Raw genomic sequence first — 109,955 nt, forward strand, 5'->3', positions numbered from 1 at the left:
GGGCCCTCGGGTCCCTGGCTACCACACCAGGGCGGGAGGTCACCGCCACTCCCCCTTGATCCCGGTTCCAGACCCGGTCCCGCAGGAGCGATGGGAGGATTATGTGCGAGGTGTTTGGGGGTGGGGAAAGATTGGGGGTGAAAAAATGTGTGGGGTGAATGGAAACAATGGGTTGGCGGGAAATTTGCGGTGAATCTTTCCCCCACAGTTTCCGCTGGTTTCAGCTTCGGCAGTTCTGCACCGCTGCGGCCTTCATCGATGGTCCGGCATGGATCCGTCGCAAGAGCGACCCCCGCATGCGCTTCGCTCATGCTGCGCCCGGGATGACGAGGTGGTGGGTGTCGCAGCCAATCGCAAACGTTGTTACTGGCCAAAGACGCAACAGCCGCGCACCAGCGTTGACGATTAGCGAAGACCTAACACGCAATTCGTCATCCTCGGGTCGCAGCACGAGCGAAGCGAAGGGCGGAGATCCGGGGATCCATGCCGGAACGGAGAAGAGCCTCAGCGGTGCAGATTGCAAGAGCGTCAGGACCGGGCCGCGCCCGACGATGCTGCGGCCAATAGGTCCCGGATAACCTCCGCTTCGCTCCGGTTTCCGGGATGACGATGTCATGGTTGGCACCGCCAGTCACCAAGCCCGCCGAGCTACCTTTGCCTCTCCTCCAGATTCTTTGCAGCCCCCTGTCGGCTCGCTCGCAGCTCATTCGTCTTAAGGATATCGACGGTCCGGCAGAGCGCCGGCAGACACACGGGAGACGACGATGAAGACCATGCTGATTGCAATGATCGCCACCGCAGCCGCTGCTTTTGCCGGCCCGCGCACCGCAGAGGCCGAGGAGGCGAAGCCCAGGACCGGCTATGTCGAGAACAATGGCGTGAATTACTATTATGAGATCCATGGCGAGGGCGAGCCACTGCTGCTGTTGCACGGCGGGCTCGGTTCGATCGACATGTTCGCGCCGATCATGCCGGCGTTGACCGAGCACCGGCAGGTGATCGCCGTCGACCTGCAGGGTCATGGCCGCACGGCACTTGGCGAACGCGAGATCAGCCTGACGGCGCTGGGCGACGATATGGCCGCGGTGCTGAAGGAACTTGGCTACCAAAAGGTCGACGTGCTCGGCTATTCCTTCGGTGGTGGTGTCGCCTTCCGGCTTGCCGTGCAGCATCCCGAGGCCGTGCGCCGGGTGGCGCTGGTATCGGCGGGTTACGCGGCCAACGGCTTCTATGACGACATGCGCGTCCAGCAGGCGCAGGTCACGGCAGCCGCCGCCGACTTCATGAAGGATACGCCGATGTACAAGTCCTATGTCGCGGTAGCACCCAAGCCGGAGGACTTTCCAAAACTGCTCGGCCAGATGGGCAGCTTCATGCGTCATGACTACGATTATTCGGAAGACGTCAAGACGCTGAAAATGCCGGTTATGATCGTGTTCGCCGACAGCGACATGTACAAGCCCGAGCATATCGTGAAGTTCTATCAGCTGCTTGGCGGCGGGCTGAAGGATGCCGGCTGGATGCGCGAGACCATGTCGCAGAACCGCCTGGCGATCATCCCCAACCGCACCCACTATGATGTCTTCTTCGCACCCGAACTGGTTTCGACCACGCTGCCGTTCCTCGACGGCCAGACCAAGGTCAAGACGTGGGACGAGGTGGTGGAAGAGGCGAAGAAGTAAGCAAGTTTTACGACGAAAAATGCCCGCGCGTCCGGAAGGAGGCGCGGGCATTTGCTTTAGTCGGGCTGGAATATGTGTGCGTAGAGATAGCTCAGGTTTCGCGCGGCTGTGGCGGTGAGGTGATCTGCATCGCGATACAGCGGGACGCCGTCGCGGGCGGCCGCGCAATGGCCGTTGCTGCAGAAGGCCGCAAGCGGATCGACGATCATCGCATCGTACTTCCTCGCATATGTCTCGATCGTGGAGCGGGCGAGTGCTTGTCTCTTCTCGACGTAACTCCATGGCGGCGCCACGTCCGCAGAGCTACCCTTGATGGCAGCTTTCGCCAGGGCTTCGGGGATATTGCGGCCCATTTCCGGCACATCCATCACCAGGACGACTTTCGTGCCTTGCCGGGTCAGTTCCGCCAAGGTGCGGTCCAGCGCTGCGGCGATAGGTGCCGAATGATCTTCAAGTGAGGGCGATACCGAAGGATCGAAGTAGATGCCCTGGTTGGGAAGCTCGGCGTCGTGAACATATTTCGGCCAGTAGGCGACCAGAAAGACGAGCGGAATATGTTGCTCGGCAATCATATCGCGTATGGCCGCGTTGAATTCCCGGCATTTCTCGAAGAGGAGGGGATCAGACAGCTGCACGTCGAAGAGCGGAGGGCAGGATGGACGCGGGGCCGTCAGCCCACGCACGCCAGCCTGACTGGCCGCAGCGTCGATCGCCGGGCCCATCGCCTCGGCATGGGAGTCGCCCCAGACGAGGAATTTTGGCTCGCCGGAGTCGGTTTTTCCAATGTTGCAAAGCTTGCCCGATCGGACATCCTCGGCGGATGCCTCCTGTCCTTTGCCGTGCTGGGAACATCCAGGCCCCGAAAAGCGGGCGACGTCGTATTTGGCGCTGTAGATCCGCTGCGCGATCTCAGGCAGGCGCTCAGGCACGCCCTGTTTTTCCACGACGATATCGCCGAGTATCACGGACGCCACCACAGCCGCGATCGCGCCTGCAAACAGCGGTCTTCGGTTGATGAAACCGGACTGATTGCGAAAGGGGCGCTCGATGAAGCGCCACGACAATATGGCAGCCGCGATCGCTCCGAGAACGACCAGCACGCCCTGCACCGGGGAGAGTTCCGGCCACACCAGATAACGCGTGAAGACGATGGCGGGCCAGTGCCAGAGATACAGCGAATAGGAGATCAGTCCGATGAACACCATGGGCCGGGCAGTCAGCAGCCGGCCGGCGGGGCCATTGGTTGCATGGCCATGAATGACGAGCGCTGCGCCTATGCATGGAACCAGCGCGGCAAGGCCCGGAAATGGCGTGCTGTCGTCAAAGGCGATGACCGCATAGACGATCAGGAGAATTCCCAACGCGGCCACTGCCTCGCGGGCCGGCCGGCTGCGGACGGCAGGGAGGACGTTGAAGGCTAGAAGCGAGCCGAGCAGCAGCTCCCAGATACGGAATTGCGTCAGGTAGAATGCCGAGACGGGGTTCGTGTGCACGGCCCATACGCTTGCCGCCAGCGATGCAATGAGCAGCGTGAGCAGTATCGGCGCGATGTAGCGGCGGGCAAACCTGCCGAGCAGGATCAGGACCAGGGGAAAGAAGATGTAGAACTGTTCTTCGACAGCCAGCGACCAGGTGTGAACCAGCGGCTTCATCTGGGTGCCGATGTCGAAATAGCCGCTTTCCCTTTCGAACTGGAAGTTCGAGGTGAAGAAGGCGGCGGCACGGAGACTGCGGGCAAAGTATTCGAATTCCGCCGGCATGAAGAAGAGCCATGCCATGATGCCGCAAGCCGCAAACATCGCGAAAAGTGCAGGGAAGATGCGGCGGATCCGGCGCTCGTAGAAGCGCAGGAGATTGAATTCACCTCGGATGATTTCCCGCATGATCAGGGATGCCATCAGGTATCCGGAAATCACGAAGAACACGTCGACGCCGACGAACCCGCCTTTGAAGCCAGGGATTCCGGCGTGATAGAGAACGACCGGCAGAATTGCGATGGCACGCAGGCCGTCAATGTCCGCACGATATCGCAGATGCCCGGCTTGCCGGTCGAGGATTGGCGTCCGGACCGTGCCGGGCGCGACAGCAACATTCACCCAAATCTCTCCTGGAAACATGCGGGGGCGGAGAGGCTTCTGTTCCTGAAATGTGACTTCAGGTGGGCAGAAGCCTTGCGTTGCCACTGCTTAGCGGCAAATACACGGCAAAAGCGGCGGTTCGGTGTCGTCCGATCTGAGCGGACTTGTGCAATGCAACAACACCGTGCCAGAATTTTTGTCGAGTCTATTTTGGATGTTTCTGCGCGGCTTGCCTGGCGCTAAAGAGATCGTTGAGCCTCAACTCGCTGGCTTCTCCACCGCTTGCGCTCGGGTATTGGGCGTCCATCAAGGCGTCCGAAGCGTCGCCAATTCTATGAAATTTGGAAAGAAAAATGAGCCGTTTCTGGAGCAGCCTGACCCACGAGCTGAAGCCATACGTACCGGGCGAACAGCCCCGCATGGCGGATCTGGTCAAGCTCAACACCAATGAAAGTCCGTTTGGTCCTTCGCCGCGCGTGCTGGAAGCTGTACGCGGCGAGGCGGCCGATACGCTGCGGCTGTATCCGGACCCGCAGGCCGTCGCGCTGCGGGCTGCCTTGGCCGCCTATCACAAGGTGCAGCCTGAACAGGTGTTCGTCGGCAACGGTTCGGACGAGGTGCTGGCGCACGTCTTTGCTGCCCTGCTGAAGCATGATGCGCCGTTGCTGTTCCCTGACATCACCTACAGTTTCTACCCGGTCTATTGCCGCCTGTTCGACATCGCCAGCGAGGCCGTGCCGCTTGATCCGGCCATGCAAATTCGTGTTGCCGACTATCGCCGGCCGGCCGGCGCGATCATCATGCCCAATCCGAATGCGCCGACGGGGGTTGCGCTGTCACGCGCTGAGATCGTCACCCTTCTGGAGGATCATCCCGACGCGCCGGTGGTGATCGACGAGGCCTATGTGGATTTCGGTGCCGAGTCTGCGGTTCCGCTGGTCGCCTCACATCCGAACCTTCTGGTGGTTCAGACGATGTCCAAGTCTCGGGCTCTGGCGGGTTTGAGGGTCGGCTATGCGATCGGCGATGCCGAGCTGATCGAGGCGCTCAACCGGGTGAAGGACAGTTTCAACTCCTATCCTCTCGGCCGGCCCGCCCAGGCCGGCGCCATCGCCTCGCTGGAGGACGAAGCCTATTTTCAACAGAGCCGGCTTCGCGTGATCGAAGGCCGCGAGCGGCTGAACCGCGGACTGGTGGGGCTTGGCTTCGACGTACTGCCGTCCGCGGCCAATTTCGTTTTCGCGCGTCATCCGGCGCATGAGGGGGCGGCACTGGCCGCGGCGCTGCGCCAACGGGCGGTAATCGTGCGCCATTTTCCAGCGCCGCGCATCTCTGACTACCTGCGGATAACCGTGGGCACGGAAGAGCAGATCGACCGGCTGTTGTCGGCTCTGTCGGAGATACTGGGCAGTTAGTGCCGCTTCCCGCGGCTGCCCTTCAAGGAACCGCGCAGATCGTCGAGCGCGTCAGGAACCGCTTCTCGCGACCATTGTCGAGCGAGAACATGCCGCCGCGTCCGGGCACGACATCGATGATGAGATCGGTGTGTTTCCACACCTCGAATTGCGAGGCGCTGATATAGACCGGCGTCTCGCCGATCATGCCCAGAAGCACGTCCTGATCGCCGACGATGAAGTCGTTGCGCGGGTAGCACATTGGCGAGGAGCCGTCGCAGCAGCCGCCGGATTGGTGAAACAGCACCGGACCGTGATCGGCGATGATTTCGGCCAGGAACGCTTGCGCTTCCGGGGTGGATGATACCTTTCCCAGAGAGATTTTTTCCAGCATGAGATTCCTCCCTGACGAAAAGATAGAGCGGCGTGGCCGTTTCGACCACGCCGCCGTATGCCTTAGATCGCCGTGCGTCCATTCGGACGCACAAAGGACGATCTAACACTTTGAATGAGCATCGGAATATTCCGAAAACCGGTTCCACTTTTCGGTCCGATGCTCAGGAGGCGATCAGAAGAAGCCGAGCTTCTTCGGGCTGTAGCTGACCAGCATGTTCTTGGTCTGCTGGTAGTGGTCGAGCATCATCTTGTGCGTTTCGCGGCCGATGCCGGACTGCTTGTAGCCGCCGAAGGCAGCATGTGCCGGATAGGCGTGGTAGCAGTTGGTCCAGACGCGTCCGGCCTGGATGGCGCGGCCGAAGCGATAGGCACGCGTGCCGTCGCGGGTCCAGATGCCGGCGCCGAGGCCATAGAGCGTGTCGTTGGCGATCGACAGAGCCTCATCGTCGTCCTTGAAGGTCGTGACCGAAACCACCGGTCCAAAGATCTCCTCCTGGAAGACGCGCATCTTGTTGTGGCCCTTGAAGATCGTCGGCTTGACGTAGTAGCCGCCAGCCAGATCGCCGGGCAGGTGGTTCTGTTCGCCGCCGGTCAGCACTTCCGCGCCTTCCTGGCGGCCGATGTCGAAATAGCTCAGGATCTTTTCAAGCTGTTCGCTGGACGCCTGTGCGCCGATCATCGTGACCGGGTCGAGCGGGTCACCCTGGACGATCGCCTCGACGCGCTTCAACGCCTTTTCCATGAACTTGTCATAGATCTTCTCATGCACCAGCGCGCGGCTGGGGCAGGTGCAGACCTCGCCCTGGTTGAGCGCGAACATGACGAAGCCTTCGATGGCCTTGTCGAGGAAATCGTCATCCTCGGAGGCAACGTCCTGGAAAAAGATGTTGGGCGACTTGCCGCCGAGTTCCAGCGTCACAGGGATGAGGTTATGGCTGGCATATTGCATGATCAGCCGGCCGGTCGTCGTCTCGCCGGTGAAGGCGATCTTGGCGATGCGCGGTGAGGAGGCCAGCGGCTTGCCGGCTTCGAGGCCGAAGCCGTTGACGATGTTGAGTACGCCTTCCGGCAGGATATCGCCGATGAGGTCAGCCCAGAGCATGATCGTGGCAGGCGTCTGTTCCGCCGGTTTCAGAACAACGCAGTTGCCGGCGGCCAGCGCCGGCGCGAGCTTCCAGCAGGCCATGAGAAGCGGGAAGTTCCACGGAATAATCTGGCCGACGACGCCGAGCGGTTCATGGAAGTGGTAGGCGACGGTATCGTCGTCGATCTGCGAGAGGCTGCCTTCCTGTGCGCGCAATGCGCCGGCGAAATAGCGGAAATGATCGATGGCGAGCGGAACGTCGGCGGCGGTCGATTCACGGATCGGCTTGCCGTTGTCCCAGGTCTCGGCCAGAGCGAGGAGGTCGAGATTCTCCTCCATGCGGTCGGCGATCTTGAGCAGCATGTCGGCGCGGGTCGCTGCGGCAGTCTTGCCCCAGGCGTCCTTGGCCTTGTGGGCGGCCTCAAGTGCCGCTTCGATGTCGGACGCATCAGAGCGCGCGACTTCGCCGAGCGGACGGCCGGTCACAGGCGAGATGTTCTCGAAATATTTTCCGGATTTGGGCGCGACCCATTTGCCGCCGATGAAGTTGTCGTAGCGCTTGGCGAAGGGAACCTTGGCCGTGCGGGAAAATTCAACCTTGTTCATGTCTTCCTCCCGAGAAGCGACGCCGCAGGATGCGGCGTTTCGAGAGGCAGGATCGGCGCTGCTTCATGCGTTGTCAGCCCGGGCAGGCGCGATCGCAGCCGCTTAGTGTCGCAAGACTGCGACACCTCGCAGGCACAAAATCAATGCGTGCGCGATACGTCGAGGCGCTTCAGCTTGCGATGCAGCGTGGCGCGGCTGATGCCCAGCACTTGTGCTGCGGCAGTGACGTTGCCATCGGCACGGGCAAGCGCCCGTTGCAGGACGCTGCGTTCGGCATGGGCGAGGTTCTCCGGCTCGCCGCGTGTTGCGCCGAACAGATCGACTGCCGGGAGAGGGCGCGTCAGGCAATCCGGCGTGATGCCGAGCGCCTGCCGTGCGGAGCGCGTCGCGCCGACCACGAGATCGTCGGCATCGACCGCAACAAGTGCACCGACACTCTTGTCGATCGTCGGCGCAAGCAGAATGCGTGCCGTGGGGAACGACAAGCGGAAATTCTCAGCCTCGATGCGGCGCGCGGCGTCGATGACTGCCATCGAGATCAGATTGGCAAAGCCTTCCGTCAGGTCTGCGCGGCAGGAGGATACGTCGAGTGCGGCGACCAGATTGCCCTCATGATCGTAGATCGGGGCGGTGGTACAACTGAGCGCGGTGTTGCGCGTGAAAAAATGCTGGTCGCGGTGGATGGTTAGCGCGCGCTGCTCGACAAGGCAGGTGCCGATGCCGTTGGTGCCTTCGCTGTCCTCGCTCCAGACCGAGCCGGTCCACAGGCCCCAGGAGTGGAATGTCTCGTCGTCGGATGGCGCACCGCGGCGCTCGACGGGTACGCCGTCCCGGTCGGCCAGAAGCACGCAGCAACCGACGCCGCCGACGGCCAGATAGAGCCTGTCCAGACTAGGGCCTGCAGCGGCAAGCAGCGGTTCTATCTTCTGTCGCGCTTCCCTCAGCTCCGTCTCGGTCAGGCGCCTGGGGGATTTTCGTTCTGCCGGATCGAGCTGATGCAAGGCCGAAGAACGCCGCCACGAAGCGACCAGAGCGGATTTCGCTGCGGCGTCCGAAGTGATCGCGGCCTGGATGCGGTCTGCATGATGGGCGGGTAAGTGTCCGACCATTATTTCCTCCCGAAACTTTAGCCTCTTCTCCTCTGCCTGGATCCGGCGCCCTCCCGGGCCGTATCTTGGTCGCAGGCGATGTTTTGCTTTGCCGACCCCCTGCACGTCAATTCATAGAAAGGATGATGTCCCCGGGCCCCTTCGCCGGTCACGAGGTCAGTTGACAGCCGGAGCTGCACGCATGGTTCTCAGTTCGGTGCCTTCGCGCAGTGCCATACCAAGCGACTGGCACATGTTGGGCTTTGTCGAGAATGAAACTTCGAAGCCGTGCCCGGTGGTGAATGTCACGATGATCTGCGAGCCGTCCGACGCCGTCTCGATCTGCCAGCCATCCAGCGGAAAGGTGTAGCGCAGGCTGTTGTCGCTGTATTTTTTCCGGATCGCATCCTTCAGCAGACGCGGCAGCGTCATGGCTATTGCGCAGGCGTCTGCCGCCGACACCTTCAGGTCGACAGCTTGGCCGTTGCCGTCGATCAAGCCCAGCGAAATCGCGTCGCCGCCTTCGGTGACAGAACAGGTCGTCAGCGCCCGGGCATCGATCTTCATGAAGGCCTCTCTTTCTATCCACAAAAATATAACGGGACTCCAGCGTGATGTACAAGAAGCAATTTAACTGTGTTTGAAAGCCAATTTTCAATCGACGTTTCCGCCATGGTGCGCTTGATCGATATATCTATTAAAACATAACAATATGAGTGCTAAATGCCACAATCGGGCGGCTGGTCTTCGTCAGAGCGGCAGGCCACAATGTCCATGTGCCAGCGCTCTCGAAACAAGGGAAGGAAAAACCCGATGAAAATCAGTGCCCGCAATATCCTGAAAGGGAAGGTCGTCAAGATCACCAAGGGTGCGACGACCTCGCATGTCGAAATCGATATCGGCGGCGCGATCGTCACCTCCTCGATCACCAATGCGGCGGTGGACGATCTCAAGCTTGAAACCGGCAAGCAGGCCTATGCCGTCATCAAGGCTTCCGACGTGATGGTCGGCGTCGACTGAGGCATGGTTCGGGAAAACGAGATCAGGCCGAGCGAGGTGGCGGTGAGCCCGCCGCCCGCGACCGATGCCGGACTGGTCTTCATCGGGCGGATCAGCACGCCGTGGACGTCTCGCCTGATGACGCCGCGTCAGGGCAGGGCGGACGGCCCGGTCTGCCGGATCGAGATTTTCGAGCCGTGGGTCGAAGCGCTGGACGGCGTTGAGGAATTCGAGCGGCTGGAGGTGCTTTACTGGCTGCATCAGTCGCGGCGCGATCTGGTGAAGCAAAGCCCTGCCAATGATGGCACCGCGCGCGGGACTTTCGCGCTGCGATCGCCCGTGCGGCCGAACCCGATCGGCACCTCGATCGTGACGCTGGTCGGCGTGGAGGGCTCGACGCTGCTGGTCCGCGGCATGGACCGCCTCGACGGCACGCCGCTCATTGACCTCAAGCCCGACCGGACGCTTTTCACCCCAATCGCCCCGCCGCAGCCGGGCGATTTCGAGACAGGCTAGCAGGATCAGTCGGCAGCAGAGCAGGGCCAGCTTGCCGGAACAGACAGGCCGGCTGGCAGCTTCGTGGTGCTGTCACCGCAAGCCAGGTCGACCTGTCCCTGCTGCAGATTTTTTGCCGCCGACAGGTCCACACCTTCGATTCGTGTCAGAAACATAAAGGCGCGGTCGAAGTCTATCGGCCCCTCGAAGACCGAGCCGACGAAGCTGGCGCGCGAAAGATTGGCCATGGGAAAACGGGTGCCGGTGAGCACAGCCTTGTCGAAACTGGCGCGGCCGAGCTCGGCCTTCTCGAAATCGGCGCCGGTAAGACGCGCATTGCTGAAATTGGTCCGCTGCAATTCGGAGCTGGCAAATGAAGCGTTTTCGGCCGAAACGTCCGAGAAATCACAGCGATAGCCTTCGACCTTGGCGAAGTTTGCCTTGTCGGCACTGGCCGAGGCAAGCGAAGCGCGCACCAAAGTCGCCTTTTCCAGATTCGCCGACTTGAGATTGGAACCGCTGAGGTCGGTCTGCGAGAAATCGGTATCAGACAGATTGGCGTTTTCGAGATTGCTGCTGCCGAGTATCAGCTGCTTCTTGTTGCAGCCGCTCCAGTTCATTCCGGCCACCGGCGAGCTTCTGCAATCCTGCGCGCGAGCCGGGAATGCCGACGCGGCAATCGTTGCGGAAAAGACCAAGGCACAAAAAGCAAGAGAGCGAAAAGCGCTTGCAGGCCCAGGCCGGATAAAACGAAAGGGCCTTGGGAGCAGGGCACCCATATCGGCATGACAAGTATGCTCGGCGCTCAGCGTATTCATCTCATTGCTCCGAGATTCGATGTCGTTTCAGGTGCCAGCGCATAATGTGGGTGTCCCGGAGAGTCCACTCAAGATGCAACTTCGACGCTATTCCATCCGACCGTGCCCTGCAATCGATTGGCGTCCTTGCCGGGCTTATCGAAGCGTTCCAGATGCGACGAAAGTTCTATCTGAGACGGGCTGAAGATGCCGTCTCAACTGCTTTAAAGCTAAAAGATAGTCTATTGACATATAGATATGCCCTGCATAGCTTTCGCCCGAGCTGATACCGGTCTGCGAAGTTGAGGACAAGCTGACGGTGGATGCTGGCTGAGATAGCGGCTCAGTCGGCCAGCTTGTTTGACCAAGTGGAGGAAACCAATGAAATTCTTGCGCCTTGCGATCTCCGCGGCGGTATCGGCCATTGCTCTCGGCACGGCGGCTGCAGAACCCGTGAAAATCGCTTTCCTGACGCCGAAGACCGGGCCGCTGGCCTTTATCGGCGCCATGTACGATCCCACGATCAACTTCGTCCAGAAACCATTCAACGAAGCCGCCGGCGAAACCGGCAACACGCTGGACATTGCCGTTTACGATGATTCCGGAACCACGCAGGGTGCTGCGGATCGCTTCAAGCAGGCGATCGCCGACGGTGCGCGCGTCTTCATCGGTGCGGGAACTTCGCCTTTGGCTGCACAGAATCTGGCGGATATCCGGCGCTGGAACCAGCGCAATCCGGATGATCCGGCCATGCTGCTCATCGTCGGCTCGGAAGGATCGAACTTCATCGGTTCCGATTGCGACTTCTATTCCTTCCACTTCACGACAACACCCTTCATCCGGCAGAACGCCTTGGCAAAGGTCATGAAGGACGAAGGGTCGCTGGGTGAAAAGGTCTACTCGCTCCAGCCCGACTACACGATGGGCCGCGAGATGGAGGCGGCGGTCGGGCAAAATGCCGAGGCCTACGGCTACAAGGTTGTCGGCCAGACGCGCCATGACGTCTTTAAGATCAAGGACTTTTCGCCGTTCATCGAGAAAGTTCGCGCCACCGCGCCCGACACGATCTTTACGGCAAGCAGCGGAAGCGATCTGCGTCTCATCCTCCAGGCGGCATCGGCCTCTGGATTGAAGGCGCGTTTCGCGAGCACCTTCCTTGACGAACCCGGAAACCTGGCCGCCGCAGGCGCGTCTGCTCTTGATAGCCACAGCGCACAATTGTTCAACGCTGAAGCAAGCGGCGAAGCTGGCGAGAAATATCGTGCTGCATTCAACGCAGCTGCTGGCCGTGACCCTGTCGCGTATATGAACAACAGCGTTCAGACGCTGAGCATGCTGAGCGCTGCGATCACCGCGCGGCCAAAGGCGGACAAGGTCGCGGTCAACGACCTCGCCAAGTCCCTGGAAACCGTGCAGGTCGACTGGCCCCACGGCAAGCTTTCGATGCGTGCCGAGGATCATCAGATCCAGCTGCCATTGGTCATCACCAAAGTTTCGAAGAACGCTCGCGACAAGGTGGATGGCACCGATATGGGGTTCGAGCCGGTCAAGGTCCTGAGTGCTGAAGAAACGTCGCTTCCGGTCAGCGCCGACTGCAAAATGAAGCGGCCCTGATCCATCGTAAGAAATTGCGGACGGGAGCCCTCACTCCCGTCCGTTTTGCGCTATGCCGGCAGGCATCTCATAAAATCAGCTGATGCGGCATGAACCGCGCTCAGAATCGGTCGTGCAAAGATGCTCCAGATTGGCGATTGCCGAATTGTCTCGGTCCTCGAGCAGGAGTTCGAGCCGCGTGTCGACTTTCTGTTTCCAGAACTGGATCTCGTTTCTCTTGCTGGAGAGCAGAGCTGGCTGGAACCATCGCATCTGGATTTTTCGAGCGGTGTCGTCCGGCTTGCGATTCAAAGCTTCATTGTCAAAGTGGATGGCCTGACCATTGTCGTCGATACCGGCATCGGCGAAGAAAAGCCGCGGCATCGCCCGGAATGGCACCGGCGAAAGAATACAGGTTTTCTCGATAGCCTTGGCGAACATGGTGCTGCGCCGGAGACAGTCGATCTGGTTGTCTGCACCCATATCCATGTCGATCATGTCGGCTGGAATACGCGATGGATGGACGGCAGCTGGCAGCCTGCCTTCCCGAATGCGCGCTATCTCATCCCCTTGATCGAGCGCGACCATATGCGCGCTCAAGCCGAGCCGCCCTCATATTATGCGGATAGTGTGGCGCCGCTTCCCGACACTCTGGTCGAATGGGTCCAACCGCATCATGAGATCTGTCCGGGACTGACGCTGGTGCCTCTGCCGGGGCATTCCCCGGGCATGGTAGGGCTCTGGATCGAGCGAGAGGGCAAGAGGGCCATGCTCTGTTCGGACGCATTGCATAGCCCCTTCCAGCTTCGCCTTCCCGAGGTTTCGAGCTCGTTGTGCTCGGACGCCAGTCTGGCGCGGACGACACGCCGCGCACTGCTGTCCGAGTGCGCCGCAGAGGATATGTTGCTGGTTCCTGCCCATTTGCGCGAGCACGCCGCAATCCGGGTGCATAGGGACGGCAACGTGTTCCAGCCGGAATTTGTCGATTTCGTCGGTTGAGGCCAGCGGGATGCGGGCGGCGATTTTTCTGCGTTATCCAGAAATGAACAGGCCCCGCGGTTAGGCGGGGCCTGTTCATTTGTCTTGGTCAACTACAAGCTGCTAGCAGCCATCGCCGCGGCGCGCGGCGGGCTATTCCTTCTCACGAACACCCGCTCGTAGCCCCACAAGTATCGCACTTTTCACACGTGCCATTCCTCACCATCGTGAAGTTCTGGCATTCCGAGCAGGAGTTGCCGGTGTAGCCTTGCATCATCGACTTCATGCGGCGGTCGGCGGCTTTGGCCTTGGCGTCTGCCACTTCGTTTGCGGCAGCTTCGGTGAAGAGGGCGGAGGCGGGGGAGGAGTCCTCGACTGCGGCTTCCTCGGCCAGTTCCTTGGCGCGCTCTTCATAGTCGCGCTTGAAGGCGGTTGCTTCCTCGCGCAGTTCGGCCATGACGGGCTTCAGCGCGGTCACTGTTGCGCTGCTGGTGGCGAGCGCCCGCACGTTCGAGCCGGAATAGGCGGTCGGGGCGACCTTGGCGGGCTGGCTGCCGGGCGCGCCGGCAAAGCCCTTGGGGTCGGCCGAGCCGATGCCGGAGACGACCTTCAGCGGGGCGCCGCGGGTCAGGCCCTTGGAGACGGCCTGCGCACGGCCTTCCGAAATGCCGCGCCCGAGCGAGGTGTTGGAAAAGTCCGACGTGTCGACATGGGCGAGGTCGCTGCGGTCGAGATAGGAGACGGCCAGTTCGCGGAACACATAGTCGAGGATCGACGTGGCATTCTTGATCGCGTCGTTGCCGACGACCATGCCGGCCGGCTCGAACTTGGTGAAGGTGAAGGCCTCGACATATTCGTCCAGCGGCACGCCATATTGCAGGCCGAGCGAGATGGCTATGGCGAAGTTGTTCATCATGGCGCGGAAGGCAGCGCCTTCCTTGTGCATGTCGATGAAGATCTCGCCGAGGCGGCCATCGTCGAACTCGCCGGTGCGCAGATAGACCTTGTGGCCGCCGACGACTGCCTTCTGGGTGTAGCCCTTGCGGCGGTTCGGCAGCTTTTCGCGGTCGCGGTACAGGCGCTCCACCACGCGCTCGACGATCTTTTCGGTGACCGTCACGGCCTGTGCTGCTGCCGGGGCAGCGAGCAGGGCCTCGATCACGTCATCCTCGTCCTCTTCATCGTCTGCGAGCAGCGAGGCGTTGAGCGGCTGGGAGAGCTTGGAGCCGTCGCGATAGAGCGCGTTGGCCTTCAGCGCCAGCTTCCAGGACAGCATGTAGGCTTCCTTGCAGTCCTCGACGGTTGCCTCGTTGGGCATGTTGATGGTCTTCGAGATTGCGCCCGAGATGAAGGGCTGGGCAGCAGCCATCATGCGGATGTGGCTCTCGACCGAGAGATAGCGCTTGCCGATCTTGCCGCAGGGGTTGGCGCAGTCGAACACCGGCAGGTGCTCGTCCTTCAGGAAGGGCGCGCCTTCCAGCGTCATCGCACCGCAGATGTGGATGTTGGCGGCCTCGATCTCCTTCTTGGAGAAGCCGAGCGCAGGCAGGATCTCGAACGAGAAATCGTTGAGCTGCTCGTCGGTAAAGCCGAAGGTCTCCTTCACCCAGTCAGCGCCGAGCGTCCACTGGTTGAACACGAACTTGATGTCGAAGGCCTGCTTGAGAGCGGCGTTCAGTGCGGCGATCTTGTCGTCGGTGAAGCCCTTGGCGCGCAGCGAGCCGGGGTTGATTCCGGGCGCCTGATTGAGATTGCCATGGCCGACCGCGTAAGCCTCGATCTCGGCGATCTGGCTTTCGGAGTAGCCGAGCGTGCGCAGCGCCTCGGGAACGGCGCGGTTGATAATCTTGAAATAGCCGCCGCCGGCGAGCTTCTTGAATTTCACCAGGGCGAAGTCGGGCTCGATGCCGGTGGTGTCACAATCCATGACGAGGCCGATCGTGCCGGTCGGCGCAATCACGGTCGCCTGGGCGTTGCGGTAGCCATGCTCCTCGCCGAGCTCGATGGCGCGGTCCCAGGCAGCGCGGGCATGCGTCACCAGTTCCTGCTGCTTGAGGTCGGAAGCGACCAGCGGCACGGGATTGACGGCAAGCTTCTCATAGCCGTCCTTGTCGCCATAGGCGGCGCGGCGATGGTTGCGCATGACGCGCAGCATGTTGGCGGCATTGCGGTCGTAGTCGGCGAAGGCGCCGAGTTCGGAAGCCATCTCGGCCGAGGTGGCGTAGGCGATGCCGGTCATGATGGCGGTGAGTGCTGCACCAATGGCGCGGCCTTCGTCGGAGTCATAAGGAATGCCGGAGGTCATCAGCAGGCCGCCGATATTGGCGTAGCCGAGGCCGAGGGTGCGGTATTCGTAGGAGAGCCTGGCGATTTCCTTGGACGGGAACTGCGCCATCATCACCGAGATCTCGAGCACCATGGTCCACAGGCGCACGGTGTGCTCATAGGCAGCGATGTCGATCGTGCCGTCCGCGTTGCGGTAGGGCAGGAGGTTGATGGAAGCGAGATTGCAGGCCGTGTCGTCGAGGAACATGTATTCCGAGCACGGGTTGGAGCCGCGGATCGGGCCGGCCGCCGGCGAGGTGTGCCAGTCGTTCATCGTCGTGTTGAAGTGCAGGCCCGGATCGGCGGAGGCCCATGCGGCGTGGCCGATCTTTTCCCACAGGTCGCGCGCCTTGAGCGTCTTCATGACGCGGCCGTCCTTGCGGGCGGTCAGGTTCCAGTCGCCATCGGTCTCGACGGCGCGCAGGAAGTCGTCCTTCAGCGAGACGGAGTTGTTGGAGTTCTGGCCCGAAACGGTGAGGTAGGCTTCCGAATCCCAGTCGGTGTCGTAGGTCTTGAAGTCGATGGACTTGTAGCCCTGCTTGGCGAACTGGATGACGCGCTTGACGTAGTTTTCCGGAACGGAATTCTTCTTGGCCGCCTTGATCTCGCGCTTCAGCGCCGGGTTCTTCAGCGGGTCGAAGCAGTCGCCATTGTCGGCTTCGCAGTTGATGCAGGCCTTCATGATGGCAGCGAGGTGGTTACGGACGATCTTGGAGCCGGTGACGAGCGAGGCGACCTTCTGCTCCTCGTTCACCTTCCAGTCGATATAGGCCTCGATATCGGGGTGATCAGCATCGACCACCACCATCTTGGCGGCGCGGCGCGTGGTGCCGCCCGACTTGATCGCGCCGGCAGCGCGGTCGCCGATCTTGAGGAAGCTCATCAGGCCGGACGACTTGCCGCCGCCGGAAAGCTTTTCGCCTTCGCCGCGCAGCATGGAGAAGTTGGAGCCGGTGCCGGAGCCATATTTGAACAGGCGCGCCTCGCGCACCCACAGGTCCATGATGCCGCCTTCGTTGACGAGGTCGTCGGCAACCGACTGGATGAAGCAGGCATGCGGCTGCGGGTGTTCATAGGCCGACTTGGACTTGGTCAGCTTGCCGGTGAAAGGGTCGACATAGAAATGGCCCTGGCCGGGGCCGTCGATGCCATAGGCCCAGTGCAGGCCGGTGTTGAACCACTGCGGCGAGTTCGGGGCGACGCGCTGGGTGGCGAGCATGTAGGAGAGCTCGTCCTTGAAGGCGCGGGCGTCGTCTTCGGACTTGAAGTAGCCGCCCTTCCAGCCCCAATAGGTCCAGGTGCCGGCGAGACGGTCGAAGACCTGGCGGGCATCGATCTCGGAACCGTAGCGTTCATCTGCGGGCAGGGCGGCAAGGGCTGCCTCATCGGGCACCGAGCGCCACAGGAAGGAAGGAACGTCGTTTTCCTCGACCTTCTTCAGCCGGGCGGGCACGCCGGCCTTGCGGAAATACTTCTGGGCAAGGATGTCGGCGGCGACCTGCGAGAACTGCGCCGGTACGTCGATGTTGTCCAGGCGGAAGACCACCGAACCATCAGGGTTCTTGATCTCGCTCAGCGCCTTGCGGAATTCGATCTCCGCGTAAGCCGATTGTCCGTCCTTGGTGAAACGCCGCTCGATGCGCATTTGTCCGTTCCTCAGTCCCTATATATAGCACCTATCCACAGGAAACCCTCGCAGTTTCCGCATGAAGGCGCATGCCCGTTCAATTCCGGCTTTCACTGGGAAAGCCGGGGTCCCCGGCCTTCGTTCCCGCCTGGGTCGCCGTTATGCCAAATCCCCTGGCCGGCAACCCACTTTCGGCGAGACCGGAAGGCCTCAATCCAACACTTGGCTGTGATTCCTCTCATCGAGAGAGTTGCACACTAGCTAGTGTTGGAGCCTGATCGCAAACACTAAATATAGTGTTAAACAGTTATTTATTCCAGTGTCACACAGGCATGCTACGCGACAAAATTCCCGGCAGAACGCGTGCGAAAGCCCACCGTCGAAACGGGGCAAAATCCGCCAGAACGCATGCTAATCCGGGAAAAAAGACCGGTTCAAAGAACCCGCCGGCCGCACCCTAAACAAGGACACGTGGCCCATAAAAGACGACTCGGATTTCATCGTCAAGGATTCGTTTCTGTAAGTTTTATGACCCCAACATCTTGTGTGTCACTTATGTGGATAGTGGGGAGAATAAACGCCGGAAAAGCGCGGCTCCGCGGTTTTGCCCAAACCGCGCGAAAAAACATCTTGCTATTGGTTGCGGCCTGGCGGCTGCACCCAATTACGCGCCCAGGTGGCCGAATCGCTGACGGCGCGTGTGTGTCGCGTCTTCAGGAAACGGCGCCGAGCAGGGCGAATATCGTCGCTGCCAGCAGGGCCGAAGCCGGCACGGTGGTTGCCCAAGCCATGACGATGGTTCTGACATGGGCGCGGCGCACCAGGCGGCGGCGGGTGATCTCTTCGTTCGACGGTCCCTTGCGCGGGTTGTCGTCGTCGTCCTCGTCATCCTCGGCCGATTCGTTTTTCGATCCCGCCTTGCCGGTCTTCTTCAATTGCCTGCGGCGCTCGAGATAGGCACGGCGATGCTTTGAATTCTCGATGTACCATTCGCGGAAGAAGCCGACGCCGAAGACGGCGCCCACGGCAATATGCGTCGAGGATACCGGCAGGCCGAACCACGAGGCGACGATGACGATGATCGCCACGGCAAGCGCCACCGAGAAGGCGCGCATCGGGTTGAGCTTGGTGATCTCGCCGCCGACGACCCGCACCAGCTTGGGCCCGTAGAGCAGCAGGCCGCAGGAAATGCCGAGCGCGCCGATGAGCATAACCCAGAAGGGAATGTTGACGACGTCTGCCACCGCGCTCTTTCTGGCTGCATCGACGATCGCCGCCAGCGGCCCGACCGCGTTGGCGACGTCGTTGGCGCCATGAGCGAAGGACAGAAGTGCTGCGGAGCCGATCAGGGGCAGCCGGAAAAGTTTTCTTAGCGAGCGGTTGCGGTTCTCCAGGCCTTGCGATTGCGCCAGCACGGACCGATGAGAAAGCGCCCAGGCAAGCAGAAAGCAGGCGATGCCGACCAAAGCCGTTACCCCTGCACCTGCACCGGGAAAGAGCTTCGTCACGAGATAGGTGGCGAAAGAGCCGGCCATCAAGGCGATCAGCAGCGGAACCCAGCGCCTCGCGGCGGCGATCTTGTCGTCCTGATAGATGATCGCGGTCTTGATGAAGGCCTGGAAGACGATCGCGACGGCCGCGCCAAGGATAGGGGTCACGACCCAGCTCGTCGCTATGGTGGTCATCGACAGCCAATCGACGGCACCGAGGCCGGCGGCTGCCGCACCTGCTCCGACCACGCCGCCGACGATGGAGTGGGTGGTCGACACTGGTGCGCCGATCCAGGTGGCGAAGTTGATCCACAGCGCCGACGAGATCAGGCCGGCAAGCATCAGCCGGATCAGCACCGCGGGATCGGAAACGACCTCGGGCTGGATGATGTTGGACGAGATCGTGGCGACGACGGCGTCGCCGGCAATCAGGGCGCCTGCCGTTTCGAAGATGGCTGCGATGATCAGCGCGCTGACCATGGTCATGGCCTTGGCGCCGACGGCAGGGCCGACATTGTTGGCGACGTCGTTGGCGCCGATGTTCATGGCCAGATAGGCCGCCATTGCCGCCGCGATCACCACGACGATGGCCTGCGGTTGACCGAAGACGTAGATCGCTGCCGCGGAAGCCGCCAGCAGGAGGAATAGCAGCGCCAGGCCGGGTGCTAGAAATCCGCGTGCGACGAAGCCGGTCGCTTCCTCAATGTCGGCAAGCCGGCCCAGATCCTTATCGAGTGTATGTTTGGAGCGCGCGCCGTCGCTCATGACTGGCAAGGCCACGGCCACGGCAAGCCGGAAGACCGTGCCGTCGGCGTATATCTGGCGGAGTGGGGGCCTGCTGCGGGGTTCATCGCCTGGAAGTTAGCGAAATCAGGCAGCGGTTTTGTGTCGGCTCTCGCCGAAGTGCCTGATGAGCTCGCCAAGATCCTGCTCCCGCACCAGCCTTGCTGCCTTGGAAACGGGAAACCACTCGCGCTTGCGCTCGTCTTTCTCGGGCCATTTGGAGGCGACACCGTCGACATGCATCGGAAATACGAGCACTTCGCAGCGCCGTTCCATGCCCGACGACAGGCGCTTGGCGTAGTAGTAACGGCCGAGTTCGAGATGGGACATGGAGCCTGACAGGCCGGCTTCCTCGGCTGCTTCGCGCGCAGCGGACTCGTAGAGTTGTTCAGTGCCTTCCGGCCAGCCCTTGGGCAGAACCCAGCGGCCGGTGTCACGGCTGGTGATCAGCATGATCTCGGTACGACCGGCGCGCTCGCGCCACGGCAATGCGGCAACCTGCACACGGCACGGCATCGCTCCGAAGAGGCGCCTGATCCGCTCAACCATATGGTTGCGTGTGACGTGGTTCATAAGCATCGACGTTGGTCTTTCCCGGTTCTCCGATTCGTTTGCCGTCTCACGAATATTAGAGTTAATTATGCGTAATAATAGTAAAAATTCGACTAATCCCCGACCGAAATCAGGTGAAGCAGTGATGCAGGACCTACTTGGAGATCAGTCGAAAGTTGCAACTTAATATAGGTAGACACCCGCTCGATTGCCACCTTGCGGGCGCCATGCGTTAGCGCAGGAGCGCAATCAGCCGGCGTGATCGTCGGAAATCGGCTTCTGATAGGTGAAGCCCATGTCCCAGGGGAAGTAGATCCAGGTGTCCTGCGACACCTCGGTGACGAAGGTGTCGACCAGCGGCCGGCCCTTGGGCTTGGCGTACACAGTGGCGAAATGGGCTTTCGGCATCATCGCCCGCACGATCGCCGCCGTCTTGCCGGTGTCGGTGAGGTCGTCGACGATGAGCACGCCCTCGCCGTCATTTTCGAGCAGGGAAGGGGTGATTTCCTTCAGGACCTGCAACTGACCTTGCGAGGTGTAGTCGTGGTAGGAGGCGACGCAGACCGTCTCGATCATGCGGATGCCGAGTTCGCGCGAGATGATGGCGGCCGGAACCAGCCCGCCGCGCGTGATGCAGACGATTGCCTTCCATTGTCCGTTGACGCCGGCAAGCCGCCAGGCCAGCGCACGGGCATCACGATGGAACTGGTCCCAGGCAACGGGAAAGGCTTTTTCGGGAAGAGACATTGCGCGGCACTCCGGTGGCGCGTCGCAACGCGCGAAAGCTCAGGGAATGCGGGCGCAATTAGCCGGAAAGACCGGTATTTGGCAAGCCTCTCGCCATTGCTGGCCCATATTGATTTTTCGCATCCGGCGGGGCGCGCGATTGAATGCGGGGCAAAGTTATGATCATTGCGAGCGGGCGCGAAAGCCTGTGCAGGAACGGAGCATTCACATGCTGAAAATCTGGGGTCGCAGAAACTCGACCAATGTCAAAAAAGTTCTGTGGTGCGCCGGGGAACTCGGTTTGTCGTACGAGCACGCCAATGCCGGTGGCGCTTTTGGCGTCGTCAACGATCCCGAATATCGCGCGATGAACCCCAACGGGCTCGTTCCCTGCATAAAGGATGGAGACTTCGTGCTCTGGGAATCGAATGCGATCGTTCGCTATCTGGCTGCAAAGTACGGTAATGGCACGCTTTTTCCGGCGGACCCAACCGTTCGCGCCGATGCCGACAAGTGGATGGATTGGGCGACGTCGTCCATCGCTGCTCCTTTCCGCGATGTGTTCTGGAATGTCGTGCGCCTGCCCGTTGACCAGCGCGACGACGCGGCGTTCAGGAAAGGTTTGGAGAATTGCACGCGGCTGCTGTCGATTGCCGACAAGGCCCTTGCCGGGCAGCCATTTCTTTCAGGCGCTCAATTCGGCATGGGCGACATACCGCTGGGATGCTTTGCTTATTCCTGGTTTGGCATGCCGATCGAAAGGCCAGCTTTGCCCCACCTGAAGGCCTGGTATGACCGGCTCGCCACACGGCCAGCGTATCAGACGGCGGTGATGATACCGCTGACCTGACTCCTGCGCTGCGACAGCGATGCCTTATCGCGACATGAACGTCGCCACCGGCATCGACTGCAGAACGGTTCGGGTGACGCCGCCGAACAGCAACTGCCGCAGCCAGGAGTGGCTGTAGGCACCGAGGACGAGAAGGTCGGCGCCTGTCGCGGCGACGCGTTCCTGAAGGATCTGATCGACGGAGCGGTGTTTTGACTCTTCAGAGGCGACGGTGACGTTTGCTCCATGACGGGCAAGTGCTGCGGCGATCTCGGCGCCGGACGCGTCGGCGTCTTCATCAGTGTCATCGGGCGGGTCGATAACGAAGACTTCCGTGTGCTTGGCTTCCAGGATCAGCGGCAGGGCGTCGAAGGCGGCGCGTGCTGCCTCGCGGCTGCCGTTCCAGGCGATGATGATGCGGCCATAATTGCTCTGGGCCGGGCCGTCATGCGGAACGACCAGCACCGGGCGCCCGGACTCGTAGAGCAGCGCGTCTACGTCGGCGGTGGCCGTCGAATCCGCGTGCGGGTCGCGTTGGGCGGCAATGACGATATCGGCGCAGCGCGCGCTGGAAATGCCGCAATGGGCGCTGTCGCCGGAAAAGCTTTCAAGGCTGCGCCACTCCGAGGACTGGCCGGATTCGGTAATACGGCTTCGAAACAGCCCCTCGAGCTGGTCGGCTCGTTCCTTGTTGACCTCGGCGGTCGCCTGCAGGAACTCGGTGTCGGGAAAGCCGACCGCCGACGTGTAGGCGACCGGCAACGCTTCGGCATGTACGCCGATCATATGGCTCTCGAAGCGGGCGGCGAAGGGGATCGCGCAGTCAAGGACGCGCTCGGCGTCGTCCTTGCTCTGGATAATGGCAACGATCGTCTTGAACGGCATGGAAGCCTCCTTGATGCGACGTATGAACATCCCAGGAGGAAACTCTATCACGGCCTTGGCGGTTCCGCACGGCAAGCGATATTGGCGCGCAGGTGCGTTGACATTCAGGTGATCGGGGGCCTGCGACCTGCGCTTCGGCAGTCAGGCAGGCTTGGCGGCTTTTGCAGCTTCGGCGAGGCCGGCAACCATCGCAGCGACTTCCGCCCGTGCAGCCTCCAGCGCTTCCTGCGAGCGGGCGCGGACGACGAGATCGGTGCGGAAGGTGCCGTCGAGATATTTCGGGTAGGAGCCGATGATCGTGTCGGGATGGCGCTTCTGGATTTCTCCCAGCGGGCCGCCGATCGTGCCTTCGCCGAAGGGACACTCGATGGTGACCGAAATGAGCTTCGTGCCGGTCTTCAGCGTCGGCACGACATTGTCGAGCATGGCCTGGAAAATGGATGGCACGCCGGCCATGACATGGACATTGCCGATGCGGAAGCCCGGCGCCAGCGAAACCGGATTGGCTATATGGTCAGCGCCGCGCGGCATGCGCGCCATGCGCTTTCGCGCTTCGGTGAATTCCATGCTGCGGCTGGCGTAATTGGCCTCCATCATCGCATAGGCCTTGGGATCATATTCGCAAGGGACACCGAAGGCTTTCGAGATGGAATCGGCGGTGATGTCGTCATGCGTCGGGCCGATGCCGCCGGTGGTGAAGACGTAGGTGTATTTTGCCCTGAGCGCGTTCACGGCTGCAACGATCTCGTCTTCCTCGTCGGGGACGATGCGCACTTCCTTCAGGTCGATGCCAATCGCCGTCATGATGTCGGCGAGGTGGCCGATATTCTTGTCCTTGGTCCGGCCCGAAAGGATTTCGTCGCCGATGACGATCATGGCGGCAGTGACGATATCGGTCATGGGAGACTCCGGAAGAAATGACTTTGGTGAGATAGCCCGGCAAGGCACTTCGGGCAATGGTGCTCAGATTGTGAACGATCTGTCGGCAACTTAGGCGTTTCCACTGAACGATGCTGGCCCTAAATGTTTTCTGCACAGCGACCCAAGCGTCGCTTCATAGCGATTTCACCTGCAAGGAGACATGCAAATGGCGAAGGTATTGGTGCTTTATTATTCGAGCTGGGGTCACACCGAGCAAATGGCGAAGTCCGCCGCGGAAGGCGCCCGCGAGGCCGGCGCCGAAGTGACGATCAAGCGCGTTCCCGAACTGGTGCCGGAAGCAGTGGCAAAGGCGGCCTATTACAAGCTCGACCAGGAAGCGCCGATCGCCGAGCCCCTCGAACTGGAAAATTACGACGCCATCATCATCGCGACCTCGACCCGCTACGGCATGATGGCCTCGCAGATGAAGAATTTCCTCGACCAGACCGGTCCGCTCTGGGCCAAGGGCGCGCTGATCAACAAGATCGGCTCGGTCATGGTTTCGACCGCGACCCAGCATGGTGGCCAGGAATTGGCGCTGATCTCGACCCAGTGGCAGATGCAGCACCACGGCATGATCATCGTGCCGCTGTCCTATGCCTATCAGGGCCAGATGGGCAACGACGTGGTGCGCGGCGGCGCGCCCTATGGCATGACGACGACGTCTGACGGCGACGGCTCGCGCCAGCCTTCGGCACAGGAGCTCGAAGGCGCGAAGTTTCAGGGCAAGCGGGTGGCGGAGATCACCATCAAGCTCCACGGCTGATTTTTCTCAACAGTTGAAATGATTTGCGGGCAGCTCTTCACGGAGCTGCCCGTTTTTCGTTGGCGGGCTTCATTGGAACGGCGATGCCTTGTTGTGGCTTGAAAGACGGATAGACTTGAGCCCGACACTCTCGGCACGGGGTTTTGATGACGCTTTCCACCATCCTGTTGTGGCTTCTCGCTGCATTGTTCCTGGTCGCGGCTTTCGTGGCCGGCTATTTCATCCTGGTCACGCGCCGGATCGCGGCGGAAGCCGAGAGGAAGGTGCCGCCCGTCGGCAAGTTCATCGATGTCGATGGCAACCGCATCCATTATGTCGATGAGGGTGAGGGGCAGCCGATCGTCTTTGTCCACGGCCTCGGCGCGCAACTTCTCCAGTTCCGCCATCCGCTTTTCGACAGGCTCGGCGGTTTTCGGCTGATCGCGCTCGACAGGCCGGGTTCCGGCTACTCGTCACGGGCGGCAGGCGCGAGCGGTCGCCTGCCCGAACAGGCGCTGGTAGTCAGGCATTTCATCGAGAAGCTCGGGCTGGAAAAGCCGCTGATCGTCGGTCATTCGCTGGGTGGCGCGATCACGCTGGCGCTGGCGCTCGATCATCCGGAGGCGATCTCCGGCATCGCCCTGATGTCGCCGCTGACGCATCTGTCGGAGGCTCCGCCCGAATTCCAGGGCCTGCTCATCAGATCGCCGCTCAAGCGCTGGCTGATCGCCAACACGGTCGGCGTCCCGATGGCGATGAAATATGCGCAGCAGACGCTTGCCTTCATCTTCGGGCCGCAAGCTGTTCCTGGCGATTATATCGTCAAGGGCGGCGGCATGCTTGGCCTGCGGCCAAGCCATATCTACGCGACCTCGACCGACTTCGTTGCGATCGAACAGGATCTCGGACGGCTGCAAGCCCGCTATGGCGAGATAGAGCTGCCCGCCGGCCTGCTTTTCGGGACAGGCGACCGGGTTCTGGATCACAAAATCCAGGGGCTGCCGATGCAAGACAAAATCCCCGGTCTCGAAATTGACCTTCTCGACGGTATCGGCCACATGCCGCAATTCACCGCCACGGCCGAAGCCGTGGCGTTCATTCGCAAGATGGCGGGCAGGGTGTTCGCGAGCTGAGCGTTATTCGGCCGCCTGCGTCCAGTGGCGCATGAAGGGCTCGCCGCGCGCAAGCTGCGGGGCGGGGTGGAATTCATGCCCAAGCGTGGCAGCGGCGCGCCACGGCCAGCGCGGATCGGCGATCAGCGCACGCGCCACCGCCACCATATCGGCCTTGCCTTCGGTGATGATCGCATCGGCCTGCCTGGGCATGTCGATCAGGCCGACGGCGCGGGTCGGGATGCCGGCACCCTCGCGGATGGCGGTCGCCAGATGGACCTGATAGCCGGGACCGGTCTGGATTTTCTGCAACGGCGAATTGCCGCCGCTGGAGCAGCAGATATAGGCAGCACCCGCAGCCTTGTAGGCCTTGGCGACCTCGATAGCATCGGGTACGTCGAAGCCGCCTTCGACCCAATCGGTTACCGACATGCGCGCGCCGACCATCAGGCCGGGCGCGGCCGCGACCACCGCTTTTACGACCTCGACGGGGAAACGCATGCGGTTTTCTAGCGAGCCGCCCCATTTGTCGGTGCGCTTGTTGGACAGCGGCGACAGGAACTGGTGCAGCAGATAGCCATGCGCGGAATGGAGTTCGATGAAGTCGAAGCCGGCGCGCGCGGCGCGCTTTGCCGCGTCGGCGAAAGCTGAGACGATCCGTTCGATGCCTGCCTCGTCAAGCGCCTCGGGCACCTGCCAGCCTTCGTCGAAGGCGATCGCAGAGGCCGAGACGATCTGCCAGGGGTCTTCGTCGGGGCCGAGCGCGTTGCCGCCTTCCCATGGCCGGCGGTTCGACGCCTTGCGTCCGGCATGGGCTAGCTGGACGCCGAACTTTGTGCCGGGCGCGGCGACGCGCCGGGCTGCATCCAGGGTGCGCCGGGCAGCCGCTTCATTGTGATCGGAATAGAGACCGAGACAGCCATGGGTGATGCGGCCGCGCCGCTCGACATCGGTCATCTCGACGGTGACCATGCCGGCGCCGGACATCGCCAGGTTCATCCAATGCTGGAGATGCCAGTCGGTGGCCGAGCCGTCGTCGGCGGAATACTGGCACATCGGCGCCACCGCGATGCGGTTGGGAAATTCGAGATTGCCGAGCGTGATGGGGGAGAAAAGATGCTTGGTCATGAAAACTCCGGCGTGGGTATCGTCGTCATGTAGGAGAAGGGCCTGGCCCGCGCCATACACGAGAGGGTGAGCGGTTCGCTGGACAAGCTGAATGTTCGGGCCGGCGATGGCAAGGGCTGCTGTACCAACAAAGGCGCGTTGCGAAGGTGCGAATTTGCCGCTAGTGCCGATGCCGGGAATTCAGGAGCCGATCATCATGGAAGAACGCATACGCATCCGGTCCGAGGAGATTCTGTCGGATGATTGGGCGCTGCTGAAGAAGACGGTGTTCGACTACCAGCGGCGTGATGGCGGCTGGGAGACGCAGATTCGTCAGACCTATGATCGTGGCGACGGTGCTGTAATCCTGCCTTTCGACCCGGAGCGCGGAACCGTGCTTCTGGTGCGGCAGTTCCGGTTTCCGGCCTATGTCACGGGCCACAAGGAGCCGCTGATCGAAGCCTGTGCAGGCCTTCTCGACGCCGACGATCCGGAAACCTGCATCCGCAAGGAGGCGGAGGAGGAACTCGGCTACCGCCTGCGCGGCGTAAAACACCTGTTCACGCCCTATATGAGCCCCGGCAGCTTGACCGAGCGGCTATCGTTCTTCGTGGCCGATTATACGCCGGCCGATCGTATCTCCGAAGGTGGCGGTGCTGCCGACGAGGGCGAGGACATCGAGGTTCTGGAAATGACGCTTGATGATGCGGTTGCCGGTATAACGGACGGGCGCATTATCGATGCCAAGACGATCATCCTGCTTCAGCATATGAAGCTGACGGTTGGCTAAGCGATCGGCTGGAGCATGGAGCGACGGAATGCGGTCTCGCTCTACGAGTCCTTCGGTTTCACGCGCTGCGCATCGTTTCGTCTGGTTTCGGACAGTGTGAGCCATAGCGAAGTGTTCATGTCGAGAGCGATCTGATCGCGCCTGCATGGTTGCAGACCCTGGGTCAGTTCCGGACGTAGCCCTTCGCCACGCTTGGCGGCGATTTCATGCAATTGGGCCAGGATGAACATGGGAAAACTCCGATTTCGTTGATGAAACCAGAGTAGGCAGCGCCAGATTCGTCAGCCACCCGTTTCCTGTGGAGATGGTGGTGCGGACGGCGGGACTTGAACCCGCAAGACCAGAGGTCGACAGATTTTAAGTCTGTTGCGTATACCAGTTTCGCCACGTCCGCGTTGCGGTCACTGGTAACGGAGCCGGACGAGATTGCAAGCCCTGACCTGACTCTCAACACACCCTACTTCGCATCGATGAAATCGAGCACCGATTTCGTATAGCCTGCTGGGTCCTGCAGCATGGCGAAATGGCTGACATTGGGCAGGATGATCAGCTTCGCGCCGGGAATGACCGACGCCATGTATTCGGTGTGTTCGCGCTTGATTGCCTCGTCATGGTCGCCGGCGACGATTGCCGTCGGCACGGTGATCTTTTCGAGCTGCTCCTTGGTCCAGGACGGCTGGCTTTCCCACATGTGGCTGATCTGGCCGACAAAGGCGTCATACTGGTCGGGCGTCCGTGACAGGCGTTTGTAGTCCTCGCCTGAGCGCTCGATATAGGCGGCGAAGGTCTTGTTGGTCAGCACGCCGGGGTCGACGCCGTCGGTGGTGACGTTGGCGGCCTGGGCATAGAGTTTCGTCAAGCGCTCGGGATGGTTCATGGCAATGTCGAGGCCGATGATGCCGCCGTCACTCCAGCCGACGAGCGCGGTCTTCTGGATTTTCAGCTGGTCGAGGAGGGCCAGATAGTCGGATGCCATCAGGTCGTAGCCGAAGGGCTTGTCGTTGCGGGTCGAGCGGCCATGGCCTCGGCTGTCGGCGACGATCACCTTGTGGGTCTTGGACAGTTCCGCGACCTGGCTCGACCATATGTCGGCATGGCCAAGCCCACCATGGATGAGCAGCACCGGCTCGCCCTGGCCATAGATGGCATAATACATCTCGATGCCGTTGACCTTGGCGTAGCCGCTTTCGTTGGCGGGCGGCATGGGCGCGGGCTGGGGCAGTGTCTGCCAGCGCTCCTCGGCTAGGGATGCGCCGGTGCCTGCGAACGATAAAACCGCAAAAACCAGTGCAATCCACAGGGCGCGCATATTCATCTCCACTTGCTGCGAGTGGCTCTAAATCACTGCCTTTGCGCGAAAAAAGTCAATGGCGCACTTTGCTCGAAAGGATCGAGAATTGGGATGATTCACCTATGGAATCAGGCGTCCTCCTCGACGAACACTTCATCGCGCTTCTTCCTGACGCTGGGCAGGAACACGACGGCCAACACGGCGAGCGCGATCAGCAGCAGTATCGCGCTGATCGGTCTTGTCACGAAGGTCGTCGGATCGCCGCGCGACAGGATCATGGCGCGGCGCAGGTTTTCCTCCAGCAGCGGACCAAGCACGAAGCCGAGCAGCAAGGGTGCCGGCTCGCAGCGCAGCTTGGTCAGGACATAGCCGATGAAGCCGAAAAAGGCGACGGAGTAGAGGTCGAAGACGTTGGAATTGACGCTATAGACGCCGATCGAGCAGAACGCCATGATGATCGGGAACAACACGTAATAGGGGATCGTCAGCAGCTTCACCCACAGGCCGATCAGCGGCAGGTTGAGCACGATCAGCATCAGGTTGCCGATCCACATCGAGGCGATGATGCCCCAGAACAGCGCTGGCTGTTCGGTCGCGACATTGGGGCCGGGGACAATGCCCTGGATAATCATCGCGCCGATCATCAGCGCCATGACCGGGTTTGCTGGAATGCCCAGGGTCAGCATCGGGATGAAGGAGGTCTGCGCGCCGGCATTGTTGGCCGATTCCGGGCCGGCGACGCCGGCAATGGCGCCCTTGCCGAATTGTTCCGGGTGTTTCGAAACCCGCTTTTCGACGGTGTAGGAGGCAAAGGCCGCCAGAACCGCGCCGCCGCCCGGGAGGATGCCGAGAAGCGAGCCGATGATGGTGCCGCGCACGATGGGTGCAGCCATTTCCTTGAAATCCTCGCGGGTCGGAAACAGGCCGGTGACCTTTTTGATGAGCACCGAGCGCTCATGCTCGTTTTCGAGGTTGCGCAGGATTTCAGCGACGCCGAAGACGCCGACCGCCACCGCGACAAAATTCAGCCCGTCGGCATATTCGCGAATGCCAAGGGTGAAGCGCGGCGTGCCGGAATAGATATCGGTGCCGACGAGGCCGAGCAACAGGCCAAGCACGACCATGGCCAGTGCTTTGATGATCGAGCCGTGGGCGAGCGCGATCGACGAGACGAGGCCGACGACCATGAGCGAAAAATATTCGGCGGCGCCGAATTTGAGCGCGATTGCCGTCAGCGGCGGAGCAAAGATGGCGACGAGGAAAGTCGAGACTGTGCCGGCGAAGAAGGAGCCGATCGCGGCGATGGCGAGAGCAGCGCCCGCGCGGCCATTCTTGGCCATCTGGTAGCCGTCGATCGCGGTGACGGCCGAGGAGGACTCGCCTGGCATGTTAATGAGGATTGCCGTGGTCGAGCCGCCATATTGCGCGCCGTAGTAGATGCCGGCCAGCATGATCAGCGACGAGACCGGATCGCCGATCTGGAAGGTTATAGGCAGCAGCATGGCGATTGTCGCCGTGGCGCCAATGCCGGGCAGCACGCCGATCAGCGTACCGAGGAGAACGCCGATAAGGCAGAAGCCGAGGTTCCAGAGCGTCGATGCCGTGGCAAAGCCGAGGGCGAGATTGTTGAGAAGGTCCATCACGCGCTCCTAAAACGGCAGCCAGGGGCCGAAGCGCTGGAACGGCAGCCCGAGCGCGTAGCTGAAGACGGCGACGGAAAACAGGGTCACGCCCGCGGCCAGCAGGAGGGCGGGCAGGGGCTTCATGCGCGTGCTGGCGAAGGCCGCGATCAGCGAGGTGAGAAAGATCGATGGCACGAAGCCAAGACCGCGCACGGTCAGCCCGAAGAAGATCGGCGCGGGCAGGATCAGCAGCATGCCGCGCCATGCGATCGGCCCGATGGGTTCGCCAGCGACACGCGTGGCCTGCACCAGGATGATCGCTCCGAGCAGGATCAGCACGCAGGCCAGAACCAGCGGAAAATAGCCCGGTCCCATGCGGAAGGTGGTGCCGAGTTCGAGACCGAACGACTGCACCGCGAAGAACAGGCCAAGCCCGACAAATATCGCGCCGCAGAGGCCATTGGTCGAATCGATTGAAAAAGATTTCATCAGGCTTTGTCCCCGCGCCCGTGCGACGGGCGAAATGCCGATGGATGAGGGATGGACGGAGCGCCTGGCGCCCCATCCATGAAATCAGAAATCAGTCGGCGTATTGGCCGGCCGCTTCGATGACCGGCTTCCAGCGCGCGATTTCGCTTTCGAGCTTGGCCTTGAGTGCGGCTGGCGTGGCGTCGGCCTCGGACGAGGGCACGGTGCCGAGTTCGGCGAAACGGGCGATCACGTTGGGGTCTTTCAGCGCCACCTGAAGCGACTTGGACAGGCGCTCGGTGATTTCGGCCGGCGTGCCCTTGGGCGCGTAGATGCCGTGCCAGATGCCGACCTGGAAGCCGGGCAGGCCGCCTTCTTCTGCTGTCGGCACGTCAGGCAGGACGTCGAGGCGCTTGGCGGACGTCACCGCATAGGCCTTGATGGTGCCGCCCTGGATCTGCTTGGTGGTGTTGGTGGTCTGGTCGCACATGATGTCGACCTGACCGCCGAGCAGGTCGGTCATGGCCGGGCCGGTGCCCTTGTAGGGCACGGTTACGAGCGACGTGTCGATCGCGCTCATGAACAGCATGCCGCAAAGGTGCGAGGCAGCGCCAATGCCGGCATTGGCGACGGTCACCGTATCCTTGTTGGCCTTGGCATATTCGACCAGGCCCTTGAGGTCCGTAGGCTCGAGATCCTTGCGGGCGACGATCGTCATCGGCACGTCGGTTACGAGGCCGACATATTCGAAGTCGTTCAGCGTGTCATAGGCGAGCTTGCGGTAGAGCGTGGCGCTGGTGGCCATGCCGATGTGGTGCAGGAGCAAGGTGTAGCCATCCGGCTCGGACGAAGCGACGCGCCCGGCGCCAAGCGTGCCGCCGGCGCCGCCGACATTTTCGACGATGACCTGCTGACCGAGGTCCTTCGACATCGCTTCTGCGACCAAGCGCGTGACCGTATCGGTCGGGCCGCCCGCGGCAAATGGCACGACGACCGTAATGGTGCGTTCAGGATAGTCCGCCCATGCCGCTGAAGACAGCGTCAACACGGCAGTCGTGGCGAGTGCTGCGAGCAGCTTTTTCATCAATGAATTCCTCCCATTGCGGGCGGGGTTTCAACCCGCTCCTCCGCGGCGTGAACATTCAGGCCGCTTCTCCTCCCTGTGCGTCCGCCAACCGGGGGCAATGCCGGCGAGACGAACGGTCATCGAAATGGACATGACTTTGACTGTCAAGCGCAATACGACGATGGGATTATACGCTACAGTGAAGCAACGCCCGAAAATCGCAACTGGTCAAAGTTCCGAAGGCTTGGCAGAAACGGGTGAAACAGGAGTCGCATATGGTCAAGAAGCAGGCGTTCAGTGCACCCAGGCCGTGGACGGAAATGGCTACCGCGCTGGTAGACGTCGCCATGGGGCGCAAGCCGGCCGATCTCGTGGTGCGCAACGGGCGCTGGGTCAATGTCCATTCCGGCGAAGTGATACCGGGGACCGATCTGGCGATCGTGGGCGGGCGCTTCGCCTATTGCGGCCCGAATGCCTCGCACGCCATCGGAACGGGAACCAAGGTGGTGGATGCCGGCGGGCGCTATCTCGTGCCGGGCCTGTGCGATGCGCATATGCATGTCGAGAGCGGCATGGTGACGGTGACCGAATTCGCGCGCGCCGTCATTCCGCATGGCACGACCTCGATGTTCATCGATCCGCATGAGATTGCCAATGTGCTTGGGCTGAACGGCGTCAGGCTCATGCATGACGAGGCGGTTGCGATGCCGATCAACGTCCATGTGCAGATGCCGTCCTGCGTGCCGTCAGCACCCGGGCTCGAAAATGCCGGTGCTTCGCTCGGGCCGCAGGACGTGGCCGAGGCGATGACATGGCCCAACATCATCGGGCTCGGGGAGGTGATGAATTTTCCCGGCGTCGCGGCCAACGACCCGGTGATGGTCGGCGGCATCGCCGAAACCGTGAAGGCCGGCAAGACCGTCGGCGGGCACTATGCGTCGCCCGATCTCGGCCTGCCGTTCCATGGCTATGTCGCCGGCGGTCCCGAAGACGACCATGAAGGCACCCGCGCCGAGGACGCCATTGCGCGCGTCCGGCAGGGGATGAAGGCGATGCTGCGGCTTGGTTCGGCCTGGTACGATGTCGCAACGCAGATAAAAGCGGTGACGGAACAAGGGCTTGATCCGCGAAACTTCATCCTTTGCACCGACGACAGCCATTCCGGAACGCTGGTGCATGACGGGCATATGGACCGCGTCGTGCGCCATGCCATTGCGCAGGGGCTGAAGCCAATTACCGCCATCCAGATGGCGACGATCAACACCGCCCAGCATTTCCGGCTCGAGCGCGAACTCGGTTCGATCACGCCCGGCCGGCTGGCCGATTTCCTGATCGTGTCGGACCTGGTCGAGATGACGATCGACGAGGTTTACGGACGTGGCGTGCGGCTGGCGAAAGCCGGCAAGCTGGAAATTGACATTCCGGCCTACGACTATCCGAAGAGCGCCAAGAATACGGTAAAGCTCGGCAAGAAGCTGAAGGCCAAGGATTTCGACATCGCGGCACCCGAGGGCGCAAACGAGGTGCGCGTTCGCGTCATCGGCGTGATCGAGAACCAGGCGCCGACGCGGGCTCTGGAGGCCGATCTTGCGGTCGAAGACGGGCTTGTCGCCATGGACCGCCGCAACGACGTCTGCCAGATCGCACTGGTCGAGCGCCATCGCGGAACCGGCGGGGTCGTCAACGGTTTTGTGTCGGGCTTCGGCTACATGCAGGATTGCGCGATGGCCTCGACGGTCGCGCATGACAGCCACCACATGATCGTGGTCGGCACCAACAAGGAAGACATGGCCAAGGCCGCAAATCGGCTGGGCGAGGTCGGCGGCGGCGTGGTGCTGTTTTCAAAGGGCAAGGAACTGGCGCTGGTCGAGATGCCGATCGCCGGCCTGATGTCGGACGAGCGCGCCGAAGTCGTTGCGGAAAAGGCCGAGAAGCTGACCGAGGCGATGCGCAAGATGGGCTGCAGCCTCAACAACGCCTATATGCAGCATTCGTTGCTGGCGCTGGTGGTGATACCGGAACTGCGGATTTCCGATGCCGGCATCATCGACGTGACGAAGTTCGAGAAGGTCGATCTGTTTATCTGAATTGTTGCCGGACGTGCTTCGGCGGCCGGCAGGTCAGCCGAGCTTGCCGTGGCTCGTCCGCAGTTCCACGATCTGCACGGATTTCGGAAGTTCGATGAGGAATTCCGCGTCGCGGTCGAGATGATGGATGGCGGTGGGATCGCTGCCCGCAAACACCGTCATCGCCTCGATGCTTTCCCAATAGGAAATGGTGATGAACTCGGTCTCGCCTTCGCGGTCCTCGCGGAAGGTCTGCACGGCCATGGCATGTTCGATCAGCGGCTTGATGCCGACTTCATAGTTGTAGGCTTCGTATTCGTTGGCGCGTTCAGAGGTGGTTCGGCCGCGCCAGATGCGGGCGATCGCCGGTTGCTTCGGCGATGCGGTCACTGCCCGCCGCCGACCACGACGTTCAGCACTTCGAACGGCGTGGTGATGACGATCTCGGCTGCCGAAGCGATGGTCTGCGTTATGCCGCCGGCCAGGTTGCCGACGCGGCTGCTGGTGTCGGCTTCGCCGGTGCCGAGTTTGCTGTCCGTGGCCAGACGCTCGCCGAGCAGCTTCACCAGCACGGGATTGTCGGCGAATTTGGTATGGTTGAGGCGGTCGCCGGAACTGACCTTGCTGAGATCGATGACGACGACGCCGAGGCTGGCGATGTCGGCCGCATCCTTGTAGCCGCCGAGGCGCGGCTTGTTGCCGGCGATCAGGCTCGAAATCTCGAGCGCGCGATCGTCGCCGGAGAGGAACAGGTAGAACGGCTTCTTCGGCTTGCCGTAACGGTGCATCTGGCTCTTGAAGACATCGACGTCGATATCGGGCGAGGCCAGCACGACATCGCCGAGTTTTCCGTTGAGATCGCCGTCTCCGGTGATGGCGAGCTGGCGCAGGGCTTCCATCGTCACCCAGTTGCCCATCGAGTGGGCGATGATGTCGATGCGCGTGGCGCCGGACTTGGCAACGAGCCGCAGTGTTTCTTCCAGCGCGTCGCGGGCGGCGGTGGCGCTGTTGTTGTCGTAGACGTAGTCGGACACCTTGGCGCCCGACGCCCAGGAAAACAGCACCGGCGTTCCGGAGTAGCTGGCGTCGTGGGCGATCTGGGTCAGGCGATAGACTGCACTGTCGAAGGCTGTGTTGTAGCCGTGAACGAAAACGAGGGCGCGGCCACCGCGTTGCGCGATGTCTGCCCGCAGCGACTTTGAGAAGGCGGCGGTGCTGTCGAAGGTGCTGATGCTGTCGGCGGTGAAGTATTTTGCCGGGTCGGCGCGCTGCCCGCGTTTGCGGCGCTCGATCTCGCCGGTCTTGTGGACGGCCGGAACGGTCATGTCGACGCGGGCGAAGCTGACGGTGGCGGAACGATCGCCGGAGTAGGCTTCCTTGGGATCGGTAGCCTTGGCACGCGTGGTGGCGACGAAGATTTCGTGCCTGCCGGCAATCGAACTGGCGGGCGCCTGGACGATGTTGCTGGCGATCAGTTCGCGCGTGTTCTGGCCTGCGCAGCCGGCGACAAGCAATGCAAGTGCGATAACAGCAAACCTGGCCGACATGGTACGAAACATCATGCGCTCCGGCCAGTTTTCCTCTCCGGCCAGGTTCCTGATAGCCGCTCGCGCTGGCGCGGTCCAGCCTGCCGCGACGGCAGCCGGCGCCGAAATCGGACACGGTGTTGTTATCGGGAAACGGTCAGCGGCCCCAGAAGGTCGGCGTGAAGATCACCAGCACAGCCAGGATTTCCAGACGCCCAAGCAGCATGGCGGCCGAGCATATCCATTTCGCGGCATCCGGCAGCGAGGAAAAATTGCCGACCGGGCCGATGATCGGGCCAAGCCCCGGACCGACATTGGTGAGCGATGTCAGCGAGCCGGTGAGGGCGGTGATGAAGTCGAGGCCGGTGGCGCCGAGCAAAACCGTGGTGATGGCCCAGAGCACCAGGAATGAGGAGATGAACAGGACGACCGCACGCTGCATGTCGTCCGGCACCGAGCGATCGCCGTAGCGCACGGGAATGACCGTGTTGGGATAGATCAGCCGCCGCAGGCCGTTGGCCATCAGCTCGAACAGGATGAGGAAACGATAGGCCTTGATGCCGCCGGTGGTCGAGCCCGAGCAGCCGCCGAGGAAGGTGGCGACGAAGACGCAGGTGACGGCGAACGGTCCCCACAGCGTATAGTCCTGACTGGCAAAGCCTGCCGTCGTGATCAGCGACATGAAGTTGAAGGTGGACTGGGTCAGGGCCTGGAAGAACGACTCACCCGTGGTGACGCGCAGATAGATCGCGACCGCCACGGCAAAGACGACGCAGTAGCCGGCATAGACCCTGATCTGCGGATCGCGCAGTGCTTCGAAACGGCCGCGGATCGCAAACAGGATCATGATCGAAAACGGCAGCCCACCGATGAACATGAAGATGGTGCCGATCCAAAGGATGGCCGGATTGTCGGCATAACGCAGGAAGGACGTGTCGTGGGTGGAAAAGCCGCCTGTCGCCACAGTCGACATGGCATGGTTGACGGCGTGAAACCCGTCCATGCCGGCTGCCGCGTAGGATATGGCGCAGGCAATCACCAGCGCGGTGTAGATGCCGATGAGGCTCAGCGTGAACGTCTGGAACCGCTCAAAGGGCCGGTCCTCGATATCCGAGGATTCGATCTTGAAGTAGGAAATGCCGCCAATATTCAGAAAAGGCAGGAGAAAAAGGCCGAGCGCGATAACGCCCAGGCCGCCCATGAAGCTCAGCAGCGAGCGCCACATCAACAGGCCGGGCGGGGCATGGTCGAGCCCATTGATGACGGTGGAGCCGGTGGTGGTGATGCCCGAAACCGATTCGAAAACCGCGTCGGTGATGCTCATGTCGAGCGATGAGGCGAGAAACGGGACGGTGCCCGCAAGAGCCATGGTCAGCCACAGGAGATTGACCAGGAGGAAGCCGAACCGGCTCGTTACGGGCGGGGCATTGCCATGCGTTGCCAGCGCGACGGCCATGGCCAGTCCGCCCATGAAAAGGGCCGAGAAGGCAAAAACCCGCCAGTCCTTGTTGCCGTAATAGAGATCGACCGCGGCAGGGATAAGCATGGCGGCTGACAGATAGATGGCAAAGACCGCTGCAACGTGGATCGCGGCGCGAATGGCAACTCTATTCACGGATTGACGGGACCCCAGCTATCGCGACCGCGCCGTCTCAAGACGCGAAAGGCGGCGGCAGGGCCGGACAGTGGCTTCATCCGCCCGAATATGCAATAGGCTCGCAAACCGTGCCAACAGGAAACGCCGCCCGGCGCGCGGCGGGGAATTTTGATATGACGAGCTTTGCCGACAAGGTTGCGGCCGCCGCCGCGGCGGTGCGCGAACTGTTTCCCGAGACACCGCTGCAGGAGAACGACTACCTGTCGCGCAAGACCGGCGCGCATATTTTTCTGAAGCGCGAAGACCTGTCGCCGGTGCGCTCCTACAAAATCCGCGGGGCATTCAATTTCTTCCGCAAGGCGCTTGCGGCAGGCAACGATGCCGAATTGTTCGTCTGTGCTTCGGCCGGCAACCATGCGCAGGGCTTTGCCTTCGTCTGCCGCCATTTCGGCAAAAAGGGTGTGGTCTTCATGCCGGTGACGACGCCGCAGCAGAAGATCGACAAGACGCGGCTGTTTGGCGGCGAATTCGTCGAGATCAAGCTGGTCGGCGACTTTTTCGATGCCTGCTACCGCGCGGCGATCGAGTTCACCGAGGCTGCCGGTGCGCATATGGTGCCGCCCTTCGACCATAAGGACATCATCGAGGGGCAGGCGACGGTCGCCTACGAAATCGCTGGGCAGATGCCGGCGGGACGCAAGGCCGACATGGTGGTGCTGCCGGTCGGCGGTGGCGGGTTGGCTGCCGGCGTCACTCAATACCTGCGGGAAGTGGGGCAGGATCCGCGTTTCGTCTTTTGCGAGCCGGTGGGTGCGCCGAGCCTAAAGAACAGCCTCCTGAGCGGCAAGCGGGTGAAGCTCGAGGCCGTCGACAATTTCGTTGACGGGGCCTCGGTGGCCGAAATCGGGCGTGAGCCGTTCCGGCACCTGAAGGATTTTCCCGAAAGCGCGGTGCGGCTCATCCCAGAAAACCGGCTTTGCGCGACGATGATCGAGATGCTGAACATCGAAGGCGTGGTGCTGGAGCCGGCGGGTGCGCTGGCGATCGATGCGCTCAAGGATTTTCCGCGCAAGGAAATACGCGGCAAGACCATCGTGCTGGTGGTGTCGGGCGGCAATTTCGATTTCGAGCGCCTGCCTGACGTGAAGGAGAGGGCGCTTCGCTTCGAGGGGCTGAAGAAATATTTCGTGTTCCGCTTTCCGCAGCGGCCCGGTGCATTGCGCGACTTTCTCGACCTGCTCGGGCCGGACGACGACATCACGCGCTTCGAATACCTCAAGAAGTCGGCGCGGAATTTCGGCTCGGTGCTGATCGGCATCGAAACCAAGGACCGGCGCAACTTCGACGTGCTGTCGAAGCGCTTCCACGAGGCCGGCTGGGCCTATCAGGACATCACCGAGAACGAGACGATCGCCGGGCTGGTGATATGAGCGCCGAGACTGTCTATATCGTGCTCTTTCGTGGCGTCGGCGGTGCGACGCAGCTGCCGACGAAGCCGCTGCGCGAGGCGCTGACCAAGGCCGGTTTCGGCAATGTCGCGACCTATATCAACAGCGGCAACGCCGTCGTCTCGTCCGAGCGCAAGGAGGCTGATGTCTCAGCCGAGATCGCTGCGATCGTGAAGCGCGACTTCGGTTTCGAAAAAGACATCATGCTGGTGAGCCTTGCCGCATGGTCTAAGCTTATCCGCGACAACCCGTTTCCCGAAGCCGTGGACGTGCCGACTTCGCTCCACGCCTTTGTTCTCGACAAGGCCCCGGTGAAGGAGGACGTCGAGGCGCTGGCTGCGAGAGGTGCTGCGCATGAGCGCATCGCCGTTGTCGGCAAGGTGCTTTACTTTCACGCGCCGGACGGTTTCGGCAGATCGAAACTGCCGCCCATCGTCGACCGCGTGCTGAAAGCCGTCTCGACTGCGCGCAACTGGAACAGTGTCCTAGCGCTGCACAAGCTGGCTGCCGACGCTGCCGGCAAAAAGTAGCGGTTTCTGGCGCCTGATGTCGTCTGATCGATAAAATTTTAGCGGTTGATCCGACCTGAATTTCATCTTTTGCGTTATATAGAAACCTTAGGGAAGGCGATTGGGGTGAGTGGCGTGAAACTAAACTCGCTGATGCCGAAGTTCGAAGCGATGTCTGTTTTCTGGCAGACGACGTGCATGGTCCTGGTGACCATGCTTGCCGCGGACGCGCTTACCGCGTTGTTTTACAGCATCTTTTTTTCGGACCGTTTCCTTCTCGATATCCTGCTTTGCAGCATCATCGTCGCGGTACTCGGATATCCGCTCGGCTTTTTCTTTCTCGGCCAGAATGTGAAACTCCGCAAACTGACGCAAGAGCTCGATCGCGTCGCGCGCTTTGACGATCTTACCGGCCTCTATAACCGCCGGACTTTCTTTCACGAGTGCGAAACGGGCCGGGCCGATCAAGCGGCCGGTGCGTTTCTCTATATCGATGCCGATCATTTCAAGCAGCTGAACGATCGCTTCGGCCACTTGGCCGGTGACGCGGTCCTGTCGAGGCTGGGCGCTGCAATCGCCTCCTGCATCCGCGAGGGCGATGTGGCGGCGAGGTTGGGCGGCGAGGAGTTCGGGATTTTTCTGATCGACGCCGATCTGCCCCTGGCGTTGGTGATTGCCGAGCGCATTCGCCGGAAATCCGCGCATATTCGGGTCGGCGGTGATGAGAATGATTTTAAGGCGACCGTCAGCATCGGCATTGCCGTGCGCGAGCCGGGTCAGCCGCTGGAGGATCTGATGGCGCGGGCCGACGAGAACCTCTACGCCGCCAAGCAGCAAGGGCGCGACAGGGTCGTTTCGAACGCTTCGCAGGTGAATGCGGCCTGAATTTTCGCGCTTTCGCCGGCGTGTTTTTGCGCCGCAACATAAATTCGTTTGCTTTTTCAGCGCAAATCGCCCATATGCGGCGTCATAGGCGCTTGGGCCGGCTATTCGGCTCTCCCCATCGATGGGACTGGTTGCGTCTGTTTTCTTCATCAGGATCGAGTGATCCGCGGAGAAAAAGCCCTGCGGACTTATTTTTCGCGGGCACGACAGCGCAGCCGCGTGGGCAAAAAGAAATGCCCGCCGCCTTGTCGTTTCCATAACAAATTTCGCCGGCAGGTAAGCGCCTTGCCGCGATCATGCTTTGCGGTCGAGTACCGCATGAAAGAAGAATAAATTGACGAACGAAAACAATGCGGAACTGACTGGTTTCGCCAAACTCGGAATTACCGGCGGCCTTCTCAAGGGCACGCATGCTGCGGGCTTCGATATGCCCAAGCCGGTGCAGGAACAGGCCATTCCGGCCCATCTCGCCGGCCGTGACGTGCTGGCTGTCGCCCAGACGGGCTCCGGCAAGACGGCGGCTTTCAGCCTGCCGATCCTGACCAAGATCATTGCGCTCGGCACCAAGCGCCTGCCGAAGACGGCGCGTGCGCTGATCCTCGCGCCGACCCGCGAACTCGCCGTGCAGATCGAAGACACCATCCGCGTGCTGACCAAGGGTCTGCATGTCTCCACCGCGCTCGTGCTCGGCGGCGTGTCGCGTTACAGCCAGGTCAAGAAGATGGCGCCCGGCGTCGACGTGCTGATCGCGACCCCCGGTCGCCTGACCGATCTGGTCCGCGAGGGCGAGGTCAACCTGTCCGATACGCGCTGGCTGGTTCTCGACGAGGCCGACCGCATGCTCGACATGGGCTTCATCCATGACGTGAAGCGGATCGCCAAGGCGACCCACAAGGACCGCCAGACGGCGTTGTTCTCCGCCACCATGCCGGCCGAGATCGAATCGCTTGCCCGCGGCATCCTGAAGGACCCCGTGCATATCGAAGTCGCGCCGCAGGGCACGACCGCTGCCGAGATCAAGCAGAGCGTGGTTCTTGCCCGCGTCAAGCAGAAGCGGCAGGTTCTGTCGGCAATGCTGGCTGACGAGACGATGCGCTCGGTTATCGTTTTTGCCCGCACCAAGCACGGCGCCGACCGCGTTACCCGTGATCTGGAGCGTGATGGCTTCGACGCCGCCGTCATCCACGGCAACAAGTCGCAGAACGCCCGCCAGAAGGCCCTGAACGGCTTTCGCGACGGCTCCGTTCGCATTCTCGTCGCGACCGACATCGCGGCGCGCGGCATCGACGTGCCCGGCATCAGCCATGTCGTGAACTATGAGTTGCCGGACGAGGCGGAAAGTTACGTCCACCGTATCGGCCGCACCGGCCGCAACGGCGCCGACGGCATTGCCATCACGCTGTGCGATCCGGGCGAGAACGCAAAGCTTCGCCAGGTCGAGAAGATCATCCGCATGAAGCTGCCGGTCGCTGCCGATCACCTCGGCCAGCCCGATCCGGCCCCGGCGCCGCGCACGCATGACAGCGCGCCGCGTGAAGCAGCCAATGATCGCAATGCACCGCGCGGCGACAAGCGCCCGCACGGTCAGAAGCCACGCGGCAACGGTGGTTTCGGCAAGAAGACGTTCGGCGGACAGCCTTCAGGCGACAGGCCGGAAGGACAGAGGCCGTTCCGCGCCAAGAAGCGCGGCTTCGGTGGCCGCAAGCCGAATACGCGGGCTGCATAAGCGCACCAACTGCAGTTCTAAACGAGAGACGGCCGAAGCAATGCTTCGGCCGTTTCTTTTTATTCGAGGATGGCCCGAACCCACACCACGATGCGCTCGGCGAGAAAGTTGGTCGTCACCGGCGACAAGGCATCGCCGGCGATGACGTGGTTGTCCGGATCGCCGGTGTCGTCGAGTGGCACGAGTTCGTGCGGCGCACCCCAGCGGGCGGCGATCTCGCGGGTCAGATCCTGCCGGGTGATGCGGTCCGAATCCGAAAAGATGAACAAAGCGGGGATTTTTATCTGCTCGACCGGTGCTTCGCGGGCCAGGTTGGTCAGCGCTGCCATCGGCAGCACGGCGCGCGTCGGGTAGCTGGTGGTCCAGAGCTTTTCCTGCATGGCGTTGCGCGGCTCGAAGCTGCGGGTCTTGCCGGCGATGAGTTCGGCGATCTGCCCGCCCCAGGGCCAGGTGAGGATTTCCGAGCCGGAGGCCCGAACGCCGAAGTTCGGCGAAATCAGCGCCATTGCCGCCACGCCTTCCGAGGCGCCGGCCTGCGTGGCAGCCTGGACGGCCAACGACGCGCCGGTCGAGGTGGCGATTACCACGACCTTGTCGCCGATCGTACGGCCGATGGCCAACGCCTCGGCATAGTCGTTTATCCAGTCATTGACGGTGGCCGTGCCCATGGCTGCACCGTCCTGCCCATGGCCCTTCAGCCGCGTGTAGAACAGATTGGCGTCGAGCCCGTCGGCGACTTCGTCGGCCAGGGGGCGGAGTTCGCCCTTGGATGCGGAAAAGCCGTGTATGTAGACGATGGAAATTGGCGTTTTGGCGTGGATCATCGGGTCGGCCCAGACGATCTCCTTCTCAAGCCCGTCGCGGATGCCCGGTATCTTGTCCTCGGTGTTTTCCAGGTAGAGTTCCGGATCATCGCCGACGGCGGATGCGTCAAAAGTGATGCGCGTGTCGACCGGCACGCGCGGGCCGAGTGCGAACAAGACCGCCAGAACCACCAGCAGGCAGATGAAGCCGATCATGATGCGGCGTCCCACGAAATCCTCCAGACACGCCAGGGCGCGACGGCTCAAGCCCGCGCCGGGCACTGAGATGTTGCAGACAATGCAACGAATCAATGTCTTTTACGTACAGACTTCGCGAATCGCGGCCAAGAGTCCTGCAGGGCCGGACATGGATTTATCTTGAAGTTCGCTCAGCAGCGTCGTCTGCGGCCGTTCGCCAGCGGGCGTCTTTCCCAACCCGTAACCTTGTGGACGAACCAGTACCGCAGCGAGAACGGCAATATCCTCAAAAGTTTGAGCGCAAGTGTGAAACGAAGGGGGAAGCTGGTTTCGAAGCCGCCGAAGCGAATGGCCTTTGCAAGCCGCCGCGAGGCGTCGCCGACCGGCATGAGCGCCGGCATGGCGAAATGGTTTCGCTCCGTAAGCGGCGTATCGACGAAGCCCGGATTGATCACCTGCAGGCGGATGTTCATCTTGTCGAAGTCGTGCTTCAGCGCTTCCGCCAGATTGTTCAGTGCCGCCTTCGACGCACCGTAGGCGCCGGCCGACGGCCAGCCGAAATAGCACGATGCCGAACCGACCATGACGACATGACCGCGGCCGCGCTCGCGCATACGCTCGACCACTGGAACCAACCCATACATCACGCCGTAAAGATTGATCTCGAAGGTCTTGGTGATGTTCAGCACGTCAAGCCGTTCGCCGCGGGTCGGAAAATAGGTACCTGCATTGAACACCGAAAGCGCAATTGGCCCGGCTTCGCTCTCGATCGCGGCCACCGTTTTGACCATGGCGTCCTCGTCGGTCACGTCACAGGGAAAAGACAGTACACGGCCGGACATTCCGGCTGTTTCTTCAACCAGCGTTGCAAGCCGTTCTTCGTCGCGGGACGTGGCGGCAACGATGTAGCCCTCCGCGACAAGTTCGAGCGCCAGCGAGCGGCCGATACCAGTGCTGGCGCCTGTTATCCATGCTACGCCATCCCTGGGGGCCGCCCGGTACAATGCTGCCATGTGATGATCCGTTATTCGCAATCAGAAAGCCTACCTAGCGGGCCTGATCTTTATTGGAAAGGGGCGAATGGATAGTTCTGGTTCTAATGAAGATGCCAAAACAATATTATGAAACCAGTGATGAAATGGCCGCAGTCACGCCGTACCAGCAACGCTCCGGATTTTCATGCGGCCGGCCTGCACGGTCATTCGACACGACCGATAGCAAATAAACCGGACAGGTTTTCGTGCCTCGTCGGCGGTCAATGTTCAAAATGCGTCTAGGCCAGGCAAATTCATCCCTTGAAAGCGCGGCGCGCGGTTTTTAGTGTCGGCGCCGACACATGAGGAATTTTCCATGCACCGTTCGGTGATCGACGCAATCGGCAACACCCCTTTGATCCGGCTGAGGCGCGCCTCGGAAGAGACCGGCTGCGAAATCCTCGGCAAGGCCGAGTTCATGAATCCGGGCCAGTCGGTGAAGGACCGCGCCGGCCTGTTCATCATCCGCGATGCGGAGAAGAAGGGGCTGCTGCGGCCGGGTGGCGTCATCGTCGAAGGCACGGCCGGCAATACCGGCATCGGGCTGACGGTGGTTGCCAAGGCGCTGGGCTATCGCACCGTCATCGTCATTCCCGACACGCAGAGCCAGGAAAAGAAGGACGCGCTGCGCCTTCTCGGCGCGGAGCTGATCGAAGTGCCGGCGGTGCCCTACAAGAACCCGAACAACTACGTGAAGGTGTCGGGACGGCTGGCGGAGCAGATGGCGAAGTCTGATCCGAATGGCGCGATCTGGGCCAACCAGTTCGACAATGTCGCCAACCGCGATGGCCATATTCGCACGACCGCGCAGGAAATCTGGGCGCAGACGGGCGGCAAGGTCGACGGTTTCGTGTCGGCGGTGGGCACCGGCGGCACGCTTGCCGGTGTGGCGATGGGGCTGAAGCAGAACAGCAACGCAGTGAAGATCGCGCTTGCCGACCCGCTGGGTGCCGCGCTCTTCAGCTACTACACCAGCGGCGAGCTGAAGTCCGAGGGCAGCTCGATCACCGAAGGCATCGGGCAGGGGCGCATCACCGCCAATCTGGAAGGCTTTACGCCGGACTTCTCCTATCAGATTCCTGACGAGGAGGCGCTGCCGATCGTTTTCGACCTGATACAGGAAGAGGGCCTGTGCCTCGGCGGCTCGACCGGCATCAACATCGCCGGCGCTATTCGCCTGGCGCGCGATCTCGGGCCTGGCCATACGATCGTGACCATCCTGTGCGACTACGGCACGCGCTATCAGTCCAAGATGTTCAATCCGGAATTCCTGCGTTCGAAGAACCTGCCGATCCCCGAATGGATGGATCGTCCGGTGGAGATTCCTGTGCCCTTCGAGGCCGTGGCGTAAATGGCCTTTACGACAGAAGCGGTTTTTCGCGACGATGCCTATCTCGCGGAAACCAACGCCACCGTCGTTGCCATCAACGAGCGCGGCGGCATCATCCTCGATCGCACGATTTTTTACGCGACCTCAGGCGGACAGCCCGGCGACACCGGCTTCCTGACGCGGGCTGACGGCAGCCGCGTTGCCATTGCCGCGACGATTACCGGTGAGACCAAGGACGAGATCATCCATGTTCCGGCGGTCGATCAGCCGGTTCCGGAAGTGGGAGAGCAGCTTGCGCTGTCCATCGACTGGCCGCGCCGGCATCTCCTGATGCGCATGCACACGGCCTGCCACCTGCTAACGGTCGTTTGTCCTTTCCCGATCACCGGGGCTTCGGTGAACGAGGAGGATTCGCGCGTCGATTTCGATCTGCCGGATGTCGGCTACACCAAGGAAGATGTGACTGCGCGGCTGATGGAGCTGGTTGCCGCCGACCATGCCGTTTTCACGCGGCTGATTACAGACGCCGACCTTGCCGCCAATCCGGGACTGGTCAAATCCAAGAATGTCCGGCCGCCTACCGGCACCGGCAAGATCAGGCTTGTCTGCATTGGCGATAAAGGGTCGATCGACAGCCAGCCTTGTGGCGGCACCCATGTGAAAAGCACGGGCGAGGTCGGCGAAATCCATATCGGCAAGATCGAGAAGAAGGGGCGGGAAAACCGCCGCTTCCGCATTCGCTTCGGGCCGCTACCGGCGCAGTAACCCGGGAGATCTGACGCCGTTACGGCCGGCTCTGGCGGGTCTCGTAAAAACTCGCTTTTTCGTCCCAGCGCGTCAGAAGCTGCTGTGCCGCGCGGGGCACGGATACCGGATCATTGGCTTCCGCCTTCAGCGGTGAAAGGCTCTTTGCCGAGTCGAAAGTCATCACCCAGACGAATTCCACTTCCTCGTCCGCTACGCGGCGCAAAAGCTCCATATTCTGGTAACCGGGCAGTCTCATGCCCTCGATGGCCGGTAACATCAGCGTGTCGAAAAAATGCTCGTAAGCATCCGCCTTGTCCGGGGTCGTGTAGCTGCGCCAAATCCGCCTGATCATATTAAAGTCCCTCGTCATCGTGCTGCACCGCCCCCGGGAAGCAAATGCGAAGTGGTAATTTTGATTGGCCGGCGCAAGATGGAGCGCCGAAAAAAGGCAAAATTGTGCGCGGAATGCGACGTTGCGAACAATCGACCTGTCGGCACTCTTGCTGGCAAAGATTACGTAAGCCTTGCCATTATGGCTTGTCGCGGTTGCGGATTTTTCGCGCCACGCCTATTCAACATGCGGGCGAATGATTGCCACTCGGAGACGAAAAGATGCCGGAAAAGAGTCCATTCGTGGTCGATGCCGATTGGCTTCAGGCGAAACTCAAGACGCCGGGCATCTCGGTCGTCGACGCTTCATGGTATCTGCCGGCGCAAAAGCGCGACGCGCGCGCCGAATATGATGCCGCCCATATTCCCGGCGCGGTGTTCTTTGACCTCGACATGGTCGTCGATCCTGATTCGGACCTGCCGCATATGCTGCCGCGCCCTAATCTCTTTGCCCAGCATGTCGGCTCGATGGGCATCTCCGCCGACGATACGATCGTGATCTATGACGGGCCGGGCTTCTTCTCCGCACCGCGCGTCTGGTGGATGTTCCGGGTCATGGGCGTCTTTCAGGTCTATATTCTCGACGGTGGCTTCGACGGCTGGAAAGCTGCCGGGCTCCCGGTGACGTCGGAGCCGACGAAGACGGCGGGCAATGTCTTCCATGCCAATTTCGACGCCGCGCGTGTGGCTTCGCTGGCGGATATGCGGCGCATCGTCGAGAGCGGCGAACGCCAGATCGCCGATGCCCGCCCGGCGGGACGTTTTACCGGGGTCGACCCGGAGCCGAGGGCCGGCATGCGCTCGGGCCATATGCCGGGCGCCAGGAATGTGCCTGCCAGTTCGCTTTCGGAAAACGGGCAATTCCTGCCGCTCGACCGGTTGAAGGAAAAGCTGGAAGGGGCTGGCCTCGATCTTTCGCAGCCTGTCGTCACCTCCTGCGGCTCCGGTGTCACGGCGGCTGTCATCACGCTGGCGCTGGAAAGCCTCGGCCATACCGACAACAAGCTCTACGACGGCTCATGGACCGAATGGGGCGGGCTGAGCGATACGCCGGTCGCAACCGGCAAGGATTGACCATGGCGGACGAGACCCAGTCGATACCGGTAACCGTCACCTTTCTCGAAATGGGTGCGCCGCCGGCCTATTACCCTTCGCTGCCGATGAACAAGCAGATCGCGCTCTTGAAGGCGCGTGCCGTACCGCTGCATTTCTATCGCTATCTGATGGACCGGGTCGGGCGGAAATGGCAGTGGGTCAACGCCTTGCGGCTGGATGACGAGGAGCTTTCCGCCGGCCTGCATCGCGAAGACCGCGACGTCCGCATCCTCTATCTCGACGGCGTGCCTGCCGGTTTCTTCGACATCAAGCCGCATCTGCCGGGCGAGGCCGAACTTGCCTATTTCGGCATGATGGAGCACGCCATGGGGCAGGGGCTCGGCCGCTGGTTCCTGGGCGCGGCAATCGAGGCTGCCTGGTCGCACAAGCCCGAACGGGTGACGGTGCAGACCTGCACGATGGACCACCCGGCAGCGCTTCCGCTCTATCAGAAGCTCGGTTTCTCGCCGGTTGGCCAGAAACAGGAGATGGTACGCACCATGAGTTTCGCCGAGCGTTCCGCCAGCGTCATGCGGCCCTGACATCCGGACAACCGAAGCTGAACTGCTCGTTCAGGAAGGATTCAGCTTGGGCGCGGCATGTTCGCGCCATCGAAACGGCTTTTTCCAGTCGACGCTGAAGGAGACACACATGCTGAACCGCCGCCACTTCGCAGCCGCCATGGTCGCGCTCATTGCCTTTCCGACTTTCGCGACAGCGCAGAGCGCGATGCCTTCGGCCTCGCAGATCGAGCGCAGGCTGGATGCCGCGCCGTCCAGAAAGCTGCGTCGCGACCAGCGCGTGACGGTGCGCGAGTTCAAGAATCGTCCCGAACTTCGCCGCATGGCGCCGTCCATCGACATCCAGTCGATCAATTTCGCCTTCGGTTCGGCCGAGATCCCCCATTCGCAATACGGCAAGTTGGAAAACATCGCGACAGCGCTGGAGCGCCTGCTGCGGCGTCGACCGGGCACGAAGGTGCTGATCGAGGGGCACACCGATGCGGTCGGTTCCTACGAATCGAACCAGATACTGTCCGAGCGCCGTGCAGCTTCGATGAAGCGGACGCTGGTGCGCGAGTTCGGCATTCCGGCCCGTGCGCTGGAGACTGTCGGCTATGGCGAGGAATTCCTGCTCGTGCAGACGCAGGACGAAAACTGGCAGAACCGCCGCGTGACGCTCCGGCGCATAGACGATTTTCTGCGCTGATCGATAGCGTTGTACTGGCAATCCCGGGCCGCCGATCATGGATTCGTGATCGGCGGTTTGGCGTTTCGAGCAGGGCTTTCACAATCAGGAATCGGGTGGCTGGCAGGGGGAAGGGCACGGCATAGTGCAGGCATGATCGTCTTCAGGAGTTGATGCCATGCTGCTGCGTTATGTTGCCCTTCCCACCGACCGCGTTCGCGCCCTTCAGGCCGGAGCGGTCGACGATTACGGGTTCGCGCCGGAGCGGCACATTTCTGATGGCGACGGTATGCCCTGCCGCCATTGCCTGCGGAATATCGATGCCGGCAAGGAGTATCTGATCCTTGCCTATCGGCCATTTCCGGCTCCTCAACCCTATGCCGAAACCGGGCCTATCTTCCTGCATGCCGAGGAATGCGAGCGCGCGCCGGAAACCGACACGATCCCGTCGATGTTCAGGGCAACACCGGACTACATTCTGCGCGGTTACGGCGAAGACGATCGCATCGTCTATGGCAGCGGTGCAGTGGTGCCGACGTATATGATCTGCGGGCGCGCTTATGAATTGCTGCAGCGGCCCGAGATCGCCTATGTCCACATGCGCTCTGCCCGCAACAATTGCTATCAATGCCGCATCGAGCGGGCCCACACGGACATGTGAGGGGCCGTGCAACTTTCAGTCGCAACGTCGTGATTTGCCGCAAGACTGTTGTGCACCCATGTCAATCATGCCGGAAAACACCCGGATCTCCGGCATAATTGAGGAAACAGCCCAAGCTTCGTAAGCATGATGGGATGGGAGGAGACGTATCGTCTTCGTCCAGGGCTTTGTCGCGTGGACTCCGCTGGGCAAGCGGCGGAACCGATGTCTTGCGATGAGGAGAAGTGAGATGAAAAAGTTGCTCTTTGCGTTTGCCGCAGTTCTTTTTGTTTCGGGTGGTGCAGCACTGGCCGATGAATACCCGGTCGCTGTCGGCTCCGACTCGGCGCCGAAAACCGTCATCATGCAACGGAAACACGAGGTCATGGATCGCAACTACACGGCGATGGACCCCGGCTATGAGGTGAGGCAGAACGAGCGCGGTGGAGATGCGGCCCCTGAGTCCAGGGTGCTCGCGGCCGGCCCGCTCGATCACACGACAACGGCTGCTATCGAGGCGCCGGAATATGGCCCGCATGTGAATGATCGCTACGGCGATGCACAGCCGTCGATGAGATAAGCGGCAACAATATGAGCCTTGGGCGGCGGACGGTGTCCGTCGCCCCTTCAGCCGATCGGATCGCCGTGCGGCGGTGAAGGATCGAGCAGGCCAACACGGATCTGTGAAGGGACGCAACTTTCGGTCGCAGCGTCGTGATTTGCCGTTGCGCGGTCGCGTACCTACGTCAGTCTTGCCGGAAAACACTCCCGGAATTCCGGCGCATAGAAACTGAAATCCTGACCCGAGTACAAAAGCACGATGGGATGGGAAGGTGTTGTGCCTTCGTCCAGCGTTTTTGCGCGCGGGTACCGCTGGCAAGCGGCGGAACCAATGTCTTGCGATGAGGAGAAGTGAGATGAAGAAGTTAGTCTTTGCGTTTGCCGCTGTTCTTCTGGGTTCGGGTGCGGCACTGGCTGATTCAGCCCCGCCGTCGGTTATCGTCAATCCGAACCATGTCGTTGTGGATCGCAATACCGTCCAACAGCCCACTGGCTATTCAGTAAGCCAGAATACGCGTGACAGCGATGCGGCTCCGAATTCGGCCGTCGTTGCCTCCGGCCCGATTGATCGCAGCAGCACGGCAGCGATCGAGGCACCGGAATATGGCCCGCACAGGAACGATCGCGACGGCGATGCACAGCCGTCGATGAGATAAGCGGCAAATATACAATTTGAACCTTGGGCGACGGGCGATGCCCGCCGCCACTTTTTTGGGTTCGCCCATAAAAAAAACCGCCGGACGAACCGGCGGTTTTTTCGTTTGTGTATTCGAAAAATCAGGCTGCCAGAACTGCCTTGGGCTCGACCATTTCGTAGCCGAGCGCTTCGGCAACGGCGCGATTGGTGATCTTGCCCTTGTGGACATTGAGACCGTTACGCAGATGCGGCTCATCGATGAGCGCCTTCAGGCCCTTGTCGGCAAGCTGCAGGCCGTAGTGCAGCGTCGCATTGTTAAGCGCATGCGCCGAGGTGACAGGCACGGCACCCGGCATATTGGCGACGCAGTAGTGGATGACACCGTCAACCTCATAGGTAGGGTCGGCATGGGTGGTGGCATGCGAAGTTTCGAAGCAGCCGCCCTGATCGATGGCGACATCGACGAGTACTGCGCCTTTCTTGATACCGGACAGCATTTCGCGGGTGACCAGCTTGGGCGCGGCAGCACCGGGGATCAGCACCGCGCCGACGATAACGTCCGCCGAGAAGCATTCCTCCTCGAGCGCTTCCACGGTCGAATAGCGGGTGTGAATGCGGCCGCTGAACAGGTCATCGAGCTGGCGAAGGCGCGGGATCGAGCGGTCGAGAATGGTAACGTCGGCACCGAGGCCGACCGCCATCCTGGCCGCATGAAGGCCGACGACGCCGCCGCCGATGACCGTGACCTTGCCCGGCAGAACACCCGGCACGCCGCCCAGCAGCACGCCACGGCCGCCATTGGCCTTCTGCAGCGCGGTCGCGCCGGCCTGGATGGCGAGGCGGCCGGCAACTTCCGACATCGGCGCCAGCAACGGCAGGCCGCCACGATCGTCCGTCACCGTCTCGTAGGCGACGGCAGTGACGCCGGACGCCAGAAGGCCCTTGGTCTGTTCCGGATCGGGAGCAAGGTGAAGATAGGTGTAGAGGATCTGGCCGTCGCGCAGCTGCACCCATTCGTTGGGCTGCGGTTCCTTGACCTTGACGATCATGTCCGACTTGGCGAACACGTCGGCGGCCGTCTTGGCGATGGTGGCGCCTGCAGCGCGATAGGCATTGTCATCAGCGCCTATGCCGGCGCCGGCGCCCGTCTCGACCAGAACCTCATGGCCGTGGGCTGCATATTCGCGAACCGCACCCGGCGTCAGGCCGACGCGATACTCATGATTCTTGATTTCCTTGGGGCATCCGACGCGCATTGTGTTCCTCCACTGTTTCCCGTCGATGGAATTTTTTGTATCCCTCATGAAATCACAGAATCGGCTGCGCTTGTTTGCAAATTGGGTTGCTGTTGCCGCCTGAAACCGTTATTCGTTGCGCAAAATCTCGGTATATTCGAAGGAAATACGAATAATGTCGCTCGACAGGATTGATATCGCCATTCTGGACGCTTTGCAGAAGGATGGGCGCATTCCCAATGCGGCACTTGCCGAGAAGGTCGGCCTGTCGCAGTCGGCCTGTTCGCGCCGGCTCGACAACCTGGAAAAGAGCGGCGTCATCCGCGGCTATCATGCCCGGCTTTCCAACGCAGCCCTCGGCCATCAGATGACGGCGATCGTGCATATTTCGCTGTCGGGCCAGTTCGAGAAGACGCTCTCGGATTTCGAGGCGGCGGTAAAGCGCTGCCCCAACATCCTGTCGTGCCATCTGATGTCTGGCGAATACGACTACATCCTGCGCATTGCCGCGAAGGACCTCGCCGATTACGAGCGCATCCACAAGGAATGGCTGTCGGCCATGCCGCATGTGACCAAGATCAACTCGTCCTTTGCACTGCGCGAGATCATCGACCGCACCGCGCTCGGCATGAAGCCGGAACTGGCGTGAGACACGCTGCCGCGTTGTTTGTTCTCGGCTCTGCTTCATAATCCACACATCTTACTCTTTCCAAAGGCGAGCCCGATGGATCCTGTCCCCAGCCCACATCACGTCGTCGTCGTCGGTGCCGGGTTCGGCGGCCTGGAGGCCACCCGCAACCTGACCGGTGTGCCGGTGCGCATCACCATCATCGACCGGCGCAACCATCATCTGTTCCAGCCGCTGCTGTATCAGGTCGCCACGACATCGCTGGCGACGTCAGAGATCGCGTGGCCGATACGCCAATTGCTGCGCAACCGTGAGGATGTGACGACGCTTCTCGGCACGGTTGCCGGCGTCGACAAGGCCGGCAAGCGGGTGCTGATGGAGGACGGCGAAGCTATTCCCTACGATACGCTCGTGCTGGCGACCGGTGCGCGGCACGCCTATTTCGGCCATGACGAATGGGAGCCTTATGCGCCCGGCCTGAAGACGCTGGAGGATGCGACGACCATTCGCCGGCGCATATTGATGGCCTTCGAGAAGGCCGAGCGGGAAACCGATCCCGAACGCCGCCGTGCGCGTCTGACCTTCGTCATCATCGGCGGCGGTCCGACCGGTGTGGAACTGGCCGGCACGATCGCCGAACTGGCGCATGACACGCTGCCGCGCGAGTTTCGCAACATCGACACACGCGAAGCCCGCGTGGTGCTGATCGAGGCGGGCGAGCGCGTGCTTTCGGCTTTCGTGCCGGCGCAATCGGCCTATGCGAAGAGCGCGCTCGAAAAGCTTGGCGTCGAAGTCGAGCTTGGCCGGGCGGTTTCGGAATGCAATGCGCAGGGCGTGGTCTATGGCGGGCAGCATCTGCCGGCAAAGACTATCATCTGGGCGGCTGGCGTCGCTGCATCTCCGGCCGCCGAATGGCTGGGCGCTTCGGCCGACCGGGCAGGGCGTGTAATGGTGGAGCCTGATCTCACGGTTGCCGGGCACCCCGAGATATTCGTGATTGGCGATACGGCACATGTCACGACGCCGGAAGGCAAGCCCGTTCCCGGTGTCGCGCCCGCCGCAAAGCAGCAAGGCTGGCATGTCGCGGCAACGATCAAGGCCCGGCTGAAGGGCGACAGCTCGGCACGGCCGTTTCGCTATAAGAACGATGGCAATCTCGCCACCATCGGCAAGCGCGCTGCGGTGATCGACTTTGGCTGGATCAAGCTCAACGGGCGCATTGCATGGTGGCTCTGGGGCCTTGCGCACATCTATTTCCTGATCGGCCTTCGCAACAGGCTCTCCGTCGCGCTGAGCTGGCTGTGGATCTATACGACAGGCCAGCGCAGCGCCCGGCTGATCACGCAGGGCTCCGCGCAGGCGCCCGCAAAACCGAAATGATCGCTGGTTAGCCGACAAATTGTCATCGGCGCGTCACCTGTTCCTGCTGGACTTGGTAAAAATTCGGCGCGAAACTCATAGTTTCGACGTCGATTTTTTTCGAGATCAATCTCCAGGAGAAAACCATGTCCGAGTTGCTTAATCCCTTGTCGCGGCGGTCCTTTTTAGCAGGTGCTGCGGCAACCGGGGCCTTCGTCATGCTGCATCCGTTTTCGGCACGAGCGCAGGCCAACCAGGCGCATCTCAGGATCATGGAAACGACCGACATCCATGTGAACGTGCTGCCCTACGACTATTATGCCGACAAGCCGAACGACACGATGGGCCTTTCCCGCACCGCTTCGCTGATCGACGCCGTGCGCAAGGAAGCGACCAATTCGATGCTGATCGACAATGGCGATCTTCTGCAGGGCAACCCGATGGGCGATTATGTCGCCTATGAGAAGGGCCTGAAGGAAGGCGATGTGCATCCCGTCATGAAGGGCATGAACCTGCTCGGCTACGAATGCTCGACGCTCGGCAACCATGAATTCAATTACGGCCTGTCCTTCATGGACAAGGTGCTGGCCGGGGCCAATTTCCCGTTCGTCTGCGCCAACCTGGTCAAGGGCACCGAGCTTGCCTCCAACCCGCGCGACGACAAGCTCTACCTCAAGCCCTATGTGATCCTCGACAAGAAGGTGAAGGACGGCGCGGGCGCAGAGCATCCAATCAAGATCGGCATCATTGGTTTCGTGCCGCCGCAGATCATGATCTGGGACGCCAAGAACCTGACCGGCAATGTCCTGACGCGAGACATCGTGGAGGCGGCAAAAGCCTGGGTGCCGCAGATGAAGGAGGAGGGCGCCGACATCGTCATTGCGCTCTCGCATTCCGGCATCGACAACAAGCAGGGCGACCTGATGGAGAACGCCTCGTTCTTCCTCGCCGGCGTGGACGGCATCGATGCCGTCTTCACAGGGCACCAGCACCTCGTCTTCCCCGGCCCGAAGGACTTTCAGGGGCTGGAAGGCGTCGATACGGCAAAGGGCACGCTGCAGGGCAAGCCGGCCGTCATGGGCGGCTTCTGGGGCTCGCATATGGGCCTTATCGACCTGATGCTGGAGGCGGACGGCGGCAAATGGAAGGTGGTCTCGGCGACATCCGAGGCGCGGCCGATCTATGAGCGCGTCGGGAACAAGAACAAGGCGACGGTCGAGGACGACAAGCGCATCGTCGATGCGCTCAAGGAGGATCACGAGGCAACGCTCGCCTATGTGCGCGGTCCGGTCGGCAAGACATCCGCGCCGCTCTATTCCTATTTCGCGCTGGTCGCTGACGATCCGTCCGTACAGATCGTCAGCCAGGCGCAGACCTGGTACATCAAGGACCTGCTGAAGGACACGCAGTACAAGGACCTGCCGGTGCTTTCGGCGGCAGCGCCCTTCAAGTCAGGCGGCCGCGGCGGGCCGGATTATTATACCGACGTGCCGACGGGCGACATCGCGATCAAGAACGTCGCCGACCTCTATCTCTACCCGAACACCGTGCGGGCGGTGGAGATTACCGGCGCGCAGGTGAAGGACTGGCTGGAAATGTCTGCGGGCATCTTCAATCAGGTCGAGAAGGGCAAGGCCGACCAGCCGCTGATCAACACCGACTTCCCGTCCTACAATTTCGATGTGATCGACGGCGTCAGCTACAAGATCGACCTGTCGCAGCCGCCGAAATACGATCCAAAGGGTGCCGTCATCAATGCAGGCTCGAACCGCATCGTCGATCTGATGTTCGACGGAAAACCCATTGATCCGGCTGCGAAATTCGTCGTCGCGACGAACAATTACCGCGCCGGCGGCGGCGGCAATTTCCCGGAGATCAACGCGTCCAAGATCATCTATGAGGCGCCGGACACCAACCGCGACGTGATCGTGCGCTACATCATCGACCAGAAGACGATCAACCCGTCGGCCGACGACAACTGGAGCTTTGCGCCACTGGAAGGAACGTCGGTTCTGTTCGAGACCGGCCCGAAGGCAAAGGATCTGATCGCCAATGTGAAGGGCGTCAAGATCGAGGCGGCCGGCGAAGGTGCGGAAGGTTTTGGGAAATACCGCATCACGCTCTGAGGTCACCGGAATAAACAAAAAGGGCGGCAGACCAGGTCTGCCGCCCTTTGCGTTCAATTCAGTCCCGTAGGGACCGCTCGATCAGTACATCGAGTTCGCGCCGTCGCCGTAACGGTTGTTCTTGAGGCCGTTGGTGGTTGCGCCGATGGCGGCCGTGCCCGAGTAGTCGAGGCTCTTGGGCTGGCTGACAACAACCGAATTCGGAGCGGCATCGCCGTAGCGGTCGTTCTTGACGCCGGTGCTGGTGGCGCCGATGGCGGCCGTGCCGGAGTAATCGATGGTCCTCGGAGCGCTGACGACGACCGAGGAAGGAGCGGCATCGCCGTAGCGGTCATTAGCGAGGGATGCGCCGGTGGTCAAAAGAACGGCGGCGAGGGAAAGGATGATCTTTCTCATTTTTAGTCTCCATTTTTCTTGGCCGAATTTTCTTCGGCAGAATTTTTGAAAATACAAATCATCAAGAGATTCAATATCTTCGATTGCAGAGTGTGATTTATGTACCGGGATGCTCAACTTCAAATGAAGTAACCGAGACATCGCCTGGGGTCATCGTCACGGGATTGTGTGCCGGGACGTGAATGCGCGCCCCGGATATTCCATCAGTGATTGTCGGCGCGTTCCTGAATGATCGCCGCGCGCTCCTGCGCGTTGGTCGCGCCAACCGTCGAGGAGATCGCAGCCTGCGAGGAATGGTCGATGTTGGTCGGCTGCTTGACGACGACCGAAACCGGCGCGGCGTCATGAGCCGTCTTGATCACCGAATTCGCATTCTGGGCAAGGGCGATACCGGAGGTCATCAAAACCGCGGTGAGTGCAATGATTGTCTTCTTCATCTGTATTCTCCAAAAGTTCGTCGTGATCGCGACAAGGAGTTTTCCGCGGGCATGGGAGGAAAGACACGCCAACCGGTGTTCCGGTGGAGTGGTCAAAGCTGCCGGTGGTTTTTGGAAATCCCTCGTGTTGGACGATCAACACGGCTCATATGGGTGAGGGCGCCCGCGAAAGTAAGTCGGCTGACGATCAACAGGATGCGATCCCCTGAGGGTGCCATTCACGCAAGCGTGATTCCTCTTTGCAGAACCTTGGCGGCGCGCCGAGTCGCGGGACAGAGGGTGCCGAGACGTCAGAAAGTGAGGCCGGAAACTGGCCGCAAAATTTCTTTCGGGCACCAATAAGCGGCCAAATTCTCTCCCGATGCCCTGGGGTCAGGCCTTGTAGATGACCTGCCGCACGTCGATGTACTCGGCGCGGAAACCGGCCTCGCAATAATGGAGATAAAACTCCCAGAGCTTCTTGAAGCGGTCGTCGAAGCCCAACGGAACGATCTTTTCCCAGGATTCCCAGAAGCGCAGCCGCCATTCGGCAAGCGTGCGGGCGTAGTCCTGCGGGAAGACGCGCTCGCGCAGATAGGAAAGGCCCTGATCGGCACCGAGCGATTTCAGGATCGCCGGTGTCGGCAGCATGCCGCCTGGAAAGACGTAGCGCTGGATGAAGTCCGGCCGGCTGCGGTAGATCGAATAGGCGCTTTCGTTGATGGTGATGATCTGCATGCCGGCAGTGCCGCCGGCCTTCAGGCAGTCCTTCACCTTGCCGAAGAACACCGGCCAGTATTTTTCGCCGACAGCCTCGAACATCTCGATGGAGGCGATGCGGTCATATTTGCCGGTTTCGTCGCGATAATCCTGCAGCTTGATCTCGACCTTGTCGGAAAGGCCGGCCTTGGCGATGCGGGCGGTGGCGAAATCATGCTGCTCGCGGCTGATGGTCAGGCCGGTGACGCGGCAGCCGATCTCGCGGGCGGCGAATTCGGCGAAACCGCCCCAGCCGCAGCCGATCTCCAGCACATGGTCCTTGGCGTGAATGCCGACATCCTTGGCCAATGCGCGGTATTTCGCGGTCTGCGCGCTTTCAAGGTCGTTGGCCCCGGCCGAAAACAGCGCCGAGGAGTAGGTCATGGTCGGGTCCAGCCATTCCTTGTAGAAGGCGTTGCCGAGATCGTAGTGGGCCGAAATGTTCTTCTTCGAGCCGCGATACGTGTTCTCGTTGAGCCAATGGCGGACGCGCTGAACCGCATTCAGCAGCCAGCTCGCGCCGCCGGCCAGGCGTTCGCCGGTCTCGGAATTGACCACGAAGAGTTCGAGAAACGAGGTCACGTCCGGGCTTTCCCAATCGCCGTCCATATAGGATTCGGCAACGCCGATCGTGCCGCCGGTGAAGGCGCGGCCGGGCAGGCGCCAGTTGTTCAGCACAAGCTGCGCGTCCGGGCCGGGCGCCTTGCCGCCGACCAGCACGGAGCGGCCGTCGGGCAAGGTGATCTTGAGCGAGCCGCGGGCGAGGTTCATGGCTGCCGACAGCACCATGCGCGCCTTGGCCGGCAGGCCCCTCGCCACATCGGCGAAATTGCGTTCATCCAGCCTTATCGCGTCGTCGGATGCGGCGTGATCCTGCGTCATGTCAGATCCCCGATTTCGTCGCCGAAGCCGGCGCATGCCCCTCGCATGCCATCAGCTTCCCTCTCATTCACCGGGCTCGAACGCTCCACCATGATCACGGTAGCTGACCGTTTCGGGAGCCGGGGGGCTCCTTCTGAAACGGGCGCCCTTCAACCACAGTTTCAGCGCTTCCCAGTGGATTCCTGCCATGATCTTCCATGTCATCAAGGGAAACATCAAGAGGCAGAGCGAAAGGGAGGCAGTGCCAAGCTTTTCACGCCCCTGACCGAGAACGCTTTTCGCCGCCTGACCGGCTGGTCTCAACCGGTCATTTACGATCGGATTGCGCAGGCGGTGGTAGTATTGCAGGCATTGGGGTATCGTGCGCGCATGCGCTATGTCGTTGCCGTGGTCATCGTCACCGTCTTCCTGATCTGGGACGCCACGTCCAATCAGGGCCGTTACCTCGACCATGGCGTGCGGCTGTTGCGCCACGCGGTGAGCTACTTCGGCGGCTGATCGACGAAATCGCCGGCAGGCTGCGGCTGAAAGCCCTTGTCTTGAGAGATTGACGCGGGCGCGATAGCGACCCAAAAGACGCCTCGGGAATTCAGGAGGCGTACGTGATCCGGCATATCGTGTTTTTCAGCGCCAAGCGGAAGGAAGATGTCGCTGCTGTCCGCGACGGGCTGCAGGCGCTGGCCTCGATCCCGCATTCCGATCACTTCGAAGTGACCTTCAACACCAAGGTCGATCCGCTCGGAAACGAGATCGACGTGGTGGTCTATGCCGAATTCGCCGACGAGGCCGCACTTGCCGCCTACAAGGCGCATCCGACCTATGATGCGACGACGCGAAAGGTGCGGCCGCTACGCGAATTGCGCTTCTCGGCCGATGTGGTGGCCGAAGGCGCCTGACGGCGTCGGTTCAGGCTGCTTCGCTGCGCAGCATCGCCTGTTCGTGGTCCGAGGGGCGGTGGCCTCTGAGATAGAGCGCGCAAGTCGTGCGAAGCATGGACGCGAAGTTCGGTATCTCGCCGTTTATCTCGATCGCCTCGTCGTAAAGCTTCGATATGAATTTCGGCGTCGTCAGCCCCTGGCCGTCGGCGATCTCGTCCAGCAGCGCCCAGAACGTCGCTTCAAGCTGGATGCTGGTCGAGTGGCCGCCAATGCGAATCGAGCGGTTGATCTGGCGATAGCCTTCCGGATCCTGTCCGGCAAAAACCCTGCACATCTTTCATTCCTCCCGGTTTTTCTTGGTTTTGGCGGGCGCTTGAGTCCGCTGATGGCATATTCGACGGAAATGCAGTTCGCCGCAATCGAACTTTGGTGCCTAGCCTGATTGTAACCGGCGATCATTTTCCTGCGTGGTAATGGGCTGCCACCACCTTTGATGCACCGCGCTCATAATCGATTCCAGATAGACGGCGTAACGATTACGGAGACAGGTTTGGCCAAAGCGATACACATGATGATCCGGGTTCTTGAAGAAACCCGGTCCGTTGAATTCTACAGGCAGGCATTCGGGCTCGAAATCGCCGACAGGCTGGATTTCGAGACGTTCACGCTCGTCTATCTGCGCAATACCGAAGCCGACTTCGAGGTCGAGCTCACCATCAACAAAGGCCGCGAGGAACCTTACACGCTGGGTGACGGCTACGGCCATGTCGCCTTCTGCGTCGATCATCTCGACGTCGAGCATGCCCGTTTCGAGGCGCTCGGCCTCGCTCCACGCAAAATCGTCGAATTCAACCGGGAAGGCGCTTTGCTGGCCCGGTTTTTCTTCGTCGCTGATCCGGATGGCTACCAGATCGAGGTGTTGCAACGGCACGGCCGCTACAAATAGGGACGGGGCGATCCGCACTCGGGAGGAGTGCGGCCCAGCCAGCAAGGGCGCCTGCGGGCGCATAGCAAGCAAGGGAGGAACAAGAATGGTCACGATCCATGAAGGCAGGCCTGGCCTGTCGCGCCGCGAGTTGCTGAAACGCGGCGGCGTGGGCGCCGCACTGCTCGTTATCAGCGGCAGCGCCGTTATCAGCCCGCAACATGCCTGGGGGCTCGAAACGACGGCCCTCAAGCCTGAGACGATGGCAACCCTGATCCAGATGGCGCGCGACATCTATCCGCACGACCAGGTGCCGGACAAATATTACGCCATCGCCGTCAAGAGCCATGACGAGATGGCCGGCAAGGATGCCGCGCACAAGGAACTCATCGAAAAAGGCATCGCCGATCTCGATCAGAAGGCCGGTGCCGGCGGCTATGCCGGGCTTGGCTGGGAGGAGGAGCGGGTGAAGCTTCTCCAGGGTATCGAGGACACGCCGTTCTTCCAGGCGATCCGGGGCGGACTGGTCGTCGGGCTCTATAACCAGAAGGAGATCTGGCCGATCTTCGGCTATGAGGGCGAGTCCTACTCCAAGGGAGGCTACATCGCGCGCGGCTTCGACGACATCGAGTGGCTTTAGAGCCCGTTTCGTCAAGCCATTGCAATTATTGACCTTTGGGAGGAAACCATGGTCGCGAAATATGATCTGAACGATGACAAGGTCGTCGTAATCATCGGCTCCGGCGCCGGCGGCGGCACACTCGGCAACGAACTCGCCCAGAAGGGCATCGACGTTGTCATACTCGAAGCCGGAAATCGCTACGAATATGCGGATTTCATCAATGACGAGTGGGACAGTTTTGCCCAGCTCTCCTGGGGCGATCCGCGCACCGCTTCCGGCGGCTGGCGGGTCGCCAAGGATTTTTCGGGCCTTCCGGCCTGGATCGTCAAGGCTGTCGGCGGAACGACCACGCATTGGGCCGGTGCATCGCTTCGCCTGCAGGATCATGAATTCAAGGCGCTGACCCATTACGGCAAGATCGAGGGCGCGAATCTGCTCGACTGGCCGCTGACGCTAGCGGAACTCGAACCATACTACGCCAAGGCCGAAGACAAGATGGGGGTGACCCGCACCAACGGCATCGAAGGCCTGCCGGGAAACAACAACTTCAAAATCCTCAAGGCCGGCGCCGACGCGCTTGGCTACAAGGAATGCCACACCGGCAATATGGCGATCAATTCCGCCGAGCGTGATGGCCGGATGGGCTGCCAGCAGACCGGCTTCTGTTTCCAGGGCTGCAAATGGGGCGCGAAATGGTCGACGCTCTATACGGAAATCCCCAAGGGCGAAGAAACCGGCAAGCTGGAGGTTCGCCCCAACAGCCATGTCGTCAAGATCGAGCATGACGACAGCGGCAAGGTGACGAACGTCGTTTACGCCGACAAGGACGGCAAGCTGCAAAGCCAGAAGGCGCGCATCGTCTGCGTTGCCGGCAATTCGATCGAAAGCCCGCGGCTGCTGCTCAATTCGGCATCGTCGAAGTTTCCGGACGGGCTTGCCAATTCATCGGGGCAGGTGGGCAAGAACTACATTCGCCACACCACCGGCTCGGTCTACGCGATATTCGACAAGCCGGTGCACATGTATCGCGGCACGACCATGGCCGGAATCGTGCGCGACGAGGCAAAGCACGATCCTTCGCGCGGCTTTGTCGGCGGGTATGAACTGGAGACGCTGTCGCTTGGCCTGCCGTTCATGGCCGCCTTCCTCAATCCGGGTGGCTGGGGCCGAGGGTTCACCACGGCACTCGACCACTACGACCATATGGCCGGCATGTGGATCGTCGGCGAGGACATGCCGCAGGAACAGAACGCGGTGAAACTACATGGCGAGATGAAAGACAAATACGGCATGCCGATACCGGACGTCTGGTTCACCGACCATGCCAATGATGATGCCATGCGCAACCATGCCTACAAGCAGGGCATGGCCATGTATGACGCTGTCGGGGCAACGCGGACGTTCCCGACGCCGCCTTATCCGTCCACGCACAATCTCGGCACCAACCGCATGAGCGAGAAGGCGTCCGACGGCGTGGTCAACAAGTTCGGCCAGACGCACGACATCAAGAACCTGTTCGTGTCGGACGGCAGCCAGTTCACCACCGGCGGCGCGGAGAACCCGACGCTGACCATCGTGACGCTGGCGATCCGGCAGGCAGATCATATCGCCAAGGAGATGGCGGCCAAGAACATCTAGGACGACCTCCCCGAGACCCTGCCTCCGGCGTGGAATGTCTTTTCGACATTCTGCGCCGGATTTTTTGTGCGCAAGCTGTGCCAAAAATGGATGCATGAGCGCCTTCTGCGCAGAATTTGTGCAGCGCACAATATCGATTGCACTAATATAACCCATAGTTGTGCAAGGGCGACCGTGCGCGATCTCACCCGCATCATCATATCCATTTGAAAATGCAGGGATAATCGTCTCCTGTCTGAATCGGGCGTCAATTGGCACGGCGATTGCATTGCTTCTTGTGTGCGAGTCGCGGGGGGCTCGCATACCAGTTTCGGGATTTTCATCCCAAAGTCGTTGCCTTCGAGGGGAAGGCGCTCGACCGGAGCGCGGCGTCACGATCGCGCCCGGTCGAGCCAGCTATCTGGGACTTGCTGCCCGCCCACATGGACATTGCGCGCAAAGCCTTTATTCATGTCGGCAGGGCGCTTTGCCCCAACAGGCAGAAAATGCTCAGACCGCAGAAAATCCCGATCAGCCAGATCTATGTGCCGACGGAGCGCCGCAAGACGCTGCATCCAGATACGGTGCGGGTGATCGCCGAGAGCATCGTCGAAAACGGCCAGCAGACGCCGATACAGGTGCGCTTCGACGGCAAGCGCTATGTGCTCATCGAAGGGCTGCATCGGCTCGAAGCCGTGAAATGGCTCGGCGAGACGACGATCGATGGCTACATCGTGCAGGCCAAGCGGCACTAGAGACCTTTGCCTCGCCGGAGCGAATTCTGAAAAGGTCGCTTAATTCTTAGCCGTGATGGCCCTTTGCCACCTCCTGCGTCAGCGTGGTGATGAAGCGCTTGGTGCGCTCGCGCTGCGGATTGTCGAAGACCTCGCGCGCCGGTCCCGTCTCTACCACCACGCCGGCATCCAGAAACACGACTTCGTTGGCGATGGAGGAAGCAAGACGAAGGTCGTGGGTGGCCATGACCATGGTCGTGCCCTCCCTGGCGAGATCGCTCAGAACATCCACCACTTCCTGTGCGAGTTCGGGGTCGAGCGCCGAAGTAGGCTCATCGCACAGCAGAACCTTGGGCGAGGGCGCCAGCGCGCGCGCAATCGCGACGCGCTGCTGCTGGCCGCCCGAAAGCGTTGCCGGCCATGCATCGGCCTTGTGGGCCATGCCGACCTTTTCGAGCAGTGCCGCAGCCCGCTCGCGCGCCTTGGCCTCCGGCCATTTGAGCACGGTGGTGAGACCTTCCATGACGTTTTCGATCGCTGTGCGATGCGGGAAAAGCTGGAAATTCTGGAACACCATGCCGGTCTGGCGGCGCAGGCGCTGGATTGCGGCGGTTGCGACCTTCTGGCCGGGATGAAACTCCAGCCGGTCGGTGCCGATGCGCACTGCGCCTGAGGTCGGGATTTCGAGCAGGTTGATGCAGCGCAGAAGCGTGCTCTTGCCGCCGCCCGACGGGCCGACGAGCGCGGTCACGGTACCTTCCTTGATGGCGACGGAGACGCCCTTGAGGACCATCAGGTCGCCGAACTGCTTTTCGATGTTTTCCAGACCGATCATGACCGTGCCTCGATAAAGCCGCCATAGCGCCCGAGGCGGTGTTCAAGCCGGACCTGAAGCTGTGACAGGATCGAGCTCAGGGCCAGATAGATGAGTGCTGCCTCGACATAGAGGATCAACGGTTCGTATGTGGTGGCGACGATGCGCTGCGCGGCCTGGAACAGTTCGGGCACGGTGATGGCCGCGGCAAGCGACGTGTCCTTGACCAGCGAAATGAAGGTGTTCGACAGCGGCGGTACGGCGACGCGGGCCGCCTGCGGCAGGATGGTGCGGCGCATGGCCTGCGACCATGTCATGCCGATCGAATAGGCCGCTTCCCACTGGCCCTTCGGCACCGAGCCGATGACGGCGCGGATGATTTCCGATGTGTATGCGCCGACATTCAACGTGAAGCCGATCAATGCGGCGGGGAAGGCATCGAGCACGATGCCGACGCTGGGCAGGCCGTAGAAGATCAGGAAAAGCTGCACCAGAAGCGGCGTGCCGCGGATGATCCAGACATAGAAGCGCACGATCGCGACAAGCGGTGCGGGGCCGAAGAGCCGAATGATGGCCACGATCAGCCCGAGCGTGAGGCCGAGCGCAAAGGATAAGAGCGTGAGCGGGGCCGAAAACACGACAGCCGCCCATAGAAGCGGCCCGAGCGAATCCAGCATCAATTGAAGCCAGTGGGGCAAGGTATGTTCCTCCGGTCCCTACTTAAATTTCTCGGGAGCCAAGGTGCGGCTCGCGGATATGATCTAATTATCGGGAAAGGTTGCAGGTTTTTCGCAAAAGATCATGCGCAAAATGAAAGGCGGACCAGCCTGCCGGCCGATCCGCCTCATTGCATGCGATGTGACTACTTCGAAACGTCCTGTCCGAAATATTTGTCGGAGATTTTCTGGTAGGTGCCGTCCGACTGGATTTCCTTCAGCGCCGCGTTGATGGCCTCGAGCAGTTCGGGCTCGCCCTTGCGGATGATGACGCCCGAATAGTCGGCCTTGTCCTCGGTCGCGGCGATCTTCACATTGGCGTCGGGCTTGTGCTTCTTGAAGTCGAGGAAGGACAGGCCGTCGTTGATGGTGGCGTCGGCGCGACCGTTGAGCACGAGCTGGATCGACTGGTCGAAGCCGTCTGTGCCGACCAAGGCCGCACCTGATGCCTCGGCGAGCTTGCCGAAGTTGCTGGTCAGCGACTGGGCCGACTTCTTGCCCTTGAGATCGGCAAAGGTCTTGATGTCCTCATTGTCGCCGCGCACGATCAGTGCTGCCTTGGAGGCGATGTAGGGCTCCGAGAAATCATATTTCTGCTTGCGGGCGTCGGTGATGCCGACCTGATTGATGACGGCGTCATAACGGTTGGCGTCGAGGCCGGCGATCAACCCGTCCCAGCGACCTTCGAGGAATTCAGCCTTCACGCCGAGGCGCTTGGCGATCTCCTCGCCGATCTCGACATCGAAGCCGACGAGCTTGCCCGACGTATCGTGATAGGTGAAGGGCGCATAGGTGCCCTCGGTGCCGATCTTGAAGACACCGGCGCTCTTGACCTGTTCGAGGTTGGAGCCGGCATGGCCGGGAGCGAGCGCCAGAAGCTGCAAGGCACCGGCGACGAGCAGCGTGTTCAACCATTTCATGGTGTTTGATCCTGAAGTTTCCCGGCCCATGGCCGGTCAATTGCGAAGAACCCCCAGACTGTCAGAACGATAGCATGAATGGAACGCGAATATTTTTCCAAGGAACGAAATTTGTAAAATCCTGATCCCGATATGCGAGATTTTCTGAAATTAAATTGCGTGAAATCTGGCCGTATTTGACCCATGCGAAAATTACATGACCCTGGCGGTCGCCGGCTTAACCGGCAGTTCGGCTGATGAAAACCAGACATCACGATAAATCGCGGTGGCGGTCTCATCTGGCGCTTTATCGGTGGTCAGCCAGAGCGAGCGCGTTCGGGCCGCTTCCCGCTTGCTTGGCACCTTTGTGCAGCCTTCCGTGCTCGAAGCGCCGACGCAGGGAATGAACCAGGACGGCATCAACGGCTTTACCGAGAAGCCGGTGGCCGCGCGCCGGACCAAAAGCGCAACGCCGACTTCTTCGGCCGGTCGCCAGGGAAAGATCATGCGCCCATCGGGACGCAGGGCCTGCAACCATGATGGCGGCGGGCAGGCGACACCGGCGTTGACGTAGATCAGGTCGCATTGCGGGATCGGCAGGGCCGTGGCGTCTCCCACGGTGACGGACGCATTTTCGAAGGGTTTCAGATTTTGGCGTGCCTGGCGCGCAAGGTGGGGTTCGAGCTCGAAAGCTTTCACCTTGCCACCGGGCAAGACGAGCACTGACATGATCGCAGTGTAGTAACCGGTGCCGGCGCCGATGTGGCAGACGGTTTCGCCGGGTTGCGGCGAAACCGCGCCTATCCATGCGGCATGAAGATAAGGCTCGCCGTTGTTGATGCCCTTGTCAGCATCAAGCGCCACGAGCGCATTCTGGTAGAGATAGACGGGGTCGTCACTGGGCGTTTCGACATAACGATGACTGACGTTGATCTTGATCTTCCACGGCCCGGGCGGCATGAACGCCTCGCGCGGGACCAGCTCGAAGACCCGCTCCAGCCTGGGGTCGCTGGAATGGCTCGCGGCAAGCATCAGCTTGGCATAGAAGGCGCGCGCCTCCTCGAGATTCCTGCCTTTTCGCATGCCGGTCCACCTCCTCGTATCGACATTACGGAACGAGGCATGCTCTTCGTCAAGGCCGTGTTGGGTCAGGAAAATCAGATAAGTTGAATGCTGCACACTGATTTTGCTGTGTTATTCTTTCATTAGCCTGAGTGAGTCGGCCAATCATCGTCAGAGTGAATCAGTTGTTCGAGTGAGTGCAAGGCGAGGCCGCAAGGCTGGCGCAAGCAAGCGCGCTCACTCTCTGTGTTGAAGTTTTGTTGCTGTTCCTTGTGTTTGGGCGAAACGGGCAAGGGGAAAGCCGGATGCAGCACGTTATCGAAGATAGTCTGAAGCCGCGCCTGACCGAACGTGTGGATATCCTCACGGCGGTCAACATCCTGCGGTCGCGCGGCTATCGCAATGAAGACCTGATCGCCGAGATCACGCGATTGTTCTACGTCGATCTCGACGAATACAACGACGTCGTACAGCTCAGCGCGTAACGACGCGCCAAGACTGCGACAGGTCACCTGTGAGGCAAAGCCTCACAGCGGGATGTTGTCGTGCTTCTTCCAGGGATTCTGCAAATCCTTGTTGCGCAGCATGCGCAGCGCGCGTGCGACACGCCGGCGCGTCGAATGCGGCATGATCACCTCATCGATATAACCACGCTCGGCGGCGACGAAGGGCGACAGGAAGCGATCCTCGTAAGCCTTTGTGTGGGCTGCGATTTTCTCGGCGTCGCCGATATCCTTGCGATAGATGATCTCGACCGCGCCCTTGGCGCCCATCACCGCGATCTGCGCTGTCGGCCAGGCGTAGTTCATGTCGCCGCGCAGATGTTTCGAGGCCATGACGTCATAGGCGCCGCCATAGGCTTTTCGCGTGATGACGGTGATCTTGGGCACGGTCGCTTCGGCATAGGCAAACAGCAGCTTTGCGCCGTGCTTGATCAACCCGCCATACTCCTGCGCGGTGCCGGGCAGGAAGCCGGGCACGTCGACGAAGGTGACGATCGGGATGTTGAAGCAGTCGCAGAAGCGCACGAAGCGCGCGGCCTTGCGGCTGGCATCCGAATCCAGCACGCCGGCCAGCACCATCGGCTGATTGGCGACGAAACCGACGGTGCGGCCTTCGATGCGGCCGAAGCCGGTGACGATGTTCTTGGCAAAGCTCGGCTGTATCTCGAAGAAATCGCCTTCGTCGGCGGTCTTCAGGATCAGTTCCTTGATGTCGTAGGGCTTGTTGGCGTTGTCCGGGATCAGCCGGTCGAGCGACAGATCATGGTCGGTGACGGACTGGAAGCACTCGATTTCCGGCAGTTCGGCAGTGTTGGATGCCGGCAGGAAATCGACCAGGCGGCGCATCTGCAGCAGCGTCTCGACGTCGTTGTCGTATGCGCCGTCGGCGATCGAGGATTTCGTCGTGTGGATGGAAGCGCCGCCGAGGCTTTCGGCTGTCACGGTCTCGTTAGTGACGGTCTTCACGACATCCGGGCCGGTCACGAACATGTAGGACGTGTCGCGCACCATGAAGATGAAGTCGGTCATGGCCGGCGAATAGACGTCGCCGCCGGCGCATGGGCCCATGATGACGGAGATTTGCGGGATGACGCCCGAGGCCAGCACGTTGCGCTGGAAGATTTCGGCATAGCCGCCGAGGGCTGCGACGCCTTCCTGGATGCGTGCGCCGCCGGCGTCGTAAAGGCCGATGATCGGCGCGCGGTTGCGCAGGGCCATGTCCTGCACCTTATGCACCTTCTCGGCATGCGCCTCGGACAGCGAGCCGCCGAAGACGGTAAAATCCTTGGCGAAGAGATAGACAGGCCGCCCGTTGACCGTGCCCCAGCCGGTGACGACGCCGTCGCCCGCGATCTTGGTGCCTTCCATGCCGAAATCGGTCGAGCGATGCTCGACATACATGTCAAATTCCTCGAACGAGCCTTCGTCGAGGAATATCTCGATGCGTTCGCGGGCGGTGAGCTTGCCCTTCTTGTGCTGGGCGGCGATGCGCGCCGGGCCGCCGCCGGCGCGGGCCATTTCGCGGCGGCGTTCAAGTTCCTTCAGCACATCTTTCATGACGAACGTGTCCCCAGGGCAAGTGTTTTGCCAGCGGTGTTAGCACGACAGCCGGCGAGCGCAAATATCGGGTCTGCGGGAGTCGCGCTAACCGGATGTGCGCGAGATGGTACTACCAGGTGCCGGTGTTGCTCATCGAGACCCAGGGCTCGGCTTTTTCCTTGGCAGGGCCTTTCTGGAGAAGTTCGATCGAGATGCCGTCCGGCGACTTGATGAAGGCCATGTTGCCGTCGCGGGGCGGGCGGTTGATGGTCACGCCCTTGTCCATGAGGCGCTGGCAGGTGACGTAGATGTCGTCGACCTCATAGGCGAGATGGCCGAAATTGCGCCCGCCCTTGTAGTCTTCCGGATCCCAATTGTAGGTGAGCTCGATCAGCGGCGCCTTGGCGGTGATGCCGGCATGCTCGTCTTCGGGGGCGGCCAGGAAGATCAGCGTGAAGCGCGCTTCCTTGTTCTCGTGGCGGCGGACTTCGACAAGGCCGAGCTTGTTGCAATAGAAGTCAAGCGAGACATCGACGTCGGCGACGCGGACCATTGTGTGGAGATAACGCATGTGTTCTTTCCTTGGGTTGGGCGCGGGAACATAGGGCGCGCCACCCCTTTTCGGCAACCTTCAGGGCCGTACAAGGTGCGCGGAAAGATGATTGGCAGTATTGGAATGGCTGAAATGGTGAAAAAAGGCAAAGCGGGTATTGCATAGACCGGAACACGCGGTGTTATTCTGATTGCAAGAATCAGTTGTGTCTTTAGTCAGGAAAAGGTGCGGTCGAATGGGGGACAGGGCCTCTTTCATGAGGCGGGACTTGATCGGGGATGATGCCTTGAACCGTGACGAGATCGGCGAGGCAGCTGATCTGACTGAGATCTCCGGAGCCATCAAGTGGTTCGATGTGGCCAAGGGTTACGGCTTCATCCTGCCCGATGGCGGCGCTTCCGATATTCTTCTTCACGTTACGTGCCTGCGCCGCGACGGTTTCCAGACTGCGCTCGAGGGCGCACGCGTTGTCTGCCTCGTCAGGCAGGGCGAGCGGGGGCTGCAGGCTTTCCGCGTGCTTTCCATGGACAATTCAACGGCCATTCACCCGGCCGAGATGCAGGAACAGCGAACCCATGTCGCCGTCACCGCCGAAAGCGGGCTCGAGCGCGCTTTGGTGAAATGGTTCAACCGCACCAAGGGCTTTGGCTTCCTGACGCGCGGCGAGGGCACCGAGGACATTTTCGTCCATATGGAGACGCTGCGCCGCTACGGCCTGACGGAGTTGCGTCCGGGGCAAGTCGTTCTGGTTCGCTTCGGCCGTGGCGACAAGGGCCTTATGGCTGCCGAAATTCACCCTGATATCGGGACCTTGCCGGTTTCGCACTAGGCGCGATCCCGGCCCCCGACCAGACAGGGATCATGATGGCTCGAAAGACTTGGTTTGCCACCGGCGCGATTTTCGCCGCCATAATCAGCATTTTCACCTATTTCGCCTTGCCAGGCTCGTCGATAGCCGACGGCAGGGCGATGATCCTGCCGGTCGAGCAGGCACCGCTGGTCGTGGCGACCGCCAAGGGCGAACAGCCCTTCAGGATCGAAATCGCCGACGATGACAAGGAGCGCTCGGCCGGTCTGATGTTCCGCGAGGAGATGCCCGACGATCACGGCATGCTTTTCGTTTTCGACCAGACCCGCGAGGTGGGCTTCTGGATGAAGAACACGCCCATGCCGCTCGATCTGGTCTTTATCGGTCAGGACGGGAAGATCAAGGCGATCCGCCGTGGCGAGCCGTTCTCGGAGGCTCTGATCGCGCCGGATGAGCCGGTGCGTTTCGTGCTTGAATTGAAGGCTGGAACGGCTGAAAAGGCTGGCATCGCGGATGGCGATGTGGTTCGCCATCCTGCCATCAGCAAGGTTTCCGGCTCGGCCAATCCCGGGTAGGACGTTTCTTCGGGAGCAGACAGGCCGTGACGCAGTTTTTCGACCATGAAGGCTTCGAACTCGCCTTCCTCGACCGTGAGCCGCAGCAGGGCGCGGGCGATCCGATCCTTCTCATTCACGGTTTTGCCTCCAGCCACATCGTCAACTGGGTTTCGCCCGGCTGGGTGAAGACGCTGACGGAAGCCGGATACCGCGCCATCGCCTTCGACCATCGCGGCCACGGACTTTCCACGAAAAGCTATGATCCGGCCGACTACACGCCGGAGAAGATGGCTGGTGACGCGGCCGCACTGCTCGACCATCTCGGCATCGAACGGGCTCACGTCATGGGCTATTCGATGGGCGCGCGTGTTTCGGCGTTCCTGGCGCTGGCGGAGCCGGACAAGGTGGCGACGCTGGTTTTCGGCGGGCTCGGCCATGGCATGGTCGATGGCGTGGGCGATTGGGACCCGATCGCGGAAGCGTTGCTGGCACCCGATCCGGATCAGATCACCCATCCGCGCGCCAAGACGTTTCGAACATTCGCCGACCAGACCAAGAGCGATCGCGCAGCGCTTGCAGCCTGCATCGAGACCTCGCGCACGCTGTTGAGCGAGGCGGAACTCGGCCGCATCATGCAGCCGACGCTTGTCGCCGTCGGCACCAGGGACGACATCGGCGGCTCGGCGCAAAAACTTGCGGCGATCATGCCGAATGCGGAAGCCTTCGATATCGAGGGCAGGGACCATATGCTCGCCGTCGGCGACCGCACCTTCAAGGCGCGCGTGCTGGAATTCCTTCAAGACAACCCGCTCTGATCGCGTCTCGGCCGAGGCGAATACAGTGACCCTAACGTGACTGCGCTGCCGGAGTGACCCGGCGGCGCAATCTTCAAGCCCCCAGCTTGTTGTTCAGGCGTCAAGCCTGCGGTTGCGGTCCTGCCAGAGTTCCAGGATCGCGAGCGCTGCCACGGCGGCGCCAAGCACGATGTGCCAGGTGCGCAACGGTGCTCCGTAGTTGAAGGTGAATGGCGAAGCCATTACCCAGACACCACAGAAGAACGCCAGGAATTCCTCCCAGCGGCGCAGGTACATCTGCTCGAGACCTCCCAGCACCACGATTGCAGCACCGACCAGGGCGGTGGCCGCGACCATTGTCGTGTTGCCGGTTACGTTGCCGAACATTGCCGTTCCCAGTATCGCAGCACCGAGCAGCATCGACAGGATATCCTCCCATCGCCGGTGCTCGAGAAACTGCCAGGAACTCATTCTGTTAAGTGTTGCCATAACGAGACTCCTCATAAGGCTAGTTTTGAGCGTAGCTCAAACACCCGTGAGGATTTTGTGCGTTATTCCTCATCGAACTCCTCAGCCGAGCGTTCGTACGCACTGCAGTTATTATCTCAAAAAAGGCCTGTAAAAGCAAGGATTTCGCTGGATCGATCGCTGGCGAACCGGGTAACTGCCTTGCTCAATATGGCTGAACGGCATTACAAATCGCCACGAATTGTCGAATGGTCATGGGTGAGCCAACAGCTGAACGTATAAGTTGCTTCGGCGCGCCGTATGAAGGGATTGTTTTCCATTGCAGCTTGAAACAGGACCAAGCCAATCCATTTGACAATGTGATAAGGAAAATTGAGTTCAAACATGCTAATGTTTGGACTATACGTGCCGCAATACAGACGATGAGCGGCAACGGAGACCGCAGATGACGATCACCAGCGCAGCGCGCGCGAGCACGCTTCAACCGATCGATCCGATATGGAATTCGGTCCGCGACGAGGCCATGGAAGCCGTATCGCGCGATCCTTTGCTTTCGGCCTTCCTCTATTCGACGATCCTCAATCAGGACAGTCTGGAGGATGCGGTCATTCATCGTCTCGCCGAGCGTCTCGATCATCAGGACGTCGGCGCTGACCTGATCCGCCAGACCTTCAAGTCGATGCTGCGCGAAAATACCGATTGGGCCTCGACGGTGCGTGTTGACATCCAGGCCTATTACGACCGCGATCCGGCCTGCGACCGGTTCCTGATGCCGATCCTCTATTTCAAGGGCTTTCACGCGATCCAGACCCACCGTCTTGCGCACTGGCTGTGGAACCGCGGCCGCAGGGATTTCGCGCTCTACCTGCAGAGCCGGTCTTCCTCGGTGTTCCAGACTGATATTCATCCGGCTTCCCGCATGGGCAAGGGCATCTTCATCGATCACGCGACCGGCCTCGTCGTTGGCGAGACGGCGCTCATCGAGGACGACGTTTCGATCCTGCATGGCGTGACGCTGGGCGGTACCGGCAAGGCCGGCGGCGACCGTCATCCGAAGATCCGTTACGGCGTGCTGATTGGTGCGGGTGCAAAGATCCTCGGCAATATCGAGGTCGGCCATTGCTCCAAGATCGCGGCCGGATCGGTCGTGCTTTCGCCGGTTCCGCACAACAAGACCGTTGCCGGCGTGCCGGCCCGTGTGGTTGGCGAGACAGGATGCGACCAGCCTTCGCGGCAGATGGACCAGTTCCTGCCGTCGCAGATCATGGATCACGTCGTCAGCTTCGATATCTAAGGGACCGTTCGCGAACGCTACGCTGTCGGGCGCAGGCGGCCAACGTGGCCATCGTCGCGTCGGCGTTGTTCGGCGCAGCTCTCTTGGGCATTATGTCGGCGTTGCCTTTACACCGCCATCCTTGACGTGCCAGAAGCGCGTTCCATCTATCCACCCGCCACCGGGAGAAAAGTTTTGAAGCCGGAAGAAATCAGAAAACTCGACGCCTTTTTCAAGCGCACGTTCCAGAATCCGCAGTTGCAGGTGAAGGCGCGTCCGCGCAAGGACGACTCTGCCGAAGTCTATGTCGGCGACGAGTTCCTCGGCATCGTCTTCAAGGACGAAGACGACGGCGATTACAATTTCTCGATGGCGATTCTGGACATCGACCTGAACTAGTATGCGCTGATATTCAGGTGAGGGCGGCCCGCGAATGCCCGCTTGACCTGAAGCTCAACCAAGCAAGATCGGCCGGGTTCAACGGCCGGTTTTGAGAATGCGGGCCGCCTTGGCGGTCACGCTAGCCTCCAGCCGGGGCCAGTCGGCCAGCAATTCCCGCGGGAAACGGTAGGTGAGGCTGAGATTATCGCCCAGCTGGATGTCGCGCTCGCAAGGCGCCAGCGATTCCTCCGCACTCGGCCCGGTCAGGCAGCGGGCGACGAATGGCGCCTGGCCAGCGCGCGCGGCTACCGCGAGAACCTCGTTCAGATAGCCTGATTTTTCAGTGAAATTGTAGAGCGTTACGCCATGGGGGCCTGGTTTTCCGGGCTGTTCGATGAGCGAACGGTAGATCGGTGCGAAACGGCCGCTCATGTCGCGCGACATCATGCTTTCCTCGAAGGTGAGGAACAGGATGCGTTTGGTGCCGTCGGCATTGTTAAAGTCGTCGCGGGCGGTCTCCGAATAGCCCTCCATGTCTGGCCAGCGCAGATAGAGGTCGAGCCGCGCGGCAATGCCGTCGCGCCGGGCACGTTCGAAGCGGATGGCATTCGCCGGAACCGAGATGACATTGTTGCCGATGACGATTTCATGGAGCGTGGCGTCGTCGGTGTGGCCAGCCATCGCGATCGAGCGGCCGAACCATTTTCCACCGAAGCTGAGCACCGCCGACAGCAGGGCCAGTGCTGCGAAGGCATAAAAGACCTTCAGCATCAGCGAGGAATCGATCGCCGTGATCGTGTCCTCCGCCGGCGATGCCGTGCTCTGTCTCATGGTCCATTTCCCCATATGCGGGTGCGCGTTTGCAGGTAAGGCTGAACCGCGCGCGCATGATGCCGTCGATAACGGCTACTCTTGCAATTTCATGGTAAACGGCTGGTAAAGATTGCCGGTCTTGCGCGGTCGCTGACCGGCATTTTAGTGTGCGCCCGCAATGGAGGATAATGAATGCCGCTTTATGAACTGGACGGAACGCAGCCCGAATTCGACGACCAGGACAGCAACTGGATCGCGCCTGATGCGACGATTATCGGAAAGGTGCGGATCGGGCGAAATGCCGGCATCTGGTTCGGCACGGTGATCCGCGGCGACAATGACCCTATCGTCATCGGCGCCGACACCAATATCCAGGAACATACGGTGATGCATACCGATGTCGGCTTTCCGCTGACCATCGGGAGTGGCTGCACGATCGGCCACCGCGCGATGCTGCATGGCTGCACGATCGGCGACAACAGCCTGATCGGAATGGGCGCGATCGTGCTGAATGGCGCGCGCATCGGCAAGAACAGCCTTGTCGGCGCCGGCGCGCTGGTGACGGAAGGCAAGGAATTTCCCGACAATTCGCTGATCGTCGGCTCGCCTGCCAAGGCGATCAGGACGCTGGACGATGCCGCAGTCGAGCGGCTGCGCCTGTCAGCTGCGCACTACGTGGCGAACGGCAGACGCTTTAAAGCCGGCCTGACGAAGATCTAGAATCCTGAAAAAATGCTCCGCCCGAAAAAGGCGGAGCCGGCCCGGGGATTGGGCCGGCTCCTTGAACCCGGTCGTTGGGGACGGGGAGGGTGGGGACTCGACCGGGTTTTCTCGCTAAAGCGCGTCGCGATCTTTCAGATTCGCTTTCTCGCGCTTTATCTCTTTGTTTTTACGCATGTCGTTATCGCAAAACCGCAACACACTTTGCGCGACATGCTTAGATCTGTTTAGCGAACGCTGGCCACCGCATCGGCGCGGCCGTCGTTGATCTGCACCCAGACGCCGGAATTGCGGTCGGACTGGCGCTTCAGATAGGTGTATTCGGTGTCGGTCCACGCAAGGACGCGGGATTCGAGATTGTCGAGAATGAACTCGCCCATGCTGGTGCGCACGGTCAGCACCGCGTGGCCGTCGCCATTGGGCTGACGGGCAACCGTTATCAGCAGGTTGCCGGCCGGCACGCCCAGCGCCATCAGGCGGCGGCGCTTTTCCAACGCATAATCCTCGCAGTCACCGGCGCCATTGTCCGGATATGCCCAGTATTCTTCCTGGCCGTAGATTTCCATGTCGGTCATCGGCTTGACCGAAACGTTGACCGCATTGTTGATGTCGACGATCGCCGCCCAGAGCTTGCGCGTGAGTTCGACCGGCGCCTGCTTGGATGTCTTCTGATTGCATTCGACGGGCAGGCGCTGGCAGAACTCATAATGCCCAACCGGCTGCGTCGTGCGGCCGCCAACCTGCATGAACAGCTCTGCCGCCTTCGCCTCGATCGAAAGCCCGACCAGTCCAACCACTGCTGCGAAAAGAACCGAAACCCATTTTGTTTTTGTCATTGTGGCCTATCCCCGTTTGAGGACACATTGACAGATGCGGATTTATTTGACGCAAAACTCCGAAGTACATCTTGAGTAAAAACGCTCGTAAATTGAAATCAAATTCAAATAGAATAAGTATAAAATGAAAATCAAATTCGATTAAAATTTTATCGAATCCGCAATGGTGGCGGTGGCAATCGCACCGACAACGAAAAAACCGGCCAATGGCCGGTCTTTTGGTAGGTTCGAATTTGGGACGGCTCAGGTCAGGGCTGGCCGGCGCTGTTGAATTCGGCGTCCAGCGTCTCAGGCCGCTGTATCACCGCGAACTCGATAGCGACGCCGTCCTCGAAATGGCGGACGATCTGGCCGCGCATGGTGCCGAGTATGACCTGGACGCCGAGCGCCGGTTTCACGTCGATCTCGATCGCGGCGCCCGAGAGCGACAGATCTATGATGCGGCACTGATACTGGCGGCCGTCGAGAAGCTGCAGCGAGCTCATCGGATTGCGCGGCGCGACGCGCTCGTGGCGGCGGTCTTCCGGCAGGTCGAGTTCGTGCTTGTTCGCAAGCCAGGTGAGCTGGGCCGCGAGCTTGTCCTTCTTGCGCTCGGAAGCGATGATGGTCATGGCGAAGCCGTCGCGCATCGTGCGCGTCAGAACACCTTCTATGCGGCCGATATGATCGAGATAGGCAATGATCTTTTCACCGGGGCGGCCGAGCGTGTCGCAACGCAGTGCTACATTGCCGGGCGACATGTCGACGACCTGGCAGGGATGCTCGGTGCGATCCTCAAGCATGAAACGGCCATAGATCTTCACGCGGACGCGCTGAAAATTGCGCTTTTCCGCAACCGACGGCGCGTAGTCGATCGCCGCTGACCTCATGACTGCCTCTGTCCCGTTCAAAATTTCGCGCAGACACGCACGATTTCGGTCAAAAATACAGCCACACAGGTTAACAACATGTAAGTTATCGGCCTCGGAATGGCCGGAAATTAAGCTATTCGTCGCGTCCGCCCTTGAATACGACAAGGTGACGGATGCGTCTTGCCCCGTTCATGGCGAGTGACTGGTCCGAGAAAGTGCGGTCGCTCGGCGCCAGCGACGGGACGGTGACCGCCGGGCGGTTGTTCAGGAACATCGGTTCGCGATCAGGATCGATGACCCTAACCGAGTCTATCAGCGAGTCGACTATCGGATCGGTGCCAAGCCAGTAGGGCTTTTCGGCAGGCGTGACGATGCCGAGCGAGCGTTGGTGTTCGAGGCCGCCATCGAGCGGCAGCAGCAGCAGTTCGAACGGGTTGGTGCGTTCGCCTTTCGAGCGGCCTTCGAAGGTCACGAGCACGACGGACTTTGCCTTGAACACGCCGTAAGCCAGCCGCGCAATCAGGCGCTGGTCCTTCTCGCGCCAGAGCGACGGGAATGAAAAACCCTTTAGCTCGCGCCCATAGGTGGCGCAGAGGCGCGTGCCGGCGAGCCGGAACACCGCTTCGCCGCGCGTGTCCTTCTCAAGAATGAAGGTGTCAGCGAGGAGGGACTTTATATCGCTGGGTTCTATTTCGGTCCGCTTCGGTGCCGGACGCCCGTCTCGCAATCGGTTCCAATAATGGAACAGGTCGATCGATCCGTTCTGTTTCATGCTGCTCCGCTCCGCGCGATCTGTTCTGTTATGTTCCATCGGCGAACAGAAAGGCGTTGTTCGATGGCCTACATGCGGGGCGGAGCAGGTTGCGTGCCAGTGCGGGTGTCGGCTTGTTAACCGATCGGGGGCGTTAAGGTTAACAATTGGTTTACGTTGCGCGCCAATCGGGCCTGTGGCACCTTGAAATCACTCCAGAAGTGGTCGCCGCGAGGTGACCGGCAGCACTTCAGTCAAAGATTTTGGGAGAGCGTGGGGCTCGACCAGCCGTCCAGGGGAAACTTTGGGCGGCTTTTCTTTTGTGATTCGCGCCGCTCTTCGCTAAAGGCGTCTCCATGACCCAGCAGTTGGAACCCAGCATGAATGACGCATTGCCGGAAGAACGCAGCCCCGAGCCGGAACCGGCACCTGAGCGCCGTGAGCCGGTTTTCAATCTTCCCGTCATCGTCATTGCTGCCATCGCGCTCTGCGTCGGCATCCATCTGCTGCGGCTTTACGTGCTGACGCCTGACCAGGATTTCGAACTGATCCTGCGCGGCGCCTTCATCCCAATCCGCTATTCGGGCCAGTTCGATCTGGACGTCTATGCCTTTACCAGCCCGGTCACCTATTCCTTCCTGCATGGAAGCGTCACGCATCTGCTGATCAACATGGTGTGGCTCGCGGCATTCGGCTCGCCGCTGGCGAATCGTCTCGGCGCGCTTCGCTTCTCTGTTTTCTGGGTGGTTTCGAGTATCGCTGCGGTCGCGCTGCATTACAGCCTGCATTCGATGGACAATGCGCCGCTGGTCGGCGCTTCCGGCGCGATAGCCGGCATGATGGGGGCTGCTGCTCGTTTCGGCTTCCGCGTGGACCGCTCCGCCGGAAAGCCGGCCTTCGCCGGCACGCTCCTGCCGGTGTCGCTGGTGTTCCGCTCGCGCACCGTGATGACATTCCTTGTCGTCTGGATGGTCGTCAATCTCGTCACCGGCATTTACGGCTTTGGGCCTGACATGGCCAACCGCATCGCCTGGGAGGCCCATGTCGGCGGCTTTCTCGTCGGCTTTTTCGGAATCCAGTTCTTTGACCGCCCTCAACGAACGATGACGCTGTAACCTCGAAGTCCAAGCGCCCGCCAAACCGGCTTCACACTTGAAATGAAGGCCATCCAAGCGCACCATGACGGCATTGGAGCCGCGATGTGGAGGAGTATGGGCCGGTTCCGGTTTTGTACTGGCAAAGGAGGACGCCATGACGGTGAAGGCAATTCTCGAAGCGAAGGGCCATGACGTTTTCACGCTCGGGCCGAACGAGAAACTGGCTGAAGCGGTACGAATACTCGCCGACCACCGCATCGGCGCGCTGGTTGTCACGAATGGCGATCAGAGGATCGTCGGCATTCTTTCGGAGCGCGATATCGTCCGGGTTCTCGCCAAGGAGGGGGTGGGAGCGCTCGACCAGACCGTGCGGGCTGTCATGACGCCCAAGGTCAATATCTGCAACGAACATCATACGGTCAACGAAGTCATGGAAATCATGACGCGCGGCCGCTTCCGCCACTTGCCGGTCGAAAAGAACGGCAGGCTCGATGGCATTGTTTCCATCGGTGACGTGGTCAAACGGCGTATCGAGGACGTCGAGCGCGAGGCTGACGAAATACGCGCCTATATAGCGACGGCGTAGGATCTCGGGATCGCCGCCGGCACACGAATATGCCGGCGGGTTCCAGAGCAGCACCTATCTGTTGTCGAGTTCGGGGCGGACCAGCTTCAGCCCGTGGCGCGTGATGCGATAGGGGCCGCCATTGGAAGAGGCGATGGCCTTCTTCCGTTTCAGCTTGCGGAAAATACCGAGATCGAAATCCGGATAGGCCCAACCGTCACGGGTGAGGCACTGGATTTGCTCGATACGTTTCCTGTCGTCTTTTTCGACTTCAATGCGTCCGCCCTGCGCGAGCAGGTGCAGAATGCGCTGTTCATTGCGCGATATGTCCATTTTTGGAGAACTTTCGGAAAACCTGGCCGTAATGGCCAAAACAAAAAGCCGCCGCCGCAGGGTTCTGCGGCACGGGGTTTCAGGTTTTCACGCCCTGCCTTCCTGGGAAGGTCAGGGCCTTAGCGGGACTGAGCTGACGTAGACATCCAAACTCCATCGGGACGGGATGGATATAACGCGGCCGTGGTTTTCGCGCCAGCCGAGGCTGGCCAAACGTCACACTTTGAACGGGAATGGTTGCAACAGAGCAACGATTGATCTAGCGAACAGTTGAATTTAGTTGCTCAACAAAATTCCTATTTTGCAACGAATAGCCCAGCCGGAACGCCATGACCCTCATCGACACGCGCACGCCCGACCCGAAACGCCTGATCCCCGGCGCCACCGGCGACTGGGAAATCATCATCGGCCTGGAAGTGCATGCGCAAGTGACCTCGAACGCAAAGCTGTTCTCCGGCGCCTCGACCTCGTTTGGCGCGGAGCCCAATGCCAATGTCAGTCTGGTCGATGCGGCCATGCCGGGCATGCTGCCGGTCATCAACGAGGAATGCGTCAAGCAGGCGATCCGCACCGGGCTCGGGCTGAAGGCGCAGATCAACCACAAATCGGTCTTCGACCGTAAGAACTACTTTTATCCCGACCTGCCGCAGGGCTACCAGATTTCGCAGTTCAAGCAGCCGATCGTCGGCGAGGGCAAGATTACGATTTCGGTCGGTCCCGATCGCAAGGGCGAGTTCGAGGACGTCGAAATCGGCATCGAGCGTCTGCATCTGGAACAGGATGCCGGCAAGTCGATCCACGACCAGCACCCGACCATGTCCTATGTTGATCTCAACCGCTCTGGCGTGGCGCTGATGGAGATCGTGTCCAAGCCCGACATGCGCTCGGCTGACGAAGCGAAGGCCTATGTCACCAAGCTGCGGACCATCGTGCGCTATCTCGGCACCTGCGACGGCAACATGGACGAAGGCTCGATGCGCGCCGACGTCAACGTCTCCGTGCGCAAGCCGGGCGGCGAGTTCGGCACGCGCTGCGAGATCAAGAACGTCAATTCCATCCGTTTCGTCGGCCAGGCTATCGATTATGAAGCCCGCCGCCAGATCGCCATTCTGGAAGACGGCGGCAAGATCGACCAGGAAACGCGGCTGTTCGACCCCAACAAGGGCGAGACGCGGTCCATGCGTTCCAAGGAAGAAGCGCATGACTACCGCTATTTCCCCGATCCTGACCTTTTGCCGCTCGAATTCGACCAGGCCTATGTCGATGAACTGGCGAAAGACCTGCCGGAACTGCCGGACGACAAGAAGGCGCGGCTGATCTCGAGCCTCGGCCTCTCCGTCTACGACGCCTCGATCCTGGTTTCCGAAAAGGCGATCGCCGACTATTTCGAGAAGGTTGCTGCCGGCCGCGACGGCAAGCTTGCTGCCAACTGGGTCATCAACGATCTGCTTGGCGCTTTGAACAAGGCCGGCAAGGATATTGAAAACGCTCCGGTTTCGCCCGATCAGCTCGGCGCTGTCGTCGACCTGATCAAGGAAGGCACAATCTCCGGTAAGATCGCCAAGGACCTGTTCGAGATCGTCTGGAACGAGGGCGGCGACCCGCGCGCGCTGGTCGAAAGCCGCGGCATGAAGCAGGTGACCGATACCGGCGCCATCGAAAAGGCGGTGGACGAGGTGATTGCCGCCAACCCCGACAAGGCCGCGCAGGCGCGGGCCAAGCCGAGCATGGCCGGCTGGTTCGTCGGTCAGGTGATGAAGGCGACGGGTGGCAAAGCCAACCCTCAAACCGTCAACGACCTGATCAAGGCCAAGCTCGGGATCGAATAACAGGTCGTTGAATGAACCCCTTCTTGTTAACCAGATTGGACGCCGATGAGCTCTTGGCTCTGGCTAATTGTTTGAACGAGGTGCGAGAAGCGCTGAACAACGAGAGCGAGTTCCATACAAGGGTCGGGGTAAGTTTGGATTTTGCCGAGAAACTACACCGGGAATTGCGCGGGGAGATGGATCGGCGCAAAGCCCAAGGCGATGTATTCTTCCGCTAAGCCGGCATGAAGAGTTTTAGCAATGTTCATACGTACCGCGAGTGAGCGCGATCTGGCAGCTGTTCGTGCGCTGCTCGTAGAGACATGGCATGCGACCTATGACGATCTGTATGGCCCGGAACGGGTTACGCAGATCACCGACGAATGGCATTCGCTGGCGAAGCTGAAGGCCAATCTCGAGCGGCCGCGCTCGGAGTTCCTTGTCGCCGATGACGGCAAGACGCTCGGCGGCATGGCCTATGCCAAAGCGGGCGATGATGGGAAGATCGTTACGATCCACCAACTTTACGTTCGTCCCACATCGCAGCGGCTGGGCATTGGCAGAATGTTGCTGGCGGAAATCGAAGACAGTTTTCCAGAGGCAAAAACACTGCATCTCGAAGTCGTCGAAGACAACCATAGCGCCGTAGCCTTCTACCGCGCGAACGGGTTTGTCATCGCCGACAGGCAAGAGGACAAGACCACCCATGCGTCGGGGCTGGTCATTTTCAACTGCGAGAAACAACTCGGATAAGCCCATGGCCGACATCGATAATCTGTCGATAAGGCCCGCGCGCCGCGTCGATATTCCGGCGCTCGCTGCGCTCTTTGCCGCCGATGCAATCGGCGGCTATGGCGACACGATCGAACCCGAGGCCCTGCCGCTCTACGAGGCCGCGTTCGAGCGCATCGAAGCCAGCGCGAACGACACGCTCTACGTTGCAGAATTGGCCGGCGAGGTCGTCGGGACGTTCCAGACGACGCTGATCGTGGTCATGTCCGGACACGGTTCGACAACGTTGCGGGTCGAGGCGGTGCAAACGCGGGAGGACATGCGTGGCCGTGGCATCGGTGAGAAGATGATGCGGCATGCCATAGCGCAAGGCCAAGCGATAGGTGCGCGGGTGGTTCACCTGACATCGAACCTGCAACGCACCGATGCGCATCGCTTCTACAAGCGGCTCGGCTTCGAACAGAGCCACGCAGGCTTCAAGCTGAAGCTTTAGCCGCTTCTTCCTCGGCTATCCTTGAAATATAGACCGCGAACTCCGGGTCTTCGCCCGGCAGCAGTTGCGGCAGCGCGAGCCGAAAATCCTCGCGCCGGCACCACTCGCGCATGAAGTCTTCCCACGAAGCCCAGCGGCGGAGCTTTCGCGGCGGCAGATCGTCGTCATAGGCGACGAGATAGGCCCGCTCGAACAGCGCGATCAGAATCGCAAACATCGCCAGCATGCGCTCGACCTGATCCTCGGTGAGATTGGGTGTCGCCGTTCGCGACTGAAGTTTCAGGTCCGGATGTTCGAGGGTCAGCTTCAGGAAGTCGGTGTAGCCGTCGGAGAGAAGCTGGTAGATTTCCTCTTCTTCGTTGGCGCGTTCTTTTTGCTGCTCGTAGACGAAGATGAAAATCGCCAGCGGCAGGCCGATGATGGTCACGCACAGGCTGAGTATTTCCAGGATAGGCTTGAATTCCATCAGCTTCCGCCCGAGTGCGAGGTTGCAGAGTATCGCGATGCTATGCCGCGCGCCGGCCTTTGCCAATTGCGGGCAAAGCAGCTCGTTTCGCAGCTAAACTCTTGCCATTCGCGCCTGCGAAAGCCATAAGGCATCGTATTGTTCGACGCGCTTGCCGCGAGGAATCCGATGAAGAAATTCTTCCTGCAGTTTTTTACCTGGTGGAGCGGGCAGACGCTCGGCACACGCCTTCATACCTGGCGTTACGGCACGAAAGTCGGCCAGGACGATTGGGGCAACGTCTATTACGAAGGCGGCACCGATTCGGAAGGCCGCACGCGTCGCTGGGTGATCTATAGCGGAACCTCCGAGGCCTCCAAGATTCCGCCCGGCTGGCACGGCTGGATGCATCATCGCGTCGACACGCCGCCGTCGCAGGAGAACTACACGGCCCGCGAGTGGCAGAAGCCGCACCAGACGAATCTCACTGGAACTTCGGCCGCCTATCGCCCGAAGGGCTCCGTGCTTGGCACCGGCCATCGCCCTCAGGTTACCGGCGACTACGACGCCTGGACGCCCGGCGCATAAGAGTGCGCCGGTCCGGTATGTTCTCGCCACATTCCTTGGTTAACTGCTTGTTGATGACAAAGCAGCGATATGCCTTGGTGGGTGAGAAATTGTCCCAGGCGCAACTTCCGGTATTCTCCATATGATGATCTTCAGCCGAATTCTGCAGCGCAAAGTCTTGACCGGCGCCCTCGTGTTTTCGGCGATGATGATCGCTGCGGTTCCTTTGCGGGCCTATGCGCAGGAGCAGTTCCCGCTCGATGGCGATGAGATGCCGCTGGACGATGTGCCGGCCCAGCCCCAGCAGCAAGCGCCGGAGAACGACGAAGAGGTCAAGCCGGAGCCCGCGCCGAAGGTCGAGCGCATGAAGAACCCGGTCGCGGAGTTTTCCGGCATCGACAAGATCACCGGCCGCATCACATCGTTCGACGTCTACATCAACGAGACGGTGCAGTTCGGCGCCCTGCAGGTGACGCCGCGCGTGTGCTATTCGCGGCCCGAGGCCGAAGAACCCAAGACCGATTCGTTTGTCGAAGTGGATGAAATCACGCTCGACCGGAAAATCCGCCGCATCTTCACCGGCTGGATGTTTGCCGAAAGCCCGGGCCTGAACGCGGTCGAGCATCCCGTCTATGACGTCTGGCTGAAGAGCTGCAAGGCGAAATCGGACGTGCCTGCACCCGACACCGCCAAGAGCAACTGATCCCTCAGGAACCGGCTTCTCCGCGGCGCGTTGTCTTTCGGGCAACCGCTAGGAGGACTTTCCAATGATGGCCAATGAGAAAGAGCTTCTCGAAATCGAGAGGGGCTTCTGGATGGGCGGTTCCGATTTCTTTTCCGCCAATGCCGACAGGGAATGCCTCGTGGCCTTTCCCGGGATGGCCCAGGCGATGAGCAACGCCGACCTGGCGGAAACCGCTGACAATCCGAAGCGCTGGCGAAAGCTGGAGATCGAGCTCAAGGGCATTATCGAGCCGGGAAGCGACATCGTCATGCTTACATATGAAGCGCATGCCACCCGCGAAGATGGTGAACCCTATGCTGCGCTTGTCAGCACTGGATATGTGCACCGAACCAACGGCTGGAAGATGATGTTCCATTCGCAGACGCCGATAAAGGCTAAGGCCAAGAAGTCGGACGCAGCCAAGAAATCCGGTAAATCGGATCGTCAGGGATAGAAGACGGCTTCGCCGCGCAATGCCTTTTCCAGCATCTTTTCGTATCTGCCGCGTGGCACATCGACTGCACCGAAGCGCTTGAGATGTTCGGTGGTGAACTGGGTGTCGAGCAGGACGAAGCCTCGCGCGTTCAACCTTTCAACGAGATGCACGAGGCAGACTTTCGATGCGTCCGTTTCCTTGGAGAACATGCTTTCTCCGAAAAAGACGCGACCAAGACTGACGCCGTAGAGCCCGCCGACAAGGCGGTCGTCGCGCCATGCTTCGACCGAGTGGCAATGGCTGCGCTCGAACAGGTTGATATAGGCCTCCCGAATCGGGGCGTTGATCCATGTCGTCTGGCGCTCATCGCGAACTTCGGCGCAACCGTCGATCACGCCGGCAAAATCGCTGTCGAAGCGAATGTCGAAGCGGTTCTGGCGAATCGCTTTGCGCAGGCTCTTGGGAACATGGAAGGCATCGAGGGGGATGACGCCCCGCGTCTCCGGCCGAACCCAGAAGACTTCGGGGTCCGAAGCGCTTTCGGCCATCGGGAAGACGCCCGACGCGTAAGCCTTCAGCAAAAGCTCGGGCGGTATGCGATAGCCGGGGGCATATGGACGGGTCATCAAGCCTCACAAGTATAAAAGAAACGCGCCGAAACGCGTTTCCGTCAACTTGGTCTTTCGGACGCTACACACAGTACCCGGCATTTCGACCGGGCTTATCCAGCGTTATTCCGTCTCGGCGAGGTGCTTTTCCAGCCAATGGATATCGTAGTCGCCATTGGCGATATCGGCATTGCCGACCAGTTCGCGAAACAGCGGCAGTGTGGTCTTGATGCCATCGACGACGAACTCGTCGAGCGCGCGGCGCAGGCGCATCATGCATTCCACGCGATTGCGGCCATGCACGATCAGCTTGCCGATCAGGCTGTCGTAGTAAGGCGGAATGCGATAGCCGGAATAGACGCCAGAATCGACGCGAATGCCGAGGCCGCCGGGCGTGTGGAAATGCGTGATCGTGCCGGGCGAGGGCACGAAGGTGCGCGGATCCTCCGCATTGATGCGGCATTCGATGGCGTGACCCTGGAAGCGGATGTCTTCCTGGCGCACCGAAAGCCCGCCGCCGGAGGCGACGCGGATCTGCTCATGCACGAGATCGATGCCGGTGATGGCTTCCGTCACCGGGTGCTCGACCTGAAGGCGGGTATTCATCTCGATGAAATAGAACTCGCCGTTCTCGTAGAGGAACTCGATCGTGCCGGCGCCCGAATAGCCGAGATCGGCAATCGCCTTGGAGCACACTTCGCCGATCTTCATGCGCTGTTCTTCGTTCAGCGCGGGCGAGTTGGCTTCCTCCCAGACTTTCTGGTGGCGGCGTTGCAGCGAGCAGTCGCGCTCTCCAAGATGGATCGCGTTGCCGGCGCCGTCGCCGAAGACCTGGATTTCGATGTGACGGGGCTTTTCGAGGTATTTTTCGATGTAGACCGCATCGTCGCCGAAGGCCGCGCCAGCTTCGCTGCGTGCCGTCTGCAAGGCCTCGATCAGGTCTTCTTCGGTGCGGGCGACCTTCATGCCGCGGCCACCGCCGCCGGCAGATGCCTTGATGATGACCGGGTAGCCGATCTCAGCGGCAATGCGCTTGGCTTCGCCTTCATCCGAAACGGCACCATCCGAACCGGGAACGACCGGAATGCCGAGACGCTTGGCCGTGCGTTTGGCCTCGATCTTGTCGCCCATGATGCGGATGTGATCGCCGGACGGGCCGATGAAGGTGATGTTATGGGCCGCCAGTATGTCGGCGAACTTGGCGTTTTCGGAGAGGAAGCCGTAGCCCGGATGCACGGCATCCGCACCGGTGATCTCGCAGGCCGCGACGATTTGATGGATGTTCAGGTAGCTGTCGCGCGAGGGCGGCGGTCCGATGCAGACGCTTTCGTCGGCGAGGCGCACATGCATGGCGTCTGCGTCAGCCGTCGAATGGACGACGACCGTCTGGATGCCGAGTTCCTTGGCAGCGCGCAGGACCCGAAGGGCGATTTCGCCGCGATTGGCGATGAGGATTTTCTGGAACATCCGGGGCCTATTCGATGACGACCAGAGGCATGCCGAACTCGACCGGCTGTGCGTCCTCGATAAGGATCGCCGTAACAGTACCGGAACGCGGCGAGGGGATCTGGTTCATCGTCTTCATGGCTTCGATGATCAGCAAGGTCTGGCCTTCCTTAACCGTCTGGCCAACCTCGATGAACGACTTGGCGTCCGGCGACGGCGCCAGGTAGGCAGTGCCGACCATTGGTGAAGGCACGGCGTTCTTCGAAACGTCCGGTGCTGCCGGAGCGGAAGCCGTGGGCTGCGGGCCGGGCGCCGTCTGCGTGAAGACCGGGGCAGGGGCCGCGACGGCGTGAACCGTCGGTGCCTGGCGCGAGACGCGGACCTTCAGGTCGCCGAGTTCGACCTCGATCTCGGTCAGGTTCGTGTCGTTCAGGATGCCGGCGAGATCGCGGATCATCTGTTGGTCAACACCGGGCTTCTTTATCGACATGTTCGAGCCTTTTCTTCTGGTCCGGCCGCTCAGAGGCGGGCGGCGAGCGCCTGCAGCGCCATTGTGTAGCCAAGCGGGCCGAAGCCGCAGATCATCCCGACCGCCACCGGGGCGACCATGGAGACGTGCCGGAACGGCTCGCGCGCGTGAATGTTGGAGAGATGCACTTCGACCACCGGCAGCGGCGCAGTCGCGCGAATGGCATCGTGAATGGCAATGGAGGTATGGGTGTATGCGCCTGCGTTGAGGACCACGCCGACGGCCTTGTCTGCGGCTTCGTGTATCCAGTCGACCAGGTTGCCTTCATGGTTCGATTGCCGAAACTCGATGGCAAGCCCGAGCGCTTCGGCGTTCTTACGGCAATCGCCCTCGATGTCGGCAAGGGTCTTGCCGCCATATATGCCCGGCTCGCGCTTGCCGAGCAGGTTGAGATTGGGGCCGTTCAGAACGAAAACCGTATTCAATATGCAATATCCCTTATTCCGCGCCGATCGCCGACCGGCGCGCCGCACCCTCTATAATGGGCTTAGGCCGCCGCGAAAAGAGCGCAAGTTCGTTCTTTCGCTGTCCACAGGCCGGCGCGTCTGTGCGGGTTTCTTAATTGGCGGCCGACGACGCGGTCTTGGCCGCTTTGATCTTCTCGGCCAGCACATCCTTGCCGAGCGCGCCGAACACAACTTCGTTGCCGACCACGTATGACGGGGTGCCGGTGATGGCGAGCTTGTTGGCGAGATCGTAGGTCTTGGAGAAGTTCTCCATGATGGCGGGGTTCTTCATCTCTTCGCGCAGCTTGGCCTCATCGACGCCGAGCGCCAGCGCGATCTTGATCGCGCTTTCCTCGCCGGCGCGGCCCTGTCCACCGAGAAGCTGGTTGTGGAACTCTTCGTATTTCTCCGGTGCAAGCTTCAGGAATGCCTGCGAAACAACATGGGCCTTCTGCGAATCCGGGCCGAGGATCGGGAATTCCTTGAGCACGAAGCGCAATTCAGGATCGGTCTCCGTCAGCGCCTGCATGTCAGCCTGGGCGCGCTTGCAGTAGCCGCAATTGTAGTCATAGAACTCGACGATCGTAACCTTGCCGTTCGGATTGCCGACGACGCCGTCATGGGCGGAATTGAAGATGTCTTCCTTTGCCCCTTTGATGACATCGAGGCTGGCGACGCGCTGCGCCTCCTGCTGCTTGTCTTCAAGCGCCTGCTGTGCCTCCAGCAGGACTTCCGGGTTTTTCAGGAGATAATCCCGCACGATCGTCTCGATTTCGGCGCGGTCGAGATTCGCAGGCGAGGTCGAGCTTGTTGCCTGTGCGAGCGTCTGGGCAGCCGCTGTCTCTGGCCGTCCCGCCATGAAGCCGAAAGCCAGCATCGCCAGAGCGATTGCCGTGCCGGTCGTGCCAAACAGAATTGCCTTGTTCATCTCGTTACTCGTCCTTGCCAGAGAATCTGCGCATGCTCGCTCTTTTCCGCACTCCATAGCAGGAGTTTGACGCTGAAGAGGCAAAGTAGCCGCGCGTTGTGTAAAAATTGTTGCATGCCGGTGCGCAATGCCCAACCGGCGGTCATTCACTTTTTCGGAGTGCGGAAGTTTATAATGTCCTGCGCTCGCACCCAGCCCGGCGTTCCGGGCTTGAATTTCGTCTGCGCGCGGGCGGCGAAAATCTTGGCGTCCTGATACTTTCCGCCGTAGAAATTGCCTTCCGCCGTTGCCAGTTCGGCCTCGGGAATATCGCCCAGCTGACCGTAAGCCTGCGCCAGATAGCGATAGCCGACCGCGTTTTCGCGGTCGCGATCGAGGCCGTTGCGAATCTGGACGACCGCCTTCTTCAGCGAATCCGGTGTGCCGACGGCGATCAGCGCCTGGCCATAGGAGATCGGCAGGATGCCGGATTTCACCGGGTCGAGCTGAACGGCTTTTGCGTAGGCTTCAGCGGCTTTGGCAGGCTGATTGGATTTCATCAGGATGTCGCCGCGCAGCTCCTGGAAATAAGGATTTTTCGGCTGCTGCTTGATCAGTGACTCGACCTTGGACGAGGCCGATCCGAGATTGCCATAGAGGAACGTGTTCAGCGTGTCGCCATACTGGGCGGCGAGGCCTTTCGGATCCTTGCGGAACATGCGCGAGGTCGCGCCCTGGCCAGCGGTGAAGGCTGCGATCTTGGCGCGCATCATGTCATGGCGAAGCTGGAGCGTGGGCGAGTCCTTCTTGTCGAAATAAGGGCTTTTGCGCGCCAGTTCCTCAAGGTTTGCGATGCGATCCTGCGGCATCGGATGGCTGACCTGATAGGGATCGACGCGTGCGCCGGAGAGCGAGAGCGCGCTCTGGAAGCGCTCGAAAGTCGTCAGCATGCCCTTGGTCGACTGGTTGGTCGCTTCGAGATAGGTGACGGCCGAGCGGTCGGCGGTGTTTTCCTCGGTGCGCTGGTAGCTGAGCAGGCCGCGCCGCGCCATCTCGCCGCCGCCCATGGCGATGCCGCCGCCGGCCTGGGCCAGTTCACCCGACTTGGTAGCCGCGCCCGCAACGATTGCGCCTGCGCCGAGAAGGCCGGCGACGATCGCCATGGTCTGCGCCCGGGCAAGCTGCTCGCGCAGTCGTTCCTGGTGACCGCCGGCAATGTGGCCGGCTTCATGGGCTATGACGCCGATGATCTCGTTAGGGGTTTCGGACTGCATCAGCGCGCCGGTGTTGATGAACATGCGGCGGCCGGCAACAAAAGCGTTGAAGCGCTTGTCGTTGATGAGGATGATATCGATGCCGGACTTGGAAATGCCGGCGGCCCTGAATATCGGCCGCGCATAATCGCGCACCAGCGCTTCGATTTCGGCGTCGCGCACGATTGGAAGATTGGCCTGCGCGAATGCGGTGACTGTCGTTGCCGTGGAAACGGCTACGGCCAATGAAGCCGCAAGGAACGAGCGCGCCGTTTTTGAAGCGAATGCCGAAAGAATATTTGCCTGCATCATGATGCCTACTGGTAAACGAGCGAAAGCTCGATGAAAAGCTCGGACACAAAACGGATGAACTTGTGATCCCCATAGCAATAGGGCATTTGTGCGGCGCGACCTTTCAGGTTGGCGACGTAAGTGGATGAAAGAATGGTTGTTTCGCTTTCCAGACGCGGCGATGTCGAGCCGTTTCATGCGATGGACGTGCTGGCGGAAGCCAATCGGCTGAAGGCGCTCGGCGTGCCGGTCATCTCCATGGCAGTCGGCCAGCCATCTGATCCGGCGCCGACGCTGGTGCGCGAGGCGGCAGCGCGGGCGCTGCAGGACGGGCGCATAGGCTACACGGATGCGCTTGGCACTGCGACGTTGCGCAAGGCAATCGCGGCGCACTACGGCGAACACTACGGCATTGACGTACCGCCGGCGCGCATCGCCGTCACGACCGGTTCGTCGGCTGCTTTCAATCTGGCTTTCCTGGCGATGTTCGATCCCGGCGACCGTGTGGCGATCGCTGCTCCCGGCTACCCGGCCTATCGCAACATCATGAAAGCACTGGGTCTCGACGTGGTCGAAATCGAACTCGAGGGTGCCGCCTACCTGAACGCCGCCCATCTGGAGCGCGCGCATCGTGACAAGCCTCTCAAGGGCGTGTTGTTTGCCAGCCCGGCCAATCCGACCGGGGCCGTGGTGCCGCCCGATGAGCTTGCCGCACTGGTGTTGACGGCGGAAAACCTCGGTATTTCAGTGATTTCCGACGAAATCTATCACCGCCTTGCCTATTCCGGGCCGGATACGACTGCGCTTTCTCACAGTGATGACGTGACCGTCATCAACTCGTTCTCCAAATACTATTGCATGACCGGTTGGCGAATCGGCTGGATGGTGCTGCCGGAGAAACTGGTGCGGCCGATCGAGCGCATCCAGCAAAGCCTCTACATCTCCGCGCCCGAACTTTCGCAGATCGCGGCAAGCGAGGCCTTCAAGGCGACGGACGAGCTGGAAGCGGTGAAGGCGCGCTATGCCTGGAACCGTGAACTCCTGATGCGCCGATTGCCAGAGATCGGTTTTGCGCTGGCGGCACCTATGGATGGCGCGTTCTATGCCTTCTGTGATGTTTCGCGGCTGACCAATGACAGCATGGATTTTGCGCGGCGCATGCTTGCCGAGGCGCATGTGGCGGCCACGCCCGGACGCGACTTCGACACGCTTGCAGGCCACCGCTTCATGCGCTTGTCCTATGCCGGCAGCCATGACGATATGGTCGAGGCGGTGGCGCGCATCGAGCGCTGGCTGAAATAGAGGGGCAAACATGGCGGATCTGGAAGAGGTGCTGCCCGCGCTCGCAGCCGAGATGGCCGAGCGCAGCGACCGGGGCGAGGTGGCGACCTACATCCCGCAACTCGGCAAGATCGATCCAAAGCGATTCGGTATCGCAGTTGCTCTGACGGACGGCCGCGTGGTGACGGCCGGCGATGCCGACGAAGCCTTTTCGATCCAGAGCATTTCCAAGATTTTCACGCTGACGCTTGCCCTGGGCAAGGTCGGCGACGCGCTGTGGCGGCGGGTGGGGCGCGAGCCATCGGGAAACCCATTCAACTCGATCGTCCAGCTTGAGCGGGAGCTTGGCATTCCGCGCAACCCGTTCATCAATGCCGGCGCGATCGTGGTGACCGACGTGTTGCTGGCAGATCATCAGCCACGCGAGGCGATTGGCGAGATCCTGCGCTTCATCCAGTTCCTGACCGACGACGACAGCATCATCATCGACCGGGACGTGGCAGCGTCCGAGCGGGCGACGGGTTTCCGCAATTTCGCGCTGGCCAACTACATGCGATCCTTCGGTAATCTGACCCACGAGCCGGAAATGGCGCTCGGCGTCTACTTCCACCACTGCGCCATCGCCATGAGCGCCCGCCAATTGGCATTGGCCGGCCGGTTTCTCTCGCATGGCGGGCTGAACCCGGCGACGGGGCACTCGGTGGTGTCAGCCGAGCGCGCACGCCGCATCCTGGCGCTGATGCTGACCTGCGGTCATTATGACGGCTCTGGCGATTTCGCTTTTCGCGTTGGCATTCCCGGCAAGAGCGGTGTCGGCGGCGGCATTCTTGGCATCGTGCCCGGCGTCGCCTCGATGGCGGTGTGGTCGCCGGGGCTCAATGAGAACGGTAATTCAAAGCTCGGCTCCATCGCATTGGAAAAGCTTGCGAAAATAATGAATTGGTCGATCTTCGCGCCCTGATCGAACGTGCCGGCTGATCCCAAGAAAAATCCCGCGTCACCTTCCGGTCACGCGGGTTTTTTTATTCAGCAATCCAAGAACTCTTAGAAGAAGCTCTTGCGCTGCCACCAGCCGCCCTTCTTGGGCTTGTCGTCGGCTTCCGGCTGCGACGACTCCACCACGGGCTCCGCTGCTTTTGCAGGAGCGGGTTTTGGCGCCGGTGCAGGTGTCGGAGTAGGGGCCGGAGCTTCGGCGGCCGGCTCGGCAGCTTCCGCCGCAGCCGCAGGCTCGGCTTCCTTCTTGCGGCGTGGTGCGCGCGCCTTGGCAGGCTTCTTCTCGGCAGGAGCCGGAGCTTCCTCGACCACTTCAGCGACCGCTTCAACCACAGCCTCCTCGGCCTTTGCCTTCTTCGGCTTGGCGGTGCGGCGCGCCTTCTTCGGCTTCTCCTCGACCGGAGCTTCCTCCGCCGGGGCTTCTTCGACTGCGACGGTTTCGCTCACTACTTCGATTGCCGCGACTTCGACGCTTGCGTCCTCGTCGGAAGCCTCGCCGGCATCGGCAGCCTGTTCACCCTCGCCATCCTTCTCGCGATTGCGTCTGCCGCCGCGCTTGCCGCGCCGGCGCTTCTTGCGATCGGCCTCTTCGGCTTCGCTGGCAGCGGCTGCAGCAGCGGTATCGGCGTCTTCGCTCTCGTCGTCGTCACCGGCGTCAGCCTGAACAGACGCGTCGGACACAGTTGCTCCGTCTGCTGGGGCTGCATGTTCGCGGTCGCGATCCTTCCCGCCACGCCGACGCCGACGCTTGCGACGCTTGCGGTCGCGCTGGTCGCCGTCCTCGGCCCGCTCGGTGCGAGCAGGCTGTGCCTCGGCAACTACGATTTCCTCGACTTCTTCCTCTTCGACGATTTCGTCTTCGATGTCTTCCGGCTCGACATAGGTCGGGGCAGGGATCGCATTCGGCGAGACGAGCGGCTTCTCGGCAACCGCGCCGCGCGTGATCACATAATGCTGCGCGCCGACGGTGTCATCGGGCTCGAGCGCGATGGTGACACCGAACTTATGCTCGAGTTCCACCAGCGTGCTGCGCTTGTGGTTCAGCACATAGAAGGCGGTCGCAACCGGCGTGCGCACCGTGATGTGGTGGCGCGAATCCTTGAGCAGGAATTCCTCGATCGCACGCACAACCAGCAGTGCCACGGAAGAATCAGAACGGACATGCCCGGTGCCGCCGCAATGCGGGCAGGGCTTCATCGTCGATTCGAGCACGCTGGCGCGGATGCGCTGGCGCGACATTTCCATCAGGCCGAAATGCGAGATGCGTCCGACCTGGATACGGGCGCGGTCGTTCTTCAGATGGTCCTTGAGGCGCTTTTCGACCGCACGGTTGTTGCGGTTCTCCTCCATGTCGATGAAGTCGATGACGATCAGGCCGGCCAGATCGCGCAGGCGAAGCTGGCGGGCGACTTCCTCGGCGGCTTCAAGGTTGGTCTGGAGTGCCGTGTCCTCGATCGAGTGTTCCTTGGTGGAACGCCCGGAGTTGACGTCGATAGCGACGAGCGCCTCGGTCTGGTTGATGATGATGTAGCCGCCGGACTTCAGTGTAACCTGCGGCTGCACCATGCGGTCGAGCTGGGCTTCGATACCGTTGCGGGCAAAGATCGGCGTCGTGTCGCGATAAGGTTGGACGACCTTGGCATGGCTGGGCATCAGCATGCGCATGAAGTCCTTGGCCTCGCGATAGCCATCCTCGCCAGCGACGAGAACCTCGTCGATGTCCTTGTTGTAGAGGTCGCGCACCGAACGCTTGATCAGGCTGCCTTCCTCATAGACGAGGGCGGGCGCGGTCGACTGGAGCGTCGTATTGCGGACGGTTTCCCACATCCGCATCAGATATTCGTAGTCGCGCTTGATCTCGGCCTTGGTGCGGCTCTCACCTGCCGTGCGCAGGATGACGCCCATGCCCTGCGGCACTTCGAGATCCTGAACGACTTCCTTGAGGCGCTTGCGGTCCTGCGCATTGGTGATCTTGCGCGAAATGCCGCCGCCACGCGCCGTGTTGGGCATCAGCACCGAATAGCGGCCGGCGAGCGACAGGTAGGTCGTCAGAGCCGCGCCCTTGTTGCCGCGCTCTTCCTTGACCACCTGGACCAGCAGGATCTGCCGGCGCTTGATGACTTCCTGGATCTTGTAGTGCTTGCGCATCGGCTTGCGGCGATTGCGCACTTCCTCCAGCGCGTCCTCGGCGCCGACCGATTCGACGCCATGGTCGTCGTCATGCGAGCCGGAGACTTCCTCGACACGTCCACGGACGTTCTCGGCAGGAGCCTCGTCGCCGTCGGAATCGGCGGAAGCGGTTGCTTCGTCGACCGGCTCGGAGACGACATCTCCATCAATGGCGGCTGCCATCGACGGTCCCTTGTCATTCGAAGGGGTTTCGTCGTCGGACTGTTCGCTGCTGTCGCTGTCGCCATTCTCCGGCGAAGCATCTTGCTCCGAAACGGTGGTTTCGCTCTCGTCGCTTTCAAAGGCTTCGACAAAGACCGCATGCTCATCGGAATCGATCTCGCCGTCCGAGGCTGCACCTTCGTCACCCGATTCGGAGCCGGCGCGCTGTTCGTCACCGCTGCGAGGACGGTTCTTGCCGCCGCGCCGCCGCTTGTTGCGGCCGCGATTGCGGTCGGAGCGGTCTTCGCCGTCTTCGTCGTCCTCATCCTCGGCGTCTTCCGCCTCGGCGCGCAACAGCGCCTGACGGTCGGCAACCGGGATCTGGTAGTAGTCGGGGTGAATTTCGCTGAAGGCGAGGAAACCATGCCGGTTTCCGCCGTATTCGACAAAGGCCGCCTGAAGGGAAGGTTCGACGCGCGTTACGCGGGCGAGATAGATGTTTCCTTTGAGCTGCTTCTTGTCCTGGGATTCAAAGTCAAATTCTTCAATGCGGCTACCGCGTACTACGACAACCCTTGTTTCCTCCGGGTGGGAGGCGTCTATCAGCATCTTGTTGGGCATTATCTTGTTTCCTGCCGGCAGCCGCCAACCGTGTCAGCCGCAGCGAGATCCGCTGCAGACCATGCGGTGAATAACGCATGCCGGGCATTTTAACGTCCGCTGGCCGCTGCCGAAGCGCCATAGACAAGCCGCCCGCAGCCGGAATGGCGCGGTAAGATGCGGAACTTGCCATGATTGCGCTTGAAGCCATCGTAGCCTTGCGGAACCTTTTGAACCAAAGCCCGGAAAATCCGGACCAGCTGTTTTGCTCCTATGAGCCGGCACGGAATGTCTTTCCGGCCGTTTTCCTCACCTCAAGGGTTCCAAGTCAGCGGAAGCACCCTGAAGAAATCCGTCGCGACCACCTAACGCCCTCTAATCGCCGCCGCGATTTGAGCCGTTGTTTCGTCGCTTGACCGAATATGGAAGCTGCGCAGTAACGGTTCCAGGCATTGCGATGGTCCAGTACCGCTTTTATGATTTGGCGGGGTTCAAAGCAACCCCGATTCAGATGCCGGCAAAAAGCCGTTGAGAACTTACGGGGACAGCACAAAGACAATATCAAAAAGGCTTGGTTAACCTTATGCCGATACCAATCGTTAATCAGCGCGCGGGCTTATCGCGTCTGCGCCGGATGTCTGAACGGTGATCTTGGAAGAGTGCATAAGGTGGCGGAAATGGGTCTTGCCGGGATGAGACGGAACGTCGTCCGCATCGGAAGTTCGTTCCTTTTTCTGGTTCTAGGCCTGTTTGTATTCCTGTCCTCTCCCGTTTCTGCCGCACCGCTCGAAGCGCATGACTACAAGATGGCCGGCGACGCCGTGCATATGCGCATCGTCATGAATTTCGACCAGGAGCCCGAGCCTAAATGGTTTCTGCTGCGCGGGCCGCACCGGCTGGTGATCGATCTGCCTGAAACTAAGTTCAAGCTCGACTCAAAGGAGCTGAAGGCACGTGGGCTGATACAGAATGTCCGCTTCGGAAAGCTGGAGGAGGGGGCGTCGCGCCTGATCCTCACCGCGAAAGGGCCATTCACCGTCGAAAAGATCGACGTGCTGCAAAATGAGGACACGCCCGGTTACAGGCTGGTCGCCGATATCACGGCAGCCTCCGATCGCCAGTTCGAGGAAGCGCTTGCCATCCAGTCGCAGACGACGGGATCGACCGAGACGACGGCCAAGGCCGACCGCATCGGCCAGCCGGCTGCCCGGACGGCCAAGAAATTCACAGTCGTGATCGATCCCGGACATGGCGGAATCGACAGCGGCGCCGAGGGCGTAAGCGGTACTCAGGAAAAGTCGATCACGCTGGCCTTTGCGCTGGAGCTGCGCGCCAAGCTCGCCGAAAGCGGCAAATACGATATCTATATGACCCGCGACAAGGACGAGTTCCTGCGGCTGGACGAGCGGGTGCGGATCGCACGCCAGCACGAGGCCGACCTGTTCATCTCCATCCATGCCGACACAATCCGCCTGAAGGGCATTCGCGGGGCGACAGTCTATACTGTGTCGGACAAGGCTTCCGACGCCGAGTCGCAGGCGCTTGCCGATCGCGAAAACCTGTCCGACCAGCTTGCGGGCATCGAGATCAAGGATGAGAATCAGGAAGTCGCCGATATCCTGATCGAGCTCATCAAGCGCGAGACGCACGGCTTTTCGATGAAGTTCGCGAAGTCGCTGGTCGGCGAATTGGGTAACTCGGTCGGCCTCATCAACAATCCTCACCGGTTTGCCGGTTTCCGGGTCTTGAAGGCGCCAGACGTGCCGTCAGTGCTAGTGGAACTCGGCTATCTTTCGAACCCGAAGGACGAGGAACAGTTGCGTAATCCGGATTGGCGTGGCAAAGCGGCGGAAAGCATCTCCAATGCGGTTGCGTCATTCGCAGCCGCGAAAACGGCGGCGGGCGGCTGATGTGCGGTGGTACCGCGTTGGTCGTTCTGTTTTTTGGCGTTGCGTAAGCACAACAGTTTGCGGTTAAATGATGCGTAATCCGAAGGGCTTGGCCAAGCTGCCGCATTTTGCCCACATCGGCGCGACATTGCTTGGCCGCAAAGGATCGGGGTTTCTCGAGCGTCTTGCGAGGGGCGCTCTTTTGGCTGAGGAACTCCCGACCCACGGACTGGAGCGGGCATGATTCGTCTCATCGGCTATTTCTTTGGCATCGGCACGGCGTTTGCCCTCCTTATGGCGGCAGGCGTGGCGATCTATCTTGGCCATATCACCAAGGACCTGCCGGATTACGAGGTTCTGGCGAAATACGAACCGCCTGTGACCACCCGTATCCATGCGTCGGACGGTGCGTTGATGGGTGAGTTCGCGCGCGAGCGCCGGCTGTATCTGCCAATCCAGGCTGTGCCGGACCGCGTCAAGGCTGCGTTCCTGTCGGCCGAAGACAAGAATTTCTACAACCATCCGGGCGTCGATCTGACCGGTCTCGGCCGTGCGGTCATCACCAATCTGCGCAACATGGGCTCGGGCCGCCGTCCCGTCGGCGCTTCGACGATCACGCAGCAGGTGGCGAAGAACTTCCTGCTGACCTCCAGCCAGACCTACGACCGCAAGATTCGCGAGATGATCCTCGCCTTCCGCATCGAGCAGGCTTATTCGAAGGATCGTATTCTCGAGCTTTACGTCAACGAGATCTTCTTCGGCCTCGGTGCCTATGGCGTCGCCGGCGCTGCGCTGACCTATTTCAACAAGTCGGTCAACGAGCTGACGGTGGCCGAGGCCGCCTATCTCGCCGCGCTGCCCAAGGGTCCGTCCAACTATCATCCGTTCCGCTACACCGACCGCGCGATCGAGCGCCGCAACTGGGTGATCGACCAGATGGTCGATAACGGTTACGTCTCGCGCGAAGAGGGCACCAAGGCCAAGGCCGAGCCGCTCGGCGTAACACCCCGCCGCAACGGCAACTATGTTTTTGCCGGCGAGTATTTCACCGAGGAAGTGCGCCGCGAAATCATTTCGCGCTATGGCGAGAATGCTCTCTACGAGGGCGGCCTTTCGGTTCGCACAACGCTCGATCCGAAGCTGCAGCGTCTTGCCCGCAAGGCGATGCAGCACGGGCTTCTGAAATACGACACGCTGCGCGGCTACCGCGGACCGGTCAAGAACATCTCCATCGATGGCGACTGGGGCAAGGCCCTCAGCGAGGTCAAGGGCCTCGACGACGTGCCTGAATGGCAGCTGGCCGTAGTGCTCGACAGCTCCAATGCGGGCCTGACCGTCGGATTGCAGCCCAAGCGGCAGGCGTCTGGCGATATCGTCAAGGAGCGCGAGCAGGGCACTGTCGCCAAGGAGGATATGAGTTTCGCCATGCGCCATCTCGTCAACGGGCAGCGCGTCAAGGCGAATTCGCCGGCCGACGTGCTGAAGCCCGGCGATGTGGTCTTCGTTGAGCCCAAGCAGGGCGCGGAAGGCGCCTATATGCTTCGCCAGCCGCCGGAGGTTTCGGGCGGTCTTGTGGCGATGGATCCGCATACGGGCCGTGTCCTGGCGATGGTCGGCGGCTTCTCCTATTCGGAATCGGAGTTCAACCGCGCCACGCAGGCGATGCGTCAGCCCGGTTCCTCGTTCAAGCCGTTCGTCTATGCGGCGGCACTCGACAATGGCTACACGCCTGCTTCCGTGATCATGGATGGTCCGATCACCATCAAGGTCGGGAACACCACCTGGACACCTAAGAACTATGACGGCAAGTCGGCGGGACCGGCGACGCTGCGCTCGGGCATCGAGCGCTCGCGCAACCTGATGACTGTCCGCCTGGCCAACGACATGGGCATGAAGCTGGTGTCGGAATATGCCGAGCGCTTCGGTCTTTACGATCATCTGGCGCCTTACCTGCCGATGGCGCTGGGCTCCGGCGAAACCACCGTCATGCGCATGGTTTCGGCCTATTCGGTGATGGCCAATGGCGGACGCCAGATCAAGCCATCGCTGATCGACCGCATCCAGGACCGCTACGGCAAGACCGTCTTCAAGCACGACGATCGCGGCTGCGAGGCTTGCGTGGCCACCGAGTGGTCGGATCAGCCCGAGCCTGAACTGACGGACAATTCCGAGCAGGTGCTCGATCCGATGACCGCGTACCAGATCACCTCCATGATGGAAGGCGTGGTCATTCGCGGTACCGCCATGACGCTGGCCGAACTCGGCCGTCCGATCGCCGGCAAGACCGGCACGACCAACGACGAAAAGGACGCCTGGTTCGTCGGCTACACGCCTAACCTCGTCATGGGCCTCTATATGGGCTTCGACAAGCCGCAGGGCCTCGGCAAGGGCTCGACCGGTGGCGGCCTTGCTGCGCCGATCTTCAAGGAATTCATGGGCGATGCCATGAAGGGCATGCCGATCGTCGACTTCAAGGTGCCGGAAGGCATGAAGCTCATCGCCATCAACCGCAAGACCGGCATGAGGGCGTCGAAGGGCGATGGCGGCACGATCGTCGAGGCGTTCAAGCCGGGAACAGGTCCTGCCGACAGCTACTGGATTATCGGCATGGGCGAGGACGGCGGCAACGGCAGCGGGGCAGCTCTTTCGCCACGCGCCAGCCAAGCCATCACCCAGGGTGGCGGCGGCCTCTACTGATCCGGCAAATTTGCGAAGGGCCGGTCTTTGCCGGCCCTATTCGCTTTACAGGGGCAGGTCGCCTGCCTATGTTCCGCGCCAATCCGGAACGGCCAAGACTTCAAAAGGAATTAAGCCTGCCATGCGTGCAGAAACGGAAAAGCTCGTCGACGAAATCAAGCAGGCCATAAGCCTGCTGAGGAGGCATCTTTGACTGGGATCAGGCTCTAAAGCGGCTTGAATACCTGAACATGCGTTCGGAGGATGCGACCCTCTGGAACGACCCCCAGGAAGCGCAGAAGCTGATGCGCGAACGTCAAAGCCTGGAAGACGGAATCAATTCGATCACCAGCCTGTCCCGCTCGCTCGAGGACAATATCGGCCTGATCGAACTCGGCGAGGAAGAGGGCGACGCCGACGTCGTGTCGGAAGCCGAAACGGCGATCCGCTCGCTCGCGGGCGAGACCAAGGCGCGCCAGATCGAGACCATGCTTTCCGGCGAGGCCGACAGCAACGACACCTATCTCGAAGTGCATGCCGGCGCCGGCGGCACCGAGAGCCAGGACTGGGCGAACATGCTTCTGCGCATGTATACGCGCTGGGCCGAGCGTCGTCGTTTCAAGGTCGAGGTGCTGGAAGTCCATGACGGCGAAGAAGCCGGCATCAAGTCGGCGACGATCCTGATAAAGGGTCACAACGCCTATGGCTGGCTTAAGACAGAATCGGGCGTGCACCGGTTGGTGCGCATCTCGCCCTACGACAGCAACGCGCGCCGACACACTTCGTTTTCGTCGATCTGGGTCTATCCGGTCATCGACGACAACATCCAGATCGACGTCAGCGAATCCGACGTGCGCATCGATACCTATCGATCGTCGGGCGCCGGCGGCCAGCACGTCAACACGACCGACTCGGCGGTGCGCATCACGCATATCGCGACCGGCATCGCGGTTGCCTGCCAGGCCGGCCGCTCGCAGCACCAGAACAGGGCGAAAGCCTGGGAAATGCTGCGCTCGCGGCTTTACGAAGAGGAACTGAAGAAGCGCGAGGCTGCCGCCAGCGCGACCGAAGCCTCCAAGACGGAAATCGGCTGGGGTCACCAGATTCGTTCCTACGTCCTGCAGCCGTATCAGCTGGTGAAGGATCTTCGCACCGGCATGGAAAGCACCAGCCCGTCCGACGTGCTGGATGGCGATCTCGACGAGTTCATGGAAGCCTCGCTCTCGCATCGCATCGAGGGCGGTGCAGGCCAGCCGGTTGCCGATATCGACTGATTGCCAATAGCGAAGGCCGGTCAGGCCTTCGCTATCTTAAAGAGCATCGGAATCTTCCGAAAACCGGGTTCCACTTTTCGGTCCGATGCTCGAGGTAACAAACCTTCAAACAAAAACCGTGCTGGCGCGTTATCGTCGATCTTCCACCAAGCAGGAGGTCGGCATGTCAGACATCATTCAGCGGAAACCGGTCATTCTCGGTCTCGGCCAGGGGCGCGGCTATGATTGCGGCGCGATGAGTGCTGTGTTCAAGGTCGATCGTTCGGAAGTTGGCGATCGATATTCGGTGTCCGAGTGGTGGCTGGAGCCGCATTCGAAAGGGCCGGGGGCGCATTCGCATGCGGAGAATGACGAGTTGTTCTTCGTCATCCAGGGACAGCCCAGCATCCTGATCGGCGAAACATGGTACGACTCTCCCGCAGGGTCGTTCGTGATGGTGCCGGCGGGCGTGACGCACGACTTCGAGAACCACACCGCCGCCCGCGCCGGATTGCTCAACGTTTTCATACCTGGCGATTTCGAAAGCAAGATGCCGAGCATCGTCGACTGGTTCCGGAACCAGAAGTCTTAACTTCCCGTTAACCATGCAGGCGCAGCATTGTTGCGCAGATGTCGGCGCTCGAAGTGCTGCATTACCCAGCAGTTTCTTGCGCCGGCGTAGGAATCACCTCACCATGCTTATGGGCTGGTGGGACCAAAAGCATTTATCGCCGGACGGGCATATCTGCGACTTATGATCCGGCGGCATGGGAAGAAACGTTCTAGGGGCGGGGCAAGTGCAAGCTTGGTCACTCGTTCAGCAGGACTTTTGCCATGCCAATGTTCACTCAACTTTCTCATGCGATACCACTCAACCGATCGCACCGCGGCTTTTCGCGCGTGCTTCGACACAGCGCCGAATTCGCCGCGCTGTTGTTTGTCGTCGCTGGCGCCAATCCGGCTTCTGCGCACGACGCCAAATCGGGCTGGAGCTATCCGTTTGCGTGCTGCTCCGGCTACGATTGCCGCGAGGTGTCCGATAAGGCGATCAGCGAGCGCCCGGAAGGCTACGTCATCAACAACACCGGCGAGGTGGTGACCTATCAGGATGCGCGCGTCAAAAACTCGCCTGACGGTGAATTCCACTGGTGCTCGGTAGCCGGCGCGAATGATTCGAAGACGATCTGCCTGTTCGTGCCGTCACGGTCCTATTGACGGGTCGTCTCCCAGCCATTGTCGAAACCTGGATTGAAGGCTCAGGGAAGCGACAGCAGGTGCTAATTTAGCGAAAGAGGTAATTCCTCTTTGCCGGGATATTTGATACTCAACACCGTCCAATTTCGGGCGGGGAATAAATCATGATTTTCAGAATTAATACGGTTGTGGCTGCTGCCGCAACCTTTTGTCTTGTTTCGACATTTTCTGCTCAAGCCGAGGATCTTGTCTTCACCCTCAAGAACGGCACGAACTCGGACCTTTCGGAGTTCTACACCTCGCCCGTTGGGGTCAATGAATGGGAAGAGGATATACTTGGCCAGGATGTGCTGAGCGCTGGAGAGAGCGTGCGCATCACCATCGCGGATGGAAGAAGTGTCTGCGAATACGATATGCGTTTCGAGTTTACCGAGGATTCCGACCTCGACACGACGACCGACAAGGCGAATCTGTGTGAACTTGGAGAGTATACGATCACCGAGTAACATCTCGAGTCGGGCCTTGCCGCATTGGCAAGGTCCGTTCTCACGACTCCGCATCCTGACGGAATGATGTCAGGATGACTTGTCTAGGGCTGGGGGATTGGCGCTGGAGAAGGATCAGTCATGACGATTATCGGCAGTTGTCACTGCAAGGCGACCGTATTCGAAGTCAGTGAAGCACCCGACACGCTGACAAGCTGCACTTGCTCCTTCTGCTCCAAGCGCGGGTCGCTGTGGGCCTATTACCTCCCGTCGCAGTTCACGCTGAAGACGCCGCCCGAAAATGTTGCCGTATATCAATGGGGCTCCAAGACGGTAAAGCACGGCTTCTGCGCCACCTGCGGCTGCGGCACCTTTACCGAAACGCCGGACTGGAGCACGGGCACGCCGGATTTCGACAATCCGAAGATAAGCGTCAATGCGCGCCTGTTCGACGATTTCGATCTCGATACGGTCGAAGTCGTCGTCATCGACGGCAAGAACCTCTGGTGATCAACTCGTCTGGTTCTTCCAATAGTCTGTCCAAACAGACTGCAAGAAAGCGGTGAAAGGCATTTTGCCGCTCCGTTTTTCGCCGTATTTCATGTTACAACCACGCCGAAGGGCTGACGCGCTGGTGCGCGGGACGAAGTTTGGAGAGGGACGACCTGAATGACGAAAAAACTGATCGCCGTGCTCGCGGCTACGGCATTTCTCGGTGCGTGCACGACCGACCCCTATACAGGTGAGCAGAAGGTTTCGAACACGGCTGGCGGCGCAGCGCTTGGCGCAGGCCTTGGCGCTCTGGCTGGCCTTGCCGTCGGCGGCAGCAAGAACGCACAGCGCAATGCCGTGCTGATCGGCGCGGGCGTCGGCGCTCTGGCCGGTGGCGCTGTCGGTGCCACCATGGACCGCAACGAAGCGGAACTGCGCGCCCAGCTTCAGGGCACGGGCGTCAGCGTCACACGCGCCGGCGATCAGATCATCCTCAACATGCCGTCCGACATCACCTTCGGCATCGACCAGGACGACATCAAGCCCGGTTTCTACCAGACGCTGAATTCCGTCGCGCTGGTGCTGAAGAAGTTCAACCAGACGCTGGTCGACGTTTACGGCCATACCGATTCGACCGGTGGCGACCAGCACAATTTCGACCTGTCGCAGCGCCGCGCGCTGTCGGTCGCGAACTACCTCAACGCGCAGGGCGTCGATTCGCGCCGTTTCGCCGTTACCGGGTTCGGCAAGACGCGTCCGATTGCGTCGAACGATACGGCCGATGGCCGCGCGCAGAACCGCCGCGTCGAAATCCAGCTTTCGCCGCTCACCAGATAGGCGAACGCAGCCCGCTTAAACAAAAAGCCCGCCGCAAATTGCGGCGGGCTTTTTCGTTGACGGGATCGCGCTGCCTGACGGCAGCGAGCGATCAGATCTTTACTGCAATCTTCATGAAGGCCGGCATGTCATCGCCGAAGCCGATCGTGCCGTCATTGTCTTCATTGCGCTGGCGGGCATTGCGGTCGTCGCGCCGCGGCCGGTCATTGCGATCATCCCGGCGAGGGCGCTCGGCATGGTCGCCGCGCGCCTTGCGGTCGGCATTCTCCGACTTGATCGTTTCCTTGCGGCTGCGATCGTCATTATCAGCGACAACGACGGGTGCCTCGACTTCAGGCTGGATGTCCTGCGCCGGCTTTTCGTCGGGGGCCTTTGCGTGGCGCTCGCCGCGGGGCTTGCGCTCGCCTTCGTCCTTGCGGCCACGGCCACGCTGCTGGCTGGCTCTGCCGCGACGGGGTGCTTCCTCGCCTTCGCTCTCGACGACGGTCGAAAGATCGCCGTCATGCCACTCGATCGGCTGGCCGATCAGGCGCTCGATAGCGTCGATGTATTTTGTGTCGGACCGGGTGGCGATGGTGAAGGATTTTCCCGAACGCCCGGCGCGGCCGGTGCGGCCGATGCGGTGGACATAGTCCTCAGCGTGAATCGGCACGTCGAAATTGAAGACGTGGCTCACATCCGGAATGTCGAGGCCGCGTGCTGCGACATCGGACGCGACGAGAAGCTTGAGCTTGCCTTCGCGGAAATTGGCCAGCATCTGCATGCGCGCGCGCTGGTCCATGTCGCCATGCAATGCGCCAGCGTCGAAATCGTATTTTACGAGCGAGCGGAAAAGCTCCGAGACTTCGACCTTGCGATTGCAGAAGATGATAGCGTTCTTCAGCCCTTCTTCTTCGGCCTTTATCAGGTTGCGCAGAACTTCGCGCTTGTCCCACGGCTTCTTGCCGGACTTGACCAGCCGCTGCGTGATGTTGATTGCCGTGGAAGCCGCCTTGGCGACTTCGACCCGCACAGGTGCGTGCAGGAACTGTTCGGTCAGCTTGGTGATCTCCGGCGGCATGGTGGCCGAGAAGAACAACGTCTGGCGCGTGAAGGGAATGAGCTTGCAGATGCGCTCGATGTCGGGAATGAAGCCCATGTCGAGCATACGATCCGCCTCGTCGATGACGAGGATTTCGACTGCCGACAGAAGCAGCTTGCCGCGCTCGAAATGGTCGAGCAGGCGGCCGGGCGTCGCGATCAGCACATCGGCGCCGCGCTCCAGCTTCTTTTCCTGCTCGTCGAACGAAACACCGCCGATCAGCAGCGCCATGTTGAGACGGTGGTTCTTGCCGTATTTGACGAAGTTCTCTTCGACCTGTGCGGCGAGTTCGCGCGTCGGCTCGAGGATGAGCGTGCGCGGCATGCGCGCCCGGGCACGGCCCTTTTCAAGGCGCGTCAGCATCGGCAGCACGAAGGAAGCCGTCTTGCCGGTTCCCGTCTGGGCTATGCCGAGGACGTCCTTGCCTTGCAAGGCGTGCGGAATTGCGCCCGCCTGGATCGGCGTCGGCACTGTGTAGCCGGCGTCGGTAACGGCTGAAAGGACCTTCGGCGAAAGGCCGAGGTCTGCGAATGTCAACGCTTCTTGAGCGATCTGGGTGTCTGAGGACAAGTGTCTTGGCTGTCTTTGGCTGCTTGAAGGGCGCGCCCCAAAGGGACGCGGCAAACGCCACGCGCTTGCACAATATATCATCGCGTTACGGTTAGTGACGCGATTTGTCAACACAAACAGGCACGAATGCCGGTTTGTTGACTGCCTTTACTTAATGGTCCAGGCGATTTTCCGCAATGGCATCAGTAGCGGAATTGTTCGGCAAGAATTCTTTCGTTCCAGGAATGGTTCGGATCGAACAGCAAGGTTGCCGTGGCGTTGCGCGACTCCTGGATCGTGACCGACGTTACCGCCTTGACCTCGGTATGATCTGCGGCGGCGTTCACCGGCCTCTTTCCGGCCTCCATGATGTCGAGCCGCACCACCGACTTGTTGGACAGAAGCGCACCACGCCAGCGGCGCGGGCGAAACGGGCTGACCGGCGTCAAAGCGAGCAGCGGCGCGTCCAGCGGCAGGATAGGGCCGTGAGCCGACAGGTTGTAGGCGGTGGAACCTGCAGGCGTCGCAATCATGACACCATCACAGCTCAACTCTTCCAGGCGCACCTGATCGTCGATCGTAATGCGGATCTTGGCCGTCTGGTAGGATTGCCGCCACAGGGCGACTTCATTAATGGCGAGCGCCGAGATCGTATCGCCGTCTGAAGTGACGGCCTGCATCTCCAGCGGGCGGATGGTTTCCGAGACGGCTGCAGCCAAGCGCTCGGGCAGGGCATCTTCCCTGTACTCATTCATCAGGAAGCCGATGGTGCCCCGGTTCATGCCGTAGACCTGCTTGCCGGTGCTCATCGTCTCGCGCAGCGTCTGCAGCAGGAATCCGTCGCCGCCGAGCGCAACGATCACATCCGCCTCGGCAAGCGGCGTATTGCCATAGCGCTGGGACAGACGTGCCGCCGCCTTTTCGGCGTCAGGCGCGTCCGAAGATATGAACGCGAAGGTCTCGCGCGTTTTGGGTGCTGGTGCCAGTGTCTTGTCCTCGGCTCGATGGCCGTGCCGAGGTAGCATGCCGCTTTGCCGCTGCAAAGGCGGGCACGGCGGATTGCGAGAGGAATTGTCTGCGTCCTAGCCGTGAAGCGCCTTGCGCAGCTTGTCGAAATCGCCCCAGGGGTCTGCCGCTTTCAACGCCTTTCCCAACGCTTTCCCGTCAATCGAAAAATCGGCTGGGCCGACCCCGTTTTCGACTTCCGGCCAGGTCACCGGCACGGAAACGGTTGCGTTCGGCTTTGCCCGGCTTGAATAGGGCGCCACGGTTGTGGAGCCGCGCGCATTGCGCAGATAGTCGATGAAGATGCGGCCCGTGCGCGCTTTCTTGGACAGCGTCGCCGTGTATTTTTCGGGATCGCTTTGTTCCATTGCCTCGGCAAAATCATGGGCAAAAGTCTTGACGGTCTTCCAGTCGGCTTTCGGCTTCAGCGGCACGATGACATGAAAACCCTTGCCGCCTGAGGTCTTCACCACGTTGGGCAGGCCGAGTTCGTCAAGCCGTCGTCTGATATCGAGCGTTGCAGCCCGAACGTCGTTCATGTCCAGCCCCTCGTCGGGATCGAGGTCGAAAACCACCTGGTCGGGCGTGTCGATCGCGTCGATCGTGCATCCCCAGATATGGATTTCCACGACGCCGAGTTGAACGAGTGCTGCGATGCCATTGAAATCCTTGATGTAAAGCAATTCTTCGCCGTCTTCCGGATCAGCCATTTTCCCGATGGCCTCATGCATGCCCGGAGAGGCGTGTTTCTGGAAAAAGCGCTGTTTGCCTGCGACGCCATCGGGGGCTCGCACCAAGGCGAGAGGGCGGTTGACGACGAAGCGTTCCATGCGCGGCCAGACGGCCGTGTAGTGGTCGAGAAGCCCCTGCTTGGTCACCCCGGCTTCGGGCCAGAGCAGCTTGTCGGGATGGGAAAGGTCCATTTGCGTCCGTCCTTGCTCCATTCGCCCTTGGAAGCCTGAACGCCAGTATGCCACGTTCGTTCCTGTTTTGCCGCTGAGCCATCGTGCTGGAAACCGCTGGCCGGAACCGTTCGTCAGTTTTGACTTTACTGACGCGGCAAATGTGATAACCGGAGCGCGCGTGCCCTTGTAGCTCAGTTGGTAGAGCACCTGATTTGTAATCAGGGGGTCGGCGGTTCGAGTCCGTCCGGGGGCACCAGCAATCCGTACTTGAAATGCATTGCCCTCCGGCAGGAGCTTGGCCCTATTTCGTGACATTCACTTTGAAGGTCACGAACTGAAGGTCATTTGGTCCGTCGTTTCCAACGGCCCTGAGTTTTATGTGGTCAACACCAACGAAGCCGGACTCGGGTGTATAGAAAGCCGCTTGCTTCGGAACCTTGCGGGCGTTGCACTTGTGCCGGGGATCCGAGTTTGCGTAATGCGGGAAATCACTGACCGTAGAGGTGGTGACCACGCCGTGCGCTGGAGCCGATGCGACTATGACTTTCGGTACGCCATTGAGGGAACAGTCCGGGTTCACGTTGTAGAAGGCTCTAAGCAATATTTCTTGCCCGGATTTTGCATTAATACTGTCGGAAGCCTCCCTTTCGGTATTGGTGGTTTCGCAGCCGGAAACAAGAGCGATCAAACTAAAGAAAACAATATTCAAAAAATATTTCAATTTTCCCTCCCGCCCAAGTCAACGCGCCAGAATCAGTTAAGCACGAGCCAAGTGCGGCATCAATGGCGCTCAACTGCGCCGTGATTTGAGGTCAGGAACGTCCGCAAGCCTGCATCTGCGCGGCATATTTCATGGCCATATTGGCGGCGCGGCGCGCGGCCTGTTGGGCCTGGGCGTTGGTGCGTCCAAGGCCTTTCGAATAACCGGCATGGCCGAGATAATAGGCGAGATAGAGATTGTAGGTGTCGTTGAGCGCGATGCCGTTCACCTGATGGCTCTTGGCGTGATACCAGCCGATGAAATGGATCGCGTCGCCGAAGTCGTTTCTGCGCGCATACCAGCGCCCGGTTTCGGATTGGTAGCGGGTCCATGTGCCGTCAAGCGCCTGCGAATAGCCGAAAGCGGTCGAGGCGCGTTTCCATGGGATGAAGCCGAGCAGTTTGGTGCGCGGCGGCTTGGCGCGCGCGTTGAAGCCGGACTCCGTGTAGACGGTCGCCATCAGGATGGGGACGGGAACGCCGAATTCGCGTTCGGTGCTTTTGGCCGCACCATGCCAGCTGTTGAACCAGCCATCGCGCTGGTCGAATACCGCACAGACGTCGTTGATGCGCGTCGGGGCGGTTGCACAACTCCCAAGCATCAGGAGCGCTACGATAAACAGGGCGCGCCGCATGAAACCTCGCTTTCAGCGAGTCTGTTAGTCGTTAAGATTTAAGTAAAATTTAACGAGCCGCATTTCGGTGGCTGGATGATTCCGGCCCGGTGTCGCGGCTAGCCTTCAATCCGCCCTCAAAGGTTCCCATATTCCTGTTGCTGTATGGTCTTGCTGGAGGTGAGGGATGATCCGTTTTGTCGTCATTGCCCTGGTGGCACTTTTATTCTGGGCGCTGTTGGTAACGCTGATTAGGTACCTGAAGGGCGCCAGTGTTGACTGGACCGGCCTGACGGCTGCGGTCGCCTTCGTGGTGCTGGCCTTTTACCTGCGGCATGTGACGGGCATGGGCTGAACAGTCAGTCCCGTTTGTTTGCTGCCGGATTCTCCCCGCCGATCATTTTCGTGATCTCCAGGGCCGCTTCCTGAACGAGCGGCCCGATCTGCGCCAGACGATCCGGCGTGACACGAACCGTGGGTCCCGACACCGACACGCCGCCGACCGGTTCGCCGAACTCGTTGAAGATTGCCGCCGCCACGCAACGCATGCCGGGATGACGCTCCTCATCGTCGACGGACCAGCCGCGGGTCCTGATTTCATCAAGGTCGCGGGTAAGGGCAGGGGCGTTGGCCAGCGTTTTCGGCGTGTAGGCCTCTAGCCCTGCTTTGCGGACGATCACTGCCACCCGTTCGGGCGCCAGATGCGCCAGGATCGCCTTGCCGATACCGGATGCATGAAATGAGCTGCGCGTGCCCGGCCGGAAGAAGGCACGGATTGCCTGATGCGTCTCGACCTGGCTGACGAAAACCACGCAGTCATCCTCGGCAACGCCGAGATTTGCGGTCTCGCCGGTTTTTTCCATCAGATCCTGCATGACGATGCGGGCGCGATCCACCAGCTTGCGGCGGCGCAGGAAGGCTGAACCCATGCGATAGGTCTCGACGCCGATCGACCAGAGCTGCTCGGTCTTCTCGAACTCGACCATGCCGTGGCCTTCGAGCGTGGTCAGCATGCGGTAGGCCGTCGACGGGGCAAGGCCGGAACTAGCCGCCACCTCGCTCAGCGACAGGCCGTTGCCCTCGGCAACGATCGCAAGGATGCGCAGTGCCCGGTCCAGTGCTTGCACAGGGCCGGCGTCGGCTGGCGCATTGAAGGAGCGTGGACGCCCGCGCTGGCGCTTTTCGGCAGTTTCCATCGGTTCGCTCCGCGTAACGAATTTCTTGAGGCATAATAAAAAAATATTTCATCAACTGGCAAACAACTTCTGTGAAAAACGAAAAGTCATTTGAAATCAGCATATAAGATTATTTTTCTGAAAATGGAAAAATATTCTGGAAAAATTGAGAATTCGGAAGACCGCTGTCATGATCCAGCCATCAGATCACACCCACTCTCGTGGAGGAAAAAATGGCAAGGATGCGCGCCGTCGATGCGGCGGTTCTCGTTTTGGAAAAGGAAGGTATCGATTGTGCCTTTGGCGTGCCGGGGGCCGCGATCAATCCGTTT

At 60.9% G+C, this 109,955-nt stretch carries 114 protein-coding genes, 2 tRNA genes and 1 pseudogene (1 of these 117 running past the window's edge); 59 read left to right on the forward strand and 58 right to left on the reverse strand.

The features are described 5' to 3' along the window. Nucleotides 1-764 precede the first annotated feature (764 nt). Nucleotides 765-1,682 (forward strand): alpha/beta fold hydrolase, encoded by a 918-nt coding sequence (locus BM413_RS11370; RefSeq protein WP_091913410.1) that lies wholly within the window; start codon nt 765-767, stop codon nt 1,680-1,682. A 56-nt stretch (nt 1,683-1,738) separates the two neighbouring features. Here BM413_RS11370 and BM413_RS11375 read toward each other — a convergent pair whose 3' ends face one another. Next, a complete protein-coding gene (locus BM413_RS11375; RefSeq protein WP_244537843.1) occupies nt 1,739-3,778 on the reverse strand; it encodes an acyltransferase family protein in 2,040 nt (679 codons plus the stop codon). 335 nt (nt 3,779-4,113) lie between these two features. Here BM413_RS11375 and hisC point away from each other — a divergent pair, with 335 nt between their 5' ends. Then, on the forward strand, nt 4,114-5,175 hold the full coding sequence (gene hisC / locus BM413_RS11380; protein ID WP_091913413.1) for a histidinol-phosphate transaminase: 1,062 nt from the start codon (nt 4,114-4,116) through the stop codon (nt 5,173-5,175). A gap of 22 nt (nt 5,176-5,197) precedes the next feature. Here the strand turns inward: hisC and BM413_RS11385 are convergent, their stop codons facing one another. From BM413_RS11385 to BM413_RS11400, 4 genes are all read right to left on the reverse strand, one after another. Continuing rightward, the gene (locus BM413_RS11385; RefSeq protein WP_091913415.1) at nt 5,198-5,548 is read right to left on the reverse strand and encodes a DUF779 domain-containing protein; all 351 of its coding nucleotides are present in this window, start codon (nt 5,546-5,548) and stop codon (nt 5,198-5,200) included. Between the two features lie 174 nt (nt 5,549-5,722). Then, nucleotides 5,723-7,240 carry an aldehyde dehydrogenase gene (gene adh, locus BM413_RS11390; protein WP_091913416.1) on the reverse strand — a complete coding sequence of 506 codons (1,518 nt, stop codon included), beginning with the start codon at nt 7,238-7,240 and terminating at the stop codon, nt 5,723-5,725. Between the two features lie 140 nt (nt 7,241-7,380). Beyond that, nucleotides 7,381-8,349, reverse strand: a complete 969-nt coding sequence (locus tag BM413_RS11395) for a helix-turn-helix domain-containing protein (protein ID WP_091913418.1) — start codon at nt 8,347-8,349, stop codon at nt 7,381-7,383. Nucleotides 8,350-8,505: 156 nt separating this feature from the next. Beyond that, entirely contained in the window at nt 8,506-8,895 is a 390-nt protein-coding gene (locus BM413_RS11400; RefSeq protein ID WP_091913419.1) for a hypothetical protein, read from the reverse strand. A 246-nt stretch (nt 8,896-9,141) separates the two neighbouring features. Here BM413_RS11400 and BM413_RS11405 point away from each other — a divergent pair, with 246 nt between their 5' ends. Continuing rightward, entirely contained in the window at nt 9,142-9,348 is a 207-nt protein-coding gene (locus tag BM413_RS11405) for a TOBE domain-containing protein (protein ID WP_091913421.1), read from the forward strand. A gap of 3 nt (nt 9,349-9,351) precedes the next feature. Further along, the gene (tsaA, locus tag BM413_RS11410) at nt 9,352-9,843 is read left to right on the forward strand and encodes a tRNA (N6-threonylcarbamoyladenosine(37)-N6)-methyltransferase TrmO (protein ID WP_091913422.1); all 492 of its coding nucleotides are present in this window, start codon (nt 9,352-9,354) and stop codon (nt 9,841-9,843) included. 5 nt (nt 9,844-9,848) lie between these two features. Here the strand turns inward: tsaA and BM413_RS11415 are convergent, their stop codons facing one another. Then, nucleotides 9,849-10,601, reverse strand: a complete 753-nt coding sequence (locus BM413_RS11415; protein WP_091913718.1) for a pentapeptide repeat-containing protein — start codon at nt 10,599-10,601, stop codon at nt 9,849-9,851. Between the two features lie 399 nt (nt 10,602-11,000). On the opposite strand from BM413_RS11415, the gene BM413_RS11420 reads away from it, so the two are divergent. Then, the gene (locus BM413_RS11420; RefSeq protein WP_091913424.1) at nt 11,001-12,233 is read left to right on the forward strand and encodes an ABC transporter substrate-binding protein; all 1,233 of its coding nucleotides are present in this window, start codon (nt 11,001-11,003) and stop codon (nt 12,231-12,233) included. A gap of 120 nt (nt 12,234-12,353) precedes the next feature. After that, nucleotides 12,354-13,211 (forward strand): MBL fold metallo-hydrolase, encoded by an 858-nt coding sequence (locus BM413_RS11425; protein WP_091913425.1) that lies wholly within the window; start codon nt 12,354-12,356, stop codon nt 13,209-13,211. Between the two features lie 142 nt (nt 13,212-13,353). On the opposite strand, the gene BM413_RS11430 is transcribed toward BM413_RS11425, so the two are convergent. The 4 genes from BM413_RS11430 to gpt all read right to left on the reverse strand — a co-directional run bounded on the left by BM413_RS11430 (nt 13,354) and on the right by gpt (nt 20,714). Continuing rightward, the gene (locus BM413_RS11430) at nt 13,354-17,160 is read right to left on the reverse strand and encodes a vitamin B12-dependent ribonucleotide reductase (RefSeq protein WP_091913427.1); all 3,807 of its coding nucleotides are present in this window, start codon (nt 17,158-17,160) and stop codon (nt 13,354-13,356) included. Nucleotides 17,161-17,855: 695 nt separating this feature from the next. Continuing rightward, nucleotides 17,856-19,397 (reverse strand): inorganic phosphate transporter, encoded by a 1,542-nt coding sequence (locus tag BM413_RS11435; protein WP_091913429.1) that lies wholly within the window; start codon nt 19,395-19,397, stop codon nt 17,856-17,858. 105 nt (nt 19,398-19,502) lie between these two features. Next, the gene (locus tag BM413_RS11440) at nt 19,503-19,994 is read right to left on the reverse strand and encodes an NUDIX hydrolase (RefSeq protein ID WP_091913430.1); all 492 of its coding nucleotides are present in this window, start codon (nt 19,992-19,994) and stop codon (nt 19,503-19,505) included. Between the two features lie 222 nt (nt 19,995-20,216). Continuing rightward, nucleotides 20,217-20,714, reverse strand: coding sequence for a xanthine phosphoribosyltransferase (gpt, locus tag BM413_RS11445; RefSeq protein WP_091913432.1), 498 nt, complete (start codon nt 20,712-20,714; stop codon nt 20,217-20,219). 208 nt (nt 20,715-20,922) lie between these two features. On the opposite strand from gpt, the gene BM413_RS11450 reads away from it, so the two are divergent. Further along, entirely contained in the window at nt 20,923-21,543 is a 621-nt protein-coding gene (locus tag BM413_RS11450; RefSeq protein ID WP_091913434.1) for a glutathione S-transferase family protein, read from the forward strand. Nucleotides 21,544-21,567: 24 nt separating this feature from the next. Here the strand turns inward: BM413_RS11450 and BM413_RS11455 are convergent, their stop codons facing one another. Both BM413_RS11455 and BM413_RS11460 read right to left on the reverse strand, forming a co-directional pair. Continuing rightward, the gene (locus BM413_RS11455; protein ID WP_091913719.1) at nt 21,568-22,407 is read right to left on the reverse strand and encodes a universal stress protein; all 840 of its coding nucleotides are present in this window, start codon (nt 22,405-22,407) and stop codon (nt 21,568-21,570) included. A gap of 141 nt (nt 22,408-22,548) precedes the next feature. After that, nucleotides 22,549-23,307, reverse strand: coding sequence for a competence/damage-inducible protein A (locus tag BM413_RS11460; protein ID WP_091913436.1), 759 nt, complete (start codon nt 23,305-23,307; stop codon nt 22,549-22,551). 187 nt (nt 23,308-23,494) lie between these two features. Here BM413_RS11460 and wrbA point away from each other — a divergent pair, with 187 nt between their 5' ends. Then, complete coding sequence (gene wrbA / locus BM413_RS11465) at nt 23,495-24,094, forward strand: NAD(P)H:quinone oxidoreductase type IV (RefSeq protein WP_091913437.1); 600 nt, start codon at nt 23,495-23,497, stop codon at nt 24,092-24,094. Nucleotides 24,095-24,240: 146 nt separating this feature from the next. After that, entirely contained in the window at nt 24,241-25,206 is a 966-nt protein-coding gene (locus tag BM413_RS11470; RefSeq protein ID WP_091913439.1) for an alpha/beta fold hydrolase, read from the forward strand. Nucleotides 25,207-25,209: 3 nt separating this feature from the next. Here BM413_RS11470 and BM413_RS11475 read toward each other — a convergent pair whose 3' ends face one another. Continuing rightward, nucleotides 25,210-26,313 (reverse strand): NADH:flavin oxidoreductase/NADH oxidase, encoded by a 1,104-nt coding sequence (locus BM413_RS11475; RefSeq protein WP_091913440.1) that lies wholly within the window; start codon nt 26,311-26,313, stop codon nt 25,210-25,212. Between the two features lie 196 nt (nt 26,314-26,509). On the opposite strand from BM413_RS11475, the gene BM413_RS11480 reads away from it, so the two are divergent. Next, nucleotides 26,510-27,082, forward strand: coding sequence for an NUDIX domain-containing protein (locus BM413_RS11480; protein WP_091913720.1), 573 nt, complete (start codon nt 26,510-26,512; stop codon nt 27,080-27,082). Between the two features lie 41 nt (nt 27,083-27,123). On the opposite strand, the gene BM413_RS11485 is transcribed toward BM413_RS11480, so the two are convergent. The 6 genes from BM413_RS11485 to BM413_RS11510 form a co-directional block, all read right to left on the reverse strand. After that, nucleotides 27,124-27,312 (reverse strand): hypothetical protein, encoded by a 189-nt coding sequence (locus tag BM413_RS11485; protein WP_091913442.1) that lies wholly within the window; start codon nt 27,310-27,312, stop codon nt 27,124-27,126. Nucleotides 27,313-27,390: 78 nt separating this feature from the next. Then, nucleotides 27,391-27,476 (reverse strand) — tRNA-Leu (locus tag BM413_RS11490). Between the two features lie 63 nt (nt 27,477-27,539). Continuing rightward, the gene (locus BM413_RS11495) at nt 27,540-28,391 is read right to left on the reverse strand and encodes an alpha/beta fold hydrolase (RefSeq protein WP_091913444.1); all 852 of its coding nucleotides are present in this window, start codon (nt 28,389-28,391) and stop codon (nt 27,540-27,542) included. Nucleotides 28,392-28,501: 110 nt separating this feature from the next. After that, nucleotides 28,502-30,013, reverse strand: a complete 1,512-nt coding sequence (locus BM413_RS11500; RefSeq protein ID WP_091913445.1) for a tripartite tricarboxylate transporter permease — start codon at nt 30,011-30,013, stop codon at nt 28,502-28,504. Nucleotides 30,014-30,022: 9 nt separating this feature from the next. Continuing rightward, the gene (locus BM413_RS11505; protein ID WP_091913447.1) at nt 30,023-30,484 is read right to left on the reverse strand and encodes a tripartite tricarboxylate transporter TctB family protein; all 462 of its coding nucleotides are present in this window, start codon (nt 30,482-30,484) and stop codon (nt 30,023-30,025) included. Nucleotides 30,485-30,575: 91 nt separating this feature from the next. Next, nucleotides 30,576-31,547, reverse strand: coding sequence for a tripartite tricarboxylate transporter substrate binding protein BugD (locus BM413_RS11510; RefSeq protein ID WP_091913449.1), 972 nt, complete (start codon nt 31,545-31,547; stop codon nt 30,576-30,578). 257 nt (nt 31,548-31,804) lie between these two features. Here BM413_RS11510 and ade point away from each other — a divergent pair, with 257 nt between their 5' ends. Continuing rightward, entirely contained in the window at nt 31,805-33,616 is a 1,812-nt protein-coding gene (gene ade, locus BM413_RS11515; RefSeq protein ID WP_091913451.1) for an adenine deaminase, read from the forward strand. A 33-nt stretch (nt 33,617-33,649) separates the two neighbouring features. Here the strand turns inward: ade and BM413_RS11520 are convergent, their stop codons facing one another. From BM413_RS11520 to BM413_RS11530, 3 genes are all read right to left on the reverse strand, one after another. Next, the gene (locus BM413_RS11520; protein ID WP_091913453.1) at nt 33,650-33,985 is read right to left on the reverse strand and encodes a hypothetical protein; all 336 of its coding nucleotides are present in this window, start codon (nt 33,983-33,985) and stop codon (nt 33,650-33,652) included. Continuing rightward, the gene (locus BM413_RS11525; RefSeq protein WP_091913455.1) at nt 33,982-35,157 is read right to left on the reverse strand and encodes an alpha/beta hydrolase; all 1,176 of its coding nucleotides are present in this window, start codon (nt 35,155-35,157) and stop codon (nt 33,982-33,984) included. Before BM413_RS11525 ends, BM413_RS11520 begins: the two co-directional genes overlap by 4 nt. A 121-nt stretch (nt 35,158-35,278) precedes the next feature. Beyond that, the gene (locus tag BM413_RS11530; RefSeq protein ID WP_091913456.1) at nt 35,279-36,736 is read right to left on the reverse strand and encodes a TrkH family potassium uptake protein; all 1,458 of its coding nucleotides are present in this window, start codon (nt 36,734-36,736) and stop codon (nt 35,279-35,281) included. A gap of 155 nt (nt 36,737-36,891) precedes the next feature. Here BM413_RS11530 and ilvA point away from each other — a divergent pair, with 155 nt between their 5' ends. Both ilvA and BM413_RS11540 read left to right on the forward strand, forming a co-directional pair. Then, nucleotides 36,892-38,148, forward strand: a complete 1,257-nt coding sequence (gene ilvA / locus BM413_RS11535) for a threonine ammonia-lyase IlvA (RefSeq protein WP_091913458.1) — start codon at nt 36,892-36,894, stop codon at nt 38,146-38,148. Continuing rightward, the gene (locus BM413_RS11540; RefSeq protein ID WP_091913459.1) at nt 38,145-38,696 is read left to right on the forward strand and encodes a DUF1697 domain-containing protein; all 552 of its coding nucleotides are present in this window, start codon (nt 38,145-38,147) and stop codon (nt 38,694-38,696) included. Before ilvA ends, BM413_RS11540 begins: the two co-directional genes overlap by 4 nt. Nucleotides 38,697-38,816: 120 nt before the next feature. Here BM413_RS11540 and BM413_RS33590 read toward each other — a convergent pair whose 3' ends face one another. Beyond that, entirely contained in the window at nt 38,817-39,818 is a 1,002-nt protein-coding gene (locus BM413_RS33590) for a hypothetical protein (RefSeq protein WP_244537844.1), read from the reverse strand. A gap of 76 nt (nt 39,819-39,894) precedes the next feature. Between BM413_RS33590 and BM413_RS11550 the strand changes: the two genes are divergently transcribed. Beyond that, nucleotides 39,895-41,286 carry a DEAD/DEAH box helicase gene (locus tag BM413_RS11550; RefSeq protein ID WP_091913462.1) on the forward strand — a complete coding sequence of 464 codons (1,392 nt, stop codon included), beginning with the start codon at nt 39,895-39,897 and terminating at the stop codon, nt 41,284-41,286. A gap of 59 nt (nt 41,287-41,345) precedes the next feature. Here BM413_RS11550 and BM413_RS11555 read toward each other — a convergent pair whose 3' ends face one another. Together BM413_RS11555 and BM413_RS11560 are read right to left on the reverse strand one after the other, a co-directional pair. Beyond that, nucleotides 41,346-42,320, reverse strand: coding sequence for an alpha/beta hydrolase (locus tag BM413_RS11555; RefSeq protein ID WP_091913464.1), 975 nt, complete (start codon nt 42,318-42,320; stop codon nt 41,346-41,348). Nucleotides 42,321-42,478: 158 nt separating this feature from the next. Beyond that, nucleotides 42,479-43,300 (reverse strand): SDR family NAD(P)-dependent oxidoreductase, encoded by an 822-nt coding sequence (locus BM413_RS11560; RefSeq protein ID WP_091913466.1) that lies wholly within the window; start codon nt 43,298-43,300, stop codon nt 42,479-42,481. A gap of 337 nt (nt 43,301-43,637) precedes the next feature. On the opposite strand from BM413_RS11560, the gene BM413_RS11565 reads away from it, so the two are divergent. Beyond that, the gene (locus BM413_RS11565; RefSeq protein WP_091913468.1) at nt 43,638-44,672 is read left to right on the forward strand and encodes a cysteine synthase A; all 1,035 of its coding nucleotides are present in this window, start codon (nt 43,638-43,640) and stop codon (nt 44,670-44,672) included. Then, complete coding sequence (locus BM413_RS11570) at nt 44,673-45,416, forward strand: alanyl-tRNA editing protein (RefSeq protein WP_091913469.1); 744 nt, start codon at nt 44,673-44,675, stop codon at nt 45,414-45,416. It abuts the gene before it with no gap. A gap of 19 nt (nt 45,417-45,435) precedes the next feature. On the opposite strand, the gene BM413_RS11575 is transcribed toward BM413_RS11570, so the two are convergent. Continuing rightward, entirely contained in the window at nt 45,436-45,750 is a 315-nt protein-coding gene (locus BM413_RS11575) for an antibiotic biosynthesis monooxygenase family protein (protein ID WP_091913471.1), read from the reverse strand. A gap of 260 nt (nt 45,751-46,010) precedes the next feature. Between BM413_RS11575 and sseA the strand changes: the two genes are divergently transcribed. The 6 genes from sseA (at nt 46,011) to BM413_RS11605 (ending at nt 49,928) form a co-directional block, all read left to right on the forward strand. Next, on the forward strand, nt 46,011-46,862 hold the full coding sequence (gene sseA / locus BM413_RS11580; RefSeq protein WP_091913473.1) for a 3-mercaptopyruvate sulfurtransferase: 852 nt from the start codon (nt 46,011-46,013) through the stop codon (nt 46,860-46,862). Between the two features lie 2 nt (nt 46,863-46,864). Beyond that, nucleotides 46,865-47,425, forward strand: a complete 561-nt coding sequence (locus BM413_RS11585) for a GNAT family N-acetyltransferase (RefSeq protein WP_091913475.1) — start codon at nt 46,865-46,867, stop codon at nt 47,423-47,425. A 109-nt stretch (nt 47,426-47,534) separates the two neighbouring features. Further along, nucleotides 47,535-48,092, forward strand: coding sequence for an OmpA family protein (locus tag BM413_RS11590; protein ID WP_091913721.1), 558 nt, complete (start codon nt 47,535-47,537; stop codon nt 48,090-48,092). A gap of 157 nt (nt 48,093-48,249) precedes the next feature. After that, nucleotides 48,250-48,732 (forward strand): DUF1203 domain-containing protein, encoded by a 483-nt coding sequence (locus BM413_RS11595; protein WP_091913477.1) that lies wholly within the window; start codon nt 48,250-48,252, stop codon nt 48,730-48,732. 229 nt (nt 48,733-48,961) lie between these two features. Continuing rightward, a complete protein-coding gene (locus BM413_RS11600) occupies nt 48,962-49,291 on the forward strand; it encodes a hypothetical protein (RefSeq protein WP_091913479.1) in 330 nt (109 codons plus the stop codon). Between the two features lie 337 nt (nt 49,292-49,628). Further along, nucleotides 49,629-49,928 (forward strand): hypothetical protein, encoded by a 300-nt coding sequence (locus BM413_RS11605; RefSeq protein WP_091913481.1) that lies wholly within the window; start codon nt 49,629-49,631, stop codon nt 49,926-49,928. 121 nt (nt 49,929-50,049) lie between these two features. Here BM413_RS11605 and ald read toward each other — a convergent pair whose 3' ends face one another. Beyond that, nucleotides 50,050-51,165, reverse strand: coding sequence for an alanine dehydrogenase (gene ald / locus BM413_RS11610; protein ID WP_091913482.1), 1,116 nt, complete (start codon nt 51,163-51,165; stop codon nt 50,050-50,052). A 154-nt stretch (nt 51,166-51,319) separates the two neighbouring features. Between ald and BM413_RS11615 the strand changes: the two genes are divergently transcribed. The 3 genes from BM413_RS11615 to BM413_RS11625 all read left to right on the forward strand — a co-directional run bounded on the left by BM413_RS11615 (nt 51,320) and on the right by BM413_RS11625 (nt 55,257). Continuing rightward, nucleotides 51,320-51,793 carry an Lrp/AsnC family transcriptional regulator gene (locus tag BM413_RS11615; protein ID WP_091913484.1) on the forward strand — a complete coding sequence of 158 codons (474 nt, stop codon included), beginning with the start codon at nt 51,320-51,322 and terminating at the stop codon, nt 51,791-51,793. Nucleotides 51,794-51,868: 75 nt separating this feature from the next. Continuing rightward, nucleotides 51,869-53,152 (forward strand): NAD(P)/FAD-dependent oxidoreductase, encoded by a 1,284-nt coding sequence (locus tag BM413_RS11620; protein ID WP_091913486.1) that lies wholly within the window; start codon nt 51,869-51,871, stop codon nt 53,150-53,152. Between the two features lie 125 nt (nt 53,153-53,277). Then, nucleotides 53,278-55,257, forward strand: coding sequence for a bifunctional 2',3'-cyclic-nucleotide 2'-phosphodiesterase/3'-nucleotidase (locus BM413_RS11625; protein ID WP_091913487.1), 1,980 nt, complete (start codon nt 53,278-53,280; stop codon nt 55,255-55,257). Nucleotides 55,258-55,338: 81 nt separating this feature from the next. Here the strand turns inward: BM413_RS11625 and BM413_RS11630 are convergent, their stop codons facing one another. The 4 genes and pseudogenes from BM413_RS11630 to BM413_RS33595 form a co-directional block, all read right to left on the reverse strand. Further along, on the reverse strand, nt 55,339-55,653 hold the full coding sequence (locus BM413_RS11630) for a hypothetical protein (protein ID WP_091913488.1): 315 nt from the start codon (nt 55,651-55,653) through the stop codon (nt 55,339-55,341). A gap of 203 nt (nt 55,654-55,856) precedes the next feature. After that, nucleotides 55,857-56,090 (reverse strand): hypothetical protein, encoded by a 234-nt coding sequence (locus BM413_RS11635; protein ID WP_091913489.1) that lies wholly within the window; start codon nt 56,088-56,090, stop codon nt 55,857-55,859. A gap of 372 nt (nt 56,091-56,462) precedes the next feature. Then, nucleotides 56,463-57,710, reverse strand: a complete 1,248-nt coding sequence (locus BM413_RS11640; RefSeq protein ID WP_091913490.1) for an SAM-dependent methyltransferase — start codon at nt 57,708-57,710, stop codon at nt 56,463-56,465. A gap of 63 nt (nt 57,711-57,773) precedes the next feature. Further along, a pseudogene (locus BM413_RS33595) lies at nt 57,774-57,968 on the reverse strand (DUF1365 family protein); the annotation flags it as partial. A gap of 75 nt (nt 57,969-58,043) precedes the next feature. Here BM413_RS33595 and BM413_RS33600 point away from each other — a divergent pair. Next, nucleotides 58,044-58,208 carry a hypothetical protein gene (locus tag BM413_RS33600; RefSeq protein WP_244537845.1) on the forward strand — a complete coding sequence of 55 codons (165 nt, stop codon included), beginning with the start codon at nt 58,044-58,046 and terminating at the stop codon, nt 58,206-58,208. A 104-nt stretch (nt 58,209-58,312) separates the two neighbouring features. Next, nucleotides 58,313-58,606 (forward strand): Dabb family protein, encoded by a 294-nt coding sequence (locus BM413_RS11650; RefSeq protein WP_091913492.1) that lies wholly within the window; start codon nt 58,313-58,315, stop codon nt 58,604-58,606. Nucleotides 58,607-58,616: 10 nt separating this feature from the next. Here the strand turns inward: BM413_RS11650 and BM413_RS11655 are convergent, their stop codons facing one another. Further along, nucleotides 58,617-58,922, reverse strand: a complete 306-nt coding sequence (locus BM413_RS11655) for a ribbon-helix-helix domain-containing protein (RefSeq protein ID WP_091913494.1) — start codon at nt 58,920-58,922, stop codon at nt 58,617-58,619. A gap of 216 nt (nt 58,923-59,138) precedes the next feature. On the opposite strand from BM413_RS11655, the gene BM413_RS11660 reads away from it, so the two are divergent. The 4 genes from BM413_RS11660 (at nt 59,139) to BM413_RS11675 (ending at nt 62,507) form a co-directional block, all read left to right on the forward strand. Continuing rightward, nucleotides 59,139-59,534, forward strand: a complete 396-nt coding sequence (locus BM413_RS11660) for a VOC family protein (protein WP_091913496.1) — start codon at nt 59,139-59,141, stop codon at nt 59,532-59,534. An 85-nt stretch (nt 59,535-59,619) separates the two neighbouring features. Next, nucleotides 59,620-60,153 (forward strand): twin-arginine translocation signal domain-containing protein, encoded by a 534-nt coding sequence (locus BM413_RS11665; RefSeq protein WP_091913497.1) that lies wholly within the window; start codon nt 59,620-59,622, stop codon nt 60,151-60,153. Between the two features lie 48 nt (nt 60,154-60,201). Then, nucleotides 60,202-61,773: a GMC family oxidoreductase gene (locus BM413_RS11670; RefSeq protein ID WP_091913499.1), complete on the forward strand. Its 1,572-nt coding sequence runs from the start codon at nt 60,202-60,204 to the stop codon at nt 61,771-61,773. A 485-nt stretch (nt 61,774-62,258) separates the two neighbouring features. Then, nucleotides 62,259-62,507 (forward strand): ParB N-terminal domain-containing protein, encoded by a 249-nt coding sequence (locus BM413_RS11675; RefSeq protein WP_091913722.1) that lies wholly within the window; start codon nt 62,259-62,261, stop codon nt 62,505-62,507. A gap of 46 nt (nt 62,508-62,553) precedes the next feature. On the opposite strand, the gene BM413_RS11680 is transcribed toward BM413_RS11675, so the two are convergent. The 4 genes from BM413_RS11680 to BM413_RS11695 all read right to left on the reverse strand — a co-directional run bounded on the left by BM413_RS11680 (nt 62,554) and on the right by BM413_RS11695 (nt 65,998). Beyond that, a complete protein-coding gene (locus tag BM413_RS11680) occupies nt 62,554-63,321 on the reverse strand; it encodes an amino acid ABC transporter ATP-binding protein (RefSeq protein ID WP_091913501.1) in 768 nt (255 codons plus the stop codon). Then, nucleotides 63,318-63,998 (reverse strand): amino acid ABC transporter permease, encoded by a 681-nt coding sequence (locus BM413_RS11685; RefSeq protein ID WP_091913503.1) that lies wholly within the window; start codon nt 63,996-63,998, stop codon nt 63,318-63,320. Before BM413_RS11685 ends, BM413_RS11680 begins: the two co-directional genes overlap by 4 nt. A 164-nt stretch (nt 63,999-64,162) precedes the next feature. Next, entirely contained in the window at nt 64,163-64,936 is a 774-nt protein-coding gene (locus BM413_RS11690) for an amino acid ABC transporter substrate-binding protein (protein WP_091913505.1), read from the reverse strand. A 192-nt stretch (nt 64,937-65,128) separates the two neighbouring features. Next, a complete protein-coding gene (locus BM413_RS11695) occupies nt 65,129-65,998 on the reverse strand; it encodes a protein-L-isoaspartate O-methyltransferase family protein (RefSeq protein ID WP_091913507.1) in 870 nt (289 codons plus the stop codon). A 284-nt stretch (nt 65,999-66,282) separates the two neighbouring features. On the opposite strand from BM413_RS11695, the gene BM413_RS11700 reads away from it, so the two are divergent. Then, nucleotides 66,283-66,462: a hypothetical protein gene (locus tag BM413_RS11700; protein WP_091913509.1), complete on the forward strand. Its 180-nt coding sequence runs from the start codon at nt 66,283-66,285 to the stop codon at nt 66,460-66,462. Nucleotides 66,463-66,504: 42 nt separating this feature from the next. Here BM413_RS11700 and BM413_RS11705 read toward each other — a convergent pair whose 3' ends face one another. Both BM413_RS11705 and gloA read right to left on the reverse strand, forming a co-directional pair. After that, complete coding sequence (locus BM413_RS11705; protein WP_091913511.1) at nt 66,505-68,037, reverse strand: acyl-CoA carboxylase subunit beta; 1,533 nt, start codon at nt 68,035-68,037, stop codon at nt 66,505-66,507. 112 nt (nt 68,038-68,149) lie between these two features. Beyond that, on the reverse strand, nt 68,150-68,590 hold the full coding sequence (gene gloA / locus BM413_RS11710) for a lactoylglutathione lyase (protein ID WP_091913513.1): 441 nt from the start codon (nt 68,588-68,590) through the stop codon (nt 68,150-68,152). 238 nt (nt 68,591-68,828) lie between these two features. Between gloA and BM413_RS11715 the strand changes: the two genes are divergently transcribed. From BM413_RS11715 to BM413_RS11725, 3 genes are read left to right on the forward strand one after another with little or no spacing between them, the layout of a single operon-like run. Further along, nucleotides 68,829-69,401 carry a cold-shock protein gene (locus BM413_RS11715; protein WP_348272900.1) on the forward strand — a complete coding sequence of 191 codons (573 nt, stop codon included), beginning with the start codon at nt 68,829-68,831 and terminating at the stop codon, nt 69,399-69,401. 35 nt (nt 69,402-69,436) lie between these two features. Beyond that, nucleotides 69,437-69,955: a DUF192 domain-containing protein gene (locus tag BM413_RS11720; RefSeq protein WP_091913723.1), complete on the forward strand. Its 519-nt coding sequence runs from the start codon at nt 69,437-69,439 to the stop codon at nt 69,953-69,955. Between the two features lie 26 nt (nt 69,956-69,981). Further along, nucleotides 69,982-70,752, forward strand: a complete 771-nt coding sequence (locus BM413_RS11725; protein WP_091913517.1) for an alpha/beta fold hydrolase — start codon at nt 69,982-69,984, stop codon at nt 70,750-70,752. 93 nt (nt 70,753-70,845) lie between these two features. Here BM413_RS11725 and BM413_RS11730 read toward each other — a convergent pair whose 3' ends face one another. Beyond that, nucleotides 70,846-71,220 (reverse strand): SPW repeat domain-containing protein, encoded by a 375-nt coding sequence (locus BM413_RS11730; protein ID WP_091913519.1) that lies wholly within the window; start codon nt 71,218-71,220, stop codon nt 70,846-70,848. A gap of 424 nt (nt 71,221-71,644) precedes the next feature. Here BM413_RS11730 and cysE point away from each other — a divergent pair, with 424 nt between their 5' ends. Together cysE and BM413_RS11740 are read left to right on the forward strand one after the other, a co-directional pair. Beyond that, nucleotides 71,645-72,493 (forward strand): serine O-acetyltransferase, encoded by an 849-nt coding sequence (cysE, locus tag BM413_RS11735; RefSeq protein ID WP_091913520.1) that lies wholly within the window; start codon nt 71,645-71,647, stop codon nt 72,491-72,493. A 174-nt stretch (nt 72,494-72,667) separates the two neighbouring features. After that, the gene (locus BM413_RS11740) at nt 72,668-72,871 is read left to right on the forward strand and encodes a DUF3126 family protein (protein ID WP_091913521.1); all 204 of its coding nucleotides are present in this window, start codon (nt 72,668-72,670) and stop codon (nt 72,869-72,871) included. 78 nt (nt 72,872-72,949) lie between these two features. On the opposite strand, the gene BM413_RS11745 is transcribed toward BM413_RS11740, so the two are convergent. Beyond that, nucleotides 72,950-73,684 carry a hypothetical protein gene (locus tag BM413_RS11745; RefSeq protein ID WP_091913522.1) on the reverse strand — a complete coding sequence of 245 codons (735 nt, stop codon included), beginning with the start codon at nt 73,682-73,684 and terminating at the stop codon, nt 72,950-72,952. 174 nt (nt 73,685-73,858) lie between these two features. Here BM413_RS11745 and BM413_RS11750 point away from each other — a divergent pair, with 174 nt between their 5' ends. Continuing rightward, nucleotides 73,859-74,386: a gamma carbonic anhydrase family protein gene (locus BM413_RS11750; protein WP_091913523.1), complete on the forward strand. Its 528-nt coding sequence runs from the start codon at nt 73,859-73,861 to the stop codon at nt 74,384-74,386. A 227-nt stretch (nt 74,387-74,613) separates the two neighbouring features. Here BM413_RS11750 and BM413_RS11760 read toward each other — a convergent pair whose 3' ends face one another. The 3 genes from BM413_RS11760 to BM413_RS11770 form a co-directional block, all read right to left on the reverse strand. Continuing rightward, nucleotides 74,614-75,132, reverse strand: coding sequence for a transglutaminase-like cysteine peptidase (locus BM413_RS11760; protein ID WP_244537852.1), 519 nt, complete (start codon nt 75,130-75,132; stop codon nt 74,614-74,616). A 338-nt stretch (nt 75,133-75,470) separates the two neighbouring features. Then, a complete protein-coding gene (locus BM413_RS11765) occupies nt 75,471-76,091 on the reverse strand; it encodes a PilZ domain-containing protein (RefSeq protein WP_091913526.1) in 621 nt (206 codons plus the stop codon). 115 nt (nt 76,092-76,206) lie between these two features. Next, nucleotides 76,207-76,845 carry a PAS domain-containing protein gene (locus BM413_RS11770; protein ID WP_091913527.1) on the reverse strand — a complete coding sequence of 213 codons (639 nt, stop codon included), beginning with the start codon at nt 76,843-76,845 and terminating at the stop codon, nt 76,207-76,209. Between the two features lie 359 nt (nt 76,846-77,204). On the opposite strand from BM413_RS11770, the gene BM413_RS11775 reads away from it, so the two are divergent. Then, nucleotides 77,205-77,939 (forward strand): rhomboid family intramembrane serine protease, encoded by a 735-nt coding sequence (locus BM413_RS11775; protein WP_091913528.1) that lies wholly within the window; start codon nt 77,205-77,207, stop codon nt 77,937-77,939. Between the two features lie 136 nt (nt 77,940-78,075). Continuing rightward, nucleotides 78,076-78,507, forward strand: coding sequence for a CBS domain-containing protein (locus tag BM413_RS11780; protein WP_091913529.1), 432 nt, complete (start codon nt 78,076-78,078; stop codon nt 78,505-78,507). A gap of 54 nt (nt 78,508-78,561) precedes the next feature. Here the strand turns inward: BM413_RS11780 and BM413_RS11785 are convergent, their stop codons facing one another. Next, nucleotides 78,562-78,819, reverse strand: a complete 258-nt coding sequence (locus tag BM413_RS11785) for a YjhX family toxin (protein ID WP_091913530.1) — start codon at nt 78,817-78,819, stop codon at nt 78,562-78,564. A 329-nt stretch (nt 78,820-79,148) separates the two neighbouring features. Here BM413_RS11785 and gatB point away from each other — a divergent pair, with 329 nt between their 5' ends. From gatB to BM413_RS11805, 3 genes are all read left to right on the forward strand, one after another. Then, nucleotides 79,149-80,648, forward strand: a complete 1,500-nt coding sequence (gatB, locus tag BM413_RS11790) for an Asp-tRNA(Asn)/Glu-tRNA(Gln) amidotransferase subunit GatB (protein ID WP_091913531.1) — start codon at nt 79,149-79,151, stop codon at nt 80,646-80,648. Between the two features lie 240 nt (nt 80,649-80,888). Further along, the gene (locus tag BM413_RS11800) at nt 80,889-81,380 is read left to right on the forward strand and encodes a GNAT family N-acetyltransferase (protein ID WP_091913533.1); all 492 of its coding nucleotides are present in this window, start codon (nt 80,889-80,891) and stop codon (nt 81,378-81,380) included. Between the two features lie 4 nt (nt 81,381-81,384). Then, on the forward strand, nt 81,385-81,852 hold the full coding sequence (locus tag BM413_RS11805) for a GNAT family N-acetyltransferase (RefSeq protein WP_091913534.1): 468 nt from the start codon (nt 81,385-81,387) through the stop codon (nt 81,850-81,852). Here the strand turns inward: BM413_RS11805 and BM413_RS11810 are convergent. After that, nucleotides 81,836-82,318: a hypothetical protein gene (locus BM413_RS11810; protein ID WP_091913724.1), complete on the reverse strand. Its 483-nt coding sequence runs from the start codon at nt 82,316-82,318 to the stop codon at nt 81,836-81,838. The genes BM413_RS11805 and BM413_RS11810 overlap by 17 nt on opposite strands. 168 nt (nt 82,319-82,486) lie before the next feature. Between BM413_RS11810 and BM413_RS11815 the strand changes: the two genes are divergently transcribed. The 3 genes from BM413_RS11815 to BM413_RS11825 all read left to right on the forward strand — a co-directional run bounded on the left by BM413_RS11815 (nt 82,487) and on the right by BM413_RS11825 (nt 84,042). Next, nucleotides 82,487-82,885 carry an NADH:ubiquinone oxidoreductase subunit NDUFA12 gene (locus BM413_RS11815; RefSeq protein WP_091913725.1) on the forward strand — a complete coding sequence of 133 codons (399 nt, stop codon included), beginning with the start codon at nt 82,487-82,489 and terminating at the stop codon, nt 82,883-82,885. Between the two features lie 157 nt (nt 82,886-83,042). Next, the gene (locus tag BM413_RS11820) at nt 83,043-83,567 is read left to right on the forward strand and encodes a DUF2155 domain-containing protein (RefSeq protein ID WP_244537846.1); all 525 of its coding nucleotides are present in this window, start codon (nt 83,043-83,045) and stop codon (nt 83,565-83,567) included. 64 nt (nt 83,568-83,631) lie between these two features. Then, nucleotides 83,632-84,042, forward strand: a complete 411-nt coding sequence (locus tag BM413_RS11825; RefSeq protein WP_091913535.1) for a hypothetical protein — start codon at nt 83,632-83,634, stop codon at nt 84,040-84,042. Here the strand turns inward: BM413_RS11825 and aat are convergent. From aat to BM413_RS11855, 6 genes are all read right to left on the reverse strand, one after another. Continuing rightward, nucleotides 84,033-84,650 carry a leucyl/phenylalanyl-tRNA--protein transferase gene (gene aat, locus BM413_RS11830; protein WP_091913536.1) on the reverse strand — a complete coding sequence of 206 codons (618 nt, stop codon included), beginning with the start codon at nt 84,648-84,650 and terminating at the stop codon, nt 84,033-84,035. The two genes, BM413_RS11825 and aat, sit on opposite strands and share 10 nt — an antisense overlap. Nucleotides 84,651-84,755: 105 nt before the next feature. Beyond that, on the reverse strand, nt 84,756-86,099 hold the full coding sequence (accC, locus tag BM413_RS11835; RefSeq protein ID WP_091913537.1) for an acetyl-CoA carboxylase biotin carboxylase subunit: 1,344 nt from the start codon (nt 86,097-86,099) through the stop codon (nt 84,756-84,758). A 7-nt stretch (nt 86,100-86,106) separates the two neighbouring features. Next, complete coding sequence (gene accB, locus BM413_RS11840) at nt 86,107-86,568, reverse strand: acetyl-CoA carboxylase biotin carboxyl carrier protein (protein ID WP_091913538.1); 462 nt, start codon at nt 86,566-86,568, stop codon at nt 86,107-86,109. Between the two features lie 29 nt (nt 86,569-86,597). Further along, nucleotides 86,598-87,032, reverse strand: coding sequence for a type II 3-dehydroquinate dehydratase (gene aroQ / locus BM413_RS11845; RefSeq protein WP_091913539.1), 435 nt, complete (start codon nt 87,030-87,032; stop codon nt 86,598-86,600). Nucleotides 87,033-87,165: 133 nt separating this feature from the next. Continuing rightward, entirely contained in the window at nt 87,166-87,981 is an 816-nt protein-coding gene (locus BM413_RS11850; protein ID WP_091913540.1) for a DsbA family protein, read from the reverse strand. Nucleotides 87,982-88,127: 146 nt separating this feature from the next. Beyond that, nucleotides 88,128-89,522, reverse strand: a complete 1,395-nt coding sequence (locus BM413_RS11855) for a M48 family metalloprotease (protein WP_091913727.1) — start codon at nt 89,520-89,522, stop codon at nt 88,128-88,130. A 135-nt stretch (nt 89,523-89,657) separates the two neighbouring features. Here BM413_RS11855 and BM413_RS11860 point away from each other — a divergent pair, with 135 nt between their 5' ends. Together BM413_RS11860 and BM413_RS11865 are read left to right on the forward strand one after the other, a co-directional pair. After that, nucleotides 89,658-90,806 (forward strand): pyridoxal phosphate-dependent aminotransferase, encoded by a 1,149-nt coding sequence (locus BM413_RS11860; RefSeq protein ID WP_091913541.1) that lies wholly within the window; start codon nt 89,658-89,660, stop codon nt 90,804-90,806. A 10-nt stretch (nt 90,807-90,816) separates the two neighbouring features. After that, a complete protein-coding gene (locus BM413_RS11865; protein WP_091913542.1) occupies nt 90,817-91,746 on the forward strand; it encodes a glutaminase in 930 nt (309 codons plus the stop codon). An 83-nt stretch (nt 91,747-91,829) separates the two neighbouring features. Here BM413_RS11865 and BM413_RS11870 read toward each other — a convergent pair whose 3' ends face one another. After that, complete coding sequence (locus BM413_RS11870; RefSeq protein WP_091913543.1) at nt 91,830-94,730, reverse strand: ribonuclease E/G; 2,901 nt, start codon at nt 94,728-94,730, stop codon at nt 91,830-91,832. Nucleotides 94,731-95,401: 671 nt separating this feature from the next. On the opposite strand from BM413_RS11870, the gene BM413_RS11875 reads away from it, so the two are divergent. From BM413_RS11875 to BM413_RS11910, 8 genes are all read left to right on the forward strand, one after another. After that, nucleotides 95,402-96,619 (forward strand): N-acetylmuramoyl-L-alanine amidase, encoded by a 1,218-nt coding sequence (locus BM413_RS11875; protein WP_244537847.1) that lies wholly within the window; start codon nt 95,402-95,404, stop codon nt 96,617-96,619. Nucleotides 96,620-96,838: 219 nt separating this feature from the next. Further along, a complete protein-coding gene (locus tag BM413_RS11880) occupies nt 96,839-99,295 on the forward strand; it encodes a penicillin-binding protein 1A (RefSeq protein WP_091913545.1) in 2,457 nt (818 codons plus the stop codon). Between the two features lie 121 nt (nt 99,296-99,416). Then, nucleotides 99,417-100,548 (forward strand): peptide chain release factor 2 gene (prfB, locus tag BM413_RS11885; RefSeq protein ID WP_139238579.1). Its coding sequence is split into 2 segments (ribosomal slippage): nt 99,417-99,482 and nt 99,484-100,548, totalling 1,131 coding nucleotides; the frame shifts between segments, so codons are not numbered across the junction. Nucleotides 100,549-100,711: 163 nt separating this feature from the next. Further along, nucleotides 100,712-101,119, forward strand: coding sequence for a cupin domain-containing protein (locus BM413_RS11890; RefSeq protein WP_091913728.1), 408 nt, complete (start codon nt 100,712-100,714; stop codon nt 101,117-101,119). Nucleotides 101,120-101,427: 308 nt separating this feature from the next. After that, nucleotides 101,428-101,742 carry a hypothetical protein gene (locus BM413_RS11895; RefSeq protein WP_091913729.1) on the forward strand — a complete coding sequence of 105 codons (315 nt, stop codon included), beginning with the start codon at nt 101,428-101,430 and terminating at the stop codon, nt 101,740-101,742. Nucleotides 101,743-101,885: 143 nt separating this feature from the next. Then, nucleotides 101,886-102,227, forward strand: coding sequence for a hypothetical protein (locus tag BM413_RS11900; protein WP_175544307.1), 342 nt, complete (start codon nt 101,886-101,888; stop codon nt 102,225-102,227). A gap of 120 nt (nt 102,228-102,347) precedes the next feature. Beyond that, entirely contained in the window at nt 102,348-102,716 is a 369-nt protein-coding gene (locus BM413_RS11905) for a GFA family protein (protein WP_091913547.1), read from the forward strand. Between the two features lie 159 nt (nt 102,717-102,875). Beyond that, entirely contained in the window at nt 102,876-103,535 is a 660-nt protein-coding gene (locus BM413_RS11910; protein WP_091913548.1) for a YiaD family glycine zipper/OmpA-like lipoprotein, read from the forward strand. A gap of 91 nt (nt 103,536-103,626) precedes the next feature. Here BM413_RS11910 and BM413_RS11915 read toward each other — a convergent pair whose 3' ends face one another. From BM413_RS11915 to ligD, 3 genes are all read right to left on the reverse strand, one after another. Then, nucleotides 103,627-105,186: a DEAD/DEAH box helicase gene (locus BM413_RS11915; protein WP_175544308.1), complete on the reverse strand. Its 1,560-nt coding sequence runs from the start codon at nt 105,184-105,186 to the stop codon at nt 103,627-103,629. 182 nt (nt 105,187-105,368) lie between these two features. After that, a complete protein-coding gene (locus tag BM413_RS11920) occupies nt 105,369-106,190 on the reverse strand; it encodes an NAD kinase (RefSeq protein ID WP_091913550.1) in 822 nt (273 codons plus the stop codon). Between the two features lie 57 nt (nt 106,191-106,247). Further along, the gene (gene ligD, locus BM413_RS11925; RefSeq protein ID WP_175544309.1) at nt 106,248-107,093 is read right to left on the reverse strand and encodes a non-homologous end-joining DNA ligase; all 846 of its coding nucleotides are present in this window, start codon (nt 107,091-107,093) and stop codon (nt 106,248-106,250) included. A 162-nt stretch (nt 107,094-107,255) separates the two neighbouring features. Here ligD and BM413_RS11930 point away from each other — a divergent pair. Continuing rightward, nucleotides 107,256-107,331 (forward strand) — tRNA-Thr (locus tag BM413_RS11930). A gap of 45 nt (nt 107,332-107,376) precedes the next feature. Here BM413_RS11930 and BM413_RS11935 read toward each other — a convergent pair. Beyond that, nucleotides 107,377-107,796 carry a hypothetical protein gene (locus BM413_RS11935; protein WP_091913552.1) on the reverse strand — a complete coding sequence of 140 codons (420 nt, stop codon included), beginning with the start codon at nt 107,794-107,796 and terminating at the stop codon, nt 107,377-107,379. 91 nt (nt 107,797-107,887) lie between these two features. Continuing rightward, a complete protein-coding gene (locus tag BM413_RS11940; protein ID WP_091913553.1) occupies nt 107,888-108,469 on the reverse strand; it encodes a transglycosylase SLT domain-containing protein in 582 nt (193 codons plus the stop codon). 166 nt (nt 108,470-108,635) lie between these two features. Between BM413_RS11940 and BM413_RS33105 the strand changes: the two genes are divergently transcribed. Beyond that, nucleotides 108,636-108,803, forward strand: coding sequence for a hypothetical protein (locus BM413_RS33105; RefSeq protein WP_091913554.1), 168 nt, complete (start codon nt 108,636-108,638; stop codon nt 108,801-108,803). Between the two features lie 4 nt (nt 108,804-108,807). Here BM413_RS33105 and bhcR read toward each other — a convergent pair whose 3' ends face one another. Further along, the gene (gene bhcR / locus BM413_RS11950; protein ID WP_091913555.1) at nt 108,808-109,644 is read right to left on the reverse strand and encodes an HTH-type transcriptional regulator BhcR; all 837 of its coding nucleotides are present in this window, start codon (nt 109,642-109,644) and stop codon (nt 108,808-108,810) included. A gap of 212 nt (nt 109,645-109,856) precedes the next feature. Between bhcR and gcl the strand changes: the two genes are divergently transcribed. Next, a protein-coding gene (gene gcl, locus BM413_RS11955) for a glyoxylate carboligase (RefSeq protein ID WP_091913556.1) crosses the window boundary here: on the forward strand, nt 109,857-109,955 show its beginning. It continues 1,683 nt past the right edge of the window; 99 of the gene's 1,782 nt are visible here — the first part of the coding sequence; it begins with the start codon at nt 109,857-109,859; the stop codon falls past the right edge of the window.

The organism is Mesorhizobium sp. YR577 (genome assembly GCF_900116595.1).
Taxonomy (GTDB): Bacteria; Pseudomonadota; Alphaproteobacteria; order Rhizobiales; family Rhizobiaceae; genus Mesorhizobium_M.

What these genes read in the sequence shown, in the direction of transcription:
- BM413_RS11370 (WP_091913410.1), top strand. Translation starts at nt 765, where the DNA reads ATGAAGACCATGCTGATTGCAATGATCGCCACCGCAGCCGCTGCTTTT.
- hisC (WP_091913413.1), top strand. Translation starts at nt 4,114, where the DNA reads ATGAGCCGTTTCTGGAGCAGCCTGACCCACGAGCTGAAGCCATACGTA.
- BM413_RS11385 (WP_091913415.1), bottom strand. Translation starts at nt 5,548, where the DNA reads ATGCTGGAAAAAATCTCTCTGGGAAAGGTATCATCCACCCCGGAAGCG.
- adh (WP_091913416.1), bottom strand. Translation starts at nt 7,240, where the DNA reads ATGAACAAGGTTGAATTTTCCCGCACGGCCAAGGTTCCCTTCGCCAAG.
- BM413_RS11395 (WP_091913418.1), bottom strand. Translation starts at nt 8,349, where the DNA reads ATGGTCGGACACTTACCCGCCCATCATGCAGACCGCATCCAGGCCGCG.
- BM413_RS11400 (WP_091913419.1), bottom strand. Translation starts at nt 8,895, where the DNA reads ATGAAGATCGATGCCCGGGCGCTGACGACCTGTTCTGTCACCGAAGGC.
- BM413_RS11405 (WP_091913421.1), top strand. Translation starts at nt 9,142, where the DNA reads ATGAAAATCAGTGCCCGCAATATCCTGAAAGGGAAGGTCGTCAAGATC.
- tsaA (WP_091913422.1), top strand. Translation starts at nt 9,352, where the DNA reads ATGGTTCGGGAAAACGAGATCAGGCCGAGCGAGGTGGCGGTGAGCCCG.
- BM413_RS11415 (WP_091913718.1), bottom strand. Translation starts at nt 10,601, where the DNA reads ATGGGTGCCCTGCTCCCAAGGCCCTTTCGTTTTATCCGGCCTGGGCCT.
- BM413_RS11420 (WP_091913424.1), top strand. Translation starts at nt 11,001, where the DNA reads ATGAAATTCTTGCGCCTTGCGATCTCCGCGGCGGTATCGGCCATTGCT.
- BM413_RS11425 (WP_091913425.1), top strand. Translation starts at nt 12,354, where the DNA reads ATGCTCCAGATTGGCGATTGCCGAATTGTCTCGGTCCTCGAGCAGGAG.
- BM413_RS11430 (WP_091913427.1), bottom strand. Translation starts at nt 17,160, where the DNA reads ATGCGCATCGAGCGGCGTTTCACCAAGGACGGACAATCGGCTTACGCG.
- BM413_RS11435 (WP_091913429.1), bottom strand. Translation starts at nt 19,397, where the DNA reads ATGAGCGACGGCGCGCGCTCCAAACATACACTCGATAAGGATCTGGGC.
- BM413_RS11440 (WP_091913430.1), bottom strand. Translation starts at nt 19,994, where the DNA reads ATGCTTATGAACCACGTCACACGCAACCATATGGTTGAGCGGATCAGG.
- gpt (WP_091913432.1), bottom strand. Translation starts at nt 20,714, where the DNA reads ATGTCTCTTCCCGAAAAAGCCTTTCCCGTTGCCTGGGACCAGTTCCAT.
- BM413_RS11450 (WP_091913434.1), top strand. Translation starts at nt 20,923, where the DNA reads ATGCTGAAAATCTGGGGTCGCAGAAACTCGACCAATGTCAAAAAAGTT.
- BM413_RS11455 (WP_091913719.1), bottom strand. Translation starts at nt 22,407, where the DNA reads ATGCCGTTCAAGACGATCGTTGCCATTATCCAGAGCAAGGACGACGCC.
- BM413_RS11460 (WP_091913436.1), bottom strand. Translation starts at nt 23,307, where the DNA reads ATGACCGATATCGTCACTGCCGCCATGATCGTCATCGGCGACGAAATC.
- wrbA (WP_091913437.1), top strand. Translation starts at nt 23,495, where the DNA reads ATGGCGAAGGTATTGGTGCTTTATTATTCGAGCTGGGGTCACACCGAG.
- BM413_RS11470 (WP_091913439.1), top strand. Translation starts at nt 24,241, where the DNA reads ATGACGCTTTCCACCATCCTGTTGTGGCTTCTCGCTGCATTGTTCCTG.
- BM413_RS11475 (WP_091913440.1), bottom strand. Translation starts at nt 26,313, where the DNA reads ATGACCAAGCATCTTTTCTCCCCCATCACGCTCGGCAATCTCGAATTT.
- BM413_RS11480 (WP_091913720.1), top strand. Translation starts at nt 26,510, where the DNA reads ATGGAAGAACGCATACGCATCCGGTCCGAGGAGATTCTGTCGGATGAT.
- BM413_RS11485 (WP_091913442.1), bottom strand. Translation starts at nt 27,312, where the DNA reads ATGTTCATCCTGGCCCAATTGCATGAAATCGCCGCCAAGCGTGGCGAA.
- BM413_RS11495 (WP_091913444.1), bottom strand. Translation starts at nt 28,391, where the DNA reads ATGCGCGCCCTGTGGATTGCACTGGTTTTTGCGGTTTTATCGTTCGCA.
- BM413_RS11500 (WP_091913445.1), bottom strand. Translation starts at nt 30,013, where the DNA reads ATGGACCTTCTCAACAATCTCGCCCTCGGCTTTGCCACGGCATCGACG.
- BM413_RS11505 (WP_091913447.1), bottom strand. Translation starts at nt 30,484, where the DNA reads ATGAAATCTTTTTCAATCGATTCGACCAATGGCCTCTGCGGCGCGATA.
- BM413_RS11510 (WP_091913449.1), bottom strand. Translation starts at nt 31,547, where the DNA reads ATGAAAAAGCTGCTCGCAGCACTCGCCACGACTGCCGTGTTGACGCTG.
- ade (WP_091913451.1), top strand. Translation starts at nt 31,805, where the DNA reads ATGGTCAAGAAGCAGGCGTTCAGTGCACCCAGGCCGTGGACGGAAATG.
- BM413_RS11525 (WP_091913455.1), bottom strand. Translation starts at nt 35,157, where the DNA reads ATGATGTTTCGTACCATGTCGGCCAGGTTTGCTGTTATCGCACTTGCA.
- ilvA (WP_091913458.1), top strand. Translation starts at nt 36,892, where the DNA reads ATGACGAGCTTTGCCGACAAGGTTGCGGCCGCCGCCGCGGCGGTGCGC.
- BM413_RS11540 (WP_091913459.1), top strand. Translation starts at nt 38,145, where the DNA reads ATGAGCGCCGAGACTGTCTATATCGTGCTCTTTCGTGGCGTCGGCGGT.
- BM413_RS33590 (WP_244537844.1), bottom strand. Translation starts at nt 39,818, where the DNA reads ATGGAAACGACAAGGCGGCGGGCATTTCTTTTTGCCCACGCGGCTGCG.
- BM413_RS11560 (WP_091913466.1), bottom strand. Translation starts at nt 43,300, where the DNA reads ATGGCAGCATTGTACCGGGCGGCCCCCAGGGATGGCGTAGCATGGATA.
- BM413_RS11565 (WP_091913468.1), top strand. Translation starts at nt 43,638, where the DNA reads ATGCACCGTTCGGTGATCGACGCAATCGGCAACACCCCTTTGATCCGG.
- BM413_RS11570 (WP_091913469.1), top strand. Translation starts at nt 44,673, where the DNA reads ATGGCCTTTACGACAGAAGCGGTTTTTCGCGACGATGCCTATCTCGCG.
- BM413_RS11575 (WP_091913471.1), bottom strand. Translation starts at nt 45,750, where the DNA reads ATGATCAGGCGGATTTGGCGCAGCTACACGACCCCGGACAAGGCGGAT.
- sseA (WP_091913473.1), top strand. Translation starts at nt 46,011, where the DNA reads ATGCCGGAAAAGAGTCCATTCGTGGTCGATGCCGATTGGCTTCAGGCG.
- BM413_RS11585 (WP_091913475.1), top strand. Translation starts at nt 46,865, where the DNA reads ATGGCGGACGAGACCCAGTCGATACCGGTAACCGTCACCTTTCTCGAA.
- BM413_RS11590 (WP_091913721.1), top strand. Translation starts at nt 47,535, where the DNA reads ATGCTGAACCGCCGCCACTTCGCAGCCGCCATGGTCGCGCTCATTGCC.
- BM413_RS11595 (WP_091913477.1), top strand. Translation starts at nt 48,250, where the DNA reads ATGCTGCTGCGTTATGTTGCCCTTCCCACCGACCGCGTTCGCGCCCTT.
- BM413_RS11600 (WP_091913479.1), top strand. Translation starts at nt 48,962, where the DNA reads ATGAAAAAGTTGCTCTTTGCGTTTGCCGCAGTTCTTTTTGTTTCGGGT.
- BM413_RS11605 (WP_091913481.1), top strand. Translation starts at nt 49,629, where the DNA reads ATGAAGAAGTTAGTCTTTGCGTTTGCCGCTGTTCTTCTGGGTTCGGGT.
- ald (WP_091913482.1), bottom strand. Translation starts at nt 51,165, where the DNA reads ATGCGCGTCGGATGCCCCAAGGAAATCAAGAATCATGAGTATCGCGTC.
- BM413_RS11615 (WP_091913484.1), top strand. Translation starts at nt 51,320, where the DNA reads ATGTCGCTCGACAGGATTGATATCGCCATTCTGGACGCTTTGCAGAAG.
- BM413_RS11620 (WP_091913486.1), top strand. Translation starts at nt 51,869, where the DNA reads ATGGATCCTGTCCCCAGCCCACATCACGTCGTCGTCGTCGGTGCCGGG.
- BM413_RS11625 (WP_091913487.1), top strand. Translation starts at nt 53,278, where the DNA reads ATGTCCGAGTTGCTTAATCCCTTGTCGCGGCGGTCCTTTTTAGCAGGT.
- BM413_RS11630 (WP_091913488.1), bottom strand. Translation starts at nt 55,653, where the DNA reads ATGAGAAAGATCATCCTTTCCCTCGCCGCCGTTCTTTTGACCACCGGC.
- BM413_RS11635 (WP_091913489.1), bottom strand. Translation starts at nt 56,090, where the DNA reads ATGAAGAAGACAATCATTGCACTCACCGCGGTTTTGATGACCTCCGGT.
- BM413_RS11640 (WP_091913490.1), bottom strand. Translation starts at nt 57,710, where the DNA reads ATGACGCAGGATCACGCCGCATCCGACGACGCGATAAGGCTGGATGAA.
- BM413_RS11655 (WP_091913494.1), bottom strand. Translation starts at nt 58,922, where the DNA reads ATGTGCAGGGTTTTTGCCGGACAGGATCCGGAAGGCTATCGCCAGATC.
- BM413_RS11665 (WP_091913497.1), top strand. Translation starts at nt 59,620, where the DNA reads ATGGTCACGATCCATGAAGGCAGGCCTGGCCTGTCGCGCCGCGAGTTG.
- BM413_RS11670 (WP_091913499.1), top strand. Translation starts at nt 60,202, where the DNA reads ATGGTCGCGAAATATGATCTGAACGATGACAAGGTCGTCGTAATCATC.
- BM413_RS11675 (WP_091913722.1), top strand. Translation starts at nt 62,259, where the DNA reads ATGCTCAGACCGCAGAAAATCCCGATCAGCCAGATCTATGTGCCGACG.
- BM413_RS11680 (WP_091913501.1), bottom strand. Translation starts at nt 63,321, where the DNA reads ATGATCGGTCTGGAAAACATCGAAAAGCAGTTCGGCGACCTGATGGTC.
- BM413_RS11690 (WP_091913505.1), bottom strand. Translation starts at nt 64,936, where the DNA reads ATGAAATGGTTGAACACGCTGCTCGTCGCCGGTGCCTTGCAGCTTCTG.
- BM413_RS11695 (WP_091913507.1), bottom strand. Translation starts at nt 65,998, where the DNA reads ATGCGAAAAGGCAGGAATCTCGAGGAGGCGCGCGCCTTCTATGCCAAG.
- BM413_RS11700 (WP_091913509.1), top strand. Translation starts at nt 66,283, where the DNA reads ATGCAGCACGTTATCGAAGATAGTCTGAAGCCGCGCCTGACCGAACGT.
- BM413_RS11705 (WP_091913511.1), bottom strand. Translation starts at nt 68,037, where the DNA reads ATGAAAGATGTGCTGAAGGAACTTGAACGCCGCCGCGAAATGGCCCGC.
- gloA (WP_091913513.1), bottom strand. Translation starts at nt 68,590, where the DNA reads ATGCGTTATCTCCACACAATGGTCCGCGTCGCCGACGTCGATGTCTCG.
- BM413_RS11715 (WP_348272900.1), top strand. Translation starts at nt 68,829, where the DNA reads ATGAGGCGGGACTTGATCGGGGATGATGCCTTGAACCGTGACGAGATC.
- BM413_RS11720 (WP_091913723.1), top strand. Translation starts at nt 69,437, where the DNA reads ATGGCTCGAAAGACTTGGTTTGCCACCGGCGCGATTTTCGCCGCCATA.
- BM413_RS11730 (WP_091913519.1), bottom strand. Translation starts at nt 71,220, where the DNA reads ATGGCAACACTTAACAGAATGAGTTCCTGGCAGTTTCTCGAGCACCGG.
- cysE (WP_091913520.1), top strand. Translation starts at nt 71,645, where the DNA reads ATGACGATCACCAGCGCAGCGCGCGCGAGCACGCTTCAACCGATCGAT.
- BM413_RS11745 (WP_091913522.1), bottom strand. Translation starts at nt 73,684, where the DNA reads ATGAGACAGAGCACGGCATCGCCGGCGGAGGACACGATCACGGCGATC.
- BM413_RS11750 (WP_091913523.1), top strand. Translation starts at nt 73,859, where the DNA reads ATGCCGCTTTATGAACTGGACGGAACGCAGCCCGAATTCGACGACCAG.
- BM413_RS11760 (WP_244537852.1), bottom strand. Translation starts at nt 75,132, where the DNA reads ATGCAGGTTGGCGGCCGCACGACGCAGCCGGTTGGGCATTATGAGTTC.
- BM413_RS11765 (WP_091913526.1), bottom strand. Translation starts at nt 76,091, where the DNA reads ATGAGGTCAGCGGCGATCGACTACGCGCCGTCGGTTGCGGAAAAGCGC.
- BM413_RS11770 (WP_091913527.1), bottom strand. Translation starts at nt 76,845, where the DNA reads ATGAAACAGAACGGATCGATCGACCTGTTCCATTATTGGAACCGATTG.
- BM413_RS11775 (WP_091913528.1), top strand. Translation starts at nt 77,205, where the DNA reads ATGAATGACGCATTGCCGGAAGAACGCAGCCCCGAGCCGGAACCGGCA.
- BM413_RS11780 (WP_091913529.1), top strand. Translation starts at nt 78,076, where the DNA reads ATGACGGTGAAGGCAATTCTCGAAGCGAAGGGCCATGACGTTTTCACG.
- BM413_RS11785 (WP_091913530.1), bottom strand. Translation starts at nt 78,819, where the DNA reads ATGGACATATCGCGCAATGAACAGCGCATTCTGCACCTGCTCGCGCAG.
- gatB (WP_091913531.1), top strand. Translation starts at nt 79,149, where the DNA reads ATGACCCTCATCGACACGCGCACGCCCGACCCGAAACGCCTGATCCCC.
- BM413_RS11800 (WP_091913533.1), top strand. Translation starts at nt 80,889, where the DNA reads ATGTTCATACGTACCGCGAGTGAGCGCGATCTGGCAGCTGTTCGTGCG.
- BM413_RS11805 (WP_091913534.1), top strand. Translation starts at nt 81,385, where the DNA reads ATGGCCGACATCGATAATCTGTCGATAAGGCCCGCGCGCCGCGTCGAT.
- BM413_RS11810 (WP_091913724.1), bottom strand. Translation starts at nt 82,318, where the DNA reads ATGGAATTCAAGCCTATCCTGGAAATACTCAGCCTGTGCGTGACCATC.
- BM413_RS11815 (WP_091913725.1), top strand. Translation starts at nt 82,487, where the DNA reads ATGAAGAAATTCTTCCTGCAGTTTTTTACCTGGTGGAGCGGGCAGACG.
- BM413_RS11825 (WP_091913535.1), top strand. Translation starts at nt 83,632, where the DNA reads ATGATGGCCAATGAGAAAGAGCTTCTCGAAATCGAGAGGGGCTTCTGG.
- aat (WP_091913536.1), bottom strand. Translation starts at nt 84,650, where the DNA reads ATGACCCGTCCATATGCCCCCGGCTATCGCATACCGCCCGAGCTTTTG.
- accC (WP_091913537.1), bottom strand. Translation starts at nt 86,099, where the DNA reads ATGTTCCAGAAAATCCTCATCGCCAATCGCGGCGAAATCGCCCTTCGG.
- accB (WP_091913538.1), bottom strand. Translation starts at nt 86,568, where the DNA reads ATGTCGATAAAGAAGCCCGGTGTTGACCAACAGATGATCCGCGATCTC.
- BM413_RS11850 (WP_091913540.1), bottom strand. Translation starts at nt 87,981, where the DNA reads ATGAACAAGGCAATTCTGTTTGGCACGACCGGCACGGCAATCGCTCTG.
- BM413_RS11855 (WP_091913727.1), bottom strand. Translation starts at nt 89,522, where the DNA reads ATGCAGGCAAATATTCTTTCGGCATTCGCTTCAAAAACGGCGCGCTCG.
- BM413_RS11860 (WP_091913541.1), top strand. Translation starts at nt 89,658, where the DNA reads ATGGTTGTTTCGCTTTCCAGACGCGGCGATGTCGAGCCGTTTCATGCG.
- BM413_RS11865 (WP_091913542.1), top strand. Translation starts at nt 90,817, where the DNA reads ATGGCGGATCTGGAAGAGGTGCTGCCCGCGCTCGCAGCCGAGATGGCC.
- BM413_RS11870 (WP_091913543.1), bottom strand. Translation starts at nt 94,730, where the DNA reads ATGCCCAACAAGATGCTGATAGACGCCTCCCACCCGGAGGAAACAAGG.
- BM413_RS11875 (WP_244537847.1), top strand. Translation starts at nt 95,402, where the DNA reads ATGAGACGGAACGTCGTCCGCATCGGAAGTTCGTTCCTTTTTCTGGTT.
- BM413_RS11880 (WP_091913545.1), top strand. Translation starts at nt 96,839, where the DNA reads ATGATTCGTCTCATCGGCTATTTCTTTGGCATCGGCACGGCGTTTGCC.
- BM413_RS11890 (WP_091913728.1), top strand. Translation starts at nt 100,712, where the DNA reads ATGTCAGACATCATTCAGCGGAAACCGGTCATTCTCGGTCTCGGCCAG.
- BM413_RS11900 (WP_175544307.1), top strand. Translation starts at nt 101,886, where the DNA reads ATGATTTTCAGAATTAATACGGTTGTGGCTGCTGCCGCAACCTTTTGT.
- BM413_RS11905 (WP_091913547.1), top strand. Translation starts at nt 102,348, where the DNA reads ATGACGATTATCGGCAGTTGTCACTGCAAGGCGACCGTATTCGAAGTC.
- BM413_RS11910 (WP_091913548.1), top strand. Translation starts at nt 102,876, where the DNA reads ATGACGAAAAAACTGATCGCCGTGCTCGCGGCTACGGCATTTCTCGGT.
- BM413_RS11920 (WP_091913550.1), bottom strand. Translation starts at nt 106,190, where the DNA reads ATGCTACCTCGGCACGGCCATCGAGCCGAGGACAAGACACTGGCACCA.
- ligD (WP_175544309.1), bottom strand. Translation starts at nt 107,093, where the DNA reads ATGGACCTTTCCCATCCCGACAAGCTGCTCTGGCCCGAAGCCGGGGTG.
- BM413_RS11940 (WP_091913553.1), bottom strand. Translation starts at nt 108,469, where the DNA reads ATGCGGCGCGCCCTGTTTATCGTAGCGCTCCTGATGCTTGGGAGTTGT.
- BM413_RS33105 (WP_091913554.1), top strand. Translation starts at nt 108,636, where the DNA reads ATGATCCGTTTTGTCGTCATTGCCCTGGTGGCACTTTTATTCTGGGCG.
- bhcR (WP_091913555.1), bottom strand. Translation starts at nt 109,644, where the DNA reads ATGGAAACTGCCGAAAAGCGCCAGCGCGGGCGTCCACGCTCCTTCAAT.